The following is a 113,094-nucleotide window of genomic DNA, read 5'->3' as shown; positions in this document are numbered from 1 at the left end:
ACTCCAGAGGGCACCTCAATCCGGGTCAGCCCGAGGTCGTGTTCGACCGCTTCGAACTGGCCGCCACCTACTCTGAGCTGGTGCGGCACGTCTGGGTGGCACGCTGGGACGTGCCGCCCGGCGTCGTACGTACCCAGTATGTGCTGACCTACCCGACGTTCAATCTGGTCCTGACGCACGGAGAGGCTGCGCTGTACGGGCTGGACCCCATGCTGTGTCGCCATGCACTGGAGGGGAACTCGTGGTGTGTGGGCGTGCTCCTGCGGCCGGCCGCAGGAATGCTGCTGACCGGCACAGCCGCCAGCGAGCTGGTGGGGCGGGGCGAAAGGCTGGCCACGCCGCCGCGGCTGGCCCTGCTGGATGAGGATTCAGTGCAGGACCGGGCCGTGGTCAGCTCGGTCCTGCAGGAATGGCTCGCGCCACTGGTTCCCCGGCTGGACGAACCCGCGCACATGGTGAACAGCGCCTGTCGGATCGCAGAGGAGGACCGAGAGCTGCTGCGCAGTGCGGACCTTGCCTCCCAGATGGGTGTCTCGGTGCGAACTCTCGAACGCCTGACCCGACACTATCTGGGCGTCTCACCCAAATGGTTGATCGACTGCCGCCGGATGCAGCAGGCGGCGACCGCACTGTTTGACGGCAGCCGCGACATCGAGCTCTCCGCGCTGGCTGCCGGGCTGGGGTATTTCGATTACCCGCACTTCTCCCGTCGCTACCGGCAGGTGATGGGGGAAACTCCGGAGCAGACCCGCCAGCGTGCGCAGGCCCGTCGGCGTGAGCGCGACGGCTCCGCTCCGCGTCTTCAGGCGCCCAACTGATGGAGGATGGCCGACCGGTCCCGCCGGTAGATCAACGCATGATCGAGGAACTCGGGTCGTCCTGTGGCGGCAGCACGCCCGTCGGTGAACCGGGCCAGGTCGTCCAACCGCAGCGCCATCATTCGAAGAACATCGTCCCGTTCATAAGGCACGCCGTAACTGTTCAGAAGCTCATTCAGCCGGGCCATGCGTTGGCCAGCAGAGGGCGCCGCTGGGCCTGCATCCTCGACCCATGGCACCAAGCGGTAAGCCAGATAGGCCAGATCCCAGAGGCGCGGCCCGGGAGAGGCAGTGTCAAAGTCGATCAGGCCCACCAGATGCCCGTCTTGGAACACCATGTTGTAACTCGCAACGTCGTTATGGCAGATGACTTCCACCGGCTCATGGACAGGGCTTTGCCAGAGCACGGGTTCGTCCCGCATCTCTTCCAGCAGCGGCACACTTGCGTCGTGGACGCGGCGCAGGAGCGCACCTGCTTCCCGGAGAATCCGGGGTTCCCAGAGCCAGTCCGGTAGCGGGTAATGCCCGACGACGCCCGGCAGGTAACTGAGGACCTCGCGACCCTGCTCATCCAGACCGAGTGGCACCGGGGTCTCACTCAGACCGGCGTCACGGAGCCTGCTTAGCAGGCGGTGAACCGCAGGTGTCCACGGTCCGGCCTCGCGGCGCACGGTGTCGCCTCGACGGGTCACGATGGTGGAGTTTCCGCCGGGAAGCTCGGTTTCGTCCTGGGTCGCCTCTTCCTGGGAACTGCCCTGAGGGTTCATCCAGGAACCGTATCAGGAAGGCCCTATGGTAGGTGCCCGCAGTGCGGCGGTTGATGCCAGAATGAGCTATGGCTCAAATTGTTGTCTACGGTCACGCCCAGGTATTGCGCCCGAGAATTCCGGCGCAGACTCATGGCGAATATTTCCGGGCTCGGCATTTCGGTTCAGGACATCGAGATCACTATCACCGAGACGCCGCGTGAAAACTGGGGTATCAGAGGCTTGCCCGCGGACGAGCTGGATCTCAATTACCCGGTGAGCGTCTGATGTTCTTTCCGGGCCTGCCCGGACACCCGGCTACCCGCCGAGCGCCGGCAGCAACCCCTTGGCGGCCGCCATCGTGCGCGCGATCAGGAGCGTTGGGTCAACAATGTCCCCGGCCACGATGAGTTCATCAAGGTGCCGCAGCGGCATCCGGACCAGCCGCACCTGCTCCGCCGGGTCATCAAGGGACGCCGTTCCTTGCGAGGTGGTGGTGCAGCCAAAGACGTGCACCGGCCAGGCGACACGCCCAGGGTTGACGTAGAAAGTGTGCAGTAGCTGCAGATTGTGGGCAACAAGGCCCAGTTCCTCTTCAAGCTCTCGCCGTGCTGCCGCAGCCGGTTCCTCACCTGCATCGCCAGCGCCGCCGGGCAGATCAAAGATCCACCGGTCGATCGGGTACCGGTACTGGCGGGTCAGCAGCACCTGCTGGCCGTCGTAGACCAGAGTCGCAGCGGCGAAGGGGATGCTTTCATCCACCTCATATGCCGCGGTTGAGCCGTCCGGCAACACCACCGCGTGCTCGGTCACCAGCATGCGCCCTCGGTAGGACGTACGCTTGCTGGTGGAGAGCCATTTCTTCTCCATCAAGGCGTCATTAGACATGGTTCGAGCATTCCACACCGCAGGCGTCGAAAGGGGAGTGCTACCCGCCGAGCGGAATGACCTCACGATGCTCGCCGCCATCAAACCAGACAAATTCCAGATCTGACACCGTCTCCTGGAGGAGAAGGGGAAGCACCCGGGTCAAGGAATCATGGGCCGCTTGCCATTCATCATCACTGAGTTCTGCGCCATAGGCCACCGAGAGATGGAAGACCCAGTCCTCCAGGCTCAGTTCACCCACCCGGGTGAAGTCGGTGGCATTGAGCGTCTCGGTCAGCCCAGAGTAGGCAGCCAGCAGCGATGGAGTCCGTGCAAGACGAAGGACCACAATCCTGAACGGCGGCGGAAATCCGTCGATGGCGGCGACGGCCAGGTCAATCGGAGCTTGCTCAGCCGCCCATTCGCGGGCTGCCTGTTTCAGATCTTCCACTCGCTCCGGTTCGGCAAATCCGCGCAGAGTGACGTGTCCGGTGTTCGGATAGGTCACCACAGGAGGAAGGATGGTTCGAGCCGCATCCTGGGCCTCGAGGTAGAGGTCCATCACGGCAGCCCGCGGGCGCAGCACGATGAACTGGCGCCCTTCCAGAGAGGCCAGCAGCGCCGGGTCGGTCATGAACGCCTGCGTCACGTTGGCTCCTCCAGAGATCAGCGAACCTGAAGAATATCTCACAACGACGGCCAGAGTGGGACCACCGGGGTGCCGGATCACTATGCTCAGACCTGTGCCTTTGCTTCTCCTGGATCTGGACAACACGCTGGTCGATCGTGCGGCAGCGTTTCGTCGCTGGGCCGAAGACTTCGTCGGCGTCCACGGGGCGGGGAGCGAGGCGGAGATCGAGTGGCTGGTGGATGCCGATCGGGATGGCTACGAATCACGGGATCGACTCCTGCAACTCATGGGGGAGCGGTTTGGCCTGAGTCCGCTGGCGCTGGGCCAGCTTGAGCAGGACTTGCGCCAAGGCATGGCGGACCGGCTGATCGTGGATGCCCGGATCCCGGAGGCTTTGCGCGCAGCCAGGGATGCCGGTTGGGTTCCCTTTGTAGTCACCAACGGGGCCGTCCAACAGCAGGAGCGGAAACTTCGTGTGACAGGGCTCGATGCCGAAGTGGCTGGCTGGGTCATCTCTGAAGCAGCGGGTGTGATGAAACCGGACCCCCGTATTTTCCAGGCTGCGGCGGAAGTGGCTGGCTGGTCACTGAGCGACGCCTGGATGATCGGAGATTCGGCGGAGGCAGACATCCAGGGCGCGTACTTGCTGGGGTTGCCGAGCATCTGGGTTGACCGCGGCCGGACCTGGCAGCACGCGTCATTCGCACCGACCTTGGTGGCCTCAGATTGTTCAGACGCCATTCATCTGCTGCTCGGGATGAGTCGCTCTAAGACTGGGCCGCCCAATGGAATTTCCCGCGCGTGAATTGCGGAATGATGACAAACAGGACGCAACAAGCAAGGAGAGCCATGGAGTTCAGTGGTGAGCGAGCTCGACGGGATGCAATGGAACAGGAGGCCCAGGCAATTCTGCCGGACTACGTTTACGGATACTTTTCTGCTGCCGCAGACGACAGTGAAGCGGTACGGGATGCAGCAGCCCAATGGGACGCAGTGCGATTCCGCCCCAGGGTACTCACCGGCTGGTCATCGCGCCTGACAAACACATCGGTGCTCGGAGTGCCGCTTCAAACTCCGATTCTTGCTGCACCCATGGCCCAGCAAAATGCAGCCACACCGCTGGGCGAAATCGCCACCGCCCGCGCTGTCCGTCGAGTCGGATCATTACTGGGCGTTTCGACTAACACCGCCATCCCTTTCGAGCAGATTGCAGCTGAGGGTGTTCCTTGGTGGTTTCAGGTCTACGTGATGAAAGACAGGGGCCTGTCCAATGCACTGGTTGAGCGGGCCGCAGTGGCAGGAGCGAAGGCTCTGATTCTCACGGTTGACACCACGCGACTGGCAGCGAGCAAACTCATGATCGACCCGCAACTGTGGCCGGAGTCGCCACGAAAAGCACGCCTGGCCAACCTGTTGCAAGAGGACCTCGCAGGCCTTCCCGAGGACGCCACCAACGGTGCAACAGATCTCAGTCTGGAGGTGATCAGCAACCTACGGGAACGTGCCGGGTTAGACGTCGTCGTCAAAGGAATTTTGCGTGCAGACGATGCCCGCAGGGCTGTGGACGCAGGTGCCTCCGGCATCGTGGTCTCCACTCACGGGGGGCGTCGACTCGGTAAGTCAGTCACCTCAATCCAGGCATTGCCCGAGGTCGTACAGGCCGTTGGCGGCGAGTGCGAAGTATACGTGGACAGCGGTATTCGCTCCGGCGACCATGCGGCAACTGCACTGGCCATGGGTGCCCAGGCGGTTTTCGTCGGCCGCCCCTTGCTCTGGGGACTGTCCGTTGGAGGCGAGCAGGGCGCGACGCAGGTCCTCGAGCAGCTGACTGAGGACCTCGGCGTCGTCCTGGCCGCCATCGGCGTCGATTCCATCCGCGAACTCACACCAGATCTTCTGTGGCCTGCTTCCACCAGCCACGATTCGACTCCGTGCGCGCGTTGCCTCCTATGATCGTCTGGCTCAACGGCACCCACGGCGTAGGCAAAACGACGACGAGTGCACTCGTGCAGCAGTTGATTCCTCATTCGCGGGTGCTTGATGCCGAGAAGGTGGGAGAGACACTGATGGATATCAGTCCAGGGCTGCCCCAGACCGACAATTTTCAGCACTGGCTGCCGTGGCGACAGCTCGTTGTGGAGACCGCTCATCGCGTCCTCGCCTACACCGGGGGCACTCTGGTCATGCCGATGAGCGTTCTGGTGGAGGACTACTGGCGCGAAATCAGTGCTGGCCTGGCGCACTATTCCATCCCGGTCAGGCATTTCGTTCTCCACGCTGACCAGGACACCCTGCGCCGCCGCATCACCGAGGATGCCGTTCTGGGCATCTCCGCCTTCCGTCTCAAGTATCTTGAGCCCTACGCAGAGGCAAGTCGCACCTGGCTCCATGATGAAGCGGAAGTCATCGACACCACGCACCTCACTCCGGCTCAGGTCGCCCGGCAGATTGCAGATGCAGTGAAGCTCTAAGCCACTGTGCATTGGTGCAGTGCCCGGCTTGACTAGGATGTCGGGATGGTCGATTCACTGGGAGGCATTTTCCTCAATGGCACCGTGGGTGCAGGTAAAACCACCGTGGCCGACCGCCTGGGTGATGCCCTCAAACAACGCGGGATCGCCCACGCCATCGTCGATCTGGATGCCATCCGGCGGGCCTGGCCCGCACCCCTGGGTGACCGATTCGGTCATGAACTGGAGCTGGCCAACCTGAAGGTGATGGCTGCCAACTATGCCCTGGCAGGCATCGACACCTTCGTACTGGCGGGCGTCATCGAGGATCCGGCGGAGATCGAGCGCTACCGCCAGGCTCTGGGCGGCAGGCCGCTGCTGATCTGCCGGATCACTGCCCGAGAAGCTGTTCGGCGGGCGCGGCTGGCTGCCCGCCACCAGGATGATCCGCAGGGGCTCGAATGGCACCTGCATCGCACCACGGAACTGGAGGGCCTTCTGGTGGAGACCGCGCTGGATGATATGGTTCTGGACTCATCCGACAGATCTGCCGACGCCGTGGCCGGAGAAATCCTTGACCTCTGGATCCGTCATGGGGGAGAGGCAGGTCTTCAGGGCTGAATCTTCCCGTCAGCTGGCGCGTGCAGCTCATCCCGACGGCGGCTCAGGTAGGCAACCTCGGCGCTGTTCCCCGCCAAGCCGATGGCGGCATCGTACGCGGCGCGTGCCTCCCGTTCCCGCCCCGCCCGGCGCAGTAGGTCGGCGCGAGCGGCGTGATAGGGGTGATAGTCCGCAAGTTCGGTGCTGAGAGGTTCGATGAGCGCCAGCCCCACCGAAGGCCCATCCAGCTCGGCGACGGCGATGCCCCGGTTGAGTGCGACGACGGGGGAGGGATCGAGGTGGGCAAGCTGATCGTAGAGCGCCACAATCTGGCACCAGTCAGTATCGCCCATGGTGCGGGCTGAGGTGTGAACGGCGTTGATCGCGGCCAGAATCTGATACGGTGCGGGAGCCACTCCGGAATCCAGGCGCTCCCGGATGATCCGATGTCCCTCGGCAATCATCGCCACGTTCCACGCCTGGCGGTCTTGATCGGCCAGTGGAATGAGCTCCCCGTGTGAGGACATCCGCGCAGCGCTGCGGGCCTCCGTCAGCAGCATCAGTCCCAGAAGGCCCGCCACTTCGCCATCTTCCGGCAGCAGGGAACGGAGCATCCGGGTGAGACGGATCGCCTCGGCCGTCAGTTCCGGACGCAACGGATCGCTGGAAGGACCGGTGGCCAGATAGCCCTCGTTGAAGATGAGAAAAAGCACCGCCAGCACGCCGGAGAGGCGCATAGGAAGATCCTCCGCCTCAGGGACTCGGTAGGGGATGCGGTTGGCTTTGATTTTGGCCTTCGCCCGCGTGATTCGCTGCGCGAGAGCACCTTCCTGGACCAGAAAGGCCTGCGCGATCTCCGGCACGCTCAGACCGCCGATCAGGCGCAGGGTCAGCGCCACGCGGCTGTCCATGGCGAGCGCCGGGTGAGCGCAGATGAACATCAGTCTGAGCCGATCATCGTCGATCGCGCCCCGTGGCTCCGATGCCGGGTCGCCGTACATTCTGTTTGCCTCCCGATGCTTGTCATCGCGCTTATTCTCGCGCCGGAGTCGGTCGATGGCCTTGCGGTTGGCTGTGGTGGTCAGCCAGGCGCCGGGGCGCGGCGGAACGCCTTCAGCGGGCCACCGTTCGACGGCTGTGGCGAAGGCTTCGGCGGCTGCTTCCTCGGCGACATCGAGGTCGCCAAAACGTCTGGTCAGTGAGGCAACCACGCGGGCCCACTCCAGGCGGTGAGCCTGAGTGATCGCCTCACTGACTTCAGCGCCGGACACGGATCTTAGAGCTCCGGCTCCAGGAACGGCCGGAGCTCGATTTTCCGGTTACAGGCCCTGGACCCTTCGGCGGCGAGCTTAAGCGCGACATCGAGATCCGGCGCTTCAATGATCCAGAATCCGCCCAGGTGCTCCTTCGACTCAAGGAATGGCCCGTCGGTGACGAGCGAGCCCTCGCGCCGATTGTCGACGACGGTTGCCGTGCTGGGGGAGTCCAGGCCACCGGCAAAGACCCAATGGCCATCTTTTTGAAGTTGCTCATTGAAGACATCGATGGCGGCCATCTCAGCGGCATCGGCGGAGCCAGTATGGTTTTCCCGAACATTACCGGGCAGGAATTCCTCGATCACGGTCATCATGAATTGCATCTGTCGATCATCTCCTGTGCTGGGGCGGCACCCCTGATGAGTGGCCGCTCATCAGTACTACGAACGGCTTTCCTCTCATCCGACACCGCCGCAGGAATTCTGGCAAGAAATTTCTGTGCTGCCTCTGGCACGGGAACTCGACACTGCAACTCAGATATCAAGGTCTTCAACCACTGGCCCCTCCAGCGCCTGCCGGACAGCGTCAATGAGTCCATCCGGGACCTCTCCTGCCATGGAGGCAAGATCGGGGAAGACTCGCAACGATCGTTCGCTGGTGCTCCACCAGTCGCTGTTCCAGGTGCTGGGATTTTCCCAGACTGGATTATTCTCGGCGGGAGAGGCGAGTGCGCCCCAGTCCGGGCCATTACTGATATGCACCGCAATCTGGCCACGCTCGGTGGCATAGGCGCGATAGCCAAGCATCCGAACGCCATCCCGGATCTCGTATCTGACAAGGCTGCGACCAATAAATCGCTTAGTCATCACCACCGCGCCATCCTGGACTTCAAGCTCAACGGTGCGCATTTCACCCTTCTTCCGTGCTCGCTCCTGCTGATCAACATAGAGACGCAATCCTGCGGCAACCGCCGTCGACAACGCACCAGCAATTTCGGCCGCCCTTTCGAACACCGGCAGGTCTGCATCTGAGACATAGACATTCCTTGTAGGCATGCACATAAGCATACGCATATTCGTCCAGAGTGTCACTAAAATTCTTCGTGCCGTCGCGAATCCGGACTTAGATCTCCCAGTCGGAGGAGTACAGCTGGCCGCGCAGGCTGTTGTTAAGTTCGGAATGCACTTCCATGGTCTTCCTCAGCCGCGCTCCGAGTCGAGAACTGAGCAAGCCGGTGTCATCCCAATCGCGTTCCGTGGCGTAGACGACATAGGGGTTCACCACGCACTTGAAATCCAGCATCACTGACATCGCCAAGGCGCCGTAAGCCATGTAGGAATGGGGCAGTCCACCAGCACAGAGGAGAGTCACTAGCTTGTCGAACCAGGCGGCCTTTCTGCCGTCATCGCCCGTTGCTCCTGTTGCCTCAATCAGATTCTTGGCGGCGCTACCAACGCTCCAGTTGTATACAGGGAGCGCCAGAACGACGCTCTCAGCCTCACGGATCAGGGCGTGTGCGCTAGAGAATGCTTCGGAGCCGAATATGGTTCGATTGTCGAATGGCGGCACTGGGTCTCGTTGAGGTCAAGTAGACGGACCGAATTGCCCAGGCTTTCCAGCTGATGGACGGCATCAACCGCAAGGCTTCGACTCTTCGAATCGGCATCCAGACTGGATGAATGGACACCGTGCTCATCCTCCTCCCTCCGGAGGCCAACCACCACGATGCTGAACAATCGTTCATGGCTGCAGGCTGGACGCGGTGCGGCGTGGGGGACTGGGCAGTGGCCTTGCGTTCCCCGGAGGGCGCCACTGCGGTGCGGATCAGCCCCTTCGACCCAGTCGGGCCTTACACCGCGCGGCTTTATCGCGAGGCTGCACACACCTTGCAGGTACCGAGGCTGTTCGCGCATCGCCGCCTTGAGGGAGGCGGGGACCTGCAACTCCTGGAGTGGCTGGAACCTGTGGGCAAAGCCGACGCCATCGCGTTTCACCGGTCGATCGCGCACCGTGAGCCGGCTGTGGCCGAGCTTGTCGACATCGTACGGCGCGTCCACGAGCAGGCACGGCGTGAGCTGCCGTGGTGCGGCCCGCTGGATGACAACCCCTCCAACGTGATGCGCGGAACGGATGGCCGGCTGGTGGTAGCCGACCTGTTTTATGCCGACGGCCCTGACTTGTATGCGGCCGCCGGGAACGATCCCGATACCGTGGTGTTGCGAATTCCCGAGGCTGAGCGCAGGTATATGACCGAGATTCCGCTGGCCGCTTCAGGCCCCTGGGATGCGGAGTCCCGCGCAGCGATGCGAGCTGGGCTCGCGGCGGCGGATGGCCGGAATAATCTGGCATAAGGCCAGGCTGCAATACTGGACTCATGGATGAGGTATCGGACGTCATCAGGCGCTACGAGGAGCGGACGGGGGAGAAGGTCAGTCCTCGCAAGGCACGGCGCTGGGCGGCCAAAGCCTCACGAGAGGCAAGCCGACGCGACCTACAGCGTGCCCGAAGCCGTCAGGTAAAAGCATCTGACGGTATCTGGTATTTCATCTCCGCGGGGAAATGGGGATACGAGCCGACCCCACCCGATGGGCCTCTGGAGCCCGGCATGTATGTCGATGGGGGAACGGTGCTCCTTGAGGGGCTCACCAGAGCCCTGGTAGCGGCTGCTGCCTGGATATTCCGTCGTTCCTTTCGTGCACCGTACGGCGTGAAAATATGGCGCGAACACACCAGCGGCCCACGATGGGAGTGCCTGGTGCACGAAGGCCTTGAAGAACAGAGCGCTCTGGCTCCGCGGGTGAATGAACTGGAAAAATTGATTCTTGATGGCAACAAGCCGTGGATCGGCGCGGATCGCCCCGGAACAATCTGACATGGAGACACCTTCGCCTACGCTGAACACCCTGGAGACCGGCCGTCTCACCCTACGCAGCCAACGAGTGAGTGACGCGGAGGTCTACCGGCAGCTATGGACCGAGCGAGATCCACGAGTACCGGCACGCCGGAAGATCGACGCCGAGGGGCGTCCCACGGTGGAAGACATTGCCGAAAACATCCGCAGGGGAACGGATCATTCGGAACCCCGACTTCTGGCAGTTGAGCGGAAAGATGCGGGAGATGTCATCGGGTACTGTGGGCTGATTTTCAGGGAGTCAGTGTCCGCTGAGGATCCCGAGCTGGCTCTCGAGCTGCTGCAGGCCGTTCACAATCGCGGCTACGCGACCGAGGCGGCTCAGGCGATGATGACCTGGGCACGCGAGGCAGGTTACCAATGACTGTGGGCAACCGTCTGGGACTGGAACATCGTGTCCGGGCGAGTCCTGGAAAAGCTCGGATTCCGGGACACAGGACGCGTGAATCCGGAGACACCCCATGGACGCACTCTGCTGACGGTGTGCGAGTTCTGATCACGCAACAACCACGAGAGCACGATGCCGGACGGGGAAACCAAAGCGACCCTCATCGGCCTATAACTTGACATAATGTTGATTATCGGTGAATTGATATGAGGTCTTATCTCACCAGCGGCTGCCTATTTCGACACATCAGACCACCCCATGTGTCTTCGTTATGCTGACCGTATGGATGAGGCTGACGGTATGGACGAAGGAGTCACCTCCAGGACGGTCACCGCGACGCACCCAGTCGAGGTTCTACACCACCGGGCGTTCGCATTCTTTTGGACTGCGCAGAGCATCCGGGCGCTCGGAAGCGCGATCTCGGGCGTCGCATTCAGCGTCCTCATCGTCACGGTGTTGCATGCCACAGCGGTGCAGATCAGCGTGCTGAGTGCACTCAGCGTGGTGCCATATCTGTTCCTAGGGCTCATCGTCGGTGCCCTCATGGACCGATGGCGCCGCCAGCGTACGCTGATGCTGACAAGCATTGGCCGAGCCGTCGTGCTCGCGGCAATTCCCGTCCTCATCTTAACCAACACTCTGACCTTCTGGTCGGTCGCGATCGTCACGCTCATCCTGGGCGTTCTCGTGTTGTTCGCGGACTCAGCCGCTCAGCCACTTCTCCCCCGGATCGTTCCCCGCGAGTCTTTGGTCATGGCCAACGCCCGCCTCGGCCAGAGTGAGACGGTCTCAGGGAGCGCGGGCCCAGCGCTCGGCGGGTTCCTCTTCAACATACTCGGCGCGCCTCTCCTGTTCGCCTTCGATGCGCTCTTCACTGCGGTCTCGGCCGTGCTCCAGTCGCGGATCAAGGTCGACGAGCCCAGGGCGATTCCCCGCGAACCCGGCCGCCACATCGGCCACGACATCGCCGAAGGCATGCGCTATACCTATCGCCATCGCACGCTGCGACCCCTGGCGCTCTCGATCCACACATGGTTCCTTGGCAACAGCATCGTCATCACTGTGTTCGCCGTCTTCGTGCTCCGAGAGCTCCAGTTGCAGCCATGGGAGTTCGGGCTCGCTCTCACGTTCGGCGGCATCGGTGGGTTCGTCGGGGCACTCGTCGCGCCGCGGATTGGAGCACGGCTTGGCGCCGGCCGCGCGATCTTCCTCGCCCGAGCACTAGTAGTGGTGCCGTGGCTGGCTCTTGCCGTCGCACCGGTGACCGCAGCAAGCGGCGGAGGTGTCCTGGTAGTGCTGGTGTCCGCAGTGCAGTTCGTCTACTGCCTCACGATGGGCGTAGAAGACCCCAACGACACGGGGTACCGGCAATCCGTCGCACCCGATGCGATCCAAGGACGGATGAACTCGACCATTCGAACCATCAACCGTGTCGTGTTCTTCTTCGGCGCCCTCCTTGCCGGACTCCTCGCCACTACCCTCGGCTACCGCTGCACGATCGGGATCGGTGCCGCGATTTTCGTCGTGGCCGCACTCATCGTCCTGCTCTCACCGCTCCTCGCTGCGCAGCACGGTGAGCAACCCACCGAGGCTTAGTCGTCAAAGGGACGCCCCCTCCGCCTTCACAAATGAGGCTCAAACGCCGTGAGATTCCGACGAGTTCTGACAGTCCTATAGTCTCGTGACATGTCTGACACCCCAGTTACGCACCCGCTCGCTCTCGGGCCCGTTGCTCCACCCGCCACGACCGTCGATGGATTCGTCCAGGAGTTCCTCAACAATCTCAACTTCCGCCAGGGTGTTGCGCTGTCCACCTCCAGCGACAACGACCGCTATCTGGCACTCGCACAGACCGTCCGCGATTATCTGATGGCACGCTGGTTGGAAGATCAGCGCCGCCAGTTTGAACGCCAGGCCAAGGGTGTCTGCTACCTTTCTGCGGAATACTTGCTGGGTCGGCAGCTGGACAATAACCTGCTCGCCACTGGGCTGGGCGAAATTGCCACCGAGGCACTCGCCGCCTGCGGCATCGACATCGACGAACTGCGCCGCCTTGAAGTGGAGCCCGGGCTCGGTAACGGTGGCCTGGGCCGCCTGGCCGCCTGCTTTGTCGATTCCCTCGCCACCATGAGCGTCCCCTCCATCGGCTATGGCATCCGCTATGAGTTCGGTATCTTCCGCCAGACCTTCGTGGAAGGCCAGCAGGCCGAGCAACCCGATCAGTGGCTCGCCATGGGCTCCCCGTGGGAGTTCCCTCACCCGGAAGCCGCGCAGACCATTTCCTTCGGTGGGCACACGGAGACCTACGACGACAACGGAACCCAGCGAACCCGCTGGATTCCAGCCTGGGATGTCCAGGCTGTCCCCTACAACTACATGGTTCCCGGTTATCGCAACGGTCGCGTCAACACTCTGCGCCTGTGGAGCGCCTCGGCCACTAACGCCTTCGATCTTCGCACTTTCAACTCCGGTGACTACCCGGAAGCCGTCCGGGCACAGACCTTCGCCTCCAATATCTCTAAGGTGCTCTACCCCGAAGACTCCACTCCGCAGGGCAAGGAGTTGCGCCTGCAGCAGCAGTACTTCTTTGCGGCGGCGTCCCTCCGCGACTTCCTTGATCGTCATCTGGCCGAGGGCTTCGAGTTGATCAATCTGCCGCAGCGGGTCATTTTCCAGCTCAACGACACCCACCCGGTCATCGCGGTGCCTGAGCTCATGCGCCTGCTGGTGGACGAGCGAGGCCTGGAATGGGCTGAGGCCTGGGAAATCACCCAGCAGTGCTTTGCCTACACCTGTCACACCCTGCTGCCTGAGGCGCTGGAAGTGTGGTCCGTTGACCTGCTGGGCCGACTACTCCCCCGGCATCTGGAGATCATCTACCGGATTAACGAGGAGTTCCTCCTCGCAGTACGTGAGCGGTTCGGCGATGACGAGCTGCGCCTGCGCAACATGTCGATCATCGGCGAGCACCCCGAGCGCTCGGTGCGGATGGCGTTCCTGGCCACGGTTGCCGGAGCCAAGGTGAATGGCGTTGCGGAGCTGCACTCGCAGCTACTTCGGGAAAAGGTCCTGCCAGATTTTGCAGAGTTCTTCCCGGGTAAATTCACCAATGTGACCAACGGCGTGACACCGCGCCGCTTCCTACGCCTGGCCAACCCCGGGCTGTCCTCCCTCATCACGGACACCCTGGGATCCGGCTGGGAGACCGATCTCGATCGTCTGCGGGACTTGGAACCCTATGCTGAGGACCCCTCCTTCCGTGCAGCATTCGCCGCCGTCAAGGCGCAAAACAAGGACCGTCTCCGCGACGAGCTCCTGATCCGGGACGGGCTGGTGGTTGGCGAAGGCCACCTCCTGGACGTCATGGTCAAGCGCTTGCACGAATACAAGCGGCAGATGCTGCAGGTCCTGCACATTGTGACGCAGTACGAGGGCGTCGTGTCAGGGCGCGTGGCGGCATCGGAGATCACTCCGCGCACGTTCATCTTCGGTGCCAAAGCTGCGCCGGGCTACGCCATGGCCAAGCGCATCATCCACCTCATCAATGCGGTGGGCTCCGTGGTCAACAACGATCCGCGCGTTGAGGGGCGCCTGAAGGTCCTCTTCCCGCCAAACTACAACGTGACCTTGGCGGAGCGCGTCATCCCGGCGGCGGACCTGTCCGAGCAGATCTCCCTTGCCGGCAAGGAAGCATCCGGCACCGGTAACATGAAGTTCGCGCTCAACGGTGCGCTCACCATCGGTACAGACGATGGCGCCAACGTAGAGATCCGCGAGCTGGTGGGTGACGACAACTTCTTCCTCTTCGGTATGACCGAACCAGAGGTGGAGGCCCTGTGGGCAAAGGGCTACCGGCCCAGCGACTTTTACCAGGAAGATCCGCAGTTGCGCAGTGCTCTGGACCTGATCGCCTCAGGGGCCTTCTCCGGTGGGGACCGCTCGGTCTTCGAACCGATCGTCTCCAACCTGCTCTACGATGATCGCTTCATGGTGCTGGCCGATTATGCCTCCTACCTCGCCGCGCAGCGAAAGGTCGATGCCGCCTACGCGGATCAGGACGGATGGACACGTTCCGCAATCCTGAACGTGGCTCGATGTGGGTTCTTCTCCTCGGACCGGTCGATGCGTGATTACATTGACCGGATCTGGCACACACCGCCGACTCTCTGATGAAAATGGCCCCGGGCACCAGCTGGTGTTCGGGGCCATTTTCGTTTCGGGCCAAGCCGGCGTCCGTTGCGGAAGAATCAACTCATGACTCCTGTCCGGATTGCGACCATCACCTGAAGACACACCTGCCTCAACAGGTCGCCCGATTTTGGCGTGATCTTCTCGACTATCGCGTCGCCGCCAACCACAGCTCGTCAATCATGCTGGCAGGCGACACCGGGCCGACACTCCTGATCCAGCCTGCAACCGAGATGGTACCGCCCGGAGCGATTCATCTGGATCTGCGGCCGGAAAACCAGGCGGAGTGCGTCTCCCGCGCTTGAGCTGGGGGCTACACCTGCTGAGATCGGGTAGCAGGGAAACGAAGGGTGGGTTGTGCTGGCCGATCCGGGCGGCAAGCTCTTCTGTCTTCTCCCAGCGTGAGCGGCTTACCTCGAATCGATCGCGCGAGATCCTGGACTCCCCACATCGACAATCACCTACTTGACTGAGGGCAGAACTCGTTTCCGCCCTCTCGGCCGCTGGCTGACCGGGTACGGACCGGAAGGATCACACTCATGGAATACACCCGTCTCGGTAACTCAGGACTGAAGATCAGCCGCATCCCTTGGGGCTGTATGAGCTTCGGCGACCCCAGCCAACATCTACGGGCGCGGTACCTGGGAGGAGATTGTCGGTCGAGCACCGGCGAAATACACCAAGCGCGAGGAGATCGTGCTCGCCACCAAACTGTTTGCACCGATGCACGAGGGGCCAGGCGGCTCAGGCCTGTCCCGCAAAGCCGTGATGGAGCAAATCGATGCCTCACTCAAGAGGCTGAATGTCGACTACGCGGACCTATATCAGATTCACCGCTTCGATCCGGATACCCCGGTCGAAGAGACGATGGAAGCACTGCACGATGTCGTCAAGGCCGGTAAGGCGCGGTATCTCGGCGCGTCGTCCATGTGGGCGTGACGTTTGCGAAAATGCAGCATGCGGCCGAGGCGCATGGCTGGACCACCTTCATTTCCATGCAGGACCAGTACAGCCTCACGTACCGGGAAGAGGAGAGATGTTTGGCCTCCTGGCCGATCAGGGTGTGGGAAGCATCCCCTGGAACCAGCGGACCGTCTGCTGACCCTCGAGAGCGACAAGGCCATCGTCGGTGCCACGAAGCCGCAACACCTGATTGATGCTGTCGCCTCGCTGGACCTCAAGCTGACCGCCGAAGAGATCAGCACGCTGGAGGCGCCCTACGTCCCGCGGATGCCAACCTTCTTCTGAGCGCAAGTGTTCAGGGCCTCTCGGCCACCTCTAGCGCGACGGTGCGGAACCCACAGTTCCCGCTGGAGGAGTCCGGGGTGTTGGAGCTGCGGGCGGCGACGCGATACCGGTTGCAGTACGAGTCATGACACAGATACGACCCGCCCCGCACCGCCCGTCCAGAGCCGGTCGTGGGGCCCTGCGGATTGTTCTGCGGCGAGTTCCGGTAGTACTTCGGCAGGAACCAGTCGGCGCACCATTCCCAGACATTCCCGGCGACTTCGTAGAGGCCATAGCCGTTGGGTGGGAAGGACTTGACGGGGGCGGTCCCCAGGTAGCCGTCATCCTGGGTGTTGACTCTGGGGAACGTTCCCTGCCAGATATTGCACCGATGCTCGCCGCCTGGGGTCAGTTCATCCCCCCAGGCGTATCGCTTTCCTGCCAATCCGCCCCTGGCTGCGTACTCCCATTCGGCCTCGCTCGGCAACCGCCGGCCTGCCCAGGCGCAGTAGGCCACAGCATCGTGATGGGATACCTGAACCACCGGGTGGTCGGGCAGATCAGCCCCATCCGATGACGGACCTGCAGGGTGCGCCCAGTCGGCCCCGCGAACGTTCAACCACCAGGGTGCGCCCGCTGCGGCGCCCAGAATGTCATCCTCCGGCGCGTCGACCAGGAGATGAAAGACCGCGGAGGTCCCAAACCGCTCGGCTTCGGTGCGGTACCCGGTCGCGGCAACAAAGGCCGCAAACATTCTGTTCGTCACCGCCGTCGCATCCATCCGGAAGGAATCCAGAACCACCTCGTGGGTGGGTGACTCGCCATCGGTCGCATAACCCTCCGCCCAGGCATCACCCATCACGAAACTCCCTGCGGGAATCAGGACGTCGTCGTGATGTATCACCCCAGGCTGCGAGGACGACGACGGGCGGCTCACCAGGCTCGGTACCTCGAGCGGCGGGAGGCTGATCGGCGTCGGCAGGGACGGCACGCAACATGCGCCATGCTGGTCAGCGCGTCCGGCTGGCTCCATCTCTGGCCTCCCTGGCATCTCAGGCACACCCGTTCACCCCTGCGGCGCACATCATGGCCGGAACCAGCCTACCGATGCCCACCCCACCATGGTGAGACGGATCACCTACAGTGAAGGTGTGAACAACAGCAGGCCGCTCCGCGTCGGCATCGTCGGCGGCGCCTGGCGTGGTCAGTATTTTGCCCGCCTGAGCCGTCATTTTCCCCAGGACCTCGAGTGCATCGGGATCGTTGCGCGTAGGGAGGAAACGCGGCAGGAGATTGCGGATCAACTGAACGTCCCGACGTACAGCAGCCTGGAAGATCTTCTGCGAGCCGGAACACCGGACTTCGTGATCACCAGCGTCAGCTGGAGCGCCAACCCTGCGATCCTTGAGGAGCTCGTCTCCCGTGGCATCCCGGTTCTCTCTGAAACACCGCCCGCCCCTGATCTGCCCACGATGCGCCAGCTGTGGGAGCGTGTGGGAGCTTCCGGTCTGGTCCAGGTCGCCGAACAATATCTGCAGATGCCCACACATGCCGCCCGACGTACCGCGGTGCACCGCGGCGTCATCGGGGAGGTCAGCTCGGTTCAGATCTCCTCGACCCACCTCTACCACGCGGTCAGTGTGATTCGCGGAATGCTCGGCGTCAGCTTTGAGCAGGCGACGGTCAGTGCGCGTCGCTTCACCGGCCCGCTGATCAACCCCAGTACGCGGGCGGGCTGGACCAGAGACCTCACGCCGCATCCGGCGTCGACGACCATCGCAACCCTGGAATTCTCCAGCGGACGCAGCGCACTGTATGACTTCACCGACAATCAGTCCCGGAATCATCTGCGTTCCCGCCGGCTGGTGATCCGGGGTAGCTCTGGAGAGATCGATGGCGATCAGGTGGTCCGGCTGCTCGATGAAGAGACCATTCTTCACTCGCGGATCACCCGGCATCAGAGTGGGTACGAGTTGGACCATGAGGGTTTCGACACCACGCATCTGAGCCTTGACGGTCAGCTGCTCTGGCGGCAGCCCTTCCCCGGTTTACGCTTGAACGACGAGGACATCGCCATGTCCTCGATGATGCTGTCTATGACACGCTGGGTCCGGAACCAAGGGCCAGCCCCCTATCCTCTGGCCGAAGCGGCTCAGGATTTCCTGCTGGGCCTGGCCATTATACAATCCGTGGACACCGGGGCGCTGGTCACCACGCACCGCGAAGCTTGGTCCCCCGAATAACCCCGAATAACCCCGAGCACCCAGCGTCGCCCGAGTAAGGAACATCCCCGCATGACCGATTCTCGTACCGCCCTGATCACCGGAGCCAATCACGGAATCGGTGCAGCCACAGCTGAACGTCTTGCCGCTGATGGATGCGCTGTCATCCTGGCTTTCCTCGCCCTCGAGGAGCCGGACGATCCTGGCACACCGGAGAAGCTGCGCGTCAATCACCGTCAGAACGGCTCCCTGGTCGCGGAACGCATTCGTCGCCGGGGTGGGAAGGCGCTCGCGATATCGGCCGACCTTCTGGATGAGACGCAGATCCCCCGGCTTTTCGACGCCGCGGAACAGGCCTTCGGGCCGGTGGACATCCTGGTCAACAACGCCACGGCCTCGCTGAGCGACACCTTCCAGGCCCAGAGCAGGGACTGGATCGGCCGGGCACTTTCGCCGGTGACGGCCGCTACTTTTGACCGTCAGTTTGGCGTCGATGCGCGGGCCGGAGCACTCCTGATTGCTGAGTTCGCCGCAAGGCTGCAGCAGCGCCAGGGATCCTGGGGCCGGATCATTTCACTGACATCCGGCGGCGAGAAGGGCTTCCCACAGGAGGTGTCCTACGGCGCAGCCAAGGCCGCACTGGTCAACTACACCTTGTCTGCGAGCCTGGAGCTGAGCGACTTCGGCGTCACCGCCAATGCGGTGCACCCGCCGATCACGGATACCGGCTGGGTGACCGATGACGTCCGGGCCGCGATCGCGAAGGACCCACACTTTTTCAGTGTGGCAGAGCCGAATGACGTTGCCGAGGTCATTGCTTTTCTGGTCTCCGATGCCGGCCGTCGCGTCACCGGCAACATCATCCGGATGGGCTGAACCAGGGCCTTGGGAGGGCATGCCAAGCAAGGGGCTGCCAAACAGTGGCATGAAAACCGTGGCATGAAGAAAGTCAGTCGGCTGGAGGGAACAGTAATCCTGCCCGGCGGGCCCTCGCTGCCAGGTCGCCAGGCTTCCGCACTGCTCTGCCTGAAGCAGGATGCCGACGTGAAGTCGATCTCGAGGAGGATTCCGGCGGGTCACTGGCTCGCCAGAGAATCGCCTCCTCCGCGCGCCCCGGAGCCTGACGCCCGGCCTCCCAGAGGGAGGCAAGGCTTCCACCGTCCCGATCCACGGGGCATCGCACCACACGCCATTGGCTCCCGCCACGATGATGTGACAGTGAAACCGTGCACCGGGCCCCGAGCGCATGCACCACCTCAAGCTCCCACCACTCATCCTCCGGCGCGTTCGGCTGGGCACGCCCACTGTCTGAGGCCGGACTCCGTGCAGGGAGAACCTTCCGTCGCCCCGAAACCACCTGATACCGCTCACCGCGCAGTACGACGGCGACCGGCCTGGAGCCGAAGGCACACTCGACCTCAACGGCCTCGCTGAAAGTCCCCATGTTTCACTTTCCTCCTGTCGGAGAACTCCTGACCCGCCGGGCAACTGATTCCTTCGGGCCAAGGACTGAATGATTCGAATATATATTCGAATCCGAGTCGTGTCCACCCCTGGGCATTCAGGTTTTTCCCAGCATTACATGAGCTCATGGAATGGCCCTGTTGGTCTTGGACGTCTAGCATGGCACTAAGCGCGTACGGTGCCGCGGAGTATCCTCTGCCTATCCTCACCGCACCATATCTCTAGAAGGAGCGATCCATGAGCAACAATGTGACCCTTATTGCGCGGACCTCTCCCCTGCAGTTTGAGACGGACATTACGACCCGCAGCATCACTGCCGATGACATCCCTGCGCTCGGTGAGCTGTATTTCAAGGCCTATGATTCCGGAATCGCAGAACGCTCCGTGGAGGAGGCCAGGGCAGAGATTGCCGAAGCCTTCGAGGGAAAATTCGGCAAGTTGCTTCTGGACGCTTCCCAGGTCGTCCTCGATGAGGGTGCCATTGTTGCGGGTGCCTTTGTGGTGGAGCGTTCCCCGGAGGAGGACACTCCGGAGGCACCATTGCTGATCGAGCTGTTCACCGATCGGGACCACCGCCGTCAGGGTCTCGCTGAGCGCCTGGTTCTCATTGCCAGCGATCGCCTGTTCAATTCCGGGTATAAGTCACTGGCTGTTTCGGTGAATGAGGAGAACTCCGCAGCTCTGGCGCTCTACCTGTCCATCGATTTCAGCCGCTGGGAAAACGACAACTAGGCAGGGCCGACCAGGCGGAATAGCCTGGCCACTCTCACGTGTTGTACCGGGCGTAGCGACGCTGTCAGCGTAGGAACAGAGAAGGAAATCAGCATGACCACCAAGATCACCACCGCCGAGTACACTCCTGCGGCGGGAAGCATCACCATGTTCTCCACCTCCTGGTGTGGTTACTGCCGACGTCTCAAGACCCAGCTGGACTCGCAGGGTATCGGCTACACCGAAGTCAACATCGAGGAAGTCCCCGGAACCGCTGCCCTGGTTGAGCAGCTCAATGACGGCAACCAGACGGTACCCACCGTGATCTTCCCCGACGGTAGCGCTGCCACCAACCCGTCGCTTGCCGACGTCAAGGGCAAGCTGGCGGTCTGACTGAGCCACAGGATCGCTGCAGACAGGCTTAGCACTGTTAGCCCAGCTGATAGCGCGCCAGCAGGGCTACCTCCACGGCATCGACCGTCAGTCCAGGCAGGCAGTCCTCCGCGGCACCAGCAGTTTCCGGATTCCAGTCCAGGCCGAGCTCCTGGTAACAATCGGTGAGCACCACACGCAACGGCTCCGCGCGCTCAATCACAAGCACGGAGCTGAACAGCCAGGCTCCGGACACCACCCGTTGAGCCGTGCCCACCAGCTTCACCGCAGGCCCCTGCGGGACCTGGCCATGCACGCTGAACTCGCCGGGGCAGTACTCCCCTGGCACCGGCCCTATTGCGGACGGGAGCCCAAGGTCAGCAAAAACTCCCACGAACAACTCGGCAAAGCTGGCAAAGCGGCGGCGGGAACCGGCGATGGCGTCGCGCTCTGGCGCAATATGGTCCACCACCAGGCACCCCTGGTGGTAGGCGGCAGCCCGCCCACCCGCCTGACGAATCAATGGCTCGAAGCCAGCTGCACGAGCCGCCTCCTGGGCCGCCGCAAAGCCGGGCAGTCGGGCATCGCGCTGTCCGAACGCCATCGTGGGTGCCGGACGGTACACCCGAAGAGTTTCCCCGCGCTCACCCCGACGGATCTCGTTGAGTAGGCCGAGTGCCCGATCCAGATCCGCTGCTGCGTCGTCCGAGGGGGCCTGCCGCAGCACGTCAATACTCACCCGGAGATCTTAGCGCCTGGCGGCAGCGAGGCGCCTCCCGCAGATCATCGCGATCACCACGGCAAGCAGCACGGCCAGAACGATCAGCAGTGCTCCGGGTTCACCGCCCACAGCAGCCAGCGTCGCATTGACAGCCGCCAGGCCAACCACAGCGTAGAGCAGCGCCCAGAGGATGGAGCCCGCGATGGCGGCGGGAAGATACCGGCGGAGGTAGGGCATCCGCCCCACGCCCGCCGCAAGATTGACCGCTGTCTGAAGTCCCACCGCCACCGAACATGCCGTCACGGCGGGAGCTCCCCAACGGGCGATGATGGCTTCGGCGCGAGCCATGGGAGCGGAGTCAAGGTATCGCTTCAACCGCGTGCGACGCCCACCGGCAGCGGCTCCCCTGCCCAGCCAGTACGTGGCATTGGATCGCCCCAGGACGATGCAGAACAGCACGGCAAAGGCGAGGCCAAAGGGCAAGGTGGTGATGAACTCCATGTGGATGCCCTCCTGGTGAACGTGCTGAAATCATCCTTTCACACCCGATTTAGGTTTACCTAACTTAGGCGTGGAGCGAAACTGATCAGCTCGGGAAACACCGCATTAACAGCGAATGAATCTTCTCCAAGCTGTGAAAAATACTTCGATCATCACAGGAGAACTCACAAAAATGAGGCCTGGGCGATACCCCAACACATCAACAGAACGTCGAAAGGCAACACTGTGAGGCTCTCAAAATCTCAGCATCTGGCAGGCGCGGCCGTGCTGAGCGCGACTTTGCTGCTGGGCACCGGTATGAGCGCTGCTCTGGCCGATCCGGGCACATCAGGCGATCATCAAGGCCAGGATCAGGAGAAGCGGCAGGGGAAGAACTCCCACCACGTACTGCTGCTCTCGATCGACGGACTCCACCAGAAGGATCTGGATCTCTATGTGAAGACCTATCCGGACTCCGCGCTTGCTGCACTGGTCCATCACGCCACCAGCTACACGAATGCGCAGACTCCGGTCCCCTCCGATTCCTTCCCCGGAATGGTCGGGCAGGTCACCGGTGGAAACCCCGGGACTACCGGTATCTACTATGACGATACGTACAACCGCAGCCTGCTCCCCGCAGGAACCACAGACTGCGCGCACGCCACTCCCGGCACGGAAGTGGCCCTCACCGAGGCGGCAGACAGGAACCCACGGGCGCTCGATGCCGGTCAGGGTCTCAGTGGCCTGCCCGGCAGCATCCTGCGCATGACCTCGAAACCGGGCGCGGTGCTGAATCCCGCAGCGCTGCCGGTTGACCCGACGACCTGCCAGCCGGTCTATCCCCACCAGTACCTCAAGGTCAACACCGTCTTCGAGGTGGCCAAGAACGCAGGTCTCTCCACCGCTTGGTCAGATAAACACCCGGCCTACGAAATCCTCAGCGGGCCATCAGGTCAGGGCATCGACGACCTGTTTACGCCGGAAATCAACAGTGACGCGGCTACGCCTTTCACGGGCGACTGGACCAAAGACAATGCAGCGACGCAGCAATACGACGGCTACAAGGTCCAGGCCGTCCTCAACGAGATTGCCGGTCGGGATCACTCCGGCCAGACCGTGATGCGGGTGCCCGCCATCTACGGCATGAACTTCCAGACCGTGTCCACGGCACAGAAGCTTCCCACCTCCGACGGGATGACCGGAGGCTACCTGGCCGACGGCGTGACGCCTGGCCCACTGCTGGCCAGGGCACTGGATTATGTCAACACCTCGGTTGGTCAGTTCCAGAGGGCGCTGCGTGAAAGCGGCCAGAGTGATGACACCACGGTGATCCTGTCCGCGAAGCACGGCCAGTCCCCCACCGACCCGGCAGCTCTGACCCGGGTTCCTGATGGCGCCATCCTTGACGGCCTCAATGCTGCCTGGAAGGCTGCCCATCCGGGAACCCCGGACCTGGTGGCCTTCTCCACCGATGATGACATCATGCAGCTGTGGCTCTCCGATCATTCACAAGCCGCAGCCAGCTTCGCCAAGGCCTATCTGCTGGCCCATTCGGTCTCGGGCAACGGCATCTCGGGCAACAGCAAAACGGTGGCATCCTCCGGCCTGAGCACGATCTATGCCGGCGCTGAGGCTGCGAAGTACTTCGGCGTCAGCACTCAGGATGCCCGCTATCCGGACATCCTGGGCATCGCGCAGACCGGCGTGGTCTACACCGGCGGCACCTCCAAGATCGCCGAGCATGGCGGAGCCAGCACCGACGACCGGAACGTACCCCTGGTGGTGTCGAAGGGTGACCACGGCGCGGCCCACAGCGTGAATTCGCCCGTGGAGACCACCCAGATTGCCCCGACCATTCTGAAGGCTCTGGACCTGGATCCCCAGCAGCTTCAGGCGGTTCAGATCGAAGGAACCAAGGCTCTGCCCCAGCACTGATCACCCGTCAACAAACAGAGAGGGGTCTGTCCGTGCCCGAATTCAGGCACGGACAGACCCCTCAGTGCTATACGGCTAGCTGCCTGTCATGCGGCAGCCGAAGGACGTCGACGCCCCAGAAGCACCAGGGTCAATGCAGTTCCACCCAGCAACACCCCCACGATGCCCAGAAAGACCGCCCAGCCCGATGCCTGACCGTCAGAGCTGGCCGCTGCGGGTGCCCCCACCGCCGGGGCAGAGACGGAATGCGTGGTGCTGGGAACTGAAGTTGCGCCTGGGCCAGCCGTCGTGACGAACGACGGAGCTGGATGCTCCGGCTCCGCCTGGCCTGGCACCGTCTTCTGGTCCCATTTCACGACGGTGCCGTCATCGTAGGTCTGTACCGCGGGCAGGGTGAGGGTGGTGCCCGCTCCGGGAAGTTTGCCGACAGACAAGGCGAAGGTCTGGTACTGCCCCTGGCCGATGGCGTGGCTGGCGTCCGCCGTCCAGATGACCGAGAGTGGTGCCTTGGTGACCGTGGAACCGGAGATGGTCACCGGCTTGGGCAGGTCCCCTGTGACGACCTGCACGGTCCAGCCCTCGATCTGCTTGGCGGAGACGGACATCAGCGGGGTGTCCATGGGCAGGGACACCTCCAGTTTGTTGGTTTTGGCGCGGTCCAGCTCATTGGGCACCGTGAAGGTGAGTTGCGTGTAGCCATTGGCCGCGGCGTCGTCCGGCGCCACTTTCACGTGTGCGGAGGCGGCACCCGCGCCCATAACCAGCAAAGCGGCTGCCAGGGTGCTTCCGGCGGCAGAGAGCAGGGCGCGACGAAGAGAGTTGTTCATGAAGAGGCCTTTTCACAGTGGTCAGCTCGGAGAGCTGGAATCAGGTGGATTCGAAAAATTCGAAGAACACTGAGGGCCGCAGCGGTGACGAGGGTGGATGTTTTCAGCTCAGCGCCGCAGCCTGGGCAGTCGGAGGTCCGCGACGCTGCAGGCTGAGCAGCATAACACCTAGATCGCGCCAGGAGAGAAGGAAGAAGCCCGATGGCGCCCATAGCCGATGCGGGGCAGGTGCGTGAAGGAGCAGCAAGCGCACCACTGCGACGATGCTCAACCGGAGCAGCTCAAGGATCCGCAGGCAGGCCAGATCGCCACGTCGCAGGAAGACCAGGGTCAAAATCGCCGCCGCCCCGTGGCCCAGCCACATCCGCCAGTCGTAGTCCATGGCGTGAGAGACCGGCATCGAGGTCAGAATCGCCCCGCCCTCCTGGTGCAGCATGCCTGACCTTGACATGCCATTCATGCTGGCAGCTGGCTGCAGGGACTGGTGCGAATCCAGACTCACGCTGAACAGGAGATGGAACAGGCCCTGACTGACGATGACGCTCAGCCCCAGGCGGGGAAAGGAGACTTTCCGACCAATGCACAGGACGCACAGTCCGCCGGAGATCGCCAGGGACAGCAGGACGATCAGCGGATCGGGGCTGTGCCCGCCGCCGACGAGGTGCGAGGCCAAGGCCGCGAAGGTCGCAAAAACCGCACAGATCCAGCCGCGGAGAAGGCGGACACCACGCGTGGTCATACCCCACTCCCCCGGTCGAATTGCCGATTCACCCTGTCATTCTAGTTGTTCTACAGGACATAGAAGGCCGATTCCATTCACCATCGACTATTCTCCAGACAAGCAGCGGGCGGCGTTTCGCCGCTGTCGCGCAGGGCGGGGACCAGGACGGGCAGGTAGGTAAACGGAGGTCTGACCATGAACGTACCCCAGGCACATGCTGAACTGATCGACGCACAGATTCTTGCGCTCAGCGATCACCATGGCCAGCTTGATGCTCGGATGGCGGCCATTCAGGCGGCCATCGAAGCTCGCCTGAAGGATGATGGCCTGAACTACCACCTGGTCAAAGGCCGGGTCAAGGAACCGGATTCTATCCGGGGGAAGCTCCGAAAACTCCGGGATGACGGTTCACCCAAGTACCCTGCCGGGATCGACGAACTCGATGACATCGTCGGGCTCCGCGTCATCACCTACATTCAGCCCGATGTGGAGAATGTCGTCAAAGCGTTGACCGGCCAGTTCAAAGTCCATGAAACGGTCGACAAGGGAGCCCAGATGGTCGACCGTGGGATTCTGGGCTACGCCGCCCATCATCTGATCCTCGAGGTTGATGCCCAGGACACGCCGTCCGGATGTCTTTCCTGCGTAGGGCAGCGGTTTGAAGTCCAGGTCAAAACCGTCCTGCAACATGCGTGGGCGGAGTTTGAGCATGATATTCGGTACAAGGCGGCCGGGGACATCACCCCGGAGATCAATCGCGCCTTCACTCTGGCCTCCGGACTGCTGGAGCTAGCGGATCACGAGTTCATCAAAATCCATCAGGCGGTGGCGCATGAAGAGCAAGGCCTCACCGAAGAGTTGTCGGTCGCCTCAGGAGAACAACTCAGCGCCGTCGCGCTCTCTGAACTTCTTGTCGGCCTGCTACCCGATCACCCGCGAAGTCGCCTGGAGCAATATGCGTGGCTGACCGAACTGCTCGCATCGCTCGAAGTGACCTCCACCGATCAGGCTAAGGAACTCCTCTCATCAGCTGACTGGCACTTCGTGGCTGACACCATGACGTACAAGTTTCCAGCCGGACATGTGCGCATCGTGGACGACTATCTACTCAGCAAGTTCGGCCCGGAGTACATCGAGAAAACCCAGTCAGTCGGTGATGACCCGAGCCGGATCAAGAAGCTCCGGTACCGACTGAGCAAGTTCCGTCCGTCGGAGGATGCGCAGGGCAGTGAGTGAAGGTACGGAATCCTTCGGAAGTTCTGAAATCATCAGTCTTCAGCAGGCCAAAACCATCCTCATGGAGGCCGTGGCCCCATTCCTCGTGTGCCTCGAGCCACGCAGAATGCCAGGCAATCGAGGGACGGACCAGCAATGACATAGCCCAACGCTACGCGATGGCGGCAACCCGGAACATGCCGAGCGACCGCCATCGTGGATCACAGGTTCAGACTTAGAAGTCCCAGTCCTCATCCTCGGTGTTTACGGCCTTGCCGATGACATAGGAGGAGCCAGACCCGGAGAAGAAGTCGTGGTTCTCATCTGCATTCGGTGACAGCGCCGAGAGGATGGCCGGGTTCACGTCCGTGACGGTGGACGGGAACATCGCCTCGTAGCCCAGGTTCATCAGGGCCTTGTTGGCGTTGTAGTGCAGGAACTTCTTGACGTCCTCGGCCAGGCCCACGGAATCGTAGAGATCGTGGGTGTACTGAACCTCGTTGTCGTAGAGCTCGTAGAGCAACTCGAAGGTGTAGTCCTTGAGTTCCTGGCGCTTCTCTTCCGAGACCAGCTCCAGACCCTTCTGGAACTTGTAGCCGATGTAGTAACCGTGCACGGCTTCATCGCGGATGATGAGACGAATCAGGTCCGCCGTGTTGGTCAGCTTGGCACGCGAGGACCAGTACATGGGCAGGTAGAACCCGGAGTAGAACAGGAAGCTTTCCAGCAGCGTGGAGGCAACCTTCCGCTTGAGCGGATCATCGCCACGGTAGTAATCCATGACGATCCGGGCCTTCTTCTGCAGGTTCTGGTTCTCCACGGACCAGCGGAACGCCTCGTCAATCTCCTTGGTGGAGCACAGCGTGGAGAAGATCGAGGAGTAACTCTTGGCGTGCACGCTCTCCATGAACGCAATGTTCGTGTAGACGGCCTCTTCATGCGGGGTGAGCGCATCCGGAATCAGCGAAACGGCTCCCACGGTGCCCTGGATGGTGTCCAGCAGGGTCAGCCCGGTGAACACCCGCATGGTGAGCTGCTGCTCCTCCGGCGTCAGCGTGGCCCATGACTGAACGTCGTTGGACAACGGCACCTTCTCAGGCAGCCAGAAATTGTTGACCAGACGGTTCCAGACCTCCACGTCCTTCTCATCCGGGATCCGGTTCCAGTTGATCGCCTGGACATGGTCAATCAATTTAAGCTTATCCGGTGTCATGATCGGTCCTCAGGTATTCGAGGCCAGGCTGAAGCTTGGCGGTCGGTCAGGGTGGGCTCGGGCGTCTGCAGCGACGCTCCGACGAAGTCGTGCGCGGCGCGAAGCGGGCGGGACTGACCGCCAAGCTTCAGCCGTCAAAGTGCACAGCTGACGCAGCCCTCCACCTCCGTCCCCTCCAGCGCGAGCTGGCGGAGGCGGATGTAGTAGATGGTCTTGATGCCCTTGCGCCAGGCGTAGATCTGCGCCTTGTTGATGTCACGCGTGGTGGCCGTGTCTTTGAAGAACAACGTCAGGGACAGTCCCTGGTCCACATGCTGCGTGGCAGCGGCGTAGGTGTCGATGATCTTCTCGTAGCCAATCTCATACGCGTCCTGGTAGTACTCCAGGTTGTCGTTGTCGAGGTACGGCGCCGGGTAGTAGACGCGGCCAATCTTGCCTTCCTTACGGATTTCGATCTTGGCGGCCACCGGGTGGATCGACGACGTCGAGTTGTTGATGTAGCTGATGGAACCTGTGGGCGGCACGGCCTGCAGGTTCTGGTTGTAGATGCCGTGCTCCATGATGGAAGCCTTCAGCTGGCGCCAGTCATCCTGCGTGGGGATGTGAGTGTTCGCGAACAACTCGGCCACGCGGGCGGTCTGCGGAACCCATTCCCGGTCCGTGTACTTATCGAAGAACTCGCCGGAAGCATAGGCGGACTTCTCGAAGCCGCCAAACGTCTGGCCCGTCTCGATGGCGAGCAGGTTTGAAGCCCTGAGCGCATGGTAGACCACGGTGTAGAAGTAGATATTGGTGAAATCCAGGCCCTCTTCGGAGCCGTAGTGGACCCGCTCGCGGGCCAGGTAGCCGTGCAGGTTCATCTGGCCCAGCCCGATGGCGTGGGAGGCCGCATTGCCCTTGGCAATCGAAGGCACGGACTGGATGTCAGACATATCGGACACTGCGGAGAGCGCACGGATCGCCGTCTCAATGGTCTGGCCGAAGTTCGGCGAGTCCATCGTCTTGGCGATGTTGAGCGAGCCCAGGTTGCAGGAGATGTCCTTGCCGGTCTGCGCATAGGACAGGTCCGCGTTGTAAGCGGTCGGCTGGGACACCTGCAGAATCTCGGAGCAGAGGTTGCTCATGATGATCTTGCCGTCAATCGGGTTGGCCCGATTCACGGTGTCCTCGAACATGATGTACGGGTAACCGGACTCAAACTGGATCTCCGCGAGAGTCTGGAAGAACTCGCGGGCCTTGATCTTGGTCTTCTTGATCCGCGAATCGTCGACCATCTCGTAGTACTTCTCCGTGACCGAAATGTCGGAGAACGGCACGCCGTAGACCTTTTCGACGTCGTACGGGGAGAACAGGTACATGTCCTCGTCACGCTTGGCCAGATCGAAAGTGATGTCCGGAACGACGACGCCCAGCGAGAGGGTCTTGATACGGATCTTCTCGTCCGCGTTCTCCCGCTTGGTGTCCAGGAATCGGTTGATATCCGGGTGGTGGGCGTGCAGGTACACGGCACCGGCGCCCTGACGAGCCCCCAGCTGGTTGGCGTAGGAGAAGCTGTCTTCGAGGAGCTTCATCACAGGGATCACACCGGAGGACTGGTTCTCGATCTGTTTGATCGGCGCCCCGGACTCACGAATGTTAGTCAGCGCAAAAGCCACGCCGCCGCCGCGCTTGGAGAGCTGCAACGCAGAGTTGATGGAGCGCCCAATGGATTCCATATTGTCTTCGATGCGCAGCAGGAAGCAGGAGACCAGTTCACCGCGCTGAGCCTTACCGGCGTTGAGGAAGGTCGGGGTTGCCGGCTGGAAACGACCGTCGATGATCTCTTCCACCAGCTGGGTAGCCAGGCGCTCATTGCCACGGGCCAGATGCAGGGCGACCATGCACACGCGGTCCTCGTAGCGCTCCAGGAAACGCTTGCCGTCAAAGGTCTTCAGCGTGTAGGAGGTGTAGAACTTGAACGCGCCCAGGAAGGTCTCGAAACGGAACTTCTTCTTGTAGGCCACGTTCCACAGTTCACGGATGAAGTTCATCGTGTACTGATCAAGCGTCTCCCGCTCGTAGTACTGGTTCTTGACCAGGTAGTCCAGCTTCTCTTCCAGGTCGTGGAAGAACACCGTGTTGTTGTTCACATGCTGCAGGAAGTACTGGTGCGCCGCCTCGCGGTCCGCACCGAACTGAATCTTCCCCTCCGCGTCATAGAGGTTCAGCATGGCGTTGAGCTCGTGATACCCCAGGCCACGGTAGGCAGCGGGCAGGTCCTTCGAGTTCGACGACGGCGCTCCGTCCACGGTCTCGCCACCCTCCCACTCGTCCCGGGCTGGCGTGCGGGTCAAAGGCTCTGCAACTGTCGTGTCCAAAATGTTTCCAATCCCTGGTGAACCCGGTCCACATCTTCCGGTGTGCCCATCAGTTCGAATCGATAAAGCAGGGGGACCCTACACTTGGCCGAGACAATGTCTCCGGCGATGCAATACGTCTCCCCAAAATTGGTATTGCCGGCGGCGATCACGCCCCGGATCAGCGATCGGTTCCCTGCGAGATTGAGGAACTTGATCACCTGTTTAGGAACCGCTCCGTGCCCGGTGTGCCCGCCATAGGTGGGCAACACCAGCACGAAGGGGTCCTGCGCAGAAAGGGTTTCATCCTTGGTCAGCACCGGCAGACGGGCTGCGCCGAGCCGGAGCTTGTCGACGAACCTCTGAGTGTTTCCGGAGGTTGACGAGAAATAAATCAGGGTGCTGGTGGTGGTGGGCATGCTGTACTCCGTCTGCCGCTGCCGACCCGAGCCCGTGAGTCGCGGGCAGGAAGACTAAGCGACCGAGGATGCTGAGGCGGACGCCGAGACCTCGGTAAGAGCAGCGATCTTGTCCGGGCGGAAGCCAGACCAGTGATCCTCATCGGTGACCACAACGGGTGCCTGCAGGTAGCCGAGTGCGCGCACACGCTCAAGGGCCGCAGGGTCCTGAGAAACGTCGACGCTGTGGTACGTGATGCCCTTGCGGTCCAACGCGCGGTAGGTGGCGTTGCACTGCACGCAAGCTGGCTTGGTGTAAACCGTAACCGTCATGATCGTCTGTCCCCTTCATGGGTATTGCCGGGGCCTGAGCCGGAGCAATATCTTCGTTGTTGCGTGGGAGCGTCACCGCCCCAAGATCCGTAAGTCGATACTACATATAGTGCGCGCCGATTGCTTGGACCCCAAGATGATGTATTACAAGTATGTCATTCTATGCACCGATAGTCCACAGGGGCTCCGCACATAATCCTTGAAATCCCGTGCTTTTTGGGGCGATGTCCACAGGGTGTGGACCCGTTATCCACCAGAGGAAAGCTGGCGTGTCGTCCTTCGCCCGGCGTGTCGCCTGACAGCCCGACCCTGACAGACCGATGACGGGTTCGGGCTGACTCACGACGGAGTCTGGCCTGTCAAGGCTGGAATGCAGCACCCGGCGGGTCTATCTTGATGACATGAGCACAGTGACGAGCGAACACTTCGGTGAGCTTGAGCTCAACCACGGCCTGCAGCACTGTTTCCGGACTGCCCATGCGGTCCATGGCATGCCTGTCGAACTCGAACTCAACTTCACGGCACACGACAAGGCGGACCAGGCGGCCGTGCACAAGGTCGATTTTCGCCTCCGTTACCTGCCCGACGTCGTCGATCAGGTCAGAGAGCTGCTGGTCCAGGAGCTCTCCCTGGAGGACAGCCCGGTACGGGAATACCGGCACTTCCACTGCCAGGGCCTCAGCACAGAACAATTGCGCCAGATCTTCGGAGTGACCGCCCCGGAAGACCTCAGCGACGAGCTCTTCATCAAGGCCCTCACCCTGGGGCACGTGGGCATCTTCCCGGCTCAGCCCGAGCGCTACTTCGTCCTCGATCTATCCCTGGGCAGAGCCTTCACTGACGAAGTGCTCATTGTCACTGCGGATGCGGATGGGGTTCTCGACGACGAGATCGTCTGGGCCTGACGGGATCTGGGCCTGACAGGACCCCGGAGAGACAGAAGTGGGGCTCCCCGCCACTTTTCAGCAGCAGGAAGCCCCACCCTCACCAGCAGATGAACTAGACCACCAGATGAACTAGACCACCAGTGAAATTACGCCTGGACGAGCTCCGCCCGCACCTCACGGGTCGCCGTCACCAGATTGCGCAGCGATTCCTCGGTCTCGAGGTATCCCCGCGTCTTCAGGCCACAGTCCGGGTTGACCCAGAGCTGGCGTGCGGGAACGTGTTCCACCGCGGTGCGCAGCAACTCGGTGACTTCCGCCTCACCGGGAACGCGCGGCGAGTGGATATCGTAGACACCCGGGCCGACGCCGCGGCCAAAGCCGTGCGACTCCAGATCGTGAACAACCTCCATCCGGGAGCGGGCCGCCTCGATCGAGGTCACATCGGCATCCAGGCCGTCAATCGCATCGATGATCACCCCGAACTCTGAGTAGCACAGGTGGGTGTGGATCTGCGTGGCATCCCCAGCCCCGGCGGTGGCCAACCGGAAAGAATTCACGCTCCACTTCAGGTACGCAGGCTGATCGGCCCTGCGCAGCGGCAGAAGCTCGCGCAGCGCAGGCTCATCCACCTGAATCACCTTGATGCCGGCGGCTTCCAGATCAGCAATCTCGTCCCGCAGCGCCAGACCCACCTGGTTGGCGGTGTCGCCGAGCGGCTGGTCATCGCGGACAAAGCTCCAGGCCAGGATGGTGACCGGCCCGGTCAGCATCCCCTTCATCGGCTTCTCGGTCAGCGACTGGGCGTACTCGGCCCAGGCCACGGTGATCGGCGCAGAACGGGTCACATCACCCCAGAGGATCGACGGACGGGTACAGCGTGAGCCATACGACTGGACCCAGCCATGCACGGTCACGTCGAATCCCTCGAGGTTCTCGGCAAAGTACTGAACCATATCGTTGCGCTCGGGCTCGCCATGAACCAGCACATCGTAGCCAAGCTCTTCCTGCAGCTCCACCACGCGCTTGATCTCGTCCTTCATGAGCTGCTCATACTGCTCATCGCTCAGCTCACCCTTGGTGTTGCGGGCACGGGCCGAACGGATCTCCGAGGTCTGCGGGAAGGAGCCGATGGTCGTGGTGGGCAGCGGGGGCAGCTGGAGTGCAGCCTCCTGGGCGGCTTCACGGATCGTGTATTCGGAGCGGTTGAAATCGGCATCCGTCAGGGCTGCCAGTCGGGCGCGCACCTCCTCGCGACGGACGCCCTCTGCCACGGCACGCGAGGCGATGATGGCGGAGGCCTCGTCGATAGCGGCCTGAGCGGAGGCCGGATCAGCCAGGTAGGCGGCCAGGGTGGTGACCTCCACGGCCTTCTGGTCGGCAAAGGCGAGCCAGGACTTCAGCTGCTCGGAGAGCTTGGTCTCCTCGGCGACATCGTGCGGGACGTGCTGAGTAGAGGTGGAGGTGCTCACGGCCAGCGTGCCGACCGCAGCCTTGAGGGCATCCAACCTGGCTGCGGAGGCAGCCAGATCGTTGCGCCAGATATTGTGACCGTCGACGACGCCCGCCACCAGGGTCTTCTCCCCCAGTCCGGCCAGAGCGGCTTCGGAAGGAACGGCGCCCTTGAAAACGTCCAGATGTAGGGCGTCGATATTGCTCGCGGTCAGGGCCCCGAGCTGGCCGTCGAGCGAGCCATAGGGGGTGGAGACCAGAATCTGCGGGCGCACCGGCGCTGCAGCCAGAACCTCGTAGGCGCGGGCCACGGCCGCCTGGATTTCATCGGCAGGGGTGTCCTGATCGACCACCAGGGCAGGCTCATCCAGCTGGACCCAGTGTGCACCAGCCGCGGCCAGCTCGCCGAGCAGTTGAACGTACACCGGAAGCACGTCCTCCAGCCGGGACAGCGGTGCGAAGCCCTCAGGGGCATCATCAGAAGCCTTGGAGAGCAGTAGGTAGGTCACCGGCCCCACGATGTACGGGCGAGTCTCGATGCCATGGGCCAGGGCGAACTCAAACTCCTCCACGATCCGCCGGGAGGAGAGCGAGAAAGTGGTCTCCGGGCCGATTTCCGGGACGAGATAGTGGTAGTTGGTGTCGAACCACTTCGTCATCTCCAGCGGCTGCTGATCCTTGGTGCCGCGAGCCAGGGTGAAGTAGCCATCCAGGCTCAGCTGACCGTCGGCGTCCAGCAGCTGGCCGAATCGTGCCGGGACTGCGCCCAGATGCGCCGTGGCGTCCAGCACCTGGTCGTAGTAGGAGAAGGTGCCGGGAACCGCAGCGGCCTCATCCAGACCCAGCTCAACCAGCCGCTTGGCGGTGGCCAGCTGGATCTCTTTGGCTGCGGCATCCAGCGCGGCTGCGTCGATGCGGCCGGCCCAATAGGCCTCCACGGCCTTCTTGAGCTCGCGACGACGTCCGATGCGTGGGTAGCCGAGCAGCGAGGCGGAGGGGAACGGGGTCTGTGCAGTCATGTGCTGTCCTTGGTTGGTTGCAGTGGCGGGCAGGCCATCTGTGGTGTTCAATCGCCGTGCCGGGAAAGTTGAAAAGCTGAGATCAGGAGACCATGGCCTCGTCGCGGGAGTGGAGCGGCCGCTTGGGACGGGGCAGTGACAGTCTGTCCAGAACATCCAGGGCGTGGCGGTGTTCGTTGAAGGTGTAGATATGCAGCCCCTGGGCTCCGGCATCGAGCGCAGCGTTGGCCAGGTCGACCGTCGCCTGTACCCCGATACGCTGCTGTTCAGCAGCATCCCCGGCCCGCTCCAGACGGTCCAGGAGTTCTTCATGGGGCGCCACGCCGGAAAGCTCGGCCAGCCGCTTGAGCCGTCGGACGCTGGTCAGCGGCATAACACCGGGAATCAGCGGAATGGTCACCCCGGCACGGCGTGCCCGGACCAGCAGGTTCGCGTACTGCTCAGGGTGGAAGAAGACCTGAGTGATCGCGAAGTCGGCACCGGCGCGCTGTTTGGCCAGCAACACCTCGATGTCGTGCGCTTCGCTGGGCGACTCCGGATGACGCGTCGGGTAGGCCGCGACACCGATCGCGACCTTCCCGGCGCACAGCAATGCTGAGCGCTGCTGCTCCACTTGGCGGATCAGCTCCACGAGGTCCCGCGCATAGGCGAGCGACCCGGCGGGAATCGGCGATCCGTCCCGTGGCAGGTCACCGCGCAGGGCCAGGATCCCCCGCACACCGTGGTCAAGCAATTGAGTGACGACATCGACCAGTGCCGCCTCGCTATTGCCCACACAGGTCAGGTGAGCCAGGGGGCGAAGCAGCGTCTCACGCTGCAGACGGGTGATCAGGTCGATGGCCGTGTCGTGATTTGATCCGCTGGCACCATAGGTGACGGAGACGTAGTCGGGTGCTGTCGCTTCCAGTTCACGGATGGTGGACCACAAGGTGTGCTCGGCCGCGGCTGAGCGCGGTGGAAACAATTCATAGGACAGGGCGACGGGCGGCGCTGAGGCCGGTACCCGCACGGGGCTTCCGGAGGTGTCCGGTGGGGTGAGCGATACAACTGGCGGAGACATTTGCGGTCCTGGGATTCCCCTCAGATCACATCTGAGGACGAGGAAAGGGGACGGCCGAAGACACTCTCAAGGAGCGTTCAACGGCCGGTGCAAAGGTCAGGCCCACATGGGGGCACCCACATCCCTCGAGGGGATCGCTGACACGTTACCGGCGGTAACTTGTCCTCTACTTTAGGAAATCTGGCATCTCTCGGTCAACGAGAGAGCAGCTTCATGGCGAATTAAGACGCAGTCTTACGTGGTTTTGCTCGCAAAAATACAGCGAAAGCGGTTGTCTGGGGGTCTTTTTCGAAGAATTGCCGCAGCAGGCTTACCCTCACCACTGCTTGGTGCCAGCGCCGCCGCCCCCGGAGCCGGGCGGTTCCGTGCCCTGCTGTTCAGAACCACGGTCCTGCTGTGCCTGTTTCTGTTGCTTATTGAGCTGGTCCAGTTTGCTTTGATCCGGGGGCGGAGTAGACCCACCGTCACCCTGCTTCTGCTGGCCGGAGTCCCCCTGCTGGTTGCCTGCACTCTTGTTCTCCATCCGCCCCTTGGCGTCCTGGAGATTCTGGCCTTCGCCCTGCTGGTTCCCACTGCTGTTCTTCTGGAAACACCCCGGCTGCGCCTCATTGACCACCTTGATACCGGCATCATAGAGAGACTTCGCACCGGCGGCATCACCGCTCTGGGTCTTCTGGTCTGCCAGCTTCTCCAGCGTCAGCACCAGATTCACGCGCACCTTGCAGGAATCGTCGGCGGAGGCCATGCCCAGAGCAGTCTCGAACTGTTCCCGGGCAGCAGCGAAATTCCCTTCCAGCACAAAGGCATCGCCTTCGGCGAACCAGGCCTTATAGGGCTCAATCACGTTGACGACCTTGAGCACCGAAGCGGCGGAATGCACGCCGGCAGCGTCCCCCCTGGCATAGGCCTCCGCGCTCTGCGCCGAGGCGATAGCCACGCTGAGGCACTTTGCAGCAATCAGCAGAACCAGAAGCGCGACCGGGATCGACCAGAGCAGCAAGCGCCGCCTCAGTAGCTGCCGGGGCTCTGTGGGTCGATGGGGCGCGGCCGGAGCGGCCAATGATGGATCGGGAGCCTTCACGGGCACATAGTCCTGCGTCATCGTCATGAGCTTCTCCCCGTTCCGCCACCCGGCTGGACAGTTGCTGCGCGCACGCGCACGGGCCGCACCGATCGCCACTGCCGCAAGGCGTCAAAGAGTTCCCAGCCCACCAGGACCAGCAGGCCGAGTCCGAACAACCAGTACAACTCGAACGCCGCACGGCTCCCCGACTCGCTTAAACTTGAGCCCGCCGAGTTCACACCACTGACCAGAGGATCCGCCGATTGTCCGGCCTCTCGATGCATATAGCCGACGCCAAGCTGCCCCGCGATGTCCTTGAGCGTCTTTTCATCGATCTTCGAAATCGCATCGCCGTAGCGATCCGGCGAGTGATCCTGGATGTAGCCGGGGCCGGGGGGCGAGCCAAAGCCATAGTTGGTCTTCATCCGGCCACCGGTCGTCGTGCCGTAGCCGAGCACAGCCCCGCCGGAGATCAGGCCCTGGGGAATATCAAACTTCTCCGGAGGGGTGTTTGCGGTCTGCTCACCGTCGCCGAGGTAGTACACCACCCGGGCATTGTCCGGCCGCGCCTTCTGTGAGGCCAGTAGGCGCTCCCTGACCAGCTTTGCTGCCGCGGTGACCGAGGACCCGTGAGAGTAGACCGTGATCTCCGGAGTCAGCAGATCCACCGCTGTGGCAAATGCCGCACCATCGGTGGTGTAGGGAAGCTTGAGCACAGCCTGTTGGTCGAAGGTGATCAGGGAGAATCTGGCAGAAGGAAGCCGCTCCAGGATCGCCTGGAGATCAGCTTTCATCCCACTGAGCCGGGTCTGACCATTTCCATAGTCCTCGGCAACGCTTGAACTGGTGGTATCCACCACCACCAGCACGTCAAGCCGGTCCGAGGTGGAGGCTGTAGCCACCGAGCCAACGCCGGGGCGCAGCAGCGCCAGAGTCATCAACAACACCATGCCACCGCGTCTGAACCAGACTCTGCGCCGGGCCTGCACCTCATGTGCCGAGCCAGCGGTCGATAGCGGCGCAGCACTCTGCTGGAAGGCCAGCCAGAGGCATCCAGCCAGGGTCAGCAGACCGATCAGGATCAGCAGCCACCAGGGCCACACCGGGGAGAAACTCATAGTTTCAGCCTCCAGGCAACCACCAGTACGCCCAGCAGTACCGCTCCGGAAAGCAGGAGCCAGACCTCAGGATGATCGTCAGTACGCACCTGGGGGGCAGACTTGACCTTGGTTGCCTCGGTGGCCTGAATTTTGCTGGCAATATCCTTGACCGCCGCACCGTCTTTCAGGGCGTAGTACTCGCCCCCGGTGGACTGCACCGCCACCTTCATGGCGTTGGCTGCCGTCGTTTTAGAGTTGGAGGCACTGGTGGTCGTGGGGTTGAGCCCGTACACCCGGACCTTTTGTTTCACCGCGAGGGCTGCAGCCTCCTCGGTGGTAAAGATCGGCTTGCCGAACACCACGTTGTCCGTGGCTAGAATCACCGACTGAGATCGTTGCCCGGCGCCGTCCGGCGTCTTGGGGAAACTGTTGACGCAGGTCGCCAGTCCGTCCCCGATCAACGACGATCCCTTTCCGGAATACACCCCGGCGAAATAGGAAGTATTGGTGTCGTCCTTCATCGCGTCCAGCGCAACGGCCAGCTGGTCCTTCACAAAGTCATAGTCGTCGGTCAGGGGGAAGACTTGGACGGCACTGGAATCAAAGATCACCAGTCCCAGCCGCTCACCGCTGAAATCCTGGGCGAGCTGGGTGAACACCTGGACCACTTCGGCATCGGTGGTGACCATGGACCCGGACACATCGAGGCACAACATGATATCCCGATTGCTCTTCTCCGGGGAGCTCACGGTCTGCACGGCTGGCCTGGCAGCGGCCAGAAGGGTGCCCAGCGCCAACACCGCAAGGCTTGCCATCAGAGCGCCGACCATCCAGCGGCGCTTACGCAGTGCCCGCACATAACCAGGCAGAGCGGTCAGGCGATCAGTGTGCGCCGCCAGGAGCCGATCCTCGTCCCGGTCGCGGCGCCGGAACGCCCAGAACACCATCCCGGCGAGCAGGATCAGGCCCAGCGGAAGAATCCACCACAGAATCAGGACCATGTGCTCACCACCTGGGCAGCCACCTGCGTTGAGTGCTCCACGGAACAATCGTCCTGCACACCGAACTCACCCGGGTAGAAGACCTCCACCGCATCTCCGACCACCGGAAGACCGGCAGCCCGCAGCTCAGCAAGCGTCATCCGGTCCGTCCGGAGGCCGGTGAGTTCCTGAGCGAAGCCTCGGACGGCGGAACTCAGTTCCTGATGGGCCTGACGCGCCGGCAGTCCTCCCCGCTGGTAGGCCGAATACACTTCGGCGATACGGGCCAGGTACCGCTCCCGAAGGCCGGGAAGCTTCCGTGGCGGCAGCGGTGAGGAACTGCCGCCCGCGGGTGCCGGCCGCAGCTTGCGAGTGCTGTAGAACACCCAGAAATACCCGGCAAGGGCGAGCACCACGGCGAGAACAGCGACGGCGATCCATAGCGGCCCGTAATCCAACGGCGGGTAGAAACCTCCGTTATTGCCCTGCACGACGTTGCCTCTCCAGAAGACGGAAGATGGTTTTCATCAGCTCATCACTGTGCCCCACCCATTCCATGATGATGCCCTGTCTGCTCATCATGGCCGCCAGTTCCTCGCGATGACGCGTGACCGAGGCGGTGTACGCATGGGCAAGAGCGGGATCCTGAGTCAGCAGAGTGGCCACCGGCGCCTGATCATCAACATCAAAAGTACTCCGTTGTTGAGCGCTGCTACTGGCCAGGTCGACGTCTTCAATCACCAGCCACAGAATTTCGTGCTGCGCGCGCAAACGCCGCAACAGTCGCTCCAGGTCCGGCCCTGCCGGGTGCTCGTCCGCCACCACGAAGAGCAGACGGCGCTGCCGGACATTGCGGGCAATGTGCTCCAGCTGATTCACCAATGACGAACTGCCCGAAGACAGGTTCGTGGCCGTGTTCACCTGCTGCAGTAGCGTTTCAAGATGCCCTTCCCCTGCCCGTGCAGGAATCTGCGTGGTTCCGCGCGCATCTCCGGACACCAGGCCCACGGTGTCGCCGTGTTTGAGGGCCAGGTAGCCCACCACTCCCAGGGCGGTCACCGCGATGTTTTTTTTGGATTCACCGCCCAGCGCCGAGGCAGCCATGTTCCGACCGGTGTCCGCCACCAGGATCACTGCTTGCTTCCGCACCGCAATGTAGCGCTTGATCAGCGGCGAACCATGCCGGGCGGTCGCTTTCCAGTCGATGTCCCGCACTTCGTCGCCAGGGACGTAGGCCCGCAGATCATCGAAGTCAAGGCTTCTCCCCCGGAACACGGCTGCATATTCGCCGTCCAGCATCCCGCGGGCTCGGCGGTGAGCGAAGATAAACATCTTCGATTTCACCTTGGCCAGAAGAGAGGTCATAACGGCTTCAGGGAGTCTGGACCGAGCCAAGAATGGCGTCGATGATGGTTTCCACCCGGACCTGCTCGGCGGCGGCAGCAAAACCCAGAATAATGCGATGACGCAATACCCGGTGTGCGAGGCTCTTCACATCCTCGGGAATGACATGATCGCGCCCCTGCAGGATGGCGATCGCCCGTGCCGCCTGTGAGAAGGCAATCGAGGCGCGCGGGCTGGCGCCGAACTCGATGAACTCGGCCAGGGCAGGATCGATGTACTGGTCTGCGTGACGAGTCACGTAGACCAGACCCACGATGTACCGGACCACTGCCGGATCGATGTAAACACGCCCAGTCACGCTCTGCAGCCAGCGCACTTCCTGCAGACTGGCCACTGGCGCCGGCGTCGACTGCGCCGAAAAGACTCCGGAATCGATCCGGTGCAGGACCTCTGCCTCTTCTACCGGCGACGGGTAGTCGAGCACATCCTTGAGCATAAAGCGATCCATCTGGGCTTCAGGCAACTGGTAGGTGCCCTCCTGCTCGATCGGGTTCTGCGTGGCGAGGACCAGGAAGGGCTCCGGCAAGCGGTATACGGTGCCACCGATGCTGGTCTGGCGCTCCTGCATGGCCTCCAGCATGGCGCTCTGCGTTTTGGCACTGGACCGGTTGATTTCATCCAACAGGACGAGGTTGGCGTGCACCGGCCCCAGCTGAGTCGTGAAGGCACCCTTGCTCGCATCGTAGATCTGTGTGCCCACGATGTCACTGGGCAGCAAATCAGGAGTGCACTGAATGCGGCTGAAACTGGCGCTGACGGTGTCTGAAAGGGTCTGGGCCGCCGTGGTTTTTGCCAGACCAGGAACGCTCTCCAGCAGGATGTGCCCGCCGGTCATCAGGCCAATCAGCAGCGTCTCGCGAAGCCTGTTCTGCCCGACCACCTTGAGTTCAAAACTCTGCGAAATCCTGCCGAGCAGCGACTGCGCGCCTGACAGATCATCTGGCTGGATGCGGGCGTTTGCCACCATATGCTCCACTGTCAGGTTCCTCCATGGTTTTCTCACACAAACGGACAATCACCACCATCAAACCCGATCGGAGCCTCGATCGCAAAGGGGCTCACAGTTGAGTTCAACTGTGAGCCCCTTCCCGGAGTCCTGGCGCCCATGGTGCGCCGAAACCTGAGCTCGCTATTCGCTGGCCTCCAGGATCAGGCTCGCAGCATTGGGGCCAAAGGTGTCCTCCAGCACCAGGCAGGCCGCACCCACCGCACCGACGTCCTCACCGACATGAGTACCCACCACTCCGAACCCGTGTACCTTCGAGGTCACGCTGAGTTCAGCAATTTTGCTGGGCAGCACTTTGAGGAAGGTCGGTTCAAAATACTTCCAGAATGGGCCGCCAAACACCGCGTGATCCAGATCCAGAAGGCTGGCCTGGGCGGAGACAATCGTCGCGAACCGTCCAGCCGCGCGTTCCATCACCGCGACCGCAGCCTCGTCACCAGACTCCACGGCATCGGCCAGGGCTTTCATCTGTTCGTGCAGGGTGCCTTGCGGGACGGCGGCCACTGAGCTCACGCCATCGGCGATTGCTTCGGCCACGATGTTCTCCGGCATGAGGACACCCTTGACCCGCCCGCGTAAGCCGTCGACCACCTGGTTCGCGTCGACATCGGCAATCAGATAGCCGACCTCACCGACGTTGCCGGAGCTTCCCCGAACCACCTCGTCATCGAGAACCAGACCGCTGCCGATACCGGTTCCCATATAGACGAAGACGAAGCTTCCCGTGCCGGACTCGCCGCCGGACCAGATCTCTGCCACGGCTGCTGCCGTGACGTCCTTGTCCAGGAGAACCGGAAGGCCCACCGCCGTCTGCAGCTTGTCCCGCAGCGGCACATGACCCCAACTCGGCATGTGAGGAGGTTCGATGACGGTCCCGGCGGCACCGTCGATGGGACCGGGAGCAGCAACGCCAACACCGGCAATCTTGGTGCGGTCGATCCCGTTCTCCGTGATCAGCGAATCGATCTCCGCTGCGATGCGGTCAATGACCTGCTGCGGTTCCGTGCTGCCAGATGCCGCAAAACTACGCCGAGCTACGACCGCTCCCGTCAGATCCAACAGCGCATAGTTGGTCTCTACCGGATCAAGGTGCACGCCCAGCGAATACATCCCGCTCGGGCTCAGCTTGAGAATTGTCCGAGGCTTCCCGGGGCCACTGCCATACTTTCCGGCTTCAAAAATCAGCTGCTGATCGAGCAACCGGCGGCAGATATTCGACACGGTCTGAGCAGCCAGACCCACGATGCTGGCCAGCTCAACCCGACTCAGGCCATCCGGACTGCGACGAATCGCATCCAGGATTACCGAAAGATTGAAATCGCCCATGCGCGGCAAATTCGTGCCGCGTCTACGGACAAGTGCCTTTGATTCTGGCAATCTAACCCCATCCCTGTCATTGGAATCCACCTCTGCCGCAATGGCAGAGGAACCCTTGGCCGTCTTGTCGACCTAAGGAACAGCCCCCCATGGCCTTGCAGTTTCGCACCTAGCATGCCCGAGCGGTTCGGGCCCCGAACGGTTCATCACCGCGCTGGGCCTAAGCGCGAACTACCTGCCATATATTATCGAACGGTTGGGATAACACCTCCCATCGACGCAGCCATGAATTCCCTATGCGACAGGGCAGGAATTGCTGTCCGAGGCACCCGCCCTGGCGACTGCTCCCTGAATAAATCTACTCCCGATTAGTCCAGAAGAAGTCGAATTTGGGGCTGAAATCCCTTCACTCATGGCGAACGCGGGTCAAGAGGAATAGTCTGGAAGTGACGCCGCGCCAGACTCCTGACCAGCGCCTTCAACCTCTGAAAGCACAGGAGCGTCACATGTTTAACCTCGACCGATCCTTCAGCAGTTTCTCCAGCAATGACCTTGATGCCGCGCGCGCTTTCTACGCGGAGCAGCTGGGACTCACCGTGACCGAGGAGGACGGGATGCTCCGCCTCGACCTGGGCGGTGGGCGTCACCACCTGATATATCCCAAAGACGATCACCAACCAGCCACCTACACCGCCCTCAACTTCGTCACCGCGGATATCGACCAGGCGGTCCTGGAGCTGAAGCAGCGCGGCGTGGTCTTTGAGCAGTACCCGATGACCGACGCCGACGGCATCATGCGCAACAATGGACCGCTCATCGCCTGGTTCACGGACCCTGCAGGAAATTTTCTCTCCGTCATCCAGACGAGCTGAGCGGCTCTCGCACGGTCTTCCCTCGGGTGCTCGTTCATGTCATCGCGGATTTGGCACTGGCCGAAATTCTGGTCTAAGATAATCAGGTTGCTCCGGCCGGTGCCGAAGCAAATGCGGGGGTATGGCGCAGTTGGTAGCGCGTCTGCATGGCATGCAGAAGGTCAGGGGTTCGAATCCCCTTACCTCCACCGCAAGAGGTTCACAGAGAAAGCCCCGATCTTCGGATCGGGGCTTTCTCTGTGAACCCCCTCGCAACTGAGTAGCAGAAATTGCAGAATGGAAACGTTTCTACGTGCTGTGGTGTCTCGCCCCTTAATGCCTTAATGGACAGTTATGTCTCACCACTCTGTGGACATTTGACGGGTTTGATGGGAGGTCGTGACCAATCTCGCGCCAAGCATGGTGTGTCCCGGGGCCTGGTTCTACCAGGTCCGGGCCCCGGCGAAGAATGTCGGCCCGGTCAAGGCGTTGGAGAAAAAGCCTCCTATCGCCCTGACCCAGCCGGGCGCCGTCCCGGTATCGATGGCCGATTTGCTCCTGACCCAGCCCGGCTGAGCTGCAGGATGCCGAGTTCGATCACGGCCCGTTATCAGTGATCGCGAAACTATCCCGGCAGGGCTTCGATCCCCCGTCCCTGGCTACGGTGGCAAGGGTGTTCTCCCGGGCCGGTGCCATAGTCCCTGAACCGCGGAAGAAGCCTCGTAGCGCTTACAAACGTTTCACGTATCCCGAACCGAACGGGTGCTGGCAGATCGACTCGACCGAGTGGATGCTAGCGGACAACACGAAAGTCGCGATCTTCCAACTCATCGATGACCACTCACGCCTGGCTCTGGCCTCGCTCGTCGCGACGGGCGAAACCAGCGAAGCAGCCATCAGGATCGTCACGATCGCTATTGAACGCCATGGAGTACCTCAGAAGTTCCTTTCCGATAACGGGGCCGCTCTGAACCCGACCAGACGCGGTGCTCTGGCCGACTACCTCAAATCCCTGGGTGTGGAACCGATCACCGGTAGACCTACAAACCCACCACGCAGGGCAAGAACGAACGGTTCCACCAGAGCCTGCACAAGTTCCTCAATGCCATGCCCCCGGCAGCATCTGTCCCCGCGCTCCAAGCGAAGGTAAACATCTTTGACACCTACTACAACACCGAACGTCAACATCAGGCCCCGCCCGGGAAAATGACACCCCAGGAAGCCTGGGAGCTTCTGTACTTCCTGGAGGGGATGTTCGGCTCTGATGCGAACTTCCGTCGGCGCTGGCTGATCTGGTTCGACTTCTGGTCCGCTGCTGCCATGGTAGACGGACTCGCCGTCCAGTGCTCCTCACGGGGTTCATCGCTGCCGGTGGAGACCTCGCGAAATCTGCTGATCGCCTTCGTCAGACGCGAATTTCAGATTGCCTAAACGGCCGCCGAACCGACATCAGAGGAACAAATCAGCCTTCGGTCAGCGCGGAGATCTCCGGCAGGCTGCCGGCATTGTGCTCGGTGAGCTGCCAACTCTCATCCTGCCGATGCTCCAGCACCGACCAATGGCAGTTGCTTAGCCCAGACACCATTCCCCACCGACCCGGAGGAACGCCCAGTAGCGCCATCATCCCGGCACGGATCGCCCCGCCGTGACTGGTCACTACCAGCAGGCCATCCTGACCGATCCGGGGCAGGGCATCCTGCACGGCGTGCGTCATCCGCTCCGCTACGTCCAGGCGGCTCTCTCCCCCACCGGCACGCACATCCACCGACCCGGCTTCCCAGGCACGCGAGTCCTCCACAAAGCGCTGGTTGATCTCTGCAAACGGCAGCCCCTCCCAGTCTCCGGCGAAGGTTTCCCGCAGCCGAGGATCAAAGCTCAGCTCCGTGCCGGTAAGATCCGCCAGAAACTGTGCGGTCTGCTGGGCACGCTGTAGGTCGGAGACAAGAATCAGTTCCGGATCCAGATGGGCCAACCGCCTCGCTGCACTACGCGCTTGCTGGCGCCCCGCCTCATTGAGCGGAATATCGGTCTGGCCCTGAAAACGTGCTGCCTGATTCCAGTCAGTCTGCCCGTGGCGCCAGAACAGAATCCGCTTCACTCCTGGGCGGCTGCCGGTTCCGGCAGCTGAAGGTCCACCACGGGGCAGTCCTTCCAGAGGCGCTCCAGGGAGTAGAAGATCCGGTCTTCTTCGTGCTGGACGTGCACCACGACCTCAACATAGTCGAGTAGTACCCAGCGCCCTTCGGAACGACCTTCACGGCGCACCGGGCGATGCCCCAGTTCCAGGAGCGCTTCCTCGATCCCATCGACGATGGCGTTCACCTGGCGCTCACTGGGCGCGGAGGCGATCAGGAAGATATCCGTGATCTGGAGTTGTTCACTCACGTCCAGTGCCATGATGTTATCGGCCAGTTTATCTGCAGCAGCCCGGGCGGCAGCCCGAGCCAGCGCGAGAGAGCTTTCGGTTGCGCTCACGCCATTCCTTTCGTTGACCCGGCTCAGCGAGCCAGGGTGGTCACAATCATCGTGATGCCGGCGATCAGCGCCGCGCAGCCACCCAGGGCAATGCCCCACTGCCAGTATCGGGTGCGTTGCACCCGATCCAGGCCAGCCGTTTTCGCATCCAGCGGATCCAGACCGGAGGCACTGCGTGCGGGCACCGGGGAACTGTCTGCGGGTGCCTCGGGGTCGGTTCCTCCCACCGGAGTGGTCAAGGCTGGATGCGCCCCCAGCCGGGACCTCGTGGCCAGCTTCTCAGCTCTGCGCAACACACCGGCACGCCCCAGACGCTGCCCTTCGCCGGAGGCATCGGCATCCTCCGCTATGAGGGAGGAAGAGTTCACCCGACTGCGCGGCGGGACACTCGGTGGCTTGATGGGCTTGGCGGCGAGAGGAGTGGTGCTCGTGACCACGGGGACATGAGAGGTCGCCGGTGGGCGCAAAACCGGCTTTTCCACGCCGGGAAGCTTGACGAACTGCAAAGGGGTCACCATGGCCAGGTTGTGAGCCGTGGTGGGATCACTCGTGGTACTGCGGCTGTCAGCACTTTCAGCGGCCAGCCTGGCACGAGCCTCAGCCCGCTCGTTGAGAATGGCGGCCCGCTCGGCAAGCTGCTTCTGCTGGGCCAGCACCTCGACATCGACGGCGAGCGGATCGCTGTGCCCCGGCAGGGTCTCGACATGGTGAAGGGCGTCCTGGTGCAGGCTTTCAGAGTGATCCTCGGAAGCTCCGGGGACGAAATTCTGGACGGCTGGATCAGCCTGCACGACGGGACGGACAACAGGCTGACCGGAGGTACCGCTGGGCGGGACGGTGGGTGCCGCTGGCACTGACAGGGCAGCTGGCGGCACCACGTGATTGATCCGGGTGATCGGTGCCTGTTCCGTCTGGCGCATCTGCTGGCGCAGCAGCCGACGGGAGGGCAGCGCTGCAGGTGCGGAGGCCTCGGTGGGAGCGGCATCAGTAGCTTCCCGGTAGGCGCGCAATGTTGCCCGGTTACGAGCCCGCACCTGGGACGAGCGCTGTGCTGGTTCGGCGGCCTCAACAGGCGGATCTGACGGCGAAGCCTCAGGAGCCTCTGCTGGAACCTCAGGCTCTGCGGGGTTCTCCGACACCACAGCCCGCTCCTGAGCGCGTAGCTCATGGCGGGTCAGCGCAGGCTCGGCAGGAACCTGCGCCGCCGCGTCCCGCGGGTCTGAGTTAATCTGCTCGGGACGCGCGGCAGCCTCGGAAGGCGGCAGATGGCGCAACTCCCTACGGCTCCGTGGTCGCCCGACGTCGTGACTCATAACCTGCTCTTTCAGTTCCTAGTCGGCCTGGTGCGAGGCCGTCTCCACATACAGTTGATGCTTGGCGATGTATTGCACCACCCCGTCCGGCACCAGGTACCACACAGGCTGTTGAGCCTGCACTCGCTCGCGGCAATCAGTGGAAGAAATCGCCATGGCCGGGACCTCCAGGAGGCTCACATCACGACGCCCGGCATCGCCAAGCTCGTGCCCCGGCCGGGTGACTCCCACAAAATGGGCCAACGACCACAACTCATCACTATCTTTCCACGACATAATCTGAGCCATAGCGTCCGCGCCGGTGATGAAGAATAAATCTGCCTCGGGCCGGGTGCGATGTAAATCACGCAGGGTATCGATGGTGTAGGTGAGTCCGGGACGGTCGATATCGACCCGGCTCACCGTGAAACGCGGGTTCGATGCGGTGGCGATGACCGTCATCAGATAGCGGTCCTCCGCCGGGCTGACCTGAGAGCGTTCCTTCTGCCAGGGCTTGCCGGTGGGCACGAACACCACTTCATCCAGCTCAAAACGAGCGGCAACTTCACTGGCTGCCACCAGGTGGCCGTGATGGATGGGATCGAAGGTCCCACCCATCACCCCCAGGCGCAGACGCCGGTCCATCGGTGGGCGGACCAGCCCCTCCCCTACGATGACGCCCTGCTCAGTGGTGGGAATGGTCGTGCTTATTGGTGTGCTGGCGGTGCGGATCCGGCTCTTCCTCCGTCGCCGCGTGACGGTTACCCACGTTGGAGAAGGAGACCGTGATGAACAGCAAGAGCAACATGATCGCAAAAATGGCCACGCCAAACATCCAGAACGGCATGAACAAGGGCGCCGGTGCCTCACTTTCGGCTGCTGCGGTGATAGCGGTGACCGCGAGGTGACTGAGCATCTTTCTCCCTGAATCGTGATGATCGGCGCCAGCAGCGCCATCCCTATGCTACGCGGGTCAGCTGCGAACTTGGCCTTCGCCGCGGACAATCCACTTCGTGGTGGTCAGCTCGGACAGGCCCATCGGGCCCCGGGCATGCAGCTTTTGCGTGGAGATGCCAACCTCAGCCCCGAGGCCGAATTCGCCGCCGTCGGTGAAACGCGTGGAAGCATTGACGATCACCGCGGCGGAGTCGATCTCCGCAATGAACCGCTCCACCTGCGCCAAGTCATTGGACAGAATGGCTTCGGTATGACCGGTGGACCAGCGGCGAATGTGTTCCAACGCCTCATCCATCGAATCCACCAGGCCCACGGCAAGGTCAAGATCCATGTACTCCGTCGCCCAGTCGTCATCGGTGACAGCCGTCGCCTCTACGCCTTCGGGCAGGCGCGCCATGACGCGCTCATCCACATGCAGCCGCACTCCTGCACTGGCCAATGCGCTCAGCACGGATTCAAGTGCCACGGAATCACGGTGAATCAGTAGCGTCTCCACCGTATTGCACACGCTGGGACGCTGCGTTTTGGCGTTGAGCAGGATCTCCACCGAGGGTTCGACCTCGGCCGAAGCGTCGATGAAGATATGCACGTTACCCTCACCGGTTTCGATCACCGGCACCACGGAATTGTTGACCACCGTCTGGATCAGCTCCCGCCCGCCACGTGGAATGAGGACATCCACCCGGCCCCGGGCCTTCATCAGCACGGTGCCACCCTCACGGCCATAGGCATCCACGCTCTGGGCGGCATCGGCAGGCAGGCCGACACTGACCAGCGCATCGCCGATCGCCGTCAGCAACGCTTCGTTGGTCCTGGCCACTGCTCCGCCGCCACGCAGGATGACGGCATTGCCACTTTTGAGTGCCAGGCCCACGATGTCCACCGTGACGTTCGGACGAGCCTCATAGATGGCAGCAACAACCCCCATCGGAACACGCACCTGACTGAGTCGCAGGCCGTTGGGCAGCGTCTGGCCACGTACTACCGTACCCACAGGATCGGGAAGCGCCGCCAGAGACGTCAATGCGGCCGCCAATGACTCGATCCGCGGCGAGTCGACGCTCATCCGGTCGATCAGTGCAGCACTGGTCCCCTGGCTCCGTGCACGCTCCAGATCTTCGGCATTGGCAGCGAGGATGGCGGATTCAGCGCTCTTCAGGCCTTCCGCGATGGCCAGCAGAGCGCGGTCCTTCAGCGAACGGTTGGCACGGGCCAGCACCCGGGCGGCCACGCGCGCGCGGTCCGCGATCGCCAGTACCGCGGCCTCCACCTCAGCACCAGCTGCTCCTCTCGGCTCAACCGTCGGCAACGCAGCATCTGCGCTGGAGTCGGTTGCGGGGCTGAACTGCTGCTCCTCGGAGCTGGTTAACACGGTCATTGATCAAGTCTACCGGCCAGTCCCACCGGTGGAAGCAGCCGCCTGGCCGCAACATCTCAGCAGTCGGTTCAGAGCAACACCAGGTCGTCGACGTGAACGACCTCTCGCTGATATTCGCGACCGAATTCTGCGGCGAGTTCACGAGTCTTCCGTCCCAGCATTCGTGGCAGTTCGGCCGATTCATAGTTGACCAGGCCTCGCGCAAAGGCCACCCCGTCCAGCCCGGCCAGCTCCACGGCATCGCCCGCTTCAAAGGCGCCCTCCACCGCTTTCAGCCCGGCGGGCAGCAGTGATTTGTGACGTTCTTTGACCGCTCTGACCGCGCCGTCATCAAGGATCAGCTTGCCGTGCACGCCGGCCAGATGCGCCAGCCAGAGCAGTCGGATGGGCCGCCTGGTGCCGTGCTGGGCAAACCAGGTGCCAACATCCTCACCGGCCAGGGCCCGCGTAGCATTCGATGCCGAGGTGATCAGCGCCGGCGTACCGAAGCCCGCCGCGATGGATGCTGCCTGGACTTTGCTCGCCATCCCCCCGCTGCCGACGCCTGCCGCACCGGTGCTGCCGATGGCCAGCCCGGTGAGTTCCTCCGGGTGGTCGATCTGCGGAATGCGCTGGGCGCCCTTCTGTGGCGGTCCATCGTACAGCGCGTCGACGTCAGAGAGCAGGATCATGGCGTCGGCTTTGGACAGATGTGCTACGAGTGCAGCCAGCCGGTCGTTGTCACCAAACCGGATCTCATGGGTGGCCACCGTGTCATTCTCGTTGACGATGGGCAGCACCCCCAGATGGAGGAGCCGCTCCATGGCGCGGTGCGCATTGGCATAGTGCGTGCGGCGGGTCAGCTCATCAGCAGTGAGCAGCACCTGGCTGACCGTGACACCATGCGCGCCAAAAGCCTCGGTGTAGCGCGCCATCAGCAAGCCCTGCCCGACGCTGGCCGCCGATTGCTGGGTCGCCAGGTCTTTGGGTCGACGCCGCAGGCCCAGCGGTGCCAGTCCGGCGGCGATGGCACCGGAGGAGACCAGGATCAGCTCAGTACCCTGCCGGGCCCGCGCCGCCAGGGCGTCCGCCAGAGCGTGCAAGGCGTCGTCGGAGATCCCGCCACTCAGCGAGGCCAGCGACGAGGAACCCACTTTGACCACAATCCGCGAAGCGGTAGCCAGCATCTCACGGCCGGGAACCGCATTCACCACAGTGCCCACGTCTGTGGGCTCCAGGGCATCAGTCGTCATCGCGGGCCTGCTCCGGCTGGTCCTGATCCTTCTCCACCACCCGTGCTGCGGCACGCGCAACGGCCGCACGCCGGGCGGACACCGACTCGGTCCAGATTCCGGCCTTGCGTTCGGACTCCAGCTCGGCACGCGCGGCAGCCTTCGCATCGCGTCGGTCCTGATACTCCTGACGCTTCTGCTCACGGGTCGGCCGGTCGGTGGGATCGGCAAAACGGATATCGGTGCCGCGAGGACCGCCCAGGAGCTCGGCGCCGCCCACCATAGTGGGCTCCCAGTCGAAGACCACTGCATGCTCGCCATCCTCGCCGATCACCACGGTGTCCCCCGGGGTCGCACCGAGTTTGAACAGCTCGTCTTCGACGCCCAGGCGGTTGAGCCGATCGGCCAGATACCCGATGGCTTCCTCATTGGTGAAGTCGGTCTGTTTGACCCAGCGCTCCGGCTTCTCCCCCAGCACGCGGTACAACGGCTCGAGATTGCGTTCCTCCGGGCGGATCATGAACTCCCGGCGGTTGACCGCGCGCGGACGTAGCACCGGCGGCTTGACCACGGCAGCTGCCGTGGCATTCTTTCTGCGGGATTCAGCCACCAGCTCAGCCATGGCGAAGGCCAGCGGACGCAGTCCCTCATGGGATACTGCCGAGATCTCGAAGACTCGGTAGCCACGCCCCTCCAGGTCAGCGCGGACAAACTCCGCCATATCGCGGCCATCCGGAGTGTCGATCTTGTTCAGAGCCACCAGGCGGGGACGCTGATTGAGCGGCACCGCCTCGCCATCGGCGTAGCTGGCATCCACCTCGTAGCGCTCCAGCTCAGCCTCGATGACGGCCAGATCGTTCAGCGGATCCCTGTCGGATTCCAGCGTGGCGCAATCGAGCACGTGTACCAGAGCAGCGCAGCGTTCCACGTGACGAAGGAAGTGATGTCCCAGCCCCCTGCCTTCGCTGGCGCCCTCAATCAGGCCCGGCACGTCGGCGATCGTGAAGCGGACATCGCCCGCTTCCACAACCCCCAGATTGGGCACCAGCGTGGTGAAGGGATAGTCCGCGATCTTGGGTCGCGCAGCGCTCAGTGCAGCAATGAGGCTCGACTTACCGGCAGAGGGAAAGCCCACCAGAGCGATATCAGCAATCGACTTCAGTTCCAGCACGATGGTGCGAACCTCACCGGGGATGCCGAGCAGCGCAAAGCCGGGGGCCTTCCGCTTGGCGGAGGAGAGTGCCGCGTTGCCCAGACCACCCAGACCGCCGGCAGCGATGACGTACTCAGTGCCCACCCCGAGCATGTCCGTAATCACCTCGCCGCTCTGGGTCTTCACCACGGTGCCCTCCGGAACGGGGAGCACGAGCGTCTCGCCCTGCTTCCCACCCCGCCAGTCGCCCATGCCCGGGCCGCCGTTGCCTGCGTGACGGTGGGGCGCATGGTGGTAGTCCAACAGGGTGGTGGTCTGATCCGAGACACGCAGAATCACGTCCCCGCCGTTACCGCCGTTACCGCCATCGGGGCCGCCGAGCGGCTTGAACTTCTCCCGCTTGACCGAAACACAGCCGTGGCCGCCAGATCCACCCGAGACATACAAAACCACTCGGTCCACAAAACTGGCCACAGGGCACTCCTTCAGAAACGAACCGGGTCCAGGTCAACCAACGATGACGCGGGCTGGATGCACTGCCCATCTGGCAGTATCAGTCTCGGCTCAAGAACAATGTTAAACGCCGGTGGAGCGGACCGTACGGCCCGCTCCACCGGAAAGCGTGTAAAAACTAGCTTGCGACAGCCTCGGTCACGATATTGACGACGCGACGCCCGCCCTTGGTGCCAAACTCGACAGCGCCAGCCTGCAGAGCAAACAGGGTGTCATCCCCGCCGCGGCCTACGCCTGCGCCAGGGTGAAAGTGGGTGCCACGCTGGCGAACGATGATCTCGCCTGCGGAAACAACCTGACCGCCGAAACGCTTGACGCCGAGGCGCTGCGCGTTCGAGTCACGACCGTTGCGAGTGGAACTCGCTCCCTTTTTATGTGCCATGGTGTTGAACCTGCCTTAGATCTTCGACGTGCTTAAGCGATGGAGGTGACTTTGACCTTGGTGAGCGCCTGGCGGTGGCCCTGGCGCTTCTTGTACCCGGTCTTGTTCTTGAACTTCTGGATGACGATCTTCGGGCCGCGGAGATCTTCAAGGATCTCGGCGGTGACCTTCACCTTGGCCAGGGCCTCTGCGTCGGAGGTGATCTTCTCACCGTCGACCACGAGCACAGCAGGCAGCTCGATGGTGCTGCCAGCGCCACCTGCCACCCGGTTCAGGGTCACAAAGTCTCCAACAGAGACCTTCTCTTGACGGCCGCTTGCGCGGACAATCGCGTACACCACGGGGGAACTCACTTCTCTCGACGTTTCTTCATACGTTTGCGTTCGGCGTCGTCAGTCGTCGACAACATCCGTTGTGCTACTCGCCGAGGACCATCGCGATGATCGCGACCACATGACTTGCTGATGATGTATTCCAGGAGGATCCAGGAGAAACAGCATCGCTTGAAGACATGGCCCACACCAGGCATATGCACCGACAGACTAGGCTACGCTATGGACCCAGTGGTCCGCAAATGCACGATCACCGAACGGCAGGCAGCACCAGCAGAAAACGAGGTGCACGCCGCCTGACGGAAACCGCGCTGTTCTAGTTTACCTGTAGTTAGGCAACGATGCGGGACGCATCTTCTCTGGCGAGTCGGGGCGCGTCAAAAAATTCCAGTTCATACCGGCTGGCCAGCATAAAAGCTGAGCGCATCGCCACCCGCTCGCGGGCCGAGGCCTGAGCAGCTGCCCGATCAACAATCCCGATCGCCTGCCGGGTGGCCTGGGCGAAGTCCGGGTCCCCATAGGTCTGCAACCAGACCCGGTACGGATGCTCCGGCTGCCTGCGACCCACATCCAGCAGAGCCTCACCGATCCAGGCATAGAGCCAGTAGCAGGGCAGCACTGCGGCCACCAGAGTAGGGTAACTTCCTGCACCGGTGGTGGCCAGAAGGTGATCAACATAACGCTGCGTCACCGGCCCCACCGCACCTGGATCAGCGTCCGTGCCGCTCGGGTGCGTGCCCAGCCAGTCCCGGTGCAGTGCCGATTCCACTTCCAGGCACTGACTGGCTCCGCGAGCCCAGAACACCTGCTCAGCTTCGGTCGGTGCCAGTGCGCTGGCCCGGGCCAGAACGCGTGAGTACTGGCCCAGGTACAGGGCATCCTGCCTCAGGTAGTACCCAAAGTCTTCCTGGCTCAGTGTCCCCTCACGCAGTTCCTGAAGAAACGGAAGCTCCTCGATCTCCTCACGCAGGGGCGCCAGCTCAGCCCACCAGCGTCGGGTGGCAGACTCGGGCTGCCAGCGGTGGAAGTGATGAACCGGACCATGCCCGCTCCCCACCTCCAGTTCTGCACCGCGCCGTACGGCATCGTGCAGCCAGTCTTTCGCCTCGGCCAGCGAAACAGCCCAGTCCCTGTGCCGTGGGTAGAGAGTCGCCAGAGCAGCGGAGAGCGAACAACCAGTACCGTGCGTCGAGGTGCTGTCGAGCCGCTCAGCACTGAACTGGGCCTGCACACCAGCAGGTGTCACGAGGGCATCCACCACAGTGGCAGCGCTCAGATGACCACCCTTCACCACCACCGACACTGAGTAACGCTGCGCCAGCCTGTGCCCCTGCGCGAGTGCTGCTTCCCAGCCTGTTGCCACAGGCTCGCCCAGTAACAACGCAAGCTCCGGAATATTGGGGGTGAGCAGGTCGACCCAGGGCAGCAGGTCAATCAGCGCCTGCTCGGCTTCAGCATCCAGCAGGCGATGCCCGCTGGTGGACACCATGACCGGGTCGAGAACGACGACGGCCGGGCGATGTCCGGCCAACCAGCCACCCATCTGCGCAGCGACTTCGGCGGTGGCCAACATGCCGATCTTGACGGCATCGATACTCACATCTGCGCTGAGCGTCTCCAACTGGAGACGCAGGAAGTCCGCCGGTGGCACCTGAATACCACGCACACCCTGCGTATTCTGCGCAGTAAGTGCGGTGATGGCAGCCATCCCATAGCCGCCGAGCGCGGCGATGCTTTTGAGGTCAGCCTGGATTCCGGCGCCGCCGGAGGGATCTGAGCCTGCGATGCTGAGCACGCGCGGCGGCCTACTGCTTAGCTCCGGGGCGTCAGACCACCAGTCGTTGGTGGCAGCGGTTGAGGTGTGGCGAGCATCCATTCGACATCCCTTCGCCGGTGCTAACCGGGCAGGTTCGACGGGTTTCAGTTCTCAGCCGACCATCTGGCCTGGCACCCCGTGTCAGTGAACCAGCCTAACGCACAGACCCTTAGGCAAAGCCTCTGACGGACGGAGCGGCACGGTCACAGCTCTGAAGCAGGGACCCCCACTCCAAGGATCATCGGCTCCGCAGCCGGCGTGCGCTTGGCACGCTCCGCCGCGGGAGCGGCAGCAGCCTGCAGGGTTGCGCCCTGGGATGTCTGCTCCCCTCCGCCCATGGTCTCCACCGCATTGCTGCCGGCAGCGCCTTGGGCCCGGCCCGCCCGCTGGCGACGCCCACGACGCGCCCGCGAAGAGCTCGAAGCAGCGGGTGCTGTGGAAGCGGAAGCCGACGGGCTGGAAGCAGCCGGAGCCTCAGCAGTGCTCGGAGCCAGATGCTCGAAGACATCTGCGAGGACGTCCAGGGTCAGCGCGGCATGGCCGGATTCCTCGGAACCGCTGGCGTGGCTTCCCCGGGGTACAGCGACTTCTTCTCCGCCGAAGGTGAGGCGAACAGCGTCACGATCGGCCGCCGAGGGCGGTGTGGCCGGCGCAGTGTGCTCAGCCGACGAATCCTCCGCCATCTCGTGATGCTGGTCCGCGTCATGGCCCGTCGCCTCGTGGTGCGTGGCTGCCGCCGCGGCTGCGATAGTGGCCAGGGCAACACGCGCAGCCTGAGCCTTGGCAGCCTTCTCCGCCTCAGTCATTTCCTCGGCCGGTTCGCTGGGGGCTCCGGCACCACGATTCCGGCTGCGCTTGCGTTCGTTGCGGCTGCTGCGCTGGCCCTCCCGCGAGCCATCGCGCTGCGCCTCACTACGTTGCTGATCCACGCGGTGCGATTCCGGCCCAGAATTGCTGCGTCGATGCTCCACGGGCTCCTCATGGGTCACCACTCCGCGACCGGCACAGGCCTCGCACTGCTCCCCGAAGACCTCCAGGAGGCCGGTGCCCATGCGCTTGCGGGTCATCTGTACCAGACCGAGCGAAGTGACCTCCGCGACCTGATGCTTGGTGCGATCACGGCCCAGGCACTCCACCAGGCGGCGCAACACCAGATCGCGATTGGATTCAAGCACCATATCGATAAAGTCGATGACGATGATGCCGCCGATGTCCCGCAGACGCAGCTGGCGCACTACCTCCTCAGCGGCTTCGAGGTTGTTCTTGGTGACCGTTTCTTCGAGGTTTCCACCGGAGCCGGTGAACTTGCCGGTGTTGACGTCGACGACCGTCATCGCCTCGGTCCGGTCGATGACCAGGGAGCCACCCGAGGGCAGGAAGACCTTGCGCTCCAGGGCTTTACTGATCTGCTCCTCGATCCGGTGGGCTGCGAAGATGTCCTCCTCCGCGGTCCATTTTTCAAGGCGATCGACCAGATCCGGGGCCACATAGGTCACATAGGCCTCAACCGTGTCCCAGGCTTCTTCTCCCGAGATGATCAGCTTGGAGAAGTCTTCGTTGAAGACGTCCCGGACCACCTTGATGGTCAGATCAGGTTCACCATAGAGCAGCTCGGGTGCGAGCGTCTTGGTGGACGAAGCCTGCGACTCAATGCCCTCCCACTGGGCCCGCAGCCGGTTGATGTCATGGGTGAGTTCTTCCTCGCTGGCCCCCTCAGCAGCGGTGCGGACGATGACGCCGGCATGCTCCGGCAGATTGTCCTTGAGGATGCGCTTGAGCCGGTTGCGCTCCACATCGGGAAGTTTGCGCGAGATTCCGGTCATCGAGCCGCCCGGCACGTAGACCAGATAGCGGCCGGGCAGGGAGATCTGGCTGGTCAGGCGGGCGCCCTTGTGGCCCACCGGATCCTTGGTGACCTGCACCAGGACCGTGTCGCCGGACTTGAGCGCATTCTCGATCCGCCGCGGCGCGCCATCGAGCTTCGCTGCGTTCCAGTCCACCTCGCCGGCGTACAGCACGGCATTACGACCGCGCCCGATGTCGACGAAGGCGGCTTCCATACTCGGCAGCACGTTCTGCACCTTCCCTAGGTAGACATTGCCAATCAGCGAGTCCTGCTGGGTTTTGGACACGAAATGCTCGGCGAGAATGCCGTCTTCGAGCACCCCGATCTGAATCCGCTCATCGCGCTGACGAACCACCATGACGCGGTCCACCGACTCGCGGCGGGCCAGGAATTCAGCCTCGGTGATGCCCTGGCGACGTCGACCGGTTTCCCGGCTCTCCCGTCGCCGCTGCTTTTTCGCCTCCAGGCGAGTGGAGCCGCGGAGCGCGACGACGCGGTTGCTGCCGCTGTCGCTGGACACCCGGGGCGCGCGGACCCGGGTCACCGTGTTGGGCGGGTCGTCGTCCACTCCGCCGCGCAGTTCCAGATCAGCATCGCCACGACGACGCCGCCGACGACGACGCGAGGAGGATTCCTCGACTCCGGCGAATCCCTCGCCGGAGTCGTCGGCAGCAGCCTGCCCGGACTCTCCCTCGGAATCCTCGGCGTCCAGGCCGGTCTCAGCAGAGCTGGCGCTTACGCTCGTGCGGCGAGAGCGTGAACGACGACGACGTGAACCTGCTTCGCTGTCGTTCTCTTCGCCGTCCTGGGCCTCGAGGCTCTGTCGTACCGGAATGATCTGGCTCAGATCAGGAGCATGGAACAGCGGCTCCGTGGCCAGCGGTACCCCCGGGCCCGTCGTCGGGAGAGCGAACGGCGAGCTGATCAGCGGGGCTGCCGACGGCAGTTCATCGTTCGGAGCCTCATCGTTCTGGGCCTCAACAACCGGCTCTTCCGCCACCAGCGGCTGCTCCAGAGCGGTGACCTCCACCAGCTCCGCGTCGATCTCTGCCTCAACGTCCGACTCGCTCGGCAGCTCGGAGTCGGCGGGCACCGCTGCCTTGCGGCTTCGCGAGCTCTTCCGGCTCGCGGCCTTGCGCGCGGGGGCCTGGGGGGCATCATCAACGACCGTTGCTTCGACGGTGGCCGATTCCACCACTTCCAGCACCTCGGAGACCGCTAAATCAGCGTCGGTGGTGTCGGCTCCCACCGTGCTGGTTGCCTTGCGCGCCTTCGTAGCGGTGACACCCGCCCCAGTGGCGCGAGTGCGGGTCTTTCGCGGTGCTTTGACAGCGGGGCTCGCGGCCTCAGGCTCGCCAGCGGCAGCCGGTTGCTCGGCACCGGGCTCCTGCACCACGGGAGCCATTTCGACCGGGCTGCCTACTTCGGCCGCCAGCTTCTTGCTGCGGCTGCGCCGCGGCTTGCTGACTGGTGCCACCACGTCAGTCGTGGTTTCTTCGTGACCTTCACCGATATTCATCTACAGCTGTGCTCCATCCCCACCGCGACCGCCACATCCGGCCCCGTCGGGGGTTGTGGTCGACGCCCGCAGACATCGACCGAAGTCGGTTTGCTACATTCCGGTAGGCACCGATGAGCAGGTGCACCGCAGCCGGAACGCCAGCCATCTCCCGTCGCTCCAGGCTGCGGATGTCAGGCCCGGAATGTCAAAGGTCATTCCCGGATCCGTGCATCGACGCCTCGCCGAGCGACAAGTAACGACTGGGCTGGCCACCGCATGTGGAACGGCACACCAACCACCGTTATTCTCTCACACCGACCCCCGACAGGCGCGGATTGCCGATCAAGGCGAGGGTTGCACCGGATAAACTCAGCAGTATGGCCCCGTCGAAAATCTCTGCTTCCGCCGCGTCAACTGTTGATCAGGTTCCCTGGGCGGCACGGACCAAGCCCTTCGGCTGGCTCCTGCTGCTGACCGCGCTGGTTTCCTTCATCGCTTCCGCCGCACTCGTGCTCGAACGCCTGGAACTCTACAAAAACACCAATGCGCGGCTCTCCTGCGATGTCAACGCGTTCATCTCCTGTGGATCCGTCATGGAAAAATGGCAGGCCTCGCTCTTCGGCTTCCCCAACCCGCTGATCGGCATCGTCTGCTTCGCCATTGTCGCCGTGGTCGGCGTTTCGCTGCTGGCCGGTGCGAGCTTCCCACGCTGGTACTGGCTCTGCTTCCAGCTGGGGATCACCCTCGGCATGGTCATGATCGTCTGGCTGTGGTCCCAGGCTCTCTACGTCATCACGATCCTGTGCCCCTATTGCATGATCGTCTGGGCCATGATGATCCCGCTGTTCGTCTGGACCACCATCCGCAATCTGGTGCATGGCGTGATCCCGGCCCCCGCGGCGCTGGTGAAAGCGATCAGCAGCTGGGGCTGGACCATCGTCATCCTGCTCTACCTGGCCGTGATCGCCACGATCTTCTTCCGGTTCATCAATCTCTTTGTCGCCAGCAACGCCTGATTCGACCGGCGTCAGGCAACGAGTTAACCGACGGTGGCCCGGACTCTGCAGAGTCCGGGCCACCGTTCATCAGTAGCTGGGTTCAGGCTTCCGGGAACCAGATCGAGATTTCGCGTTCAGCGGATTCCACCGAGTCAGATCCGTGGACCAGATTCTGCTGAACTTTCTCCCCCCAGTCGCGTCCGTAGTCGCCACGGATCGTGCCAGGGGCAGCCGTCGTGGGATCGGTGGTGCCGGCCAGGGATCGGAAGCCCTCGATGACGCGCTCACCCTCGAAGATGGCGGCCACCACGGGGCCGGAGAGCATGAACTCCACGAGCGGCTCGTAGAACGGCTTGCCCTCGTGCTCTGCGTAGTGCTGCTCCAGCACCTCACGGCTGGCATCCACTTTCTTCAACGACGCCAGGGTGTACCCCTTGGCTTCAATGCGCGCCAGAATGGCACCGCTGAGCTGACGCCTGACGCCATCGGGCTTGACAAGGACGAGAGTGCGTTCGGTGGTCATGAAGGTCTCCTGCAGATCGACGGGTTGACGGGCTGGCTCAAGGATTCCCTGGAGGAATCCGGACGAATTCAGTGTAGGGGGTCACCTGGCTGGTCATCATCGCTCTGGCCATCGTCGCTCTGCGTCGGCTGTTCCTTCTCCCAGAGCGCCTGTTGACGGTCACGTTCAGCATTGTCCCGATCGATGCGGGAACCCGCCGTGAGCGCATACCACCAGGCCAGCGCAAACAGCGGGCCGATGACGAACATCATCGGCTCCATGAAGCCCACCGCGATCAGCACCAGCTGGAGAATCCAACCGAGCCAGCGACCCCAGGGCCTGGTCAGCACCGCGCAGGCCCCAATGAGCACCAGGGAGAGCACGATGCCGACGCTCAGCACCACGGGGCCGGAGAGATCCCGGGAACGCAGACCGAACACGACCAGGGTGGCAAAGAAGGCAACGAAACCCTCCAGGCCCAGCACCGTGGAGCCGAACATCACCGCGGTGGAGCGGCGCTTCTTCGGCATTCCGGGCCGCCATTCACGCTGTGCTCTGGTCTGGAAATGCCCCGTCTGGACACGCGGTTGTGGTTCTGACATCAGGCCTTCCCCAACAGCATCCGTGCCTCGGCGATGACCGTGATGGAGCCGGTCACCAACACTGCGCCAGCCAGGTCATCGGCCGACTCCGCCCGCGCCACCGCCCATTCGAGGGCGTCATCGAGCTTCTCCGTGAGGTGCACATTCTCCTCGTCGAAGCCCGCATCCAGTGCCAGCTCCGCCAGCTCCCCCGCCGGGATGGCGCGCGGTGAATTGGACTGAGTGAGACAGATTTCCTCGGCGATGTCCCCCAGCGATTCACGCAACTGCTCGAGGATGCCCAAGGCGTCCTTTTCACGCAGAACGCCCAACACCACCACCAGCTTGCTGAGGCTGAACGCCTCCAGCAGGGCCTCCGCCGTGGCCTTGATCCCGGCCGGGTTGTGAGCGGCATCGACGATCACGGTGGGTGCGGTCCGCACCACCTCCAGGCGACCGGGCGAGGTCACCATCGCGAAGGCGTCCTGCAGGAGCTCCAGATCCAGTGGTTTCTCCCCCGCACCGAAAAAGGCTTCCAATGCTGCGACGGCCACCGCTGCATTTTCGGCCTGATGCGCGCCATGCAGCGGCAGCACCAGGTCCGGGTACCGGGCAGCGAGTCCGTCAATCGTGACCAGCTGACCGCCCACTGCCACCGACCGCTCCTCGACACCGAATTCCACGCCCTCGAAGCGGTAGTTCACGCCCGCCTCTCGGGCCTTCTCCAGCAGAACCTGGGCGGCATCGGTGGGCTGAGCGGCAGAGACGAGGAAGCTGCCCGGCTTGATGATCCCGGCCTTCTCCAGGGCGATCTCACCCGGTGTATCGCCCAGCAGCTCTGTGTGGTCCAGGGAAATCGGGGTCACCACCGAGACCACACTGTCCACCACATTGGTCGCGTCGGTCACTCCGCCCAGGCCGACCTCGATGACGGCCACATCCACCGGCTCGTCGGCGAAGACGGCGAAGCCCAGAATGGTCAGCGCCTCAAAATAGGTCAGCCGCGGCTGGCCCTCGGCCACCAGTTCGGCATCAACGATCTCCAGATAGGGATGAATCTCATCCCAGATCCGCACGAACGTCTCATCGGAGACGGGCTCGCCATCAATGCTGATCCGCTCGGTCACCGAGGTCAGATGAGGACTGGTGAACCGGCCCGTACGCAGGTTATGTGCCCGCAGGCCGGCCTCGATCATTCGCGCAGTGGAGGTTTTCCCATTGGTTCCCGTGAGGTGGATGGCCGGGTAGGCCTTCTGCGGCTCGCCCAGGATCTCCATGGCCCGCCATAGCGGCGCCATCCGGGGTTCCATCCTGTTTTCCGGCGCCCGTCCGAGCAGATCGGCATAGACACTTTGCACCGAATATTCGTCGCTCATGGCGCTACCTCAGTTTCTACCGTCCGGGACACCGTCACGGTGGTTTCTTCGTCTCCGGGAACCAGCTCCAGGGTCACGGAGAGGGTCTCCGCGCGCACCAGGTCAGCGTTCGCTGCCAGGGCGTCGATGATCTCCTGCGGGGCGCTGACCGTGGTGACGATCCGGTCGCTGACGTGCAGATCGGCATCCTTACGGGCCTGCTGGATGCTGCGCACCATATCCCGTGCCAGCCCCTCGGCCTCGAGCTCTCCCGTCACCTCGGTGTTGAGCACCACAAAGCCACCGCCGGGGAGCACCGCTGCCGCACGCGAACTGGACCCTGCGGAAGCTGCCACGACCGTTTCCAGCGAATACTCGTGCTCTTCCAGCGCCAGGCCACCGGCGATCACCACACCGGACTCCACCGACCAGTCGCCGGACTTGGCGGCTTTGATGGCTAGCTGGACGTTCTTGCCCAGCCGCGGGCCAGCTGCCCGGGCATTCACCACCAGTTTCTGCTCGATGCCGAACTCCTCCGGCGACGCCGTTGCGGCATCGACCAGCAGGACGGAGCGCAGGTTCAGTTCATCCGCAATCACGGCGGCAAAGCGTTCCAGGGTGGCGGCTTCCGGAACCACCACGGTCAGTTCCTGCAACGGCAGCCGGACGCGCAGACTAGCGGCCTTGCGCAGCGAGGATCCCGTGGAACAGATCTGCTGCACCCGATCCATGGCTGCCACGAGATCCGGACTGGCCGGGAACTGCTCGGCCTGCGGGAAGTCAGTCAGGTGCACCGAACGTCCCCCGGTCAGCCCACGCCAGATCTCCTCTGTGACCAATGGCAGCAAGGGCGCAGCAATCCGGCAGACGGCCTCGAGCGCGGTGTAGAGCGCGTCAAAGGCGTCAACATCCTCCTCGAAGAAGCGCTGCCGACTGCGACGCACATACCAGTTGGTCAGCATGTCCAGATAGCTGCGCAGGGCATCACAGGCGCCCGAGATGTCGTAGGCATCGAGTGCCTGGCGGGTCTGACGCACCAGATCCCCGGTATTGGCGATCAGGTACTGATCCAACTGATCGGTGTAGCCCTCATGGCGCAACCTAGCCCCGTAACCGGTGCCATTCCGCACGGCATTGGCATAGAGCGTGAAGAAGCTGTAGACGTTCCACAGCGGCAGCAGGACCTGACGCACGCCGTCGCGGATGCCCTGCTCCGTGACGATCAGGTTGCCGCCACGCAGGATCGGACTGGCCATCAGGAACCAGCGCATGGCGTCAGCGCCATCGCGGTCCAGGACCTCGGAGACATCCGGGTAGTTGCGCAGGCTCTTGGACATTTTCTGCCCGTCCGAGCCCAGCACGATGCCGTGGCTGATCACATTGCGGAAGGCCGGCCGGTCGAAGAGCGCCGTGGAGAGGATGTGCAGCATGTAGAACCAGCCGCGGGTCTGCCCGATGTACTCGACGATGAAGTCCGCCGGGTTGTGGGTGTTGAACCACTCCTCGTTCTCGAAGGGGTAGTGCACCTGCCCATAGGGCATCGACCCCGAGTCAAACCAGACGTCCAGCACGTCCTCCACACGGCGCATGGTGGACTGTCCCTCTTCAGGCGTCCGGGGATCATCCGGGTTGGGCCGGGTGAGCTCATCGATGAACGGCCGGTGCAGGTCCGGCTGGCCCTCGTGGTTGAGCGGAAGCCGACCAAAATCGGCCTGGATCTCAGCCAGCGAACCATAGACGTCGATCCGCGGGTAATCCGGATCATCGGACTGCCAGACGGGGATCGGGCTGCCCCAGTAACGGTTCCGCGAGATCGACCAGTCGCGGGCATTGGCCAGCCACTTGCCGAACTGACCGTCCTTGACGTTCTCCGGGATCCAGTTGATCTGCTGGTTGAGCTCCAGCATGCGTTCCTTGAAGGCTGTTACGGAGACATACCAGGAGGATACGGCCTTGTAGATCAGCGGGTTGCGGCAGCGCCAGCAATGCGGGTAGCTGTGCTCATAGCTGGCCTCGCGGACCAGCCGCCCGGATTCACGCAGCACCTTGATGATCGGCTTATTCGCCTCGAAGACCTGCAGACCGACGATGCCGGCCAGCGGGCCTTCTCTGAAAGTCGGCAGGAAGCGGGCACCCTCGTCCACCGAGACGATGACCGGGATGCCGTGCGCTTCACTGCTTCGCTGATCCTCTTCACCGTAGGCGGAGGCCTGGTGGACCACACCGGTACCGTCGGTGGTAGTCACATAGTCTTCCACCAGGACCTGCCAACTGGTGCCGGTCCCCCACGTTGACGCGTCGGTGTAATAGTCCCAGAGCGGCTGGTACTTCAGGCCAGCCAGCTCCTTGCCGAGGTACCGGTGCTGCACGGCTGCCTGGGCGGCATCGGCGGATTCAAAGCCGAGGTCCTTGGCGTAGCTGGAGAGCAGGGCTGCAGCCAGCAGGTACCGCTGCCCACCGTTGTCCACCACCACATACTCGATCTCCGGGCCGACGGCGACCGAGAAGTTGGTGGGCAGAGTCCAGGGGGTGGTGGTCCAGGCGAGCAGGTTGACACCCTCGAGTTCTTCGCTGAGGGCCAGCTCGCTGCGCCGGACCGGGAAGCTCACCGTGACCGTCTGGTCTTGACGCATCTTGTAGACGTCATCGTCCATCCGCAGCTCATGGTTGGACAGCGGGGTCTCGTCCTTCCAGCAGTAAGGCAGGACCCGGAAACCCTGGTAGGTCAGGCCCTTCTCGTGCAGCTGCTTGAAGGCCCAGAGCACTGACTCCATGTACTCCACATTGAGCGTCTTATAGTCGTTATCGAAGTCAACCCAGCGTGCCTGGCCTTTGACGTAGGCCTTCCACTCATCGGCGTACTTCATCACCGAGGCTCGGCAGGCGGCGTTGAACTTGTCGATGCCCATCGCCTCGATCTGGGTCTTGTCCGTCATGCCCAACTGCTTCATCGCCTCCAGCTCAGCGGGCAGACCGTGGGTGTCCCAGCCGAACCGGCGTTCCACCCGCTTGCCGAGCAGGGTCTGGTAGCGGCCCACCAGGTCCTTGGCGTAGCCCGTTAGCAGATGGCCGTAGTGCGGCAGGCCGTTGGCAAAGGGCGGCCCGTCGTAGAACACGAATTCGTTACTGCCATCAATGCCTGCGCTGCGCTGGTCGACACTGGCCTGGAAGGTGCCGTCCTCGTCCCAGTACTTGAGGATCCGCTTCTCGATCTCCGGGAACTTCACGGAAGCGGAGACGACGCCGTCCGGGACGGTGCTGGCCTTGGGATAGGTGGCTGTGGGGTGTTGCTGCATCTGATCGACTCATCCTGCGGTGGTTGGTTCAGGATGCAAGGACGAGACCTGCCCCGTGAAGGACCGGCACCGCGGTACCACCTCGCTTGCCGCACCGGTGACCCGGCGCAACCGCTCAAAACTGCTGTGACGGGCATACCCGTCCGGTTCTACTCATCGGCTACGCGTACGACGACGTGTGGCCGGTTTTCTTCCGGAAGCTCACCGGTGATAGCCGGGTCAGTGCTTTGTGTTCAGTCTAGCGGATACCCGACTGACGTTCAGTCCCGGCGAATCACCTTATGGTTTGCTGCCTGTGCCACGGGGCGAATGACAATTTCGTCCAGATTCACGTGGTGTGGTGCATTGACCGCATAGGCCACCACATCCGCCACATCTGCCGCGGTGAGCGGCTTCTCCACGCCTCGGTAGACGTTTTCCGCCTTCGAGGCGTCGCCGAGCCGGTTGAGCGAGAACTCTTCGGTCTTGACCATTCCCGGCAGGACTTCCACCACCCGCACATTGTGTTCGGCTTCTTCGAGTCGGAGGGCCTGCGTCATCGCGCGCTCTGCGAACTTGGCCGCGTTGTAGCCGCCGCCGCCCTCATAACTGGACAGTGCCGCGGTGGAGGTCAGATTCAGCACAGTCCCCTCGCCATGTGCCCGCAGCATGGGTAGGAATCCGCGGGTCAGTTTGAGCGTCCCCAACACGTTGACCCGGAACATCCATTCCCAGTCGGCGTCGTTCGCCGTGGCGATGGGATCGACTCCACGGGCTCCGCCGGCAATGTTGATCAGCGTGTCAATGCCGCCCGCCTCGGTGACTGTGGTTACCAACCGTGCAACGTCGGCATCCTCGCTGATGTCGGCGGCCAGCGGCACGACGCCGGTCTCCTGGGCGAGCGCTTCGAGCCGGTCAGCGCGGCGTGCCACCGCGAAGACCTTCCAGCCCTCGGCGCTCAGTCTGCGGGCGGTCGCCTCACCGATGCCGGTACTGGCTCCGGTGACGAGTGCTGTGCGAGGCGTCTGAGTGTTCTGGAGCGTCATGGGACCACTTTAACCGGCGTAGCCAAGCATCTTGTCACAGGCAGCCGCTGGTCACAGACAGTCACCGGCCCCATCACGGGCCGGAGACGATCGGCCGGGTGCTCTCCGGAGGTGACGTCCGTACCGTCCCGTTCCCCGTCCACGGGGGCGATCACGGAGTACACCGAGGAATCGCCCTGGAGGGCCTGGCTGACGATGCCGTCCACGCCGACCGGAACGTCACCGGCGATGGTCACCCGGTTGAGGCGTCGCGGCTGGGAGTCGTAGTTGTCCGGCGCGTAGTGCTGGGTGATGCGGTTGTCGAAGAGGACGAGCTGGTTCAGTTCCCAATTCACCCGGACGACGTTCTCCGGCCGGGTGACATAGGCCTGGAGAAGGCGCAGGATGTCCCGGGACTCGGTGTTGGACAGGCCGACGATCCTGAGCCGCTGAGCGAAGCCGCCGATGAAGAGGCCATGTTCGCCGGTCAGCGGGTGGACGCGGACCACGGGGTGTGCGGTCTCGAAGTGGACCCGGGTGAATTCCTTGCGGCGTTCCTCCGCGGTGGCGTGTTCCAGGTTCTTGGGGACCGAGTAGTCGCAATCGTTCGTGTGAATGGCCCAAAGCGTGTTGGCGAAGCGCCGCAGTTCCTCCGGCAGGTCACGATAGGCGCCCTCGGTGGTGGCGATGAGTGTCTCGCCGCCGTAGGACGGGACGTCGATGCTTCGGAGGGTGGAGGCCTGGGGCGGGTTCAGGACGAAGGTGACATCGGTGTGCCAGGTGTTGACGGAACCGTTCTCACTGTCCATCGGCAGCACGTTCTCCTCCCCTTCCACGGAGGCGACCGTCGGATGGGCCTTGGTCAGCGGACCGAAGTGGCTCGCGAACCGGACCTGGTCCTCGTCAGTGCGGATGTTCGCTTCCCGGAAGACCAGAGCCTTGTGCCGGTTGAGGGCCTCTCGGATCTGGGACACCGTGTCCTGGTCGAGGTCTCCACTGAGGTCAAGCCCGCGGATCTCGGCCCCGATACGGGAACCGAGTCGGGTGAATTCACGTTTGGTGGCGGCGATAGTGCTCATCACATGCCGTCCTTTCCGTCGTCTGCAAGGTGAGAGGGCCCGCGGTGGCGCGGGCCGTACCCTGTGTCTGCCGGGGTTCAGGGCCCGACGGAAGGCGCGCCGACTTCCTGCTCAACCATGCGACGCGCCGGTTAAACGGAGGACATCAGAGGTCACCTCCGGCATGGTCGTATGACCCGGCATGAGCTTCCGTGACGCCTGATTCCGGGCCTGGGATGAGCGTCAGCTTCCCACCGGGATGACCCTGGGAAAGGAACCGGTGGGCTTCCTTCGCCTCCGACAGGGGGTAGCTGCGGCTGAGGGGGACCCTCAGCAATCCCCGGCCGGCGAGCGTGACCAGATCACTTCGCGCTGCATCGCGGAACGTTGCACTGTCCGGCTTGGTTCCTGCGAGCGCCTGGAAGCCGCGCTCTTCGGCGCGGGCCGGGGCTGCGACCGTGACGATGCGGCCCCGCTCGCTCACGAGGGCCAGAGACACCTCCACGGCCTCCTCGGTGCCTGCGGCGTCGAGGGCGGCATCCACTCCCACTCGCCGGAGAGAACGAATCGTCTCCTCGACCCGCTCCTGCAGTCCGCGACCGTAGGTGACGGGTATCCCTCCGAGCGCCCGGACATCCTCCGCCCGGGCCTCGCTCGCCGTGCCGATCACGGTGATGCCCCGCAGCGCCGCGAGTTGGAGGACGATGGACCCGACCGCCCCCGACGCCGCGTGGAGCAGGATCGTGTCCCCTGCCCGCGCATCGACCGCGTGGAGCATCTCGGCCGCGGTGGTTCCCGCCAGGAGGAGATTCGCGGCCTCCGCGACGTCCAGCGTGGACGGCCGGTGCAGCACCTTCTCCGCGGGCAGCGTGAGTTCCGTGGCATAGCCACCGGTGACCCGGAAGGCCAGGACCTCATCGCCGACCACAAGGGGGCCGGTGACCCCCGACGCATCGGGGCCCACAGCGATGACGGTGCCCGCGACCTCGTAGCCGATGGCTACCGGCAAGCCCCTGCCGGGACGAGGAGACGCGACATGCTTGGCGTCCGCCGGGTTGACCCCCGCGGCGCGGACTCGAAGCGTCACCTCGCCCGGACCGGGAACGGGAGTGATGTTCTCAACGAACCGCCACTGCTCGGGGCTTCCCCACTCCGCAGCGATCCAACGCCAGGCCATGAGTTCTCCCTCGTTTCGGTGATCGTGATCGTGATCGACGCTACTCCCCTCACCGGACACCATGCCTCCTTCGGACGCCGGTCTTCCTTCCCCGGCGCTTCCTTCCTTCCCCGGTTCTTCGTCTCCCGACTCCTCCTTCCCTGGCTTCCCCAGGCCACGACGACACAGACTTCCCAGTTCCGACCCGCCGGGACCACGCCAACGAGACCCAGCCCCCAAGGGACCGGCCAGGACTAGAGTGGACGGATGGTTCCCTCCCCGACTTCACGGCTCCGCTTCCGGGAGATGGCCCTCGAGGACCTTGACGCGATGGCCCGTCTTCTCGGCGACCCCGTGGTCATGGCGTACTACCCCCGGCCGAAGACCCGGCCCGAGGCGCTTGCCTGGATCGAGTGGAACCTACGGAATTACCGCGAGCACGGCTACGGTCTCTGGATCGTGGACTCTGACGACGGCACCTTCCTGGGCGACTGCGGCCTCACCTGGCAGCGGGTGAACGGTCTGCCGCGCCTTGAGGTGGGGTATCACGTTCTCCCGGAATTCCAGGGCCGGGGCCTCGCCACCGAAGCCGCTCTGGCCTGTCGTGATTTCGCCCGCGACGTGCTCGGCAATCCGGAGCTGGTGGCGATCATCCACCCTGAGAACCAGGCATCCCTGAGGGTGGCTGAGAAGCTCGGCATGGTGCAGCGCGATGACGATCACGGTGATTCAGGCCTGGTCCGGACCGTGATGGCCATGGAATTCCGGGCGTCCCGCGCTGAGCCTCCCGCCCCGGAACGTGACGGCGCCGATCACTCCAAGCGCTCGAGCAGGTAAGCCCGCAGCACCTGGGCATGATTGGCCTCCCGGTCCTTCGCCGCATAGAGCAGCTCGACATCCCGCCCGTCCCGCAGTAAGCCGACCACATGGTCTACCGGCTCCGGATGCGCCTGCAACTCCTCCCGGTACTCCGCGGAGAACTCCTCGAAACGAGAGGCCATGTGGGCGAACTCGGTCCGCAACGGAGCGGAAGGGGCGATGTCTTTGAGCCACTCGTCCAGCGCGGCCCTCTCCTTGCTCACCCCTCGCGGCCAGAGCCGGTCCACGAGGATCCGGAACCGGTCGAGGACGGGTTCGTCATAGATGCGTGCCGTGGTGAGATGTCCGAGCTGCTGAGTGTTCATGCCTCATGCTAGGCACGAGGTCACGAGCGGAATCCCGGCACAATCCGCTATGTGGACAAACGGCAAGGGCCCCTGGTGTTCACAGAGCGGACCCCAGTCACTGGACCGTGACGGTGAAGGTCACCCTGCGGCCACTGGGACCGTATTGGCCGGTGATCTCCGGCCGCACCTGGTACTCGTAGGTGAGAGTGGCCGTCCCGGCCGAGGTCGCCGAATAGGTGTCGGTCTGCTCTGACGGTCCGCCGACCGGTCGGGGCCCCGCCGGAGCTTCCTCCGGGGATTCGGTGAGGTGCGGTCCGGGTCCGTCCACCCGTACCCAGCGATATCCGACGGACGAATTGGTCATGCCGAGATCGATGACCACCTTGCCACCCACCGGGACCGTCGCCGAGGTGTGCTCCTTGTCGAGCCGGGTCACGGGTGCCGAACACCCGCTGACGGCGAGCAGAATCCAGGCCACCAGGATCAGCGTCGGCAACACCCCCGGCGTCGTCATCAGACGTGTCGCGGTCCCCCGATTCGCAGCCATGATCGGAGTGTACAGCGCCCGGAGCATCCCTCCCGTGCCCTCGGCCCTCCAGGATCACTCCTCACACGAGCGCGGGGCACACTCCGGATCCCGCCGGTTACAGTGTCACCGTGAACTCCTCCGGCGCCGGCCGCTACGCCCCCTCCCCCAGCGGTGATCTTCATCTGGGCAACCTCCGCACCGCGATCCTGGCCTGGCTTTTCGCCCGCAGCACCGGCCGAGCCTTTCTCCTGCGAGTGGAGGACCTGGACAGGGTACGCGCCCGTGCCGAGGAGTCACAGCTCCACGACCTTCAGGCCCTGGGAGTGACCTGGGACGGTCCGGCCGTCCGTCAATCGGAGCGGGGTGAACTCCACACGGCCGCGCTGCAATCCTTGATCAGCGCGGGACGGACGTTCGAGTGCTTCTGCACCCGCCGTGACATCGCCGAAGCCACCTCCGCCGCCCATGGCGCCGTTCCGCTCTACCCCGGCACCTGCCGGAATCAGAGCGAGGCCGAACGCGCGGAGCGGCGGCGCGAACGCCCCGCGGCACTGCGTTTTCTCTCCGGCGGCGGCACGGAAGGCTTCACCGACGCCGTGGCGGGCGAGCAGGCAGGCCCCTTGGACGACGTGGTCCTGCGCCGCGATGACGGCGCCATCGCGTACAACCTGGCGGTCGTGGTCGACGACGCCGATCAGGACGTCGATCAGGTGGTCCGCGGCGACGATCTGCTCACCTCGCTGGGTCTGCCCGGCGGCGGGCTGGAGAACGCCCTGGCGGTCTTCGATCCCGCGGAGCTGCCCCGCGAGCCGTGGGTGTTCCGGGGCACACTCGTCTGAGGACCGGCGCACGCACCAGGCATGAAAGAATCGATCTATGACTGATGCAACGCAGGGTACAGACACGCCCGAAACCACCACCGTTCCAGACAAGCCGGCTCTCGAAGGCTTGGAAGCCAAGCTGTCCCAGCGTTGGCTCCAGGAGGGAACCTACGCTTTCCAACCGGATACCACCCGGGCCGAGGTGTACTCGATCGACACCCCACCACCCACAGCTTCCGGCTCCCTGCACGTCGGTCACATGTTCTCCTACACGCAGACGGATGTGCTGGCCCGCTATCAGCGCATGCAGGGCAAGAACGTCTTCTACCCCATGGGCTGGGATGACAATGGCCTGCCCACTGAGCGTCGCGTGCAGAACTACTATGGGGTTCGCTGCGACCCGGCAATCCCCTACCGCGCGGATTACCAGCCCCCGGCGCAGCCCGCCAAGAACCAGCGCGACTGGGATGTGGTGTCCCGTCGCAACTTCATCGAGCTGTGTGAGCGCCTGGCCGTGGATGACGAGAAGGTCTTTGAGCACCTGTTCTCTACCCTGGGCCTCTCGGTGGACTGGACCCTGACCTACCGCACCATCGACGACGCCTCTCGCGCTGTCTCGCAGCGCGCCTTCCTGGCCAATTGCGCCGCTGGCGATGCCTACCTGGCCGAGGCCCCGACCCTGTGGGATGTCACCTTCCGTACCGCCGTGGCTCAGGCCGAGCTGGAGGACCGCGAGGTCGCGGGCGCATACCACCGGTACCCGTTCTTCACCGAGGACGGCCAGACGATCTTCATCGAGACCACGCGTCCCGAACTGCTGGCCGCCTGTGCCGCCCTCGTCGCGAATCCGGAGGACGAGCGCTACCAGCCGCTTTTCGGCAAGAAGGTCACCTCGCCGCTCTTCGGCGTCGAGGTGGAGGTCAAAGCCCATCCGCTGGCCAAGGCGGATAAGGGCTCCGGCATCGCCATGGTCTGTACCTTCGGCGACCTGACCGATGTGACCTGGTGGCGCGAACTGCAGCTGCCCACCCGCGCCATCATTGGCCGCGATGGTCGCCTCTCCGCAGAGACACCCGAGTGGATCACCTCCGATGCCGGACGCGAAGCGTACAGCCGGATCGCTGGCAAGACCTCGTTCTCGGCCAAAGAGGCAGTGGTCGAGATGCTCCGGGAACAGGATCTCCTGGACGGAGAGCCGAAAAAGATCATGCACGCTGTCAACTTCTTCGAAAAGGGCGATAAGCCTCTGGAAGTGGTGACCAGCCGCCAGTGGTACCTCCGCAACGGTGGCCGCGACGAGGCCCGCCGGGAACGGCTCATCGAGCGCGGACGCGAGATCGACTTCCACCCGTCGTTCATGCGATCGCGCTACGACAACTGGATCGGGGGCCTGAACGGTGACTGGCTGGTCTCCCGCCAGCGCTTCTTCGGCGTGCCGATTCCCGTCTGGTACGCGCTCGATGCCGAGGGCAACCCGAGCTACGAGCAGCCAATTGTGCCGACCGACAACATGCTCCCGGTGGATCCCGCCGCAGACACCGCGCCGGGATACTCCGAGGACCAGCGTGGCGTTCCCTGCGGGTTCATCGGCGATGCCGATGTGCTGGACACCTGGGCAACCTCCTCGCTGACGCCACAGATCATCGGTGGCTGGAGCCGCAACGATGAACTGTTCGCCAAGGTCTTCCCCTTTGATCTGCGCCCGCAGGGCCACGACATCATCCGGACCTGGCTTTTCTCCTCCGTGGTGCGTGCCGATGCTCTGCAGGACGCCGCGCCCTGGAAGCATGCCGCGATCTCTGGCTGGATCCTGGACCCGGACCGGAAGAAGATGTCCAAATCCAAAGGCAATGTGGTGGTCCCCACCGATGTGCTCGAGGAATTCGGCTCCGATGCCGTCCGATACTGGGCGGCCTCGGCCAAGCTCGGTGCGGATACCGCCTATGAGGTGGCCCAGATGAAGATCGGGCGTCGGCTGGCCATCAAGCTGCTCAACGCCTCCAAGTTTGTGCTCAATCTCGGTGCCACTGAGGCCTCGGTGCTCAGCAGCGACAGCCCTGTTCTCACCAACCCCTTGGATCGGGGTGTGCTGACCCAGCTTGCCGAGGTGGTCCGGCAGGCCACCGAAGCCTTCGACAGCTACGATTACGCCCGCGCACTCCAGGTAACGGAGTCGTTCTTCTGGCACTTCACCGATGACTATGTGGAGCTGATCAAGGACCGCGCCTATGGCGTGGAAGGCGAGAAGGGCCAGGCCTCTGTTCTAGGCGCGCTGGCCACCACCCTGGATTCGCTCCTGCGACTCTTCGCGCCCTTCATTCCCTTCGCGACCGACGAGGTCTGGAGCTGGTGGCGTTCAGGGTCCGTTCACCGTGCCACCTGGCCGACTCCGCTGCTCGGCATCGACGGGGACACGACACTGCTCGCCACCATGGGTGAGGCGCTCTCGGGGCTACGCAAGGCCAAATCCGAGGCTAAGGTCAAGCAGCGCACCGAGGTGCTCGCCGCCACGGTGTCCGCCCCGCTGGCGCAGATCGAGCAGCTTTCGGCCGGCCTGGCCGATCTGAAGGCCGCTGCGAATGCACGCGAGATCTCGCTGCTGACCGCGGAGAATAACCTGAGTGTCAGCGATGTGATCCTGGCCGAGGCGACTGTTTAGTTAAACGAGTGAGTGCCGCGGGCCGACATCCGAAGATGTCGGCCCGCGGCACTCACTCGTTTAAGAGTAAGAGCAGTTAGCGCGTCGGACGCTCCCACGCTTCGCAGACTCAGCGCGGGACCCTCGCGTCCTAGCTGAATTCGGGGTTCTCGGTGCGGCTGCGCTTAAGTTCAAAGAAGTGCGGGTAGCTGGCCAGCGCCACCGTAGCGTCCCACAGCGTGCCCGCCTCTTCGCCCCGGGGAATCCGGGTCAGTACCGGGCCAAAGAAGGCCGTGCCATTGAACGCGACGACCGGAGTGCCGACGTCCTGACCCACCCGGGCGATGCCATCCTCATGACTGGCGCGCAACACGGCATCGTAGGTGTCCTGGTGGGCATAGGCGGCCCACTCGGCCGGCAGATCGGCTGCCTCAAGCGCTTTACGAATGGCCTCGTCGTAGTCCTTCATCTGCTGGTGGTGGATCTGCTCACCGAGGGCGTCGTAGAGCGGCTTCACGACGGCATCGCCACCGAGCTGCTGAGCGGCGATCACCACCCGCACCGGCCCCCAGCCGCGTTCCATCAAGGATTTGTAGTGATCTGAGAGCTCCTCCCGGCCTTCGTTGAGGACCGAAAGGCTCATGACGTGCCAGCGAATCTCAATATTGCGGACCTGTGCCACCTCACCGATCCACCGGGAGGTGATCCAGGCGAAGGGGCAGATGGGGTCGAACCAGAAATCAGCCGTTTCCGCGGGTTCAATCACGGTCAGCTGCTCAGGGGAAAGCTCAGTCATCAGCGCTCCTTGCACTCGTCACATGGGTCGTACGCGCCGCACTCAAATCCGTGGGCGCGGTCAGCGGATCAGGCCGACTTTCCGCGGCGCTTGGCCACCACGTCGTGGGGAATCAACGTGGGCGCGGCACCCCGGGAAACCACGTCAGCGGTGATGACCACCGAAGCGATGTCGTCACGGCTGGGCAGTTCGAACATCACCGGAAGAAGGACTTCTTCGAGAATGGCACGCAGGCCACGGGCACCGGTCCCCCGGTCCAGAGCCTGATCGGCGATAGCGTCCAGAGCGTCATCTTCAAAGATGAGATCAATACCGTCCAGGTGGAACATCTTCTGGTACTGCTTGACCAGGGCGTTCTTGGGCTCGGTGAGGATCCGGATCAGGGCGGAGCGGTCCAGATGCGTCACCGTGGTGATCACGGGCAACCGCCCGATGAACTCCGGAATCAGGCCGAACTTCAGCAGATCCTCCGGCATGACATCGGCATAACCGATCTCTTCGCCGTCGGCGGCACCCAATGGCGCGCCGAAGCCGATGCCCTTCTTGCCCGCCCGTGATCCGATGATCTCTTCCAGGCCGGCAAAAGCACCCGCCACGATGAACAGCACATTGGTGGTGTCGATCTGGATGAATTCCTGGTGCGGATGTTTGCGGCCGCCCTGCGGCGGAACCGAGGCAACCGTTCCTTCGAGGATTTTCAGCAGGGCTTGCTGAACTCCCTCACCGGAGACGTCCCGGGTGATCGAGGGGTTCTCGCTTTTTCGGGAGATCTTGTCGATCTCGTCGATGTAAATGATGCCCTGCTCGGCTTTTTTGACGTCATAGTCAGCAGCCTGAATAAGTTTCAGGAGAATGTTTTCCACGTCTTCGCCCACATAGCCGGCCTCGGTGAGGGCGGTGGCGTCCGCAGATGCGAAGGGAACATTGAGCCGTCGCGCCAGGGTCTGGGCGAGGTGGGTCTTGCCGCAGCCGGTGGGGCCGATCAGCAGGATATTGGACTTGGCCACCTCGACGTCATCGTGGTGATGCCCGTCCGCCAGCGACGGACCTTTGGAGCCCGCCTGGATACGCTTGTAGTGGTTGTAGACGGCCACCGAGAGCGACCGTTTGGCGGCTTCCTGGCCGATCACGTATTCCTGCAGGAAGGAGAAGATCTCCTGAGGCTTGGGCAGTTCAAAACTGCCCAGATCCGCTACTTCAGCGAGCTCTTCTTCAATGATCTCATTGCACAGTTCAATGCATTCATCACAGATATAGACGCCCGGACCTGCGATGAGCTTCCGGACCTGCTTCTGGCTCTTTCCGCAGAAAGAACACTTCAGCAGATCGGCGCTTTCACCCAGTCGTGCCATCGTACTTCCCTCCGCAGTTAGTGCTGTCCTTCTCCACTCTAGGCCACAGAACACCGTCCGGCACGGTACCTGCCGGGGGTGGCGGCAGATGCGTCGCCCCCGGCAGGTGTACCCGGCGTGTCGTTGATCCGGAGCCGACCGGAACCGGCCGGAAAACAGCGGAAATCAGGAGGTGATTGCTGCCGTCTTGATTTTGCGGGACTCCAGAACCTGATCAATCAGGCCGTAATCTTTCGCCTCCGCAGCGGTCAGGATCTTGTCCCGCTCGATGTCGTTGTTGAGCTGCTCCGGGGTGCGTCCCGAATGCTTGGCCAACGTCTCCTCCAGCCAGGTGCGCATCCGCATGACCTCATTGGCCTGGATCTCCAGGTCCGAGGCCTGCCCACCCTGTCCGCCGGAGAGCGCCGGCTGATGGATGAGGACGCGTGCGTTGGGCAGCGCCAGGCGCTTACCCGGCGTCCCGGCAGCAAGCAGGACGGCGGCAGCACTGGCCGCCTGGCCCAGGCAGACGGTCTGAATCTGCGGACGGATGTACTGCATCGTGTCGTAGATCGCCGTCATCGCCGTGAAGGACCCTCCGGGCGAGTTGATGTAGAGCGTGATGTCACGGTCGGTGTCCGTGGACTCCAGGACCAACAGCTGAGCCATAATGTCATCGGCACTGGCATCATCGACCTGGACTCCCAGGAAGATGATCCGGTCCTCAAACAATTTGGTGTACGGGTCCTGACGCTTGAAACCGTAAGGGGTGCGCTCCTCGAACTGAGGCAGCACATAACGAGCGCTGGGCGCCGCACCGGCGGCAGCCCAGGCGGACGCTGATCCGGCGGCGCTGAAATTGATAGTCATGGTTCTCTCCTGTTGCTGTGCCGGTCAGTTCGCGTTGGTTCCGCCGCCGCCGGCCACGGCTCCGGCGTGTGCGCTGATCTTGTCGAAGAAGCCGTAGGCCAGAGCTTCCTCCGCCGTGAACCACTTGTCCCGGTCGTTGTCCTTGAGGATCGTCTCCACGCTCTGACCGGTCTGCTCGGCGGTCAGTTCCGCCATGACCTTCTTCATGTGCAGAATCAGCTCGGCCTGAATCTTGATATCCGAGGCAGTACCGCCGATGCCGCCGGAAGGCTGATGCATCAGGATCCGGGCGTTGGGCGTGGCGTAACGTTTGCCCTTAGTGCCGGAAGAGAGCAGGAACTGGCCCATTGAGGCCGCCAGGCCGGTGGCGACCGTGACAACATCGTTCGGAATGAACTGCATGGTGTCGTAGATGGCCATTCCGGCCGTGACGGAACCACCGGGTGAGTTGATGTACAAGTAGATGTCCTTCTCCTGGTCCTCAGAGGCCAGAAGCAACAACTGCGAGCAGATCAGGTTGGCGTTGTCGTCCCGCACCTCGGAACCAAGCCAGATGGTGCGCTGCTTGAGGAGGCGGTTGTAGACGTAGTCATCACGCCCGCCCGCATCTACCGTGGCCATCTGTGGAGTGGACATTGTGGGGTGCTCCCGTTCAGTCATGAGCTGTTCAACTTCTCTCGTTTCGAACCGATGTCGCTACATGGACATTAGCCCTTGAGGCCCCGGTTCTATTTCAGGACGCCGTCCTGTTCGCTGACGGCGCAGTGATACTGCTCTGCAGAGATATCTGCCGGAATCCCGCTGATTCCCAGCGTTTTCCACCGGTCTGGTTCCGGCACCTGAGTGGGTTAACGCAGCGTGCCGCCACCCCTGAATGGGGTGACGGCACACTACATGGCAATGCGGTGACGTGCTACACGTCAGAAAGTTCTCAGAAGCGGGCTGCACCCGGATCGTCAAGCGCGACGCTCTGCTGTGCTTCGTCCTCTGCAACCTCTGCGACTGCTTCTTCGCTCACGCCGGCAGCCTCGTTGAGAGCTGCCTCGAGCGCCGGATCAACGCCAGGCTTGACGAAGTTGCTCAGGTCCACGGGCTGGCCATCGGTATCGGTCACAGTGGCCTCGCCCAGCACATGAGCCAGGGCCTTGCGGCGGCGAACCTCAGACACCACCACGGGGATCTGACCGCTCTGGTCGAGCATCTGGGCAAACTGGTTCGGGTCCATTCCGTACTGGCCAGCGGAGTTCACGATGTAATCGATCAGCTCGGCCTGGGAAACACCGATTTCCTGCTGATCAGCAACGGCATCAAGGATGATCTCGTTGCGGAAAGCGCGGATGGTGTTTTCACGGACCTCGGTGCGGTGCTCCTCGGTATCGTGTTCCTCGGTGCCATGAGCGTTCTCCGGAGCAAAGTGTGCCTCGATCTGCTCATCGATGACGCTCTCCGGAACGGGAACCTCGATAACCTCCACCAGCTTGTCCAGCACAAGATCGCGAGCCTGGACACCCTGCTCGACGACCTTCGATTCGGAGACCTGCTTGGCAAGGTCCTCACGGAGCTCCGCGATGGTATCGAATTCACTGGCCAACTGAGCGAAGTCATCGTCCGCGGCGGGAAGCTCGCGCACCTTCACTGCGGTGACCTTGACGGTGACCTGAGCGTCCTGACCGGCGTGCTCGCCACCGACCAGGGCGGTCTCGAAGATGGCTTCCTCATCGGCGCTGAGGCCAAGCAGTGCCTCGTCCAGACCCTCAAGCATGGTGCCGGCACCCACCTGGTAGGACAGCCCGGTAGCGGAGTCGACCTCTTCGCCATCGACGACGGCTTTGAGATCGATCGTGACGAAATCGTCCTTGGCCGCCGGGCGGTCGGCGGGGCTCAACGTGCCAAAACGGCCGCGCAGCTCATCGAGTGCCTTCTGCAGGTCCTCGTCGCTTTCAGCAATCGGCTCAACCTCGACGGCGATCGTGGAGTACTCGGGAAGGGTCACCTCAGGGCGGACGTCGACCTCGACCTCGAACTTCAGCTCACCATCGGTGGCGCTGGGGTCCGGAACCTCGGTGATGTTCACCTCAGGGCGGGACAGCGGGCGAAGGCCAGTCTCTTCCACCGCGGTCTGGTACCAGCCGTTCAGGCCTTCGTTGATGGCCGTCTCCAGCACGTAGCCGCGGCCCACACGCTGATCGATCATGCGGTTGGGAACCTTGCCCTTGCGGAAGCCCGGGACCTGGACCTGCTGGGAGATCGTCTGGTAAGCCTCGTCAATGCTCGGCTTCAGTTCCTCGAAAGGAACTTCAACGGCGAGCTTGACCCGGGTGGGTGAGAGGTTTTCGACAGCGCTCTTCACTGCGTGGTTCTCCTGAAATGTACTAGAGGTGATGGACTTCCCTGACGGGATTTCGGGGTCGGGGCGACAGGACTCGAACCTGCGATCTCCTGCTCCCAAAGCAGGCGCGCTAGCCACTACGCTACGCCCCGTGGTGCTCGGGACAGTCTACGGCTTAGGCCGCGTCGACGCACATCGAGCCATTCCAGGCGTGTTGAGGTGCCGCTCCGGCGCCCTCAGGAGGTTGGTCGCACACAAAACGCCCCCACTGCAAGCAACCGCAAGCAGTGGGGGCGTCGTTCAGAGGGGATGACGGGAATCGAACCCGCGTAATCAGTTTGGAAGACTGAGGCTCTACCATTGAGCTACATCCCCGAGCCGCGTACCACTACATCATACGGTCCGCCCGCTCTGCAAATGCGCCCCACACTCAGTATCGGCAGACAGCTCGGACAGTCAGCTCTGACATTGCGGACACCAGAACAATTTTCTGCCCGCGACTTCACGCATCCGGACAACGGCCCGGCATCGGCGGCACGGCAGGCCCTCCCGGTGGTACACATAGTGGGCGTCCTCCAGCGGGACCGGACTCAGCGACGGCTGAGACCTGTCGGCTGGCTCTGTGGTCACGATGCGACCATCGGCCACCCCGCACTCCAGCAGCAACCGGGCATCCGCCCAGAGATGTTCCGCCTGCTCCTTGCGGAGCGTCCGGCTGGGCAGCTCCGGGTTCAGTCCGCCCCGGAACAGCAGCTCCGCACGATAGATGTTCCCCACGCCGGCGATGACGGCCTGGTCCATCAACGCAGTGCCGATGGGCGTCCGACGGACCGAGAGCAGACGCAGGAATCGTTCCTGATCTCCGGGTTCGTTGAGCAGCGGATCCGGGCCTAACCGTGCGCGGAGAGCCTCGGCCTCGACCGGGCTGAGCACCTCGCAGGCACTTGGCCCGCGCAGATCGGCCCAGCCATGCGCCGAGACTAGACGTACCCGCACCGATCCGCCGGGCGGCGGAGGCTCAGCCGTCAGCAACCCCGCGGTCGGCTGGCCTGTTTCCGAGGCTGCAGGCAGCTCGCGCTCCCCTACCCGGCGTGGCGCTCCGATGCTTGAGGCACCCCGGAAGGTGCTGTCGCCGCCAAAGTCCCAGGCACCGTAGAGGCCCAGGTGAATTCGCAGCACGCGCTCGCCTGAGTCGGTTGAGTCAGTGTCGGTTGAGTCAGTGCCAGCAGCATCAGCGTCCGAGAAAGTCAGGAACAGCTGTTTGCCGTGTGCCTGCGCCGCAGTCAGCTCGCAGCCGTCAAGCAGTGCCGCCCCGGCAGCAAACCGACCTTGAGGGCTGCTCGCCTCCAACCGTTGCCCGGCGAATACTTCACGGAATTGTCGGGCCAGCCGATGAATCGTATGTCCCTCAGGCATTCATGGCCCAGCGACCGCGCCCATTCGAGGGTCCGCCCAGGCTGCGGCTCAGCTTTCGACCTCGCCGGTTTCCTCATAGTGCGCAATCTGAGCAATGCGTCGCACGTGGCGCTCGGCGTCGCTGAACGGTTCGGCCAGGAAGATCTCGATCAGCTCAGTGGCCTCTTCCACGCTGTGCTGACGGCCGCCGATCGCCACGACATTCGCGTCGTTGTGCTCACGGGCCAGGGCAGCGGTTTCGCGATTCCAGACCAGCGCCGCACGAATGCCCTGCACCTTATTGGCTGCGATCTGCTCACCGTTGCCAGAACCACCCAGCACAATGCCGAGTGCATCGATGCCATTTTCGGTATCGGCCATGACCGCCTGGGCAGCGTGAATGCAGAACGCCGGGTAGTCGTCTTCCGGGTCGTACTGGGCAGGCCCATGGTCAATCATCTGGTAGCCAAGAGCACCCAGATGCTCGATCAGATGTGCGCTGAGCTCCAATCCGGCATGATCGGTGGCAATATGAACGCGGGGCTTGGTCATAACTCTCCTCAGTCACAATGAATCTCGCCTCAGCCGCCATATCTCGCCGGTCAAGACTGGGCCTGATCGCCCCGTTTGCTCCTACGTAGAGTACTAGGTTCTGCGCTTCAGCGAACTCAGCACGTTCTGAGCGCTGGCGCTGTCGGGGACACCCAGAAGCAACTGTCCGCCATCGCGACCAGTCAGGCGGAGCGCGGTGCCATTGACCACTAGGAACTGGACACCCGGTTGGGTACGCCAACCCGTGTGCAGACGCAGACCCGGGCCACCGGACTCCCACAAGCGCTGATCCCCGAGCTCGTGTTGCAGCACGTCATCGAGCCTCACCCGGGCTACCGGCAGCACTCCCCCGACCCACACGGTCAACGCCGGATGCGGTACCGTCGAACCGTCCAGGGTGACCCTGGCAACCAGCAGAAACAGCACGATGACGATCAACAGGACCAGACCCAGAGCAAGCCACAGCGACGCCAAGGCCAGCAGGGAACCGGGTAACAGCATGATCAGTAGCAGGAACACCACGGTCGAAGCACGCGGGTGCAGCCAGTACTCAGCAGGCGACTCCGGGGGTTCGCTGGCGAGCTCAGCAGCCAGCGCGGCGTCGTCCCGGGCTCCCCACAACTGCGGCGGTTGATAGACAAAGATCATCACGACGCCCAGCGCCAGCGCCGCTCCGGATCCGAGGGCGAAGACAACAGCATCGGCTCCACCGCCATCAGCTGTGGCCAGGCCCTGCTGCCCCATCAACACTGCCGCGCCCAACGTGGCCAGCCACAGGCTCACGGCGACCACGGCGCCCATCAGCACGCGACGCACTGCCCGCGGGATCCTGCGCAAGCCGGCCAGCAGGCCACACACCGAGCCGCACACACCGATGGCCACGGTCATCAGCATGACGAAGCCGGTGAATCCCAGGGTCACGTCTGCGTGTGCGCCCGCCCAGTGCAGGCCCAGCGGATCCGGGACTGTGCGTCGGGCAATCAAAGCCACCGCAGCGAAGCAGAAGGCCACCGCCCAGGGGAATCCCAGACCAAAACCGGTAAATCGCCGATCGAAGTGCTCCGGAGGGCGGGAGGCGTTCATCGGAATCGACCTGAGGGTGTTGCCAGGTCGATCAGTCCGGAATACAGAGCACGCGCTGTCAGACCGCTACTGCGCGGCTGGGCAGGGTTGGGTGTGTTGCGAATCCGGAACTCGTAGTCACCGGCAGCGCCACTGGCCTGGATCAGATGCTCCGTGATCCCGGCACCGGGATCAGCCCAGAGTTCCACCTCGACGCGATCCAGCGAGCCCACCGCGAGTCCCAGGGCAACCGCCACGTTAAGGGATGCGGGGAAGAGCCGGACTGCCTCCTGCGGGGTCCCGTGAAAGAGACGTCGAGGCTCAACGGTGTCCAGCAGCTCCCTCTGCTCTGCCTCGTTCATCCACTGCTGAATCAGCGCCTTCGGTAGCTTGCGGGTGCGCAGGCTCACCCGCTGGATGCCGCCGGTGAGCGAAGCAGCGCGGATCAGATCCAGCCCACCGATGGCCCCGGTGCTCGGATGCAGCCAGCCAGGTCCGTTACCCAAGGCCGTGGCGAGGTCCGGATCCGCCAGAGCACCGACCGAACTGACCAGCAGGGTCCGGCCGGCCGCCACGGTGCGCGGTCCGAACTCATGCACGGCCTGCACCCCGGCGGCTTCCACCACCACATCGGAGCATTCCAGCGCCTCCTCGAAGCTCAATAGTGATGCTGGCCCGGCCGCGGCCAGCCCGTCGCCCTGCGGGATCGGCACATCACTACGACCCACCAGACCGATCAGGCGTAGTCCGTCCCCCGGGCTGAAGAGCGTCTGTAGATGTGCTGAAACGGCGCCACGGCCGATGATCGCAACTCGCAGATCCGCAGGACGCTCCGGTTCTTCTCCCCTGTCTACTGGTGACATGCCCCCAGTCTCTCAGGAGTCTGTCGTTTCGGACGGTGTTGCGATTTCTCCATGCCGTTAGGCTCAGTGGCACAATGAACTCGAGGACCAGCCCTGCCATTGCGGCATCGTCGGCGCGGCCCACCCACGCGGTCTCAACCCGACCGCATTCAACGACGAACCCTTGGAGGACACCCCGTGCCAGGACTGAATCTGACCCGTGTTGAGGCGCGCGAACGCGCCGACCTGATCTCCGTTGCCAGCTACGCGGTAGACCTCGATCTCAGCCGGGGCGAGCGGATCTTCGGTTCCACCACTACGGTCCGGTTCAGCGCCACACCGGGTAGCAGCAGCTTCCTCGATGCACTGACCGACGCAGTGCATTCCGTCACGCTCAACGGCGTGTCCCTGGACCCGGCAGAGGTGTCCGATGGCGTCCGTATCCAGCTCCCCGAGCTTGCCGCAGAGAACGAGTTGGTGGTGGTCGCGGATTCCCTCTACACCAACACTGGCGAGGGACTGCACCGCTTCGTGGATCCGGTCGATGGCGAGGTGTACCTGTACAGCCAGTTTGAGGTGCCGGATTCGCGGCGGATGTTTGCCGTTTTTGAGCAACCGGATCTCAAAGCGACCTTCCAGTTCACGGTGACCGCACCGGCGCACTGGGATGTCGTGTCCAACTCCCCCACCCCGGAACCGACCGATGCCGGATCGGCTGCGAATGGATCAGCGCTGCGTACCTGGGCCTTTGAGCCGACACCTCGGATGTCCTCCTATGTGACCGCGCTGATCGCTGGCCCCTACCAGAGCGTGCGCAGCGAGTTGACCTCCGCCTCGGGCCGGGTGATCCCGCTGGGCGTCTTCGCCCGTAAATCGCTCATGCAGTATCTGGATGCGGACCGGGTCTTCGAGCTCACCCGCCAGGGATTTGAATTCTACGAATCACAGTTCGGTGTCCCGTACCCCTTCGCAAAATATGACCAGCTCTTTGTTCCGGAGTTCAACGCGGGTGCCATGGAGAACGCTGGCGCGGTCACCTTCCTGGAAAGCTACGTCTTCCGCTCCAAGGTCACCGAGGCCTTGGTCGAGCGCCGGGCCATCACGATTCTGCACGAATTGGCGCATATGTGGTTCGGCGATCTGGTCACTATGCGTTGGTGGAACGATCTCTGGCTCAACGAGTCCTTCGCCGAGTTCATGTCAACCCTTGCTGCGGCGGAGGCCACAGAGTTCACTCAGGCGTGGACCACCTTCGCCTCGCTGGAGAAGTCCTGGGCCTACCGCCAGGATCAGTTGCCCTCCACACATCCGATCGTGGCGGACATCCGCGATCTCGAGGATGTCCTGGTCAATTTTGACGGCATCACCTACGCCAAGGGCGCCTCGGTACTGCGCCAGCTGGTGGCCTGGGTAGGCCAGGAAGAATTCATGGCCGGAGTGCGGGCCTACTTCGCCAAACACGCCTGGCAGAACACGGAACTCAATGACCTGCTGGTCGAGCTGGAAGCCTCCAGCGGTCGGGATCTCCAGGACTGGTCGCGACTGTGGCTGGAGACTGCCGGGGTCAATACCCTTCGCGCCCAGTTGTCCACCGACGATGACGGCGTGATCACCGCCTTCGCCATCGAGCAGAGTGCGGTGCCCGAGTACCCGACCATTCGCCCTCACCGCCTGGCGGTCGGTTTCTACGACCTGGCCGATGGCGGTGCCCTAGAGCGGGTCCACCGGGTGGAACTCGACATCGACGGTGCCGAAACCGAGGTCCCGGAGCTGGTCGGCCGTCCGCGGCCGGCGCTGATCCTGCTCAACGACGATGACCTGGCCTATGCCAAGATCCGCCTGGATGAGCAGTCGCTCGCCACGGCCACCGCGCATGTCAAGGACTTCGCCAAGTCGCTGCCCCGGACGCTGGTCATGGCCTCCGCCTGGGATGCTGCCCGGGACGGTGAGACCCCGGCGCGCGGATATGTCGATCTGGTGCTCGCCAATATCGGAGCCGAAACGGATTCCTCTGTAGTCACCGTGCTGTTGCGCCAACTCGCCACCACGCTGACTTTCTATGTGGCACCGGAAGCCCAGCATGAAACCAGAATCAGCGCCGCCGAGCGGCTCTGGGCCCTGTTCACCGCCGCAACTCCGGGCTCCGATTCGCAGTTGCAGTTCGTCAAAGCCTTCGCCTCGTTCGCCCAGATCTCCGAGCATCTCGATGTCGTGGCGGATCTGCTCAGCGGCAGCTACCACCTCGAGGGACTCGACATCGACCAGGATCTGCGCTGGGAGTTGCTGACTTCTCTGGTAGCAGGTGGGCGTGCCGGTCAGCCGGAGATCGATGCCGAGATGGAACTCGATCCCACCCAGAACGGCCAGCTTGCTGCGGCAGCCGCCTCGGCCACCCTTCCGACCGCTGAGGCCAAGCAGGCGGTCTGGGACGCTGTGGTCACGGAAGGGACCATGCCCAACGCCACCCAGCGTGCCGCCATCGGCGGTTTCAACCGGGTGCACGACGTCGCCCTGCTGGCTCCGTTCGCCGAGAAATACTTCGGTGCGATCCGCCGGGTGTGGGCGGAGAAGTCGCATGAAATCGCCTCCACCATCGTGACTGGGCTCTTCCCGGCACAGTTGGTCTCCCAGCAGACACTGGATGCCACGGATGCCTTCCTGGCCGAGCTGGGTGAGGAAACCCCTGCCCTGCGTCGGCTGGTCCTGGAAAGCCGTGATGGAGTGGCCCGGGCGCTGCGGGCTCAGGCTGCCGATCACTAAGGAGAAGACCGTGAATCTGCACGAACATCACTACACGGTCGCCGTGGAGTGGACCGGCAACCGCGGGACCGGCACCTCGGGATACCGCGCCTACGGCAGAGACCATCTGGTCACGGCTGACGGTCTGCCCACCATTTCCGGGTCTGCCGATGCCACCTTTCACGGTGACAAGACGCGGTGGAACCCGGAACTGCTCCTGCTGACGGCGCTGAGTGAATGCCATATGCTCTCCTATCTGCATGTGGCCGTGCTCCACGGAGTGCTGGTCACCTCGTATCAGGACCAGGCCGCAGGGACGATGATTCTCAACCCGGACGGCAGCGGCCAGTTCAGTTCGGTCACTCTGCGGCCCCGGGTGGGCCTAGCCGATGAGGCGCAGCGCGAGCTGGCCGACCGGCTGCACGAGGATGCAGCGGGCAAGTGTTTCATTGCCCGCAGCGTCAACTTTCCGGTGTTACACGAGCCTGCACTCCCGGAAGGCTGATTCCGTTGGGCTCCGTGACCTTGAGGCCATCACGGTCCCGGACCTGAGAGAATGGGAGTGATGAGCGATATCACTGTGAACACCCTGGCCGGAGTCCTGAGCAGTATGAGCTGGACCGCTGATCCCGCCGTGAACAGTTGGATCACCGCCGCGATCTACCTGGCGATCGGCGTGCTGATCTGGCTGATCGGCAAATTCGTCATCCGTCGGCTGGTGCGGAGGGTAAAAAGCGGCAGGTCGATCCTCCATGTCAAGGCTCTGCGCTGGGCACAGCCGGTCTTGCGTCCGCTGGATTCGGAGCGACGGGTGCAGCGGGCTGAGACCATGGGCACGCTGCTGACCTCAGTTCTCGGCGTGGTGGTCTTCGTCATCACGGCGATCTACATTCTGCTCAGCTTCGGCTTCAACGCCGGGCCGCTACTGGCCAGTCTGGGTATTGTGGGCGTCGCCGTGGGTTTTGGCTGCCAGCAGCTCATCCGCGATTTCCTGGCCGGGATTTTCATCACCTTTGAGGACCAGTACGGCATCGGCGATGTCATCGAGACCTCCGAGGTCGTGGGCACCGTGGAGTCGGTGGGCCTGCGGATCACCCGGGTCCGCTCCGAGGACGGCGCCATCTGGTACCTGCGTAACGGCGAGATTCTGCGCGTGGGCAATCGTTCGCAGGGCGATTATCGCGATCCGAAGGCAGCTCAGCCAACGGCCACTGCTGCAACGGACGATGCCGCCGCCCAGCCGACGGCGACCCACCCCACCGCGGCTCAGCGCGCAGGCGATTAAGGACCCTCATGTCAGAGATCCCAGGCACTCCGCCCGCACGGCTGATTCCGGTCCGCTCTCAGCCGACCGGAGTTCCGACACCCGGGGTTCCCGAGCTGCCGCAGGAGTCGTTTTATGATGCGGTGGGCGGCCACGAAACCTTCAAAGCCCTGGTCCATGCCTTCTATCAGGGCATCGCCGACGACGAACTGCTCCGGCCGATGTATCCCGAAGAGGATTTGGCCCCGGCTGAGCGCCGGATGCTGATGTTCCTGGAGCAGTACTGGGGCGGTCCGCGCACCTACCTTGAGGAACGGGGACACCCTCGGCTGCGGATGCGCCATATGCCCTTCGCCGTCACTCCAGAAGCCCGCGACCACTGGTTGGCGCATATGCGAGCGGCCGTGGACACGCTGGGTCTCTCCCCGTTGCACGAGGCAACCCTCTGGGACTATCTGGAGCGGGCGGCCCATTCCATGGTCAACTCGGCCTGATCAGCCGCTGCTCTGGTTCGTCTTCTATCAGTCAGCTTCTACGGGTCAGCGCAATGCGTCCAGGCTCGATGCCGGCCGCACCAGAACATGGCCCCGCGGGCTGCTCAGCCGGAGCCAGCGGCGCGAGCGATACAAGTTCACCGGCTGGTCAGCGAAGAATCCCAGCGCCTCACCAGCGAAGGCCGCGCCGGTCGGTACCTCAAGCTCGGGTTGCTCGTTCCGGAGTTCGATCGGCAAGTCCATCCCACGGCCCCAGACCGTGGAGCGTGCGTTGTTCAACAACAGGGCGCCCGGGCGATCCGGCAGGACGCCAGCCACCTCGGCCATCCCCTGGCGAGCGGCATCCCGGAGTCGGGACCCTTCCAGGCTGCCCAGAGAATCCCAACCATCCTGCGGCGCACTGACCGAGGCCCAGGCTTCCTGGACGGTGACCTCGGGGAGCGATATCGCCGTCTCGTCTGCATCCAGCCGGGCCAGCCGGTCGGCGAGCTCGGCCAATCTCACCGTTCGGTCCAGTCGCTCCGCCTGAATCCCGTCTGACCCGGACCAGGACTGCAGGGCCATGGTGCGCAGACCCAGAATCGTGGGAGTTCCCTCCCCCAGCAGCCGCGGACGCAGAACACAGACCCAGGCCGCCAGAACGGCACCCGGCGAGGAGCTCAGCTGAAGTCGGATGGCGCCATCGTCCGCGGCCCTGGCTCGACTGACGAAAGTGCGGAAGTCGGCCAGCCCGGCCGCATCGGGAAACCGCAAGGTGACCGTCATGAGCTGGCGCCTGCCGACGCGTCCGGTGAGGATGCCACCGGTGGTCGGCGCGAGAAAGCGAGCGGTTCACCCTGCCAGGCCCGCAGAGCATGCAACTGGGCCCGGGTCAGACGCTCGGGCCGGCCGGTGATGCGGGAGACCAGCACCATGCCAGTGGAGGCGTGGGCGTAGATCATGCTGCCGTCCAGCTCGGCGACGGTGTAGCTGTAGTCGAAGCTTGCCGAGCCCAGGCGGGTCACCCAGATGTTCACAGCCACTGGATACGGCCGGTAGACGAGCGGCGCCAGATATTCGATTTCATGACGACCCACCAGGGTGAACTGATCTGTTGCGACCAGGTCCATAAAGCACTGTTCCGGGCTCACTCCCTCTGCTGCGGCGTCGCCCAGGGGCAGGTGGGTCAACTGGACTCTGGCATCTTCCAGGAACTGGAGGTACTGGACGTTATTGACGTGCCCGTACGAGTCGATATCGCCAAAACGGATCTGCAGGGGAATCTGGAGGGGTGCGCTCACTCCCTCATCTTGTCAAAGGGCGGCAGCTGACCCAAACGCCAGCCCGTCGCTCCTGCTCCAGCCTTGCCCCGGCGGGTCTCAGCCCGGGCTTTGGACGGGTTGTGCTCCGGGCCTTACAGTCAAGATATGAGCGAACCTGTGCCGCAGCAGCTTGCGGATCTCCTGGATGTGCTGGACCTGAGCGATGCGCACGGAGCCCGCACCGACGAGGACATCTTCATCGGGCCTTCCCAGGCGCGACCCAATCAGCGCGTTTTCGGCGGCCAGGTGCTGGCACAGTCGCTGATCGCCGGCGGACGCACCGTGCCGGAGGATCGGCCGGTTCATTCAATGCACGGATATTTTCTGCGTCCAGGAGATGACCAGCAGCACATCACCTTCGGGGTACAGCGGTTGCGCGACGGCCGCTCCTTCTCTGCCCGTCGCGTCCACGCCTACCAGAACGGTGTGCCGATCCTGTCGATGATCGCCTCCTTCCAGGTTCCCGATGTCGGTCTGGAGCATCAGGACACCATGCCAGAGGGCATTCCCGACCCCGAATCACTGCCGAGCACTGCGGATGAGCTGGGCGCCATCGACCACCCGATCGCCCGGTCCTGGGCGCAGCGTCCCTTCGACGTCCGTCACGTCGGCAGCAGCATCTACCTGGACGTCGACGGAGATCGGCGCCCCTACCAGGCCACCTGGATGAAGGCCATCGGTCCGCTGCCTGATGACCCCGCCCTGCATCGTGCAGCACTGGCCTTTGCGAGCGATTACACGCTCCTGGAGCCCTCCCTGCGTGCGCACGGGTTACCGTGGGCCACGCCCGGAATGTCGATTGCCAGTCTGGACCACGCCATGTGGTGGCATCGGTCGGTCCGGGTGGATGACTGGCTGCTCTATATCGCGGAGTCGCCCAGTGCCTCGGGTGCCCGCGGGCTGAGCCTGGGCAAGTTCTTCACGCGCGATGGCGTCCTAGTGGCCTCAGTGGCGCAGGAGGGCATGATTCGGGTTCCTGAGCAGATGGTCAACGCGTGAAAGAACAGTTAGCTCCGGCGCTTCAAGCCCGTTGGAGTCCGAGCACCTGGGATGCCAGCCACGAGCTCTCCGAACAGGAGCTTGAGTTGCTGCTTGAGGCAGCTCGATGGGCTCCCTCCGCTGGGAATTCTCAACCCTGGGCCTTCCTTCCCGCGCTCCGCAGTACCCAGAACCATGCCCGAATCCTGCCCTTTCTGGCACCCAGCTCTGCCATGTGGGCGCCTCAGGCGAGCGTGCTGTTCCTGGCGCTCCGACAAATCAGTGTCCAGGGCAGCGATCTGGAGTGCTCCGAATTTGCGCAGTACGATCTCGGCCAGGCGGTGGCGCACCTGACCATCCAGGCTCAGAGCATGGGCCTGCACAGCCGACAATTCCGGGCCTTCAATCTGGACGGACTGAGTGCAGAATTCGCGGTACCGGCGCATTGGGCCATCACCACCATGGTGGCAGTGGGCAGACTCCCAGCGGACGTCCTGCCCCATGCGGCCCGGAAGCCGGACGGCACGCTGATCCCCCGCGATCGGATGGCTGATATCAGGTTTACTTCACCCTTCAATCGCTGAGAGCCATCATGATCAGCGCCACCCACACTGTCACCATCGACCGGACACCGGCTGAGGTGTATGCCTTGCTGACCGACGGCCTGAACAATCCCCGATGCCGGGCTGGTGTTACCTCCATCGAGTTGGTCACCGGCGCAGCGGGATCGCTGGGAGCACGGTACGGACAGACCATGTCCGGACCGGGAGGGCGACCGATCCAGGGTGACGACGAGATCACTGCTGCGGAGCCAGGGCGGCGCCTCGCCTTCCAAGTGGTGGCTGGGCCAGCCAGACCGCAAGGAACCTACCGACTTGCGGCCAGCGGCAGCGGAACCCGGGCTGATCCTCGCTGACCCGACAGCGATCGCTCTCGACAACGGGATCAGCCCAGGCGCGCTCTGCTGCTCGGACGTGGCGGCCAGACGACCGGCCCTAGCTCCTCCATCCACTCATCCTTGCCTCCGGAATCGCCGGTGATCCTTAGGGCAAATCATTCCCGCGCGCCGCGACCCACAGCTGATACCACTGGGCGCGGGTCAGTTCCCGGGCCACCCGTGGCGCATCTGCACAGGCCACAATCCGCGCGATATTGGTCGTGCCGATCACCGGTGAAATCCGGGCCGGATGCCGCATCAACCAGCCCAGCACCACCGCCTCCGGGGTCGTCCCGTACGTCTGGGCCAGTTCAGCCACCATAGCGGTGGCCGCAGCCGTCGCCGGGTCGGCGTGCCTCGCTGCCGGATCACTGTACGCACCCTGAGCCAGGGGGCCATACGCCTGCAGCTCGACATCGTGCCTCTGGCAGTACTCCAGGGTTCCATGCGGGAAGTTGTGGTGCGGATCCTGCTCCCGGTTGAGCAGAATGCCGCTCTCCAGCCAGGCCCTGCGTCGCAGGCTCATCTCCAGCTGATCCGCCACGATCGGGGTCTCCAGGCTGTCCTGAAGGAACGCCATCTGAGCTGCCGACATATTGGATACCCCCAGCTGGCGAACCTTGCCCTCGTCCATCAGCTTTTTGATCGCCGCAGCGGTCTCGTGGACCTCCATCAGAGGATCCGGGCGGTGAAGCAGCAACACGTCGATGTAGTCCGTTCGCAGCCGTTGGAGACTGGCGTTGACCCGTTCCAGAATGCCCTCACGGCTGAGGTTGTACTGCGCAGAAAGGTTGTCCTCCCCAAGGCGGATACTGCATTTGGTCTGCAGCAGAATCGACTCGCGCAGCCCCGGGGTATGCGCCAGCACCTCCCCCAAAACCGCCTCAGATTTCCCTTCCCGGTAGATATCGGCGAGGTCGAACAGTTGCACTCCGATGCTTCTGGCTGCCGCTATCACCTCGGCCGCCTGATCGACCTCGGCCGCGCCGTATTCCGTGCCCGACCAGGGACCGCCCAGGCCCATGCACCCGTAGATCAGCCGCCCGGATTCCGGCGAGATGGGCAGTGGGGCAGACGGTGAGGAAGAAACATTCATGCCTCTACTCTGTCAGGATCTGTGCCATCGGCATAGCATGTGAGTGCTGCACCCAGTCAAACAGTTGTCCGGTCAAGGAGGACTCATGGGCACCCCGTTCCCGCCCGTCGTCGATCAGGCCCAGTGGAAGGAACAACTTGACGAGTTGCGCGTTCGGGAGAAGGCCGCGACCCGTGAACTTGACGCCATTGCGGCACAGCGACGACGCCTGCCGATGGTGGAGCTTCCCGACTACACCCTGGTGGGTCGGGATGGCGCTGTCCGTCTTGCCGAGATCTTCCAGGGAAAGTCCCAGCTGATCACCTATCACCACATGTGGAGCCCAGGGGCCGAGTGGCAATGTTCCGGATGCACCGGCTACACCGCTCAGTTCACCCGCCTTGAATTCCTGGAATCCTACGATGCGCGGTTTGTGATCGTCACCCAGGGCCCCATTGATGAAGCGCTCGCCTACCGGGAGAAGGTCGGGAATGTCATGGAGTGGTATTCCACGGCGAGCAGCTCATTCGGCGCCGATGTCGATGCCCCCGCGGGTGGGGGCTTTGCCATCAACGTCTTTCTGCGCGACGGCGACACCGTCTACCGCACCTGGCACACCAACGGCCGCGGCACCGAGCAGCTGACGCACACCTTCCCGCTGATCGACCTGTTGCCCTGGGGCAGACAGGAAGAATGGCAGGACTCGCCCGAGGGATGGCCACAGGACCCGACCTACGAGCGATGGACTGACTCAGCAACCATCGCGCGGCGTTACGGCCCCTCGTCACAGTGAGCACACGGAACACGCTGAGGCACGTCCCGCTTCAGGCGCGCCAGGCGCCCACCGGGTCAGCGAGGAAGCCTGAGAAGGCGAGCTCGGCCGCACCGATCATCATCAGATCTGCGCCCAGAGCTGCCCGGTGCACAGCAACTTCCAACCCTGGGCCATCCATCGCTGTAGCCTTCAGGGCTGCCTCCAGCTCACCAGGGGCCAGCGCCTCCAGCACGCCCAGGAATCCATCCAGCACGATGGACTCGGGATTGAAGACGTTGACTGCGTTCCGTAGCGCGATCTCCAGATAGGAGAGCTGCCGCTGGATTTCCCGGGCGACGGCCGCACCATCATGCGTCCTCAAAGCCTCCTCGAGGTGGACGGAATCACCGCTGACCACGCCCACCAGATCAAAGAGTCGGCTCTGAGTCACCTCGGTTTCCAGACAGCCCCTGGAGCCACAATGACAAGACCTCCCACCGCTGCGCACCAGGGTGTGCAGCCGCATCCGAGGCACCGGATCGCCAAACCGTCTGGACGGTGGACCCACCTTCTCCGGGGGCGAGGTCTTTCGCAGTGGTATGACCTACCGCCGCGGTTACGGCAAGATCTTCTTCTTCAGCCCCGGTGACCAGGACTACCCGGTTTATCATCATGAGCATGTGCGCAAAGTGATCGCCAACGGTGTGCAATGGGCCCGGACTCTGCGCCCCGAGCGTACCGATCCCGTGCTGCTGCGCTACGAGACCGAGAACTTCTACACCGGATTCGGCTACCAGGGAGCAATGCACTCGTGAACACGCTCACCACCACCTCGGATGCGGCGCTGCGCCTGATCCAGGCCGGCGCGGGTGGCATGGGCCGGAACTGGTTGCGGGTCATCGCTGCCAACCCCTCAGCAGAGTTGGTGGGGCTGGTGGACCTCAACACCGAGGTCGCCCGGGCCGCCGCCACTGAAGCAGGCTTCCCCGATCTACCGGTGGGGACCAGCGTCAGCGAGCTCGCGGCCGCTACCGGTGCCCAGGCCGTCATCAATGTCACCGTTCCGGTGGCGCATCATCCGGTCACCGTGGAAGCCCTCGCCGCAGGCCTGCCCGTTCTCTGTGAGAAACCGGCCGCCCCGACCGTGGCTCAGGCGCTCTCGCTGGCCGCGCATGCCGAAGCCACCGGGCAGCTGCTGATGATCAGTCAGTCCCGACGTTACTTCCGATCGCTGGAACAGCTGCGGGCCGTGGCGCGGGACCTTGGCACCGTGGGTGTCATCACCACGGAGTTCTTCAAGGCACCGCATTTCGGCGGCTTCCGTGAGGAGATGGATCATGTGCTGCTCGTGGACATGGCTATCCACCCTTTCGATGCCGTCCGCTACCTGAGTGGTCAGGAACCGGTCAGCGTGTACTGCGAGGAATACAACCCTGTCTGGAGCTGGTTCCGGGGCAACGCCGCGGCCAGTGCCATCTTCGAGTTCACCGGCGGCCTTCGGTATACGTACGCTGGATCCTGGTGCTCAGATGGCGAGGAAACCTCCTGGAACGGACGATGGCGGGTCAACGGCTCCGAGGGCACCGCACTGTGGGACGGTGTTGATGCGCCCACGGTTCAGCGTCGCGGGAAGGTGGCGGGAGTGGTGCCTGAGCCCTCCACCGAAGCCGAGGAAATCGCCGGTTCCCTAGAGGAATTTCTGAGTGCGCTCCGCACGGGCAGCACGCCATCCGGGGAGATCCATTCGAACATCTGGTCTCTGGCCATGGTGGAGGCCGCCGTGCTGTCTGCGGAAACAGGCTCCCGGGTGTTCCTGGACGATGTGATGACTGCCGCCTACCGGCAGGCTCTCGAGGCCGAGCGGGATCCCGCAGCCCGGGAGGCGCTTGAATCCTGGGGCTCAGCGACCAAGCGACTATCCGTACGGTAGCGCCCCTCCCACCTGAGTAGCAGAAGTTGCACGTGGAATCGTCTCTTCTACGTGCAACTTCCGATACTCAGTTGGAAGGGGACAGTACAACTCAGACGTAGGGCAGCACGAGTTCGCGGTAGCGTTCCTTCATGGTTTCCAGGGTCTGATTCCCGTCAGCATCCCAGATCTCCTGGTTAAAAATCTCCACCTCGATGTCCCCTGTGTACCCCGCCTCACGGACCCAGGTGGTGATCGTGGCAAAGTCGATGACGCCATCGCCCATCATGCCGCGCGAGAGCAGTGCATCAGCAGCGATCGGCAGAGTGAAATCGCAGACCTGATAGGAGGCGATGCGACGCTCCCGCCCAGCGCGTTCGATCTGCGCCTTCAGCTCCGGATCCCACCACACATGGAAGGTGTCGACGGCGATGCCCACGGCCTCAGGCGCATAGGGCGCCGCCAGGTCCAGAGACTGGCCGAGGGTTGAAATCAGTGCCCGGTCCGCCGCATACATCGGGTGCAGCGGTTCCAACACCAGCCGGACGCCGTGGTCGACGGCGAAGGGCACCAGTTCGGCCAGCCGATCCGCGACTCGCTGGCGGGCAGCGACGATGTCCTTCTCCCCCAGCGCCAGACCTCCTACCACCAGGAACAACTCAGTGGCATCCAGTACCTCCGCTTCCAGGATGGCCGCCCGGTTATCAGCCAGCGCAGCCGCCTGGCCTTCGGCATCCGCCGCTGTCAGGAAGCCCCCACGGCACAGCGAGGAGACGCGAAGCCCGGCCTCTTTGATCATCCCGGCGGCTTCGTGGAGACCAGCCTCGGCCACCCTGTCCCTCCAGGGGCCGATCGCCGGGATCCCGGCTCTCACGCACCCCTCCACCGCTTCGGCCAGGGTCCACTTCTTGGTGGTGGCACTGTTCAGGGACAGACGATTGAGATCACTCACAAAACCACTCCGTTCACGGCAAGGAAACCAGACATCCGTGCCGCTGCAAGCTCCGGATCGAGCAAGAGTCCCGCCTGATCTGCGAGCTCAAAGGTACGGCTCAGATGCAGCACCGACCGTCCGCACTGCAGTCCGCCGACCATCTGAAAGCCAGGCTGCTTGCCATTGAGCCAGGACAGGAACGCAATGCCGGTCTTGTAGTAGAAGGTCGGTGCACTGAAGATGTGCTTACCCAGTTCCTGAGTCGAGTCCAGGATGGTGCGTGCCGTGGCTGGGTCACCGGCATCGTAGCTTTGCAGCGCTACCGATGCAGCCGGATAGATCGCGGCAAAGATGCCCAGCAGAGCGTCCGAATGCCGACCGTCCGCACCCTCGATCAGCTCGGGATAGTTGAAATCATCCCCGGTATAGAGCCGGATCCCCTCGGGCAGAGCAGCCCGCAGAGCCACCTCATGAGCGGCGTCCAGCAGCGAAACCTTGACGCCATCCACTGCCGATGCATGCTCACGGATGAGATCCAGGAAGGTCTGGGTGGCCTCGTCAACGTCCTCCGAACCCCAGTAACCCGCCAGAGCAGGGTCGAACATCGTCCCCAGCCAGTGCAGAATCACGGGCTGGTCCACCTCGTTGAGCAGCGTGGAGTACACCTGAAGGTAATCTTCCGGGCCGCGGGCCACCTGGGCCAGGGCACGCGAGGCCATCAGGATGACTTTCGGTCCAGCCTCGGCGACGATGGCGATCTGCTCGCGATAGGCGTCCAACACCGCCTGGATTCCGGCGACCCCTTCGGGAAGAGTTGCGAGATCCAGCTGATCGGTTCCCGCGCCGCAGGAGACCAGATCGCGCACGGTCTTGCCTGCCGTGGCCGGCCGTTCGGAGGCGACCACCGAGGCGGCCTCGATTCCGGTGCGCTTGATCAGTTCCTGGGTGGCAGCCCAGTCCAGGCCCATGCCGCGCTGCGCCGTGTCCATGGCATCGGCCACCCCGAGCCCGTAGGACCACAGTTCGTGCCGGTACGCCAGAGTGGCATCCCAGTCCAGCTGTGCCGGCGCACCAGGCGTGTTGTCAGCGATCACGATCGGAATCACATGGGCCGCAGCGTAGGCACGCCGCGCGGTCAGCGGCGCGCCTGGCGTTGACCAGCCGGTGGTCGCCTGCATCTGGTAAGGGCGCGTCGTGCCATCAGGTTGAGGAAGAAGAAGCGAGGTCATCAGAGCACGATCTCCGGAATGTCGAGAGTGCGACGCTCCGCTGAGGACTGCAGACCGAGTTCCGCCAGCTGAACCCCGCGAGCTGCGGAGAGCAGGCCGAAGCGGTGCTCACGACCAGCCACCACATCGCGCAGGAATTCCTCCCACTGCAGTTTGAAGCCATTGTCAAGATCCGCGTTGGCTGGCACCTCGGCCCACTGTTCGCGGAAGGGCTCGGTGACCGGAAGATCCGGATTCCAGACCGGCTTCGGCGTGTTGGCCCGCTGCTGAGAGACACACTTGCGCAGGCCGGCCACCGCCGAACCATGCGTGCCATCCACCTGGAATTCCACCAGTTCGTCGCGATAGACGCGCACTGCCCAGGAGGAATTGATCTGGCCCACCACCTCGTCGCCGCCGGGAGTTTCGAGCTCAAAGATGCCGTAGGCGGCGTCATCGGCGGTGGCCTTGTACTCGTTGCCCGCCTCGTCCCAGCGCGCCGGGATGTGGGTGGCTGTCTTGGCGTTCACGCTCTTGACGGTGCCGATGATGCCTTCCAGAACATAGTTCCAGTGGCAGAACATGTCCGTGGTCATGCCGCCTCCGTCTTCCTTGCGGTAGTTCCAGGAGGGCCGCTGGGCGGGCTGAACATCGCCTTCAAAGACCCAGTATCCGAATTCGCCGCGAATGGACAGGATGCGGCCGAAGAAGCCTTCGTCCACCAGGCGACGGAGCTTGACCAGGCCAGGCAGATACAACTTGTCATGCACCACACCGGCCGTGACCCCGGTTTCCTGGCCGATACGGGCCAGCTCGATGGCCTCTTCCAGCGTCTCCGCGGTGGGCTTCTCGGTGAAGATGTGCTTGCCGTTGCGCATGGCCTTCTTGAGCGTTGCTGCGCGCAGGCTGGTCATCGAGGCGTCGAAGACCACGTCGACGGTCGGATCGGCGATGACGGCGTCCAGATCGGTGGACCACTCAGCGACGTTGTGCTTCTCCGCAAGCTCACGGATCTTCACCTCATTGCGACCCACCAGGATGGGCTCCACCTGCACTCTGGTGCCGTCCTCGAGCAGGAAGCCCCCGGCATCCCGGATGGGCAGAATGGAACGCAGCAAATGCTGACGGTAGCCCATCCGGCCGGTAATGCCGTTCATGGCGATCCGGATCGTCTGTGGTTCGAAACCCATATCTCTTCTTTCAGGTGGTCGTCAATGATTCCTGGGGCGCTCCCGACCGGTCGGAAAGCGCATTCCAACGCCCTCTATCATTCCCTGCCCCGGGTCGATTGGCAAGCGCTTTCCATGACATTCCTGCCATAATGTTCCAGGGACCGCCGGCAGAAAGGACCTTCGGATGGCTGCAAGCACACTCGCAGAAGTGGCAAAGCTGGCGGGAGTATCCCCCGCGACAGCCTCCCGCGTACTCAACGGTTCTGCACGCACCCCCGGGCAGGAGGTATCGGAGCGGGTCCGAGCTGCAGCGCAGGCCCTGGGCTATGTGGCCAACGCTCAGGCGCAGGCGCTGGCCCGATCCAGCACCCGCCTCATTGGCCTCATCGTGCATGACATTGCCGATCCCTACTTCTCCGCTATCGCGCGCGGCGTGCAGGCTGCAGCAAGGACAGGGCAGCGCACCGTCATGCTGGCGACGACCGATGGAACGCCAGCTGAAGAGCAGCAGGCTGCCGCCGCTTTCGTTGCGCGACGCGCTGAAGCGATCGTGATCGTTGGCTCACGCTCCACCAGGGAAGAGGACAAGGAAGCCAATGCGATGCTGGCCGCAGAGCTGGACCGCTATCTGAGCAACGGCGGGCAGCTGGGTGTGGTGGGGCACCCTCTTGTAGGTCTGGGAGCAGCCCAGAACAGCTCCGTTCTGCAAGTTCCCAACGAGGAGCTCGCGCGCGAACTGGCCATCACCCTGGCATCACATATTCTTGCCGCCAGCCGCCAGGGTCGCTTCATCCTGGTGGGCGGCCCGGCAGATCTGACCACCTCCGATGATCGCCTCGGAGGCTTCCAGCAAGGACTGGCCTCAGCCGGCATCACGGCAGAGCAGATCCTGCGCGTTCCCTTCAGCCGGCGCGGGGGTCACCAGGCCGGGGAGCGCATCGCGGAGTTGATTCTCGAGGGCGCCTCAGACACCGATCCGCACAGCACCGTGCCGTGCATCTTTGCGGCGAACGACGTGATGGCGATCGGAGTGGCGGCAGCGCTGCGCGAGCGAGGTCTCAGAATCCCACGGGACACCCTGCTTGCCGGATTCGACGACATCGAATGGCTTCAGGACGTCCGACCGGCTCTGACCACCGTGCGCCTGCCCCTGGAAGACATCGGCCGACAGGTGACACTCAGAGCTCTGGCTGGCGAGGCGAGCACCCCCGAGGACGGGCCCGAGGAAACCGCATCGATCGATTCACTGCGCGGCCGGATCATTCTGCGTCGCAGCACCAGCCTCAGTACCTGATATTTTCATTACCCACCCAAGACCTAAGGAGAACCCGTGTCTATTGTTGTCACCGCCATCTTCACCCCGCAGGAAGGTGCCTTTGAGCAGGTGGCTCAAGTCCTCGCCCCGGCCATTGCAGAGGTTCACCAGGAGCCCGGCTGCCTGCTCTATGCCATTCACGAGGCGCCCAATGGTCAGATCGTCATGATTGAAAAATGGGAGTCCGCAGAGTTGCTCGACACCCATGGCGCAGGGTCCGCCGTCTCGCGCCTCAACGCCTCCCTGGAAGGTCTGCTGGCCAGGCCCGTTGAAGTCACCCGTCTGGTGCCGATTCCCGCCGGAACCGCTGAGCAGGGCAGCCTCTGATTCTGACTGGGAATTGATTGTTCAACAAAACCTTGCTGAATTGTTGAACAACATCTTATGATGTGAGTCACGTGATGCCGTGACGGGTGCCACGGAAAGCCGTCACGGACCATCAGGTCCCCGTGGAAATGGACTCACATGCTCGTACTCATCGGGGTACTGCTGGTGATCATCGGATTCGCCATTCGCCTCAACCCTCTCATCGTTGTCACTGTCGCTGGCATCGTCACCGCACTCCTGGGTGGCATGAATCCGGTCCAGATCCTGGAGGCCTTCGGGACCGGATTCGCCAGCAGCCGTTCGGTCACCGTCTTCGTCGCGGTACTGCCACTGATTGGCATCATTGAATACTTTGGCCTGCAGGACCAGGCTAAGAGCCTGATCAGTAAGCTGGCCCGGCTCACCGCTGGTCGCGTCCTGCTGGCCTATCTGGTGATCCGCCAGCTCACCGCAGCGGTCGGGCTGACCAGCATCGGCGGCCATGCCCAGACGGTGCGTCCGCTGGTGTATCCCATGGCCGAAGGTGCCGCCATGCGCCGCTATGGATACGTCCCGGAAAAGATCAAGGAACGCATCAAAGGGCAGTCCGCGGCAGCCGACAACGTCGGTGTTTTCTTCGGAGAAGACGTTTTCGTCGCCGTGGGATCCATCCTGCTGATCACCACCTTCGTCGATACCACCTATCACCTGCAGTTGGAACCGCTGCAGCTGGCGCTCTGGGCTATCCCGACCGCGATTGCCGCTCTGCTGATCCACGGGTTCCGGCTACTGCGCCTGGACAAACAGCTGGACAGGCACTATGCCGCCCTGAGCGGCAAGGACCTCTCAGAGGAAGTCGGGCGTGCCCTGTGATCAACGTCGAAGCCGTCTACTGGTTCATCGGAATCCTGTTCATCGCCTGGGCGACCCTGATCGCCCGCGACGCCAACCACCGGCATCGCCTCGGCAGCGCAGCCTTCTGGGGTCTGTTGGGTCTCTGTTTCTTCTACGGAACCTGGGTCCAGGCAGGAAAGGCTCCGGCATGGATCCTCGGAGTTGCTGTTCTGCTTCTGGTGGCCCTGGCCGCCAGCGGACAACTCTCGGATGGAAAAGCCAGGTCCTCCACACCTGCCGAGCGAGTGGCTTATGCGGCCCGCTTTGGCAATAAACTCTTCATCCCCGCCTTGCTGTTACCCGTACTGACCGTGGCTCTGGTGCTCGCCGCCCCGGTGCTCGCAATCGGTGGAAAACCACTGCTGGACCCCAAGAACACCACCCTGGTGGCACTGACCATCTCTGCGATCATCGCGGCTGTGGTCGCCGTCGTCATCCTCAAGCCGAAAAACAAGCTCACTCCGGTGCTGGAGAGCCGCAGGATTCTGGAGTCCATCGGCTGGGCGGCGCTGCTGCCCCAGATGCTCTCCACCCTGGGAATCCTGTTCACCACCGCCGGAGTCGGTACCGCCGTGGGGCACCTCACCGAAGCTTTGATGCCCAAAGGGTCGCTGCTGGCAGCCGTCATCGTCTACTGCATCGGTCTTTTCGTCTTCACGGTGCTGATGGGTAACGGATTCGCTGCGTTCCCGATCATGACAGCCGCCATCGGCTGGCCTGTCCTGGTCCAGCAATTCCATGGCAATCCGTCCGTCGTGTTCGCCATCGGCATGCTGGCCGGATTCTGCGGAACCCTCTGCACCCCAATGGCGGCGAACTTCAATCTAGTCCCAGCGGCACTGCTGGAGATGAAGAACCGCTATGGCGTGATCGCGGCTCAGATCGGCACAGCGCTACCGCTTCTGGTAGTCAATGTGGCCCTCATGTACTTCCTGGCATTTTAGAAAGGCCCTCTATGGCAGACCTCCTGTTTCCCGACGCCGCCCAGCATTGCGCCGAGGTAGTCCTGGACAATCTTGGCCGTGACTACCCGCACTCCTCACACCATGTGGAGCGGTCTGCGGATGATCTCCACACGCCTGCGGAGCTTCACCCGGCTTTCCACACCTCCTTCGACTGGCATTCCTGCGTGCATATGCACTGGTTGGGGGCCAGCGTTCTGGAGGCTGTTCATCGTGGCGAGGCCGTTCTGACCGCGCCCACCGAACAGTCGCTCCGTGCTGCACTGGGCAACAACCTCACCGCCGCAAAGCTCGCCGTGGAGGCGGAATACCTCGTGGCTCGCCCCTCCTGGGAACGCCCCTATGGCTGGGCCTGGCTCATGCGGCTGGCCGCCACCTGCCACGAGGCGCAGGACCCGCAGCTGCAGGAATGGGGACAGAATCTGAGCGGATGCGTTGACACAGTGGCCTCTCTGGTTCAGGCCTGGACCGCCACGGTGGATCATCCGGTCCGGCACGGCCTTCATTCCAATTCGGCCTTCGGGCTGGCTTATCTGGTGACCGCGTTCCGAGCTCTGGGTCGCTCCGAGGCCGCCGTATCCTGCGAGCAGGCCGCCCTGCGCTGGTTTGCCGCGGACCGGGCCTGGGCCACCGAATGGGAGCTCAGCGGTCAGGACTTTCTCTCTGCTGGCCTGAGCGAAGCGGATCTTATGCAGCGTGTGCTGCCCGCAGATCAGTTCGCCGCCTGGCTGGAAGCATTCTTCCCCGGACTGGACGCCGCCTCGCGGATGCTCGCCACGGTAGGCGTGGTTGACGAGACAGATGGCCATATGGTCCACCTGCATGGCCTGAACCTCACCCGCGCCGGGCAGCTGATCCGCGTGAGCGCGGCGCTACCAGCCGGGAACGCGGCCGATGGCGACGGCTTGCGCCCAGTGCTGGAGGGCGCCATCGGCCCTCTCTTCCAGGCCGGAATGCACGGTCTGGACAGTGGCGACTTCATGTCCACCCACTGGCTGGCCAGCTTCGCCTGGGATGCCCTGGAGTGCGCCCACCGACGGGTTTCCTGAGGAAACGAGTAGGGTGGGGCAGTGACTTCTGATGCTGTCCTGGCCGGCCTAAGGCGCGAGGCCCGCGCCATGCATGCGGAGACGGCCCAATGGGTGGCCGCTGCGCTCCGGCAACGAATTGCCAACGGCGAGCTGACGCCCGGAACCAAGCTGCCCGAGGAGGCGTTCCGCGAGGCTCTGGGCGTCTCGCGGAACACGCTGCGCGAGGCGTTCGTCACCCTGAACGCTGAACGCGTCGTGAACAGGATTCCGAACCGTGGAGTGTTCGTCGCCCATCCCACGGCCGATGACGTCCGCGAAATTTACCGGGTCCGTAAACTGCTGGAACCGGCCTCAATCCTCTGGGCGCCCCAGATCGATGTTGATCACCTCACCGCGATTGTCGGCAAGGGGCGGGCTGCCGTGACGGTGGGAGATGTGCCAGGTATGGCCAGTGCCAATCAGGAGTTTCACCGGGCGGTGATGGCCAGTTCGGGCAGCAACCGGCTGGACGCTCTGATGGAGCAGGTACTGGCGGAAATGCGCCTGGTATTCGCTGCCATGGGCTGGGATCCACGTTTTCACGCGCCCTATGTCGAGGGTAATGAGCGCATTGTGGACCTACTCGCCGCAGGCCAGAGGGGTGAGGCTGCCGAGTACCTGACAGAGTACCTCAGCCAGGCCGAGGAACAACTGGTAAAGGCCGTAGGAGACACGGCTGCGGTGCGGTCCTGAGTCCAGAGACCGGTGACAAACTGAGTTTAAGTTCCGGCAGCCCGAGGTTTTGGGTGTTGGATGCAAATGTCCTGGATCTGGCGCATAGCGACTTTTCACACCGTGGTCTACAGCTGGTTGATGGCGAAGTGTCATTGCCCAGGTATCGGCAGAACTGGGCTGCCCTCGCCGCGGCGCTTTGCGCACCCAGTGAGCACTTCCGCATAGTCGCAAGGCACTGTGCGGAAGTGGACAGTCGGTGCCTGCAGGCTGCGAGCAATGTCGGTGGCTGATGGTTCTGGAAGCGGATGGTAGTACGGCGTTCGATATGCGGGTTCGATTCCCGTCGCCCGCATCGCGCGAGGGCCGGGTTTAGGTTCCGGGGCAGCCCCAGGACTTGGGGTTTTGGGTGCAGGTGTCGTGGACTTGGCGGATCACGGCTTTCCAAACCATCAACGTGACCTGATTGGTCGCGAAGTGTCCCTGCCCAGGGATGGGCAGGACCGGGCCACCATTCACTGTGTAGGTGCCGGTGAACGTCGTGGAGACACTCGCCGTGTAGTCGAGGGTGTCCTGGTACACGTGACTGGTCGGTGTCGGGGTGTGACCCACATAGTCATCTTTGAGGGTGTAACCCGGACTGGCTTGGGGTCCTTGACTGGTCCCGTCACCGTAACTGAACGTGTAAGCGACGGGGGTCGCCTCAATGTGAACCTTCTGACCCAACAGGGTTAGGTCGAACACTTGCTTCGAAGCAGTAACGGTGAAGTTGGTGTCCCATCCTTTGATCGTGTGCGGACCAGGCTGAGACACCAGGGTCCCACCGCTAATGGGTTGCTTAGCGAACTCCGCCTGAATCTGAGCCGCGATCTGTTCCAGAATGTCCTGAGGTTTCTGGTCGTACACACAGGTCGGGGTACCCACTTTCTGCCAATCAGGCGGCGTAACCATGGCCAAAGTCCTCAACCACTGCACATAAGTGCCGTTGGTCCCGGCCGTGCAGTTCGACTTCAGCTGGGACTGGCAGAACGCATTCGCATCACCACTACTCTGCGTATCCGCCTGACAGAGCACATCAAACCGGTAGCTGTACATTGATGTCGGGCTGATGGCAGTCGAGTTAGTCCACATTCCGGTACCTGGAACTTGAAGATAGCTGGAGGTACCTTCCCTGTCCCATAGAACATCCGCGAGCGCGGATCCGGAACCAACCAGAACTAGGAAGAATCCGAGTAGGCAAGCGGTAAGTGCCCTCAAGAGCTGCCGACTGATCATCCGATTTTTCCGATGTCGCTTGTCGTCCACCGATGATCGGCATACGCGGCATTGAATATGCCCCCAAGAGCGGTACTCTCGGGCGCTGTACGCTCTACGACGCCACCCGCTTTGAGAAGGGTCGCTGACGCCAGGTTGAACTGCACTACCGCCTGATAGGACCCGTTGGGCGCAACCGCAAAATTCTTGATGTAAATAGTCGTGGGAGTCAGCTCGCCACCCATCACCCAATTCTTAGCCTGATACCAAGCCTTGATGTCCGTGAACTGCCCCTGGCAGTAGATACACGTTCCGGACGTGATCGCCTCCGCCAGAGAAGTGTCGCCGGTTGCCGTCCCGTAGTTATATGCGTCGTACCAGTACTTCGCGAAGGCTTTGAGGCCTTCGGCGGAGAACTCATCCGCCAGAGCAGGCTTCACCGGCTTCGGCACGTTCTGCGCCGGACCGTTTTGGTCTGCTGGTTTGTAGGGTGCTGCGGCTACGGTGGTGGTCGCTGTTGTCGAAGCTGATGGAGAAGCAGTGGAGGACACCGGCGCCGAGGCCGGTGATGACGTTGCGGGTTCGGATCCGCCAGAGCATCCGGCTAGCAAACCCAGGACCACCATCAGTGCCACCACGGCGCCTGCGCGCTGCCGGGAACCAGCCGTCATCGAACGTTTCCTCGCCACATCACGCTTCGCGGTACGTCGTTGCGTTCCTGCCATCGGGGCCACCTTCCGGGTTAGCCCATTGGATGGTCAACTGGGCTGAGTCCACCCTACGGTCACATCAGAGCAAAATGACAGCCCTCACACAGAAATGTGGATAAGTTGCCAGGTCGCCTCACCGCAGGGTGGCCAGGACCTCCCCCGCGTTCACCGTCGCCCCGGCCTGCACCAGTTGCTCGCCCAGCACGCCAGCCCGGGGCGCGTTCACGGTGGTCTCCATTTTCATCGCCTCCACCACCAGAAGCGGTTCGCCCGCCGCCACCCTCGCCCCGCTGTCCACCAGCCACTTCACCACCGTCCCCGCCATACTGGCCCGGATGGCGGCATCGTCGGCATCGTGCGCCTTGTCCTGCAGTCCAGGTTCGCGCAATCCGCTACCGCCCCAGCCCTGAAGCAGGTCCTCCGGCAGCCCCAGCACCACGCGCTTGCCGTCTACCTCAATGTTCAACGTATGGCGCCCGATCTCCGGCGCCACCGGGCTGAACTCCGGATCAGCGGCAAACTTCTCAGGCCCCATAGCGGGCTCCGACTCGATCCACGTGGTGTAGACATCCAGCCGGTCTTCCGCGCAGAAATCAGCCTGCTCCAGCACGGCACGGTGGAACGGCAGAACACTCGCCACCCCCTGGATCCGGAATTCCCGCAGCGCCCGCCGCGCGCGTCGGATGGCCTGTTGCCGGTCCGCCCCGGTCACCACCAGTTTGGCCATCAGCGAATCGAACTGCCCAGGAACCAGCGATCCGGAACGCACTCCGGAATCCACTCGGACTCCCGGCCCGGACGGCGCCTCAAAAACCGTGACGACCCCAGGTGACGGAAGGAAACCGCGGCCCGGATCCTCCGCGTTGATCCGGAACTCCAGGGAATGCCCCCTCGGCTTGGGATCCTCCGTCACAGCCAGCGGCTCCCCCGCGGCCACCAGCAGTTGCGCCACCACCAGATCCAGCCCGGACGTCTCCTCCGTGACTGGGTGCTCCACTTGAAGACGGGTATTGACCTCCAGAAAACTGAGGGTTCCGGAGGCATCCAGCAGATACTCCACCGTCCCGACACCGACATACCCAGCCTCCCGACAGATGGCCTTCGCCGAAGCGTGAACCCGCCGCCGCTGTTCCGGGCTGAGAAACGGGGCCGGGGCTTCCTCGACCAGCTTCTGGTGACGGCGCTGAAGCGAGCAGTCGCGTGTCCCCACCACCACGATCCCGCCATGTGCATCGGCCAGCACCTGCGCTTCCACGTGACGCGGTCGGTCCAGGAATTTCTCAACAAAACACTCCTCCCGGCCAAAAGCAGCCAGGGATTCGCGCACGGCGGAGTCGAAGCTTTCCTCAATCTCGTCCAGACGGCGGACCACCTTCATGCCACGCCCGCCACCGCCGAAAGCCGCTTTAATCACGATCGGGAGCCCATGCTCCTGGGCAAAGGCGCGGATCTCCTCGGGCGAGGACACCGGCCCGTCGCTGCCAGGGGCAAGAGGAGCCCCGGCCCTGACGGCCACTGCCCGGGCACTGACTTTGTCCCCCAGTAGCCGGATGGTCTCCGGCGACGGCCCCACCCAGATCAGACCCGCGTCCATCACCGCTTGGGCGAAGTCTGCATTTTCCGAGAGAAATCCGTAACCCGGATGAACCGCATCGGCCCCACTGCGGCGGGCCAGTTCCAGGATCTTCTGCTGATCGAGATACGTCTCCCCCGCACTGGAACCACCCAGGGCGTACGCCTCTGTCGCCGCACTGACGTGGAGCGCCTCGGCATCCTGATCCGCATACACGGCCACGCTCTGTACACCGATATCCGCGCAGGCACGGGCGACCCGCACCGCGATCTCACCACGGTTCGCGATCAGTACCTTATGCAAAGTTGTGGTCATGGTGACTTCCTCGGCTGTGCTTAACGGTACGGGTGCTGACGTCGATCAAGCCGACATCGGAGGGCTTGAACTCCACGGGTGCCGCAACCGGCACAAAACGGATCGATTCGCCGGGGCGGAGCTGGGCCGCCCGGTCGAGATCCGCCTCCACCACCACGGCAATCACGGGATAGCCTCCCGTCACCGGATGGTCGGCAAGAAACAGCGTGGGCTGGCCAGACGGCGAGACCTGCAGAGCTCCGCGCACCGTACCCTCACTGGCCAACTCCCCCGGGCGTATGCGCTCCAGTGGACGCCCCGACAACCGAATACCGATGCGATTGGACTGCGGGGTGACGGTCCAGTCCTGCTCCAGTAAGTCCTGCCAGGCCCGGCCACTGAACCAGTCCTCCCGCGGGCCCGGGACCACCCTCAGAGTCACGATCTGCGAGCCAGGCGTGCCCCGGAGCGGCACCTCGGGAAAACCCACACTCTGGCCCGACACGATGGGCAGAACCTCCAACTGGCTGCCTACAGCCAGGATCTGAGGTCCGATGCCGGACATGGTGTCGGTGGAGCGACTGCCCAGGACGGCTGGCCCGCCGAGTCCGCCACGGACGGCCAGATAGCTGCGCAGACCAGAGGTCGGCTGGCCCAGTGTCAGACGCTCCCCCGCCAACAGCGCAAAGGGTGCTGCGACATTCGGAGTGCGCGGAGTAAAGGGGCGCGGAGCAGCTGAAGCACGGCCCAGTCCAAGCGAATCGGCAGGCTCTCCCGTGATGGTCAGCGGAACCGGCGCACCGGCCACAGCCAGCACCTGATCGCTCAACGCTTCCAGTACCAGTCCGCCATTGAGGACCTCCACACCTGCCGCGTCCTCGGCATTACCCACCACCCGATTGGCCTGGCGGAGCGATGCTCGGTCCATGGCGCCTGCGGCGCTGACGCCCAGGGCTGCGATACCGGGTCGACCCAGATCCTGAATCGTGCTCTGCAGCCCGGTACCACGCACCAGCAGCCCGGTGGCAGGTACGTCAGTTTCCGCCGTGGCGCGGACGGCATCGAGCCCCACCCCCGCGCCCTCCCGGCGGAGCGCAGCCTGAGCCCGTACTGCCTCAAATCGCACCGTATCACCCGGGCGAATCAGCGCGGGCTGCTCCCGGTCCAGATCCCACAGCACAGCGTCGCTGCGGCCGATCAGTTGCCACCCTCCGGGCGATTGCCGGGGATAAATCGCAGAATACTGGCCGCCCAGGGCCACCGAGCCAGCCGGCACCGCAGTCCGGGAGGTGGCGTGACGAGGAACCTCCAGCCGGTCATCCTCACCGCGCAGATAAGCGAACCCCGGAGCAAATCCGATGAACGCCGCCGTCCAGATCTGACCGGTGTGCGCTGCAATCACCGCCTCGCGCGCCAGGCCGAGGAGATCGCTCACCTCGTCCAGGTCTTCACCGTCATACACCACCGGCACCAGAACCGATCCACCGCGCGCCTCTGGCGGTGAGGAGAGGTCCATCGTGCGTAGCGCGGTCAACAGAGAGGGCAACGATTCCGGGGAATCCGCGGTGATCAGCACGGTCTGAGCTGCCGCGACCACATCGCGCTGCCCCTGCTGCGGCGCCTCCTGGAGCTGTGCCTGAAGGCTCAGTACGGCCTTCAACGAGGACAGTTCCACCAGGAGAGCATGGTCACCGGCTGCACGGATACTGACCAGCGCACCGGCGCCCTTCTGATCAGGTGTGTCCGTCATGGCGAGACAAAACTGCGGACAGTGATACCGGCCGCTTCGAGCGCCCGGCGGAGCGCAGCCGCCATCGCCACGGCATCCGGCGAATCTCCATGAATGCAGATGCTCTCTGCCTCGACCGGCACCAGGCTGCCATCAACAGCCTCCACCACCCCGTCCCGGGCAATCCGCAGCCCCTGCTCCACGGCTCGCGCCTCGTGCAGCACAGCACCGGGTTCGCTGCGCGGCACCAGGGTGCCATCAGCGCGGTATGCGCGGTCGGCAAAGGCCTCCCTGACCGTGCGGAGCCCGGCGCTACGGCCGAGTCGCTCCACCGCAGAATTCGGCAGGACGACCAGCGGCAACCCCGGGTCCACGGCCAGAATCGCCTCCACCACAGCCTGGGCCTGCGCCTCATGATGGACGATGGTGTTGTACAGCGCGCCGTGGGGTTTGACATACCGCACCTCGGTCCCGGCAGCCCGGGCGAGTGCCTGTACGGCACCGATCTGATAGACCAGATCCGCGGTCAACTCAGTCGGCAAGACGTCCAGGAAGCGGCGGCCGAATCCTGCCAGATCCCGGTAGCCGGGGTGAGCACCCACGACGGCGGAGGCCTGCACTGCAGTGCGACAGGTTGCCAATATGCCGCTCGGGTCGCCTGCGTGAAACCCGCAGGCCACGTTCGCACTCGTGGCAGAGCGCAGGACGGCGGCATCGTCACCCAGGCTCCAGTGCCCAAAGGACTCGCCCACATCGCTGTTAAGGTCGATCCGCTTCGTGGTTCCGGCCGCTGTCGACGTCGTCATGAGTCAAGGATGCCGCACTCCTGCAAATTGTTCAACAATCTTTGGTGAGAGACTCCCGGTTACCCGCCAGGGAGACTTCCAGCCGGAGGTCATCCGCTAGAGATCGGCGAGCGCCAGCGCAGGGTTTTCGATCGCGTCGGCGACGTACCTGAGGAATCCCGCGGCAGTCTCGTCATCGCAGACCCAGTGATCAAACACCGGAGTCAGCTCCGCGATTTTTCGGACGACCAGCTGTCCGCCCAGCACTCAGGGTCGGTCAAGGATCCTGCCCAGACCCAGCATGGCCACCTCGGGGAAGTTGATGATCGCCGCGGACCCGTCGATGCCGAACCAGCTCAGGCGCTCGGTCAGCTCGTCGTCGTCAAACAGCTCATCCCCCGAGGGGCCTGCCTTGCGCATCCCGGCATTGAGCCCAGTACGTCACGGACTGCTGTGTCAAAGACTTGCATGAAAGACTGAGGACCATGTCCAGCACTACTCGTGCCACGGTTTCCGCCTCTGGCGTCAAACGCGGCCGTCCCGGCTACGACCAGCAGTCCGTGCTGTGCATCGCGGTGGATGTCTTCAACAAGCACGGGTATGAAGCAACCTCGATGGGCATCCTGGCGGAGAATCTGGGCATCTCCAAGTCGGCGATTTACCATCATGTTCCCTCCAAGGAAGACCTCCTGCGCCTTGCCGTGGAGGAGGCGCTGGGCAGTCTGGAGAGCATCCTGACCCGCGATGGCGCCACCACCGGCCCGGCGGACGCCCGGCTTGAGTTTGTGGTACGAGGGACCATTGCCGCCCTGGCGGACAAGCTCCCCTTCGTGACACTGCTTCTGCGATTGCGTGGCAACACCGTCATGGAACGCGAAGCCATGGGCCGCCGCCGCGACTTCGACCGGGCGGTCGCCCAGCTCGTGGCCGCCGCCCAGGAGGAGGGCACTCTGCGCACCGATGTCGACCCGCGCACGATCACCCGCCTGCTCTTCGGAACCATCAACTCCATGGTCGAGTGGTACAAGCCGGGTGGCCCGATCTCCGCCAGCCAGCTGGCCGATAACGTCATCGCCATCGCGTTCCAGGGCCTGCACCGCTGACTTACCTCGCGTACGTAGTGTCTTCCTTCTCCACCAGCGTCAGGACATCGTAGCGGGCTACGATCTCGCCGTTCTGGTTGGCGATGACTGCGTCCCGGCAGACCTCGCCGTACTCGTCGGTGGTGCGCGGGGTGATCGCGCTCATCCCTGAGGCACACAGTCGATTGACCGTAACACCGGGAATCTGCAGGGGAAGACCCGCAAGAAGCGTAGCCATCCGGGCCACGTTCCGATGCTCTTCCCCGGCACCGTTCGCGTTGCCCAGAATGACCTCGTCAATGGCCCCGGGAACCACACCAGCCCGGTCCACGGCCTCTCACACGACCAGAGCGGCCAGATCATAGGGCTATCGGCGCATTACCGACCGTTCGTTCTCTGACGATGTCATGGACTCTGCCGCCGATCAATCACGCGACGCATCAGTACTCAGCTGAACAGCTTGTTCTGCGGTTCGCGGTGTTTGACCTTCTGCCACCCAAGCCAGAGAACCAGAGCAAAGAACGGGATCGTCGCCAGGGTCCACAGGCCCAGCGGGAACACCTCTCCCGTGCTGCTGGTCATCGTGTCGAAGCCGATCAGCACCGTGATCGCCAGCAGTGCCACGAGTCCGGCCCAACTGGTCCAGGGCGAGCCGGGCATCGGCAGGCTGGACACCAGGCCCTTCTTCTTCCGCAGAGCGATCTGGCTGGCAAAAATGGTTCCCCAGGTGAAGATCACCCCGATCGACGCGGTGTTCAGCGCGAGGTCGAAGGCATGGGAGCCTCCCAGCCAGATGTTGAGCAGAATACCCACCAGATACACGGCTCCGATGGCGAGAATCGCCGCATAGGGAACGTGCCGGCTGGACATCCGGGTCAGCCAGTGGGGGGCATGCCCGTTGTTGGCCATCGTGCGGAAGATCCGGCCAATCGAGTAGAGACCCGAGTTACAGGAGGACAACGCAGCGGTGATGACAATCATGTTCATCACATCTCCCATCCAGCCGAGCCCCATCTGTCCGAAGACGGTGACAAAAGGAGAGGTCCCTGCCTTGTACTGGTCGGAGGGAAGCAGCATGGCCAGTAGCGTCACCGAGCCGACATAGAACACCACGATCCGCAGTACCACGGCCCGGATGGCTTTGGGAACTTCCCGCTCCGGATTCTCCATCTCCCCAGCCGTAATACCCACCAGCTCAATGGCGTTGTAGGCGAAGATCACCGCGTTGAGCACCAGAATCATGACCAGCGCACCGTGCGGGAACATGCCGCCATCGGCAGCGAAAAGGTTACCTGCCGAAGCGTGCCCGGCACCGACCTGAGCGTTGGTCACCACCATGACGGTGCCCACGACCAGGAAGATCAGGATTGCCGCCACCTTGAGGCAGGATGCCCAGAACTCGAATTCGCCGAAGGCTTTGACGCTGAACAGGTTCACCGCCACCAGCAGCAGGAGCGCGGCAATCGCCGAGATCTCCACCGGAACCTTCGGGAAGAAGAACTGGAAATACAGACCGATGGCGATCAGCTCCGCAATGCCGGTCATGGCCCAGTTGATGAAGTACATCCAGCCGGAAAGGTAGGCACCTTTCTTGCCGAACAGTTCCCCGGCGTAGCTCACAAAGGAGCCCGAAGTCTGCCGGTACATGATCAGTTCGCCCAGCGCGCGCATGAGCAAATAAGCGATCAGCCCTGCGATGGCATAAGAGAAGATCAGCGCGGGCCCGGTGGATGCGAGGCGCCCACCGGCGCCCATGAACAGGCCGACGCCGATGGCACCACCCATCGCAATCATGGTCACCTGCCGCTTGCCGAGCGTCTTCTGGTATCCCTCGGCGCTGAGGGCCCCGGCGCTGTGGGTCCCCGCAGAGAGGGCGGCTGGGGGGGTGGCGCTCGGCGCCTGGGTATCCGGTTGGAGGTCGGTGGTGTTGTGTGAAGGCACAGCTGTTCCTTGGAAGTCGGGGGAAACCCACCCGTTCTGCCAGCTCAGTTTCAGCGGTGCGATTCGGCGAATCAGCGTTATGGCACGAAGAATCAACCACGAAACAGAAGAAGCATCGAAGGTAAGTCCGGCAAAGCCATGCTATCCGAAATGACGGAAAACAGTGATCTGCGCAACACAACGCGGCCGCGCGGTGCGGTGATCCCGCGGTGATACTGTCGCAACGATGGCTTTTTCTCCCGCATCCGCTACGCCCGCCACCTTCAGCCCGGAACGCTGGAATCCGCGCCTGGCACTTCTGGTCGCCGCCACCTTTTTCATGGAGTTCCTCGACGGCACCGTGCTGACGACTGCCATCCCGAGCATCTCCAACGATTTCCGCGTCCCTGCCGCAGCGGTCAACATCACGATGACGGCCTACCTGATGACGGTGGCCATGGGCATCCCGTTGGGAGCCTGGCTGGCGGACCGGTGGGGGCGTCGTCGGATCTTCGTCCTCGCCATCGCCGTATTCACCCTTGCATCTCTGCTCTGCGCCCTGAGCACGGATCTGACCACGCTGACGCTGAGCCGCATTCTGCAAGGAATAGGCGGTGCCATGATGGTTCCGGTGGGTAGCCTGGCTGTGCTCCGTAGTACACCGAAGGCGGAACTCCTCAAAGCCACCGCCTACCTGGTCTGGCCCGGACTGTTGGCCCCGGTGCTGGCCCCACTGCTCGGCGGAGCGATCACCACCTACCTGAGCTGGCACTGGATCTTCCTGATCAACGTGCCGCTGGGCGTCATCGCGTTTCTTGCAGCGCTCCGCCTCGTGCCCCGCGCACCCGGTGATCACGAGCGGAGCCTCGACTGGCCGGGGCTGGTGCTGACCACGCTCGGAGTGGGCGCCGTCGTCGTCGGCCTGGAGCTGCTCAGCAGTCACCCCGAGAACCCGGCGGCCTGGCTCAGTCTCACCGGGGGCGTCGTGACCCTGGGCGCAGCGGTGATCTGGATGCGACGGGCCGCCCGGCCGCTGTTCGATCTCAGTGTCTTCAACACCCGCACCTTCCGTGCCACCAGCACCGGCGGTTTCATCTACCGTCTGACGATCAGCGCCGTACCTTTTCTGCTCCCCCTGATGTTCCAGCAGGGCTTCGGCTGGAATCCGCTGCACGCAGGCTTCATGGTCGCAGCAGTATTCATCGGCAATATCGCGATCAAACCGGCCACCACTCCCCTGATTCGCGCCTTCGGCTTCAAGGCGGTGCTGGTCTTCGCCTCGCTGGCCTCTGCCGCCACTTTCGTGCTGTGTGCCTTCCTCTCTCCACAGACACCCGAGGTGTGGACGTTCATCCTTCTGGTGGCCAGCGGCGCCTTCCGGTCGATTGGATTCTCCGCCTATGCCTCCATTCAGTACGCCGATATTGAACCCGAGCGGATGACCAGCGCCAACGCTGTCT

The 113,094-nt window shown here is 63.3% G+C and carries 112 protein-coding genes, 3 tRNA genes, 4 pseudogenes and 1 riboswitch (2 of these 120 only partly in view); of the genes and pseudogenes, 47 read left to right on the top strand and 72 right to left on the bottom strand.

What is annotated here, in order from left to right:
• Nucleotides 1–818, top strand: partial view of a helix-turn-helix domain-containing protein gene (locus QQM37_RS02000; protein WP_285724486.1) — the 3' portion only. 7 nt of this gene lie to the left of the window's left edge; 818 of the gene's 825 nt are visible here — the last part of the coding sequence; the start codon falls outside the window, past its left edge; the stop codon is at nt 816–818.
• On the opposite strand, the gene QQM37_RS01995 is transcribed toward QQM37_RS02000, so the two are convergent.
• On the bottom strand, nt 803–1,585 hold the full coding sequence (locus QQM37_RS01995) for an aminoglycoside phosphotransferase family protein (protein WP_285724484.1): 783 nt from the start codon (nt 1,583–1,585) through the stop codon (nt 803–805). The genes QQM37_RS02000 and QQM37_RS01995 overlap by 16 nt on opposite strands.
• 78 nt (nt 1,586–1,663) lie before the next feature.
• Between QQM37_RS01995 and QQM37_RS01990 the strand changes: the two genes are divergently transcribed.
• Entirely contained in the window at nt 1,664–1,852 is a 189-nt protein-coding gene (locus tag QQM37_RS01990) for a tautomerase family protein (protein WP_337250223.1), read from the top strand.
• A 30-nt stretch (nt 1,853–1,882) separates the two neighbouring features.
• Here the strand turns inward: QQM37_RS01990 and QQM37_RS01985 are convergent, their stop codons facing one another.
• A complete protein-coding gene (locus QQM37_RS01985) occupies nt 1,883–2,452 on the bottom strand; it encodes an NUDIX hydrolase (RefSeq protein WP_285724481.1) in 570 nt (189 codons plus the stop codon).
• A gap of 40 nt (nt 2,453–2,492) precedes the next feature.
• On the bottom strand, nt 2,493–3,080 hold the full coding sequence (locus QQM37_RS01980; protein ID WP_285724480.1) for a 2'-5' RNA ligase family protein: 588 nt from the start codon (nt 3,078–3,080) through the stop codon (nt 2,493–2,495).
• Between the two features lie 94 nt (nt 3,081–3,174).
• On the opposite strand from QQM37_RS01980, the gene QQM37_RS01975 reads away from it, so the two are divergent.
• From QQM37_RS01975 to QQM37_RS01960, 4 genes are read left to right on the top strand one after another with little or no spacing between them, the layout of a single operon-like run.
• Complete coding sequence (locus QQM37_RS01975; protein WP_285724478.1) at nt 3,175–3,867, top strand: HAD family hydrolase; 693 nt, start codon at nt 3,175–3,177, stop codon at nt 3,865–3,867.
• A gap of 44 nt (nt 3,868–3,911) precedes the next feature.
• The gene (locus QQM37_RS01970; protein ID WP_285724476.1) at nt 3,912–5,015 is read left to right on the top strand and encodes an alpha-hydroxy acid oxidase; all 1,104 of its coding nucleotides are present in this window, start codon (nt 3,912–3,914) and stop codon (nt 5,013–5,015) included.
• Entirely contained in the window at nt 5,012–5,533 is a 522-nt protein-coding gene (locus QQM37_RS01965) for an AAA family ATPase (RefSeq protein WP_285724474.1), read from the top strand. Before QQM37_RS01970 ends, QQM37_RS01965 begins: the two co-directional genes overlap by 4 nt.
• A gap of 45 nt (nt 5,534–5,578) precedes the next feature.
• On the top strand, nt 5,579–6,133 hold the full coding sequence (locus tag QQM37_RS01960) for an AAA family ATPase (protein WP_285724472.1): 555 nt from the start codon (nt 5,579–5,581) through the stop codon (nt 6,131–6,133).
• Here QQM37_RS01960 and QQM37_RS01955 read toward each other — a convergent pair.
• From QQM37_RS01955 to QQM37_RS01940, 4 genes are all read right to left on the bottom strand, one after another.
• Nucleotides 6,124–7,383 carry an RNA polymerase sigma factor gene (locus tag QQM37_RS01955; protein ID WP_285724471.1) on the bottom strand — a complete coding sequence of 420 codons (1,260 nt, stop codon included), beginning with the start codon at nt 7,381–7,383 and terminating at the stop codon, nt 6,124–6,126. The genes QQM37_RS01960 and QQM37_RS01955 overlap by 10 nt on opposite strands.
• Before the next feature lie 5 nt (nt 7,384–7,388).
• Nucleotides 7,389–7,751, bottom strand: coding sequence for a YciI family protein (locus QQM37_RS01950; protein WP_285724469.1), 363 nt, complete (start codon nt 7,749–7,751; stop codon nt 7,389–7,391).
• A 150-nt stretch (nt 7,752–7,901) separates the two neighbouring features.
• Nucleotides 7,902–8,459 carry an EXLDI protein gene (locus tag QQM37_RS01945; RefSeq protein ID WP_285724467.1) on the bottom strand — a complete coding sequence of 186 codons (558 nt, stop codon included), beginning with the start codon at nt 8,457–8,459 and terminating at the stop codon, nt 7,902–7,904.
• A 31-nt stretch (nt 8,460–8,490) separates the two neighbouring features.
• Complete coding sequence (locus tag QQM37_RS01940; RefSeq protein WP_285724465.1) at nt 8,491–8,937, bottom strand: NADPH-dependent FMN reductase; 447 nt, start codon at nt 8,935–8,937, stop codon at nt 8,491–8,493.
• 110 nt (nt 8,938–9,047) lie between these two features.
• Between QQM37_RS01940 and QQM37_RS01935 the strand changes: the two genes are divergently transcribed.
• The 7 genes from QQM37_RS01935 to QQM37_RS01905 all read left to right on the top strand — a co-directional run bounded on the left by QQM37_RS01935 (nt 9,048) and on the right by QQM37_RS01905 (nt 15,794).
• Nucleotides 9,048–9,719 carry a hypothetical protein gene (locus tag QQM37_RS01935; RefSeq protein ID WP_285724463.1) on the top strand — a complete coding sequence of 224 codons (672 nt, stop codon included), beginning with the start codon at nt 9,048–9,050 and terminating at the stop codon, nt 9,717–9,719.
• Between the two features lie 23 nt (nt 9,720–9,742).
• Nucleotides 9,743–10,240: a hypothetical protein gene (locus QQM37_RS01930; RefSeq protein WP_285724461.1), complete on the top strand. Its 498-nt coding sequence runs from the start codon at nt 9,743–9,745 to the stop codon at nt 10,238–10,240.
• 1 nt (nt 10,241) lies between these two features.
• Nucleotides 10,242–10,643, top strand: coding sequence for a GNAT family N-acetyltransferase (locus tag QQM37_RS01925; protein WP_285724459.1), 402 nt, complete (start codon nt 10,242–10,244; stop codon nt 10,641–10,643).
• Between the two features lie 306 nt (nt 10,644–10,949).
• Complete coding sequence (locus QQM37_RS01920) at nt 10,950–12,263, top strand: MFS transporter (protein WP_285724458.1); 1,314 nt, start codon at nt 10,950–10,952, stop codon at nt 12,261–12,263.
• Between the two features lie 90 nt (nt 12,264–12,353).
• Nucleotides 12,354–14,837 carry a glycogen/starch/alpha-glucan phosphorylase gene (locus QQM37_RS01915; RefSeq protein WP_285724456.1) on the top strand — a complete coding sequence of 828 codons (2,484 nt, stop codon included), beginning with the start codon at nt 12,354–12,356 and terminating at the stop codon, nt 14,835–14,837.
• Nucleotides 14,837–15,160, top strand: coding sequence for a VOC family protein (locus QQM37_RS01910; protein WP_285724454.1), 324 nt, complete (start codon nt 14,837–14,839; stop codon nt 15,158–15,160). Before QQM37_RS01915 ends, QQM37_RS01910 begins: the two co-directional genes overlap by 1 nt.
• A gap of 319 nt (nt 15,161–15,479) precedes the next feature.
• Nucleotides 15,480–15,794 (top strand): aldo/keto reductase, encoded by a 315-nt coding sequence (locus QQM37_RS01905; protein WP_337250229.1) that lies wholly within the window; start codon nt 15,480–15,482, stop codon nt 15,792–15,794.
• A 319-nt stretch (nt 15,795–16,113) separates the two neighbouring features.
• Here the strand turns inward: QQM37_RS01905 and QQM37_RS01900 are convergent, their stop codons facing one another.
• Complete coding sequence (locus tag QQM37_RS01900) at nt 16,114–17,115, bottom strand: formylglycine-generating enzyme family protein (RefSeq protein ID WP_285724452.1); 1,002 nt, start codon at nt 17,113–17,115, stop codon at nt 16,114–16,116.
• Between the two features lie 118 nt (nt 17,116–17,233).
• Between QQM37_RS01900 and QQM37_RS01895 the strand changes: the two genes are divergently transcribed.
• From QQM37_RS01895 to QQM37_RS01880, 4 genes are all read left to right on the top strand, one after another.
• A complete protein-coding gene (locus QQM37_RS01895) occupies nt 17,234–18,325 on the top strand; it encodes a Gfo/Idh/MocA family protein (RefSeq protein WP_285724450.1) in 1,092 nt (363 codons plus the stop codon).
• Nucleotides 18,326–18,376: 51 nt separating this feature from the next.
• A complete protein-coding gene (locus tag QQM37_RS01890; RefSeq protein WP_285724449.1) occupies nt 18,377–19,180 on the top strand; it encodes an SDR family NAD(P)-dependent oxidoreductase in 804 nt (267 codons plus the stop codon).
• A gap of 825 nt (nt 19,181–20,005) precedes the next feature.
• Nucleotides 20,006–20,500, top strand: coding sequence for a GNAT family N-acetyltransferase (locus QQM37_RS01885; protein ID WP_285724447.1), 495 nt, complete (start codon nt 20,006–20,008; stop codon nt 20,498–20,500).
• A gap of 93 nt (nt 20,501–20,593) precedes the next feature.
• Complete coding sequence (locus QQM37_RS01880) at nt 20,594–20,872, top strand: mycoredoxin (RefSeq protein ID WP_285724446.1); 279 nt, start codon at nt 20,594–20,596, stop codon at nt 20,870–20,872.
• 37 nt (nt 20,873–20,909) lie between these two features.
• Here the strand turns inward: QQM37_RS01880 and QQM37_RS01875 are convergent, their stop codons facing one another.
• Together QQM37_RS01875 and QQM37_RS01870 are read right to left on the bottom strand one after the other, a co-directional pair.
• Complete coding sequence (locus QQM37_RS01875) at nt 20,910–21,590, bottom strand: lipoate--protein ligase family protein (protein WP_285724445.1); 681 nt, start codon at nt 21,588–21,590, stop codon at nt 20,910–20,912.
• Nucleotides 21,591–21,599: 9 nt separating this feature from the next.
• Entirely contained in the window at nt 21,600–22,073 is a 474-nt protein-coding gene (locus QQM37_RS01870; protein WP_285724443.1) for a DedA family protein, read from the bottom strand.
• A gap of 225 nt (nt 22,074–22,298) precedes the next feature.
• On the opposite strand from QQM37_RS01870, the gene QQM37_RS01865 reads away from it, so the two are divergent.
• On the top strand, nt 22,299–23,987 hold the full coding sequence (locus QQM37_RS01865) for an alkaline phosphatase family protein (RefSeq protein ID WP_285724441.1): 1,689 nt from the start codon (nt 22,299–22,301) through the stop codon (nt 23,985–23,987).
• 86 nt (nt 23,988–24,073) lie between these two features.
• Here the strand turns inward: QQM37_RS01865 and QQM37_RS01860 are convergent, their stop codons facing one another.
• Together QQM37_RS01860 and QQM37_RS01855 are read right to left on the bottom strand one after the other, a co-directional pair.
• Complete coding sequence (locus QQM37_RS01860) at nt 24,074–24,814, bottom strand: YcnI family copper-binding membrane protein (RefSeq protein WP_285724439.1); 741 nt, start codon at nt 24,812–24,814, stop codon at nt 24,074–24,076.
• Nucleotides 24,815–24,917: 103 nt separating this feature from the next.
• Nucleotides 24,918–25,553 carry a hypothetical protein gene (locus QQM37_RS01855; RefSeq protein WP_285724437.1) on the bottom strand — a complete coding sequence of 212 codons (636 nt, stop codon included), beginning with the start codon at nt 25,551–25,553 and terminating at the stop codon, nt 24,918–24,920.
• 177 nt (nt 25,554–25,730) lie between these two features.
• Here QQM37_RS01855 and QQM37_RS01850 point away from each other — a divergent pair, with 177 nt between their 5' ends.
• Nucleotides 25,731–26,771: a GTP pyrophosphokinase gene (locus tag QQM37_RS01850; protein WP_285724435.1), complete on the top strand. Its 1,041-nt coding sequence runs from the start codon at nt 25,731–25,733 to the stop codon at nt 26,769–26,771.
• Between the two features lie 214 nt (nt 26,772–26,985).
• Here QQM37_RS01850 and nrdF read toward each other — a convergent pair whose 3' ends face one another.
• From nrdF to nrdH, 4 genes are all read right to left on the bottom strand, one after another.
• Nucleotides 26,986–27,963: a class 1b ribonucleoside-diphosphate reductase subunit beta gene (nrdF, locus tag QQM37_RS01845; protein ID WP_285724433.1), complete on the bottom strand. Its 978-nt coding sequence runs from the start codon at nt 27,961–27,963 to the stop codon at nt 26,986–26,988.
• 134 nt (nt 27,964–28,097) lie between these two features.
• Complete coding sequence (nrdE, locus tag QQM37_RS01840; protein ID WP_285724571.1) at nt 28,098–30,218, bottom strand: class 1b ribonucleoside-diphosphate reductase subunit alpha; 2,121 nt, start codon at nt 30,216–30,218, stop codon at nt 28,098–28,100.
• A 74-nt stretch (nt 30,219–30,292) separates the two neighbouring features.
• On the bottom strand, nt 30,293–30,718 hold the full coding sequence (gene nrdI / locus QQM37_RS01835) for a class Ib ribonucleoside-diphosphate reductase assembly flavoprotein NrdI (RefSeq protein ID WP_285724431.1): 426 nt from the start codon (nt 30,716–30,718) through the stop codon (nt 30,293–30,295).
• A gap of 54 nt (nt 30,719–30,772) precedes the next feature.
• On the bottom strand, nt 30,773–31,030 hold the full coding sequence (gene nrdH / locus QQM37_RS01830) for a glutaredoxin-like protein NrdH (RefSeq protein ID WP_285724429.1): 258 nt from the start codon (nt 31,028–31,030) through the stop codon (nt 30,773–30,775).
• Between the two features lie 401 nt (nt 31,031–31,431).
• Here nrdH and QQM37_RS01825 point away from each other — a divergent pair, with 401 nt between their 5' ends.
• The gene (locus QQM37_RS01825) at nt 31,432–31,935 is read left to right on the top strand and encodes a DUF2004 domain-containing protein (RefSeq protein WP_285724427.1); all 504 of its coding nucleotides are present in this window, start codon (nt 31,432–31,434) and stop codon (nt 31,933–31,935) included.
• Nucleotides 31,936–32,063: 128 nt separating this feature from the next.
• Here the strand turns inward: QQM37_RS01825 and metE are convergent, their stop codons facing one another.
• From metE to QQM37_RS01780, 9 genes are all read right to left on the bottom strand, one after another.
• Nucleotides 32,064–34,385, bottom strand: coding sequence for a 5-methyltetrahydropteroyltriglutamate--homocysteine S-methyltransferase (gene metE / locus QQM37_RS01820; RefSeq protein WP_285724425.1), 2,322 nt, complete (start codon nt 34,383–34,385; stop codon nt 32,064–32,066).
• An 82-nt stretch (nt 34,386–34,467) separates the two neighbouring features.
• Nucleotides 34,468–35,445: a methylenetetrahydrofolate reductase gene (locus QQM37_RS01815; protein ID WP_285724423.1), complete on the bottom strand. Its 978-nt coding sequence runs from the start codon at nt 35,443–35,445 to the stop codon at nt 34,468–34,470.
• 316 nt (nt 35,446–35,761) lie between these two features.
• Nucleotides 35,762–36,553, bottom strand: coding sequence for a hypothetical protein (locus QQM37_RS01810; RefSeq protein WP_285724421.1), 792 nt, complete (start codon nt 36,551–36,553; stop codon nt 35,762–35,764).
• Nucleotides 36,550–37,626, bottom strand: coding sequence for a vWA domain-containing protein (locus tag QQM37_RS01805; RefSeq protein WP_285724419.1), 1,077 nt, complete (start codon nt 37,624–37,626; stop codon nt 36,550–36,552). The genes QQM37_RS01810 and QQM37_RS01805 overlap by 4 nt, the downstream gene beginning before the upstream one ends.
• Nucleotides 37,623–38,609: a VWA domain-containing protein gene (locus QQM37_RS01800; RefSeq protein WP_285724417.1), complete on the bottom strand. Its 987-nt coding sequence runs from the start codon at nt 38,607–38,609 to the stop codon at nt 37,623–37,625. The genes QQM37_RS01805 and QQM37_RS01800 overlap by 4 nt, the downstream gene beginning before the upstream one ends.
• Nucleotides 38,600–39,079 carry a hypothetical protein gene (locus tag QQM37_RS01795; protein WP_285724415.1) on the bottom strand — a complete coding sequence of 160 codons (480 nt, stop codon included), beginning with the start codon at nt 39,077–39,079 and terminating at the stop codon, nt 38,600–38,602. Before QQM37_RS01795 ends, QQM37_RS01800 begins: the two co-directional genes overlap by 10 nt.
• On the bottom strand, nt 39,066–39,953 hold the full coding sequence (locus QQM37_RS01790; protein WP_285724413.1) for a DUF58 domain-containing protein: 888 nt from the start codon (nt 39,951–39,953) through the stop codon (nt 39,066–39,068). Before QQM37_RS01790 ends, QQM37_RS01795 begins: the two co-directional genes overlap by 14 nt.
• 7 nt (nt 39,954–39,960) lie before the next feature.
• Nucleotides 39,961–40,959, bottom strand: coding sequence for an AAA family ATPase (locus QQM37_RS01785; protein WP_285724410.1), 999 nt, complete (start codon nt 40,957–40,959; stop codon nt 39,961–39,963).
• 162 nt (nt 40,960–41,121) lie between these two features.
• The gene (locus QQM37_RS01780) at nt 41,122–42,324 is read right to left on the bottom strand and encodes an ROK family transcriptional regulator (RefSeq protein WP_285724408.1); all 1,203 of its coding nucleotides are present in this window, start codon (nt 42,322–42,324) and stop codon (nt 41,122–41,124) included.
• A 497-nt stretch (nt 42,325–42,821) separates the two neighbouring features.
• Here QQM37_RS01780 and QQM37_RS01775 point away from each other — a divergent pair, with 497 nt between their 5' ends.
• From QQM37_RS01775 to QQM37_RS01760, 5 genes and pseudogenes are all read left to right on the top strand, one after another.
• Nucleotides 42,822–43,187, top strand: coding sequence for a VOC family protein (locus tag QQM37_RS01775; protein ID WP_285724406.1), 366 nt, complete (start codon nt 42,822–42,824; stop codon nt 43,185–43,187).
• Nucleotides 43,188–43,302: 115 nt separating this feature from the next.
• Nucleotides 43,303–43,375: transfer RNA gene (locus QQM37_RS01770), tRNA-Ala, on the top strand.
• Nucleotides 43,376–43,565: 190 nt separating this feature from the next.
• Entirely contained in the window at nt 43,566–43,742 is a 177-nt protein-coding gene (locus tag QQM37_RS01765; protein WP_285724405.1) for a hypothetical protein, read from the top strand.
• Between the two features lie 37 nt (nt 43,743–43,779).
• The gene (locus QQM37_RS14480; RefSeq protein ID WP_420030106.1) at nt 43,780–44,316 is read left to right on the top strand and encodes a DDE-type integrase/transposase/recombinase; all 537 of its coding nucleotides are present in this window, start codon (nt 43,780–43,782) and stop codon (nt 44,314–44,316) included.
• Nucleotides 44,220–44,597, top strand: a pseudogene (locus tag QQM37_RS01760) (integrase core domain-containing protein); the annotation flags it as partial. The gene QQM37_RS14480 and the pseudogene QQM37_RS01760, both read left to right, overlap by 97 nt.
• 31 nt (nt 44,598–44,628) lie before the next feature.
• On the opposite strand, the gene QQM37_RS01755 reads toward QQM37_RS01760, so the two are convergent.
• The 12 genes from QQM37_RS01755 to QQM37_RS01700 all read right to left on the bottom strand — a co-directional run bounded on the left by QQM37_RS01755 (nt 44,629) and on the right by QQM37_RS01700 (nt 58,040).
• Nucleotides 44,629–45,264: a histidine phosphatase family protein gene (locus QQM37_RS01755; protein ID WP_285724403.1), complete on the bottom strand. Its 636-nt coding sequence runs from the start codon at nt 45,262–45,264 to the stop codon at nt 44,629–44,631.
• Nucleotides 45,261–45,641 (bottom strand): ribosome silencing factor, encoded by a 381-nt coding sequence (rsfS, locus tag QQM37_RS01750; RefSeq protein WP_285724401.1) that lies wholly within the window; start codon nt 45,639–45,641, stop codon nt 45,261–45,263. The genes QQM37_RS01755 and rsfS overlap by 4 nt, the downstream gene beginning before the upstream one ends.
• 23 nt (nt 45,642–45,664) lie before the next feature.
• Entirely contained in the window at nt 45,665–46,954 is a 1,290-nt protein-coding gene (locus QQM37_RS01745) for a hypothetical protein (protein WP_285724399.1), read from the bottom strand.
• An 18-nt stretch (nt 46,955–46,972) separates the two neighbouring features.
• The gene (gene nadD / locus QQM37_RS01740; protein ID WP_285724569.1) at nt 46,973–47,551 is read right to left on the bottom strand and encodes a nicotinate-nucleotide adenylyltransferase; all 579 of its coding nucleotides are present in this window, start codon (nt 47,549–47,551) and stop codon (nt 46,973–46,975) included.
• Between the two features lie 67 nt (nt 47,552–47,618).
• On the bottom strand, nt 47,619–47,849 hold the full coding sequence (locus tag QQM37_RS01735; protein WP_285724397.1) for a hypothetical protein: 231 nt from the start codon (nt 47,847–47,849) through the stop codon (nt 47,619–47,621).
• A 57-nt stretch (nt 47,850–47,906) separates the two neighbouring features.
• On the bottom strand, nt 47,907–49,268 hold the full coding sequence (locus QQM37_RS01730; RefSeq protein WP_285724394.1) for a glutamate-5-semialdehyde dehydrogenase: 1,362 nt from the start codon (nt 49,266–49,268) through the stop codon (nt 47,907–47,909).
• Between the two features lie 68 nt (nt 49,269–49,336).
• Nucleotides 49,337–50,500 carry a glutamate 5-kinase gene (gene proB, locus QQM37_RS01725; RefSeq protein ID WP_285724392.1) on the bottom strand — a complete coding sequence of 388 codons (1,164 nt, stop codon included), beginning with the start codon at nt 50,498–50,500 and terminating at the stop codon, nt 49,337–49,339.
• A complete protein-coding gene (obgE, locus tag QQM37_RS01720) occupies nt 50,490–52,106 on the bottom strand; it encodes a GTPase ObgE (protein ID WP_285724390.1) in 1,617 nt (538 codons plus the stop codon). The genes proB and obgE overlap by 11 nt, the downstream gene beginning before the upstream one ends.
• 157 nt (nt 52,107–52,263) lie before the next feature.
• Entirely contained in the window at nt 52,264–52,527 is a 264-nt protein-coding gene (gene rpmA, locus QQM37_RS01715) for a 50S ribosomal protein L27 (RefSeq protein WP_285724388.1), read from the bottom strand.
• Between the two features lie 32 nt (nt 52,528–52,559).
• On the bottom strand, nt 52,560–52,868 hold the full coding sequence (rplU, locus tag QQM37_RS01710; RefSeq protein WP_285724568.1) for a 50S ribosomal protein L21: 309 nt from the start codon (nt 52,866–52,868) through the stop codon (nt 52,560–52,562).
• 322 nt (nt 52,869–53,190) lie between these two features.
• Nucleotides 53,191–54,735, bottom strand: a complete 1,545-nt coding sequence (gene thiD / locus QQM37_RS01705) for a bifunctional hydroxymethylpyrimidine kinase/phosphomethylpyrimidine kinase (protein WP_285724386.1) — start codon at nt 54,733–54,735, stop codon at nt 53,191–53,193.
• Nucleotides 54,725–54,824: riboswitch (TPP riboswitch) on the bottom strand. (Overlaps the previous gene by 11 nt.)
• A 54-nt stretch (nt 54,825–54,878) precedes the next feature.
• Nucleotides 54,879–58,040 carry an Rne/Rng family ribonuclease gene (locus QQM37_RS01700; protein ID WP_420030105.1) on the bottom strand — a complete coding sequence of 1,054 codons (3,162 nt, stop codon included), beginning with the start codon at nt 58,038–58,040 and terminating at the stop codon, nt 54,879–54,881.
• A gap of 359 nt (nt 58,041–58,399) precedes the next feature.
• Here QQM37_RS01700 and QQM37_RS01695 point away from each other — a divergent pair, with 359 nt between their 5' ends.
• The gene (locus QQM37_RS01695; RefSeq protein ID WP_285724384.1) at nt 58,400–59,038 is read left to right on the top strand and encodes a vitamin K epoxide reductase family protein; all 639 of its coding nucleotides are present in this window, start codon (nt 58,400–58,402) and stop codon (nt 59,036–59,038) included.
• Nucleotides 59,039–59,120: 82 nt separating this feature from the next.
• Here QQM37_RS01695 and ndk read toward each other — a convergent pair whose 3' ends face one another.
• From ndk to QQM37_RS01660, 7 genes are all read right to left on the bottom strand, one after another.
• Nucleotides 59,121–59,543, bottom strand: coding sequence for a nucleoside-diphosphate kinase (ndk, locus tag QQM37_RS01690; RefSeq protein WP_285724382.1), 423 nt, complete (start codon nt 59,541–59,543; stop codon nt 59,121–59,123).
• A 68-nt stretch (nt 59,544–59,611) separates the two neighbouring features.
• A complete protein-coding gene (locus QQM37_RS01685) occupies nt 59,612–60,124 on the bottom strand; it encodes a DUF4233 domain-containing protein (protein WP_285724380.1) in 513 nt (170 codons plus the stop codon).
• The gene (locus QQM37_RS01680) at nt 60,124–61,479 is read right to left on the bottom strand and encodes a bifunctional folylpolyglutamate synthase/dihydrofolate synthase (RefSeq protein WP_285724378.1); all 1,356 of its coding nucleotides are present in this window, start codon (nt 61,477–61,479) and stop codon (nt 60,124–60,126) included. The genes QQM37_RS01685 and QQM37_RS01680 overlap by 1 nt, the downstream gene beginning before the upstream one ends.
• Nucleotides 61,476–64,754, bottom strand: coding sequence for an isoleucine--tRNA ligase (gene ileS, locus QQM37_RS01675; RefSeq protein WP_285724376.1), 3,279 nt, complete (start codon nt 64,752–64,754; stop codon nt 61,476–61,478). Before ileS ends, QQM37_RS01680 begins: the two co-directional genes overlap by 4 nt.
• Nucleotides 64,755–65,014: 260 nt before the next feature.
• Nucleotides 65,015–65,779 carry an SDR family oxidoreductase gene (locus tag QQM37_RS01670; protein WP_285724375.1) on the bottom strand — a complete coding sequence of 255 codons (765 nt, stop codon included), beginning with the start codon at nt 65,777–65,779 and terminating at the stop codon, nt 65,015–65,017.
• On the bottom strand, nt 65,776–66,837 hold the full coding sequence (locus QQM37_RS01665; protein WP_285724373.1) for a TauD/TfdA dioxygenase family protein: 1,062 nt from the start codon (nt 66,835–66,837) through the stop codon (nt 65,776–65,778). Before QQM37_RS01665 ends, QQM37_RS01670 begins: the two co-directional genes overlap by 4 nt.
• A 145-nt stretch (nt 66,838–66,982) precedes the next feature.
• Nucleotides 66,983–67,993 (bottom strand): NADP-dependent oxidoreductase, encoded by a 1,011-nt coding sequence (locus tag QQM37_RS01660; RefSeq protein ID WP_285724371.1) that lies wholly within the window; start codon nt 67,991–67,993, stop codon nt 66,983–66,985.
• Between the two features lie 246 nt (nt 67,994–68,239).
• Here QQM37_RS01660 and QQM37_RS01655 point away from each other — a divergent pair, with 246 nt between their 5' ends.
• Nucleotides 68,240–68,809, top strand: a complete 570-nt coding sequence (locus QQM37_RS01655; protein WP_285724369.1) for a GNAT family N-acetyltransferase — start codon at nt 68,240–68,242, stop codon at nt 68,807–68,809.
• On the opposite strand, the gene QQM37_RS01650 is transcribed toward QQM37_RS01655, so the two are convergent.
• Together QQM37_RS01650 and QQM37_RS01645 are read right to left on the bottom strand one after the other, a co-directional pair.
• Nucleotides 68,785–69,156: a DUF488 domain-containing protein gene (locus QQM37_RS01650; RefSeq protein WP_285724367.1), complete on the bottom strand. Its 372-nt coding sequence runs from the start codon at nt 69,154–69,156 to the stop codon at nt 68,785–68,787. The genes QQM37_RS01655 and QQM37_RS01650 overlap by 25 nt on opposite strands.
• Before the next feature lie 97 nt (nt 69,157–69,253).
• The gene (locus QQM37_RS01645) at nt 69,254–69,685 is read right to left on the bottom strand and encodes a protease inhibitor I42 family protein (protein WP_285724365.1); all 432 of its coding nucleotides are present in this window, start codon (nt 69,683–69,685) and stop codon (nt 69,254–69,256) included.
• Between the two features lie 110 nt (nt 69,686–69,795).
• On the opposite strand from QQM37_RS01645, the gene QQM37_RS01640 reads away from it, so the two are divergent.
• Together QQM37_RS01640 and valS are read left to right on the top strand one after the other, a co-directional pair.
• Nucleotides 69,796–70,506, top strand: coding sequence for a glutamate--tRNA ligase family protein (locus tag QQM37_RS01640; protein WP_285724363.1), 711 nt, complete (start codon nt 69,796–69,798; stop codon nt 70,504–70,506).
• A 37-nt stretch (nt 70,507–70,543) separates the two neighbouring features.
• Nucleotides 70,544–73,147 carry a valine--tRNA ligase gene (gene valS / locus QQM37_RS01635; protein ID WP_285724361.1) on the top strand — a complete coding sequence of 868 codons (2,604 nt, stop codon included), beginning with the start codon at nt 70,544–70,546 and terminating at the stop codon, nt 73,145–73,147.
• A gap of 130 nt (nt 73,148–73,277) precedes the next feature.
• On the opposite strand, the gene QQM37_RS01630 is transcribed toward valS, so the two are convergent.
• From QQM37_RS01630 to QQM37_RS01580, 11 genes are all read right to left on the bottom strand, one after another.
• Nucleotides 73,278–73,922: a mycothiol-dependent nitroreductase Rv2466c family protein gene (locus tag QQM37_RS01630; RefSeq protein ID WP_285724359.1), complete on the bottom strand. Its 645-nt coding sequence runs from the start codon at nt 73,920–73,922 to the stop codon at nt 73,278–73,280.
• Nucleotides 73,923–73,990: 68 nt separating this feature from the next.
• The gene (gene clpX, locus QQM37_RS01625; RefSeq protein ID WP_285724357.1) at nt 73,991–75,274 is read right to left on the bottom strand and encodes an ATP-dependent Clp protease ATP-binding subunit ClpX; all 1,284 of its coding nucleotides are present in this window, start codon (nt 75,272–75,274) and stop codon (nt 73,991–73,993) included.
• A gap of 165 nt (nt 75,275–75,439) precedes the next feature.
• Nucleotides 75,440–76,123, bottom strand: coding sequence for an ATP-dependent Clp protease proteolytic subunit (locus tag QQM37_RS01620; protein WP_285724356.1), 684 nt, complete (start codon nt 76,121–76,123; stop codon nt 75,440–75,442).
• A gap of 24 nt (nt 76,124–76,147) precedes the next feature.
• On the bottom strand, nt 76,148–76,744 hold the full coding sequence (locus QQM37_RS01615; protein ID WP_285724354.1) for a ClpP family protease: 597 nt from the start codon (nt 76,742–76,744) through the stop codon (nt 76,148–76,150).
• 310 nt (nt 76,745–77,054) lie between these two features.
• Nucleotides 77,055–78,473 (bottom strand): trigger factor, encoded by a 1,419-nt coding sequence (gene tig, locus QQM37_RS01610; protein WP_285724352.1) that lies wholly within the window; start codon nt 78,471–78,473, stop codon nt 77,055–77,057.
• Nucleotides 78,474–78,531: 58 nt separating this feature from the next.
• A tRNA-Pro gene (locus tag QQM37_RS01605) sits at nt 78,532–78,604 on the bottom strand.
• Between the two features lie 152 nt (nt 78,605–78,756).
• Nucleotides 78,757–78,827: transfer RNA gene (locus QQM37_RS01600), tRNA-Gly, on the bottom strand.
• Nucleotides 78,828–78,908: 81 nt separating this feature from the next.
• The gene (locus QQM37_RS01595; protein WP_285724350.1) at nt 78,909–79,868 is read right to left on the bottom strand and encodes an Fpg/Nei family DNA glycosylase; all 960 of its coding nucleotides are present in this window, start codon (nt 79,866–79,868) and stop codon (nt 78,909–78,911) included.
• Nucleotides 79,869–79,916: 48 nt separating this feature from the next.
• Nucleotides 79,917–80,399: a ribose-5-phosphate isomerase gene (locus QQM37_RS01590; RefSeq protein WP_285724348.1), complete on the bottom strand. Its 483-nt coding sequence runs from the start codon at nt 80,397–80,399 to the stop codon at nt 79,917–79,919.
• A 93-nt stretch (nt 80,400–80,492) separates the two neighbouring features.
• Nucleotides 80,493–81,482, bottom strand: coding sequence for a hypothetical protein (locus QQM37_RS01585; protein WP_285724346.1), 990 nt, complete (start codon nt 81,480–81,482; stop codon nt 80,493–80,495).
• Complete coding sequence (locus QQM37_RS01580) at nt 81,479–82,324, bottom strand: aspartate dehydrogenase domain-containing protein (protein WP_285724344.1); 846 nt, start codon at nt 82,322–82,324, stop codon at nt 81,479–81,481. Before QQM37_RS01580 ends, QQM37_RS01585 begins: the two co-directional genes overlap by 4 nt.
• A gap of 177 nt (nt 82,325–82,501) precedes the next feature.
• On the opposite strand from QQM37_RS01580, the gene pepN reads away from it, so the two are divergent.
• Genes pepN through QQM37_RS01560 form a run of 4 tightly spaced genes read left to right on the top strand, consistent with a single transcriptional unit; the run spans nt 82,502 to nt 86,800 of the window.
• On the top strand, nt 82,502–85,063 hold the full coding sequence (pepN, locus tag QQM37_RS01575) for an aminopeptidase N (protein ID WP_285724342.1): 2,562 nt from the start codon (nt 82,502–82,504) through the stop codon (nt 85,061–85,063).
• Nucleotides 85,064–85,073: 10 nt separating this feature from the next.
• On the top strand, nt 85,074–85,547 hold the full coding sequence (locus QQM37_RS01570) for an OsmC family protein (protein WP_285724341.1): 474 nt from the start codon (nt 85,074–85,076) through the stop codon (nt 85,545–85,547).
• A 60-nt stretch (nt 85,548–85,607) separates the two neighbouring features.
• Nucleotides 85,608–86,327, top strand: coding sequence for a mechanosensitive ion channel family protein (locus QQM37_RS01565; RefSeq protein WP_420030104.1), 720 nt, complete (start codon nt 85,608–85,610; stop codon nt 86,325–86,327).
• An 8-nt stretch (nt 86,328–86,335) separates the two neighbouring features.
• A complete protein-coding gene (locus QQM37_RS01560; protein WP_285724339.1) occupies nt 86,336–86,800 on the top strand; it encodes a globin in 465 nt (154 codons plus the stop codon).
• 45 nt (nt 86,801–86,845) lie between these two features.
• Here QQM37_RS01560 and QQM37_RS01555 read toward each other — a convergent pair whose 3' ends face one another.
• A complete protein-coding gene (locus tag QQM37_RS01555) occupies nt 86,846–87,565 on the bottom strand; it encodes a DUF8185 domain-containing protein (RefSeq protein ID WP_285724337.1) in 720 nt (239 codons plus the stop codon).
• Nucleotides 87,562–88,080 (bottom strand): acyl-CoA thioesterase, encoded by a 519-nt coding sequence (locus QQM37_RS01550; protein WP_285724334.1) that lies wholly within the window; start codon nt 88,078–88,080, stop codon nt 87,562–87,564. The genes QQM37_RS01555 and QQM37_RS01550 overlap by 4 nt, the downstream gene beginning before the upstream one ends.
• A 126-nt stretch (nt 88,081–88,206) precedes the next feature.
• On the opposite strand from QQM37_RS01550, the gene QQM37_RS01545 reads away from it, so the two are divergent.
• Genes QQM37_RS01545 through QQM37_RS01535 form a run of 3 tightly spaced genes read left to right on the top strand, consistent with a single transcriptional unit; the run spans nt 88,207 to nt 89,995 of the window.
• Nucleotides 88,207–89,100, top strand: a complete 894-nt coding sequence (locus QQM37_RS01545) for an acyl-CoA thioesterase (protein ID WP_285724333.1) — start codon at nt 88,207–88,209, stop codon at nt 89,098–89,100.
• A complete protein-coding gene (locus tag QQM37_RS01540) occupies nt 89,097–89,663 on the top strand; it encodes a nitroreductase family protein (RefSeq protein ID WP_285724332.1) in 567 nt (188 codons plus the stop codon). The genes QQM37_RS01545 and QQM37_RS01540 overlap by 4 nt, the downstream gene beginning before the upstream one ends.
• An 8-nt stretch (nt 89,664–89,671) precedes the next feature.
• The gene (locus QQM37_RS01535) at nt 89,672–89,995 is read left to right on the top strand and encodes an SRPBCC family protein (RefSeq protein WP_285724331.1); all 324 of its coding nucleotides are present in this window, start codon (nt 89,672–89,674) and stop codon (nt 89,993–89,995) included.
• A gap of 127 nt (nt 89,996–90,122) precedes the next feature.
• On the opposite strand, the gene QQM37_RS01530 is transcribed toward QQM37_RS01535, so the two are convergent.
• Nucleotides 90,123–91,112 (bottom strand): aldo/keto reductase, encoded by a 990-nt coding sequence (locus QQM37_RS01530; RefSeq protein WP_285724330.1) that lies wholly within the window; start codon nt 91,110–91,112, stop codon nt 90,123–90,125.
• A gap of 85 nt (nt 91,113–91,197) precedes the next feature.
• On the opposite strand from QQM37_RS01530, the gene QQM37_RS01525 reads away from it, so the two are divergent.
• Nucleotides 91,198–91,884 (top strand): DUF899 domain-containing protein, encoded by a 687-nt coding sequence (locus QQM37_RS01525; protein ID WP_285724329.1) that lies wholly within the window; start codon nt 91,198–91,200, stop codon nt 91,882–91,884.
• A gap of 31 nt (nt 91,885–91,915) precedes the next feature.
• Here the strand turns inward: QQM37_RS01525 and QQM37_RS01520 are convergent, their stop codons facing one another.
• The gene (locus QQM37_RS01520; RefSeq protein WP_285724328.1) at nt 91,916–92,371 is read right to left on the bottom strand and encodes an ROK family protein; all 456 of its coding nucleotides are present in this window, start codon (nt 92,369–92,371) and stop codon (nt 91,916–91,918) included.
• Nucleotides 92,372–92,411: 40 nt separating this feature from the next.
• Between QQM37_RS01520 and QQM37_RS01515 the strand changes: the two are divergent.
• Nucleotides 92,412–92,660: pseudogene (locus QQM37_RS01515) on the top strand (ThuA domain-containing protein); the annotation flags it as partial.
• On the top strand, nt 92,657–93,775 hold the full coding sequence (locus QQM37_RS01510; RefSeq protein ID WP_285724327.1) for a Gfo/Idh/MocA family protein: 1,119 nt from the start codon (nt 92,657–92,659) through the stop codon (nt 93,773–93,775). The pseudogene QQM37_RS01515 and the gene QQM37_RS01510, both read left to right, overlap by 4 nt.
• A 91-nt stretch (nt 93,776–93,866) precedes the next feature.
• On the opposite strand, the gene QQM37_RS01505 is transcribed toward QQM37_RS01510, so the two are convergent.
• From QQM37_RS01505 to QQM37_RS01495, 3 genes are read right to left on the bottom strand one after another with little or no spacing between them, the layout of a single operon-like run.
• Entirely contained in the window at nt 93,867–94,706 is an 840-nt protein-coding gene (locus tag QQM37_RS01505; protein ID WP_285724326.1) for a sugar phosphate isomerase/epimerase family protein, read from the bottom strand.
• Nucleotides 94,703–95,917, bottom strand: coding sequence for a dihydrodipicolinate synthase family protein (locus QQM37_RS01500; protein WP_285724325.1), 1,215 nt, complete (start codon nt 95,915–95,917; stop codon nt 94,703–94,705). Before QQM37_RS01500 ends, QQM37_RS01505 begins: the two co-directional genes overlap by 4 nt.
• On the bottom strand, nt 95,917–97,086 hold the full coding sequence (locus tag QQM37_RS01495; RefSeq protein WP_285724324.1) for a Gfo/Idh/MocA family protein: 1,170 nt from the start codon (nt 97,084–97,086) through the stop codon (nt 95,917–95,919). Before QQM37_RS01495 ends, QQM37_RS01500 begins: the two co-directional genes overlap by 1 nt.
• A 166-nt stretch (nt 97,087–97,252) precedes the next feature.
• On the opposite strand from QQM37_RS01495, the gene QQM37_RS01490 reads away from it, so the two are divergent.
• From QQM37_RS01490 to QQM37_RS01465, 6 genes are all read left to right on the top strand, one after another.
• The gene (locus QQM37_RS01490) at nt 97,253–98,362 is read left to right on the top strand and encodes a LacI family DNA-binding transcriptional regulator (protein WP_285724323.1); all 1,110 of its coding nucleotides are present in this window, start codon (nt 97,253–97,255) and stop codon (nt 98,360–98,362) included.
• A gap of 36 nt (nt 98,363–98,398) precedes the next feature.
• Complete coding sequence (locus QQM37_RS01485; RefSeq protein ID WP_285724322.1) at nt 98,399–98,710, top strand: putative quinol monooxygenase; 312 nt, start codon at nt 98,399–98,401, stop codon at nt 98,708–98,710.
• A 138-nt stretch (nt 98,711–98,848) separates the two neighbouring features.
• Complete coding sequence (locus tag QQM37_RS01480; RefSeq protein WP_285724321.1) at nt 98,849–99,562, top strand: DUF969 domain-containing protein; 714 nt, start codon at nt 98,849–98,851, stop codon at nt 99,560–99,562.
• The gene (locus QQM37_RS01475; RefSeq protein WP_285724319.1) at nt 99,559–100,527 is read left to right on the top strand and encodes a DUF979 domain-containing protein; all 969 of its coding nucleotides are present in this window, start codon (nt 99,559–99,561) and stop codon (nt 100,525–100,527) included. Before QQM37_RS01480 ends, QQM37_RS01475 begins: the two co-directional genes overlap by 4 nt.
• A gap of 11 nt (nt 100,528–100,538) precedes the next feature.
• Nucleotides 100,539–101,594, top strand: a complete 1,056-nt coding sequence (locus QQM37_RS01470; RefSeq protein ID WP_285724317.1) for a DUF2891 family protein — start codon at nt 100,539–100,541, stop codon at nt 101,592–101,594.
• Nucleotides 101,595–101,615: 21 nt separating this feature from the next.
• Nucleotides 101,616–102,308, top strand: a complete 693-nt coding sequence (locus QQM37_RS01465; protein ID WP_285724314.1) for a GntR family transcriptional regulator — start codon at nt 101,616–101,618, stop codon at nt 102,306–102,308.
• 351 nt (nt 102,309–102,659) lie between these two features.
• On the opposite strand, the gene QQM37_RS01460 is transcribed toward QQM37_RS01465, so the two are convergent.
• The 6 genes and pseudogenes from QQM37_RS01460 to QQM37_RS01435 all read right to left on the bottom strand — a co-directional run.
• Nucleotides 102,660–103,238 (bottom strand): hypothetical protein, encoded by a 579-nt coding sequence (locus tag QQM37_RS01460; RefSeq protein ID WP_285724312.1) that lies wholly within the window; start codon nt 103,236–103,238, stop codon nt 102,660–102,662.
• A 320-nt stretch (nt 103,239–103,558) separates the two neighbouring features.
• Nucleotides 103,559–104,266: a DUF6318 family protein gene (locus tag QQM37_RS01455; protein WP_285724310.1), complete on the bottom strand. Its 708-nt coding sequence runs from the start codon at nt 104,264–104,266 to the stop codon at nt 103,559–103,561.
• Between the two features lie 118 nt (nt 104,267–104,384).
• Nucleotides 104,385–106,127, bottom strand: a complete 1,743-nt coding sequence (locus QQM37_RS01450) for an acetyl/propionyl/methylcrotonyl-CoA carboxylase subunit alpha (protein ID WP_285724562.1) — start codon at nt 106,125–106,127, stop codon at nt 104,385–104,387.
• Nucleotides 106,120–107,868 (bottom strand): 5-oxoprolinase subunit B/C family protein, encoded by a 1,749-nt coding sequence (locus QQM37_RS01445; protein WP_285724309.1) that lies wholly within the window; start codon nt 107,866–107,868, stop codon nt 106,120–106,122. The genes QQM37_RS01450 and QQM37_RS01445 overlap by 8 nt, the downstream gene beginning before the upstream one ends.
• On the bottom strand, nt 107,865–108,653 hold the full coding sequence (locus QQM37_RS01440) for a LamB/YcsF family protein (RefSeq protein WP_285724307.1): 789 nt from the start codon (nt 108,651–108,653) through the stop codon (nt 107,865–107,867). The genes QQM37_RS01445 and QQM37_RS01440 overlap by 4 nt, the downstream gene beginning before the upstream one ends.
• Nucleotides 108,654–108,749: 96 nt before the next feature.
• A pseudogene (locus QQM37_RS01435) lies at nt 108,750–108,983 on the bottom strand (2-oxo acid dehydrogenase subunit E2); the annotation flags it as partial.
• A 134-nt stretch (nt 108,984–109,117) separates the two neighbouring features.
• On the opposite strand from QQM37_RS01435, the gene QQM37_RS01430 reads away from it, so the two are divergent.
• The gene (locus tag QQM37_RS01430; protein WP_285724306.1) at nt 109,118–109,735 is read left to right on the top strand and encodes a TetR/AcrR family transcriptional regulator; all 618 of its coding nucleotides are present in this window, start codon (nt 109,118–109,120) and stop codon (nt 109,733–109,735) included.
• A 133-nt stretch (nt 109,736–109,868) separates the two neighbouring features.
• On the opposite strand, the pseudogene QQM37_RS01425 reads toward QQM37_RS01430, so the two are convergent.
• Nucleotides 109,869–110,081 (bottom strand): annotated as a pseudogene (locus tag QQM37_RS01425) (thiolase family protein); the annotation flags it as partial.
• Nucleotides 110,082–110,161: 80 nt separating this feature from the next.
• On the bottom strand, nt 110,162–111,655 hold the full coding sequence (locus QQM37_RS01420; RefSeq protein WP_285724304.1) for an amino acid permease: 1,494 nt from the start codon (nt 111,653–111,655) through the stop codon (nt 110,162–110,164).
• Between the two features lie 226 nt (nt 111,656–111,881).
• Between QQM37_RS01420 and QQM37_RS01415 the strand changes: the two genes are divergently transcribed.
• Nucleotides 111,882–113,094: the 5' portion of an MFS transporter gene (locus QQM37_RS01415; RefSeq protein WP_285724302.1), read on the top strand. Its footprint extends 266 nt past the window's final position; the window shows 1,213 of its 1,479 coding nt (coding positions 1–1,213); it begins with the start codon at nt 111,882–111,884; its stop codon lies off the right edge, out of view.

Origin of the sequence: Psychromicrobium xiongbiense (genome assembly GCF_030271165.1) — a bacterium.
Taxonomy (GTDB): Bacteria; Actinomycetota; Actinomycetes; order Actinomycetales; family Micrococcaceae; genus Renibacterium; species Renibacterium xiongbiense.
This window is presented reverse-complemented; position numbering and strand designations above follow the sequence as displayed.

Excerpts from the sequence above, each read along its gene's own strand:
- QQM37_RS01995 (WP_285724484.1), bottom strand. The coding sequence starts at position 1,585 with ATGAACCCTCAGGGCAGTTCCCAGGAAGAGGCGACCCAGGACGAAACC.
- QQM37_RS01985 (WP_285724481.1), bottom strand. The coding sequence starts at position 2,452 with ATGTCTAATGACGCCTTGATGGAGAAGAAATGGCTCTCCACCAGCAAG.
- QQM37_RS01970 (WP_285724476.1), top strand. The coding sequence starts at position 3,912 with ATGGAGTTCAGTGGTGAGCGAGCTCGACGGGATGCAATGGAACAGGAG.
- QQM37_RS01965 (WP_285724474.1), top strand. The coding sequence starts at position 5,012 with ATGATCGTCTGGCTCAACGGCACCCACGGCGTAGGCAAAACGACGACG.
- QQM37_RS01960 (WP_285724472.1), top strand. The coding sequence starts at position 5,579 with ATGGTCGATTCACTGGGAGGCATTTTCCTCAATGGCACCGTGGGTGCA.
- QQM37_RS01950 (WP_285724469.1), bottom strand. The coding sequence starts at position 7,751 with ATGCAATTCATGATGACCGTGATCGAGGAATTCCTGCCCGGTAATGTT.
- QQM37_RS01935 (WP_285724463.1), top strand. The coding sequence starts at position 9,048 with ATGGACACCGTGCTCATCCTCCTCCCTCCGGAGGCCAACCACCACGAT.
- QQM37_RS01930 (WP_285724461.1), top strand. The coding sequence starts at position 9,743 with ATGGATGAGGTATCGGACGTCATCAGGCGCTACGAGGAGCGGACGGGG.
- QQM37_RS01925 (WP_285724459.1), top strand. The coding sequence starts at position 10,242 with ATGGAGACACCTTCGCCTACGCTGAACACCCTGGAGACCGGCCGTCTC.
- QQM37_RS01920 (WP_285724458.1), top strand. The coding sequence starts at position 10,950 with ATGGATGAGGCTGACGGTATGGACGAAGGAGTCACCTCCAGGACGGTC.
- QQM37_RS01915 (WP_285724456.1), top strand. The coding sequence starts at position 12,354 with ATGTCTGACACCCCAGTTACGCACCCGCTCGCTCTCGGGCCCGTTGCT.
- QQM37_RS01910 (WP_285724454.1), top strand. The coding sequence starts at position 14,837 with ATGAAAATGGCCCCGGGCACCAGCTGGTGTTCGGGGCCATTTTCGTTT.
- QQM37_RS01900 (WP_285724452.1), bottom strand. The coding sequence starts at position 17,115 with ATGGAGCCAGCCGGACGCGCTGACCAGCATGGCGCATGTTGCGTGCCG.
- QQM37_RS01890 (WP_285724449.1), top strand. The coding sequence starts at position 18,377 with ATGACCGATTCTCGTACCGCCCTGATCACCGGAGCCAATCACGGAATC.
- QQM37_RS01885 (WP_285724447.1), top strand. The coding sequence starts at position 20,006 with ATGAGCAACAATGTGACCCTTATTGCGCGGACCTCTCCCCTGCAGTTT.
- QQM37_RS01880 (WP_285724446.1), top strand. The coding sequence starts at position 20,594 with ATGACCACCAAGATCACCACCGCCGAGTACACTCCTGCGGCGGGAAGC.
- QQM37_RS01870 (WP_285724443.1), bottom strand. The coding sequence starts at position 22,073 with ATGGAGTTCATCACCACCTTGCCCTTTGGCCTCGCCTTTGCCGTGCTG.
- QQM37_RS01860 (WP_285724439.1), bottom strand. The coding sequence starts at position 24,814 with ATGAACAACTCTCTTCGTCGCGCCCTGCTCTCTGCCGCCGGAAGCACC.
- QQM37_RS01855 (WP_285724437.1), bottom strand. The coding sequence starts at position 25,553 with ATGACCACGCGTGGTGTCCGCCTTCTCCGCGGCTGGATCTGTGCGGTT.
- QQM37_RS01850 (WP_285724435.1), top strand. The coding sequence starts at position 25,731 with ATGAACGTACCCCAGGCACATGCTGAACTGATCGACGCACAGATTCTT.
- nrdF (WP_285724433.1), bottom strand. The coding sequence starts at position 27,963 with ATGACACCGGATAAGCTTAAATTGATTGACCATGTCCAGGCGATCAAC.
- nrdI (WP_285724431.1), bottom strand. The coding sequence starts at position 30,718 with ATGCCCACCACCACCAGCACCCTGATTTATTTCTCGTCAACCTCCGGA.
- nrdH (WP_285724429.1), bottom strand. The coding sequence starts at position 31,030 with ATGACGGTTACGGTTTACACCAAGCCAGCTTGCGTGCAGTGCAACGCC.
- QQM37_RS01825 (WP_285724427.1), top strand. The coding sequence starts at position 31,432 with ATGAGCACAGTGACGAGCGAACACTTCGGTGAGCTTGAGCTCAACCAC.
- metE (WP_285724425.1), bottom strand. The coding sequence starts at position 34,385 with ATGACTGCACAGACCCCGTTCCCCTCCGCCTCGCTGCTCGGCTACCCA.
- QQM37_RS01815 (WP_285724423.1), bottom strand. The coding sequence starts at position 35,445 with ATGTCTCCGCCAGTTGTATCGCTCACCCCACCGGACACCTCCGGAAGC.
- QQM37_RS01810 (WP_285724421.1), bottom strand. The coding sequence starts at position 36,553 with ATGACGATGACGCAGGACTATGTGCCCGTGAAGGCTCCCGATCCATCA.
- QQM37_RS01805 (WP_285724419.1), bottom strand. The coding sequence starts at position 37,626 with ATGAGTTTCTCCCCGGTGTGGCCCTGGTGGCTGCTGATCCTGATCGGT.
- QQM37_RS01800 (WP_285724417.1), bottom strand. The coding sequence starts at position 38,609 with ATGGTCCTGATTCTGTGGTGGATTCTTCCGCTGGGCCTGATCCTGCTC.
- QQM37_RS01790 (WP_285724413.1), bottom strand. The coding sequence starts at position 39,953 with ATGACCTCTCTTCTGGCCAAGGTGAAATCGAAGATGTTTATCTTCGCT.
- QQM37_RS01785 (WP_285724410.1), bottom strand. The coding sequence starts at position 40,959 with ATGGTGGCAAACGCCCGCATCCAGCCAGATGATCTGTCAGGCGCGCAG.
- QQM37_RS01780 (WP_285724408.1), bottom strand. The coding sequence starts at position 42,324 with ATGGGCGATTTCAATCTTTCGGTAATCCTGGATGCGATTCGTCGCAGT.
- QQM37_RS01775 (WP_285724406.1), top strand. The coding sequence starts at position 42,822 with ATGTTTAACCTCGACCGATCCTTCAGCAGTTTCTCCAGCAATGACCTT.
- QQM37_RS01745 (WP_285724399.1), bottom strand. The coding sequence starts at position 46,954 with ATGAGTCACGACGTCGGGCGACCACGGAGCCGTAGGGAGTTGCGCCAT.
- nadD (WP_285724569.1), bottom strand. The coding sequence starts at position 47,551 with ATGGGTGGGACCTTCGATCCCATCCATCACGGCCACCTGGTGGCAGCC.
- QQM37_RS01735 (WP_285724397.1), bottom strand. The coding sequence starts at position 47,849 with ATGCTCAGTCACCTCGCGGTCACCGCTATCACCGCAGCAGCCGAAAGT.
- QQM37_RS01730 (WP_285724394.1), bottom strand. The coding sequence starts at position 49,268 with ATGACCGTGTTAACCAGCTCCGAGGAGCAGCAGTTCAGCCCCGCAACC.
- proB (WP_285724392.1), bottom strand. The coding sequence starts at position 50,500 with ATGACGACTGATGCCCTGGAGCCCACAGACGTGGGCACTGTGGTGAAT.
- rpmA (WP_285724388.1), bottom strand. The coding sequence starts at position 52,527 with ATGGCACATAAAAAGGGAGCGAGTTCCACTCGCAACGGTCGTGACTCG.
- thiD (WP_285724386.1), bottom strand. The coding sequence starts at position 54,735 with ATGGATGCTCGCCACACCTCAACCGCTGCCACCAACGACTGGTGGTCT.
- QQM37_RS01700 (WP_420030105.1), bottom strand. The coding sequence starts at position 58,040 with ATGAATATCGGTGAAGGTCACGAAGAAACCACGACTGACGTGGTGGCA.
- QQM37_RS01695 (WP_285724384.1), top strand. The coding sequence starts at position 58,400 with ATGGCCCCGTCGAAAATCTCTGCTTCCGCCGCGTCAACTGTTGATCAG.
- ndk (WP_285724382.1), bottom strand. The coding sequence starts at position 59,543 with ATGACCACCGAACGCACTCTCGTCCTTGTCAAGCCCGATGGCGTCAGG.
- QQM37_RS01685 (WP_285724380.1), bottom strand. The coding sequence starts at position 60,124 with ATGTCAGAACCACAACCGCGTGTCCAGACGGGGCATTTCCAGACCAGA.
- QQM37_RS01680 (WP_285724378.1), bottom strand. The coding sequence starts at position 61,479 with ATGAGCGACGAATATTCGGTGCAAAGTGTCTATGCCGATCTGCTCGGA.
- ileS (WP_285724376.1), bottom strand. The coding sequence starts at position 64,754 with ATGCAGCAACACCCCACAGCCACCTATCCCAAGGCCAGCACCGTCCCG.
- QQM37_RS01670 (WP_285724375.1), bottom strand. The coding sequence starts at position 65,779 with ATGACGCTCCAGAACACTCAGACGCCTCGCACAGCACTCGTCACCGGA.
- QQM37_RS01665 (WP_285724373.1), bottom strand. The coding sequence starts at position 66,837 with ATGAGCACTATCGCCGCCACCAAACGTGAATTCACCCGACTCGGTTCC.
- QQM37_RS01660 (WP_285724371.1), bottom strand. The coding sequence starts at position 67,993 with ATGGCCTGGCGTTGGATCGCTGCGGAGTGGGGAAGCCCCGAGCAGTGG.
- QQM37_RS01655 (WP_285724369.1), top strand. The coding sequence starts at position 68,240 with ATGGTTCCCTCCCCGACTTCACGGCTCCGCTTCCGGGAGATGGCCCTC.
- QQM37_RS01650 (WP_285724367.1), bottom strand. The coding sequence starts at position 69,156 with ATGAACACTCAGCAGCTCGGACATCTCACCACGGCACGCATCTATGAC.
- QQM37_RS01645 (WP_285724365.1), bottom strand. The coding sequence starts at position 69,685 with ATGGCTGCGAATCGGGGGACCGCGACACGTCTGATGACGACGCCGGGG.
- valS (WP_285724361.1), top strand. The coding sequence starts at position 70,544 with ATGACTGATGCAACGCAGGGTACAGACACGCCCGAAACCACCACCGTT.
- QQM37_RS01630 (WP_285724359.1), bottom strand. The coding sequence starts at position 73,922 with ATGACTGAGCTTTCCCCTGAGCAGCTGACCGTGATTGAACCCGCGGAA.
- clpX (WP_285724357.1), bottom strand. The coding sequence starts at position 75,274 with ATGGCACGACTGGGTGAAAGCGCCGATCTGCTGAAGTGTTCTTTCTGC.
- QQM37_RS01620 (WP_285724356.1), bottom strand. The coding sequence starts at position 76,123 with ATGACTATCAATTTCAGCGCCGCCGGATCAGCGTCCGCCTGGGCTGCC.
- QQM37_RS01615 (WP_285724354.1), bottom strand. The coding sequence starts at position 76,744 with ATGGCCACGGTAGATGCGGGCGGGCGTGATGACTACGTCTACAACCGC.
- QQM37_RS01595 (WP_285724350.1), bottom strand. The coding sequence starts at position 79,868 with ATGCCTGAGGGACATACGATTCATCGGCTGGCCCGACAATTCCGTGAA.
- QQM37_RS01590 (WP_285724348.1), bottom strand. The coding sequence starts at position 80,399 with ATGACCAAGCCCCGCGTTCATATTGCCACCGATCATGCCGGATTGGAG.
- QQM37_RS01585 (WP_285724346.1), bottom strand. The coding sequence starts at position 81,482 with ATGAACGCCTCCCGCCCTCCGGAGCACTTCGATCGGCGATTTACCGGT.
- QQM37_RS01580 (WP_285724344.1), bottom strand. The coding sequence starts at position 82,324 with ATGTCACCAGTAGACAGGGGAGAAGAACCGGAGCGTCCTGCGGATCTG.
- QQM37_RS01565 (WP_420030104.1), top strand. The coding sequence starts at position 85,608 with ATGAGCGATATCACTGTGAACACCCTGGCCGGAGTCCTGAGCAGTATG.
- QQM37_RS01560 (WP_285724339.1), top strand. The coding sequence starts at position 86,336 with ATGTCAGAGATCCCAGGCACTCCGCCCGCACGGCTGATTCCGGTCCGC.
- QQM37_RS01555 (WP_285724337.1), bottom strand. The coding sequence starts at position 87,565 with ATGACGGTCACCTTGCGGTTTCCCGATGCGGCCGGGCTGGCCGACTTC.
- QQM37_RS01545 (WP_285724333.1), top strand. The coding sequence starts at position 88,207 with ATGAGCGAACCTGTGCCGCAGCAGCTTGCGGATCTCCTGGATGTGCTG.
- QQM37_RS01535 (WP_285724331.1), top strand. The coding sequence starts at position 89,672 with ATGATCAGCGCCACCCACACTGTCACCATCGACCGGACACCGGCTGAG.
- QQM37_RS01530 (WP_285724330.1), bottom strand. The coding sequence starts at position 91,112 with ATGAATGTTTCTTCCTCACCGTCTGCCCCACTGCCCATCTCGCCGGAA.
- QQM37_RS01525 (WP_285724329.1), top strand. The coding sequence starts at position 91,198 with ATGGGCACCCCGTTCCCGCCCGTCGTCGATCAGGCCCAGTGGAAGGAA.
- QQM37_RS01520 (WP_285724328.1), bottom strand. The coding sequence starts at position 92,371 with ATGCGGCTGCACACCCTGGTGCGCAGCGGTGGGAGGTCTTGTCATTGT.
- QQM37_RS01500 (WP_285724325.1), bottom strand. The coding sequence starts at position 95,917 with ATGACCTCGCTTCTTCTTCCTCAACCTGATGGCACGACGCGCCCTTAC.
- QQM37_RS01495 (WP_285724324.1), bottom strand. The coding sequence starts at position 97,086 with ATGGGTTTCGAACCACAGACGATCCGGATCGCCATGAACGGCATTACC.
- QQM37_RS01490 (WP_285724323.1), top strand. The coding sequence starts at position 97,253 with ATGGCTGCAAGCACACTCGCAGAAGTGGCAAAGCTGGCGGGAGTATCC.
- QQM37_RS01480 (WP_285724321.1), top strand. The coding sequence starts at position 98,849 with ATGCTCGTACTCATCGGGGTACTGCTGGTGATCATCGGATTCGCCATT.
- QQM37_RS01470 (WP_285724317.1), top strand. The coding sequence starts at position 100,539 with ATGGCAGACCTCCTGTTTCCCGACGCCGCCCAGCATTGCGCCGAGGTA.
- QQM37_RS01460 (WP_285724312.1), bottom strand. The coding sequence starts at position 103,238 with ATGGTTACGCCGCCTGATTGGCAGAAAGTGGGTACCCCGACCTGTGTG.
- QQM37_RS01455 (WP_285724310.1), bottom strand. The coding sequence starts at position 104,266 with ATGGCAGGAACGCAACGACGTACCGCGAAGCGTGATGTGGCGAGGAAA.
- QQM37_RS01445 (WP_285724309.1), bottom strand. The coding sequence starts at position 107,868 with ATGACGGACACACCTGATCAGAAGGGCGCCGGTGCGCTGGTCAGTATC.
- QQM37_RS01440 (WP_285724307.1), bottom strand. The coding sequence starts at position 108,653 with ATGACGACGTCGACAGCGGCCGGAACCACGAAGCGGATCGACCTTAAC.
- QQM37_RS01430 (WP_285724306.1), top strand. The coding sequence starts at position 109,118 with ATGTCCAGCACTACTCGTGCCACGGTTTCCGCCTCTGGCGTCAAACGC.